This is a genomic window from Nonomuraea rhodomycinica (genome assembly GCF_013363995.1).
Taxonomy (GTDB): Bacteria; Actinomycetota; Actinomycetes; order Streptosporangiales; family Streptosporangiaceae; genus Nonomuraea; species Nonomuraea rhodomycinica.
On sequence record NZ_JABWGO010000016.1, the window covers coordinates 1 to 112,772 of the forward strand.

Genomic DNA, 112,772 nt, shown 5'->3' on the forward strand with positions numbered 1-112,772 from the left:
TGCGGGCGCCTCGGGTGCCTCGGGTGCTCCAGGCGGCCGTGGCGGTGCGGGTGGTCGCAGCGGTTCCGGCGGTTCCTCGGGTGGCGGGGGGCCGCGCGTGTCCGGCGGCGGCCCGCGGGTGTCGGGCGGCGCCGGCGCGGCGTCCCGGCTGTCGGCCGCGGCGGGCGGCGGTGGCGGAGGCCATGGCGGTTCGTCCGGCGGCGGGTCGGGCTCCTCGGGCGGCTCCGGTGGCTCGGGCTCGGCGGGCGGCGGCTGGTTCGGCGGCCGGTCCGGTGGCGGCTGGGCCTCGCGCGGCGGCCGGTCGGGCGGCTCCGGCGGCGGGTCCGGGTCGGGCGGCGGGTCGCGGTCCGGCGGTTCCGGCGGCGGCCTGTTCGGCGGCGGGTCCGGGTCGGGCGGGTCGCGGTCGGGCGGTTCCGGCGGCGGCCTGTTCGGCGGTTCCCGGTCCGGCGGCTCGGGTGGCGGTTCCAGATCCGGCGGTTCGAGGTCCGGGGGGTCGGGCGGCGGGCTGTTCGGCGGCGGGTCCGGGTCGCGTGGCGGGGGGAGCAGGAGCTCCGGCGGTTCCCGGTGGGGCGACTCGGGCGGTTCACGGTCGTCGAGCGGCGGTTCGTCCGGCGGCGGTATCTTCGGCGGGTCGTCGCGCGACGGGTCACGCGGTCGCGCGGAGGAGCCGCCCCCGCTCTGGCTGCCCAGCCGGCGCGGCAGCGGCTCCGGCGGTGACGAGCCGCCCGTGCCGTTCTGGCTCAAGCCCGGCAGTCAGGACAAGGACTGACGATGGCCCTGCCCGGTGACAAGCGGGGGCTGGCGTTCGCCGCCATCGTGGTGGTGATCGCCGCCGTCGGCCTCTACCTCACCATGTGGCCCGGCTCCGGCGACTCCCCTGAGGAGGAGCCGGCCGCCGGACGTACGCCGCGCAGCGTGGTGACCGTGCCGCGCAGCACGCCGCTGGCCACGGCGAGCAACGCCCCGTTCGACATCTACGCGTACCTGCCGCTGACGAAGGAGCAGCTCGCGGCGGCGGCCGACCTGGCCGAGCGGTTCACCGCCGCGTACGGCACGTTCCGCTACGACGAGGACGCGGCCGCGTACGCCGACCGGGTCAAGGCGTTCACCACGGCCGACCTCGGCAGCGTGCTGGCGCGCACGCTGACCTCGCCCGGCACGGTCGAGCGCAACCAGGCCGACGAGGTGGTGTCCACGGGCACGGCCAAGGTCAAGGAGATCAGGTCGGTCGAGAAGACGTCCGTGGTCCTGGTCGTCACCGGCACCCAGCAGATCACCGCCAAGAGCGGCGCGAAGCAGCTCACCGACGACTACGCGGTCACGGTGAGCGAGATGGGCACCGACTGGAGGGTCTTCGACATCCAGCCCGCCGGCGACGGCCAGAAAGGGGACGAGTCGGGGTGAACCTCTCCCGTACGCGCGTCGCCCTGGCACTCGGCGCGGCCGGGGCGGTCCTGCTCGCGCTCGTCATCGTCTCGCCGATGCTGCTCACCTCGATCCCGTCGTTCATCGGCAACGGCGGCGAGCAGCCCGACTGCGCCGGGGGCAAGAAGGCGCAGGAGGCGTCCGACTCGGCCGCCTCCGACATCCCGCCCGACTACCTGGAGCTGTACAAGAAGAACGGCGAGAAGATCGGCGTGCAGTGGACGATCCTGGCCGCCGTCGGCAAGCGCGAGACCGACCACGGCCGCTCCGACCTGCCGGGCGTCAAGAGCGGCACGAACTACGCGGGCGCGGCCGGGCCCATGCAGTTCCTCATCAGCACGTGGGGTGGCAAGGCGAGGATCCCGATGTCGTCGTCGGTCAGCGGCTACGCCTCCGACGGCGACGGCGACGGGATCGCCGACGTCTACAACCCGGCCGACGCGATCCTCGGCGCCGCCAAGATGCTCAAGCGCAACGGCGCCCCGGAGAACGTGCGGCGGGCGCTGTTCGTCTACAACCGCGCCTGGTGGTACGTCGACCAGGTCGAGGAGATCGCCCGCCGCTACGCCAAGAGCGGCGAGGTCGAGACGCCTCCGGAGGCCGACGACTCCTGCGACGAGCCGCTGGTGGAGGCCGCGCCGAGCGAGGTGGTGGCCGACATCCTCGCGTTCGCGCTGGCGCAGCGCGGCAAGCCGTACCTGTGGGGCGGCACGGGTCCTGACGCGTTCGACTGCTCGGGCATCATCTACGCGGCCTACCAGGCCGCGGGCCTGAGGATCCCGCGCACCACCTTCCAGCAGTGGCCGTTCGGCGTGAAGGTGGCGCAGGGGGATGAACAGCCGGGCGATCTGGTGTTCTTCAACGCGGGGCCGGGCACGTCGCCCGACAACCCCGGTCATGTGGGGATGGTCGTGTCGAAGGGGAAGATGATCGAGGCGCGGTGCCGGCTGTGCGGGCCGATCAAGGTGACGGGGTACGAGGGCCGCGGGAACATCGTGGGCTTCACCCGGCCGCTGCAGAATCCGGACGTCATCGACCAGCTCAAGAAACTGCAGTCGCTATGACGGTGGTCGTGGTGGCGGCGGTGATCGTGGATCCGCGGGGGCGGGTGCTGGCCGCGCAGCGCGCGGAGCCGCCCGCGCTGGCCGGCGGGTGGGAGTTCCCGGGCGGCAAGGTCGACCCGGGGGAGAGCGAGGCCGACGCGCTGGTGCGTGAGTGCCGCGAGGAGCTCGGCGTAGAGGTGGCCGTCGGCGAGCGGGTCGGCGGCGACTGGGCGCTGGCCGAGGGGTACGTCATGCGGGTGTGGCTGTGCTCGCTGGCCGACGGCACACCGGTGGCCAAGGAGCACCTGGCGCTGCGGTGGCTGGCGCCGGGCGAGTACTACGACGTGGCGTGGCTGGGCGCGGACCTGCCGGTCATGCGGGCGGTCGAGGACGTGCTGCGCACGCGCTGACCTCGCCTCCGGTATGAGCAACCGGCAGTACGCGCATTTGTCAGCAAAACATCGGGTAATTCCGTCTTTACTGTGTCTTTTACCGGACTAAGATTCCTTTGACCATGGTTCCGGATCGCGCGGAGGGCGCAGGTGGCACGCACGCGAGCGACGGCCGTTTCCGCGATGGTCCTGTCCCTGGGCCTGACCGGCATCGGCGCCGCGCCGTTCGTCGTCCAGAGCGCCAGCGCGTCCGTCGTCGCCTACGACCCGAACGTCGACCCGTGCGACACCGACCAGGCCTGCGAGAGCACGCCCGAGGTCACGGTCACGGTCACCACCACCCTCCCCACGCCTGAGGAGGAGCCGGAGACCACGATCACCCGGACCGTCACCAAGTCGCCGCCCGCCACCAAGACGGCCAGGCCGACGCCGAAGAAGTCCACGACCAGCACGGCGCCGACTCCTCCGCCCAGCACCGCGACGCAGAACCCGCTGCCCGTGGAGCCGCCGCAGACCTCGGCGGAGCCGCCGAGCATCCCGCAGGCCACGGAGCCCACGGAAGAGGAGAGCGTGGTCATGCCGAGCGTCGCGGGCACCGACCCGCCCTCGCAGGCGCCGACCACGCCCACGGCCACGCCGCAGGACACCACGACCAGCGAGTCGGTCCAGCTGGAGGTGCGCGCGGCCACGCCGGAGTTCGACCAGGCCGAGATGGCGCAGAAGCTCAGCATCCCGGCGCTCGTCATGGTGCTGCTGGTGCTGTTCGCGGTGCTGATCTTCGAGGGGCGGCTGCGCCGCATGGCGCACGCGGCGGCCGTCCGCCGGGCCGGCCCGCCCCGGCCCGACCTGGGCGCCCCCGGCTATCCCACCGTCCCCGGCTACCCGCCCGGCGGCCCCGGTCACCCGGCCGGCGGCTATCCCGCCGGAGCCGGCTATCCGGCCGGTCCGGGCGGTTACGCGGCCGGGCCGGGCTACCCCACGGGCGCTCCCGGTTACCCGACCGCCCCGGCCGGATACCCCGCGGGCCCCGGTTACGCCTCCACCGGCATGCCCCCCGGTTACCCGGCGACCACCGCGTACGCGCCCATCCTCAGCTTCGTGCCGGTCCAGGCGTACCCCGGCGGGCCGGTCCAGTACGGGGCCGTCTACCCGGACCCGGCCACGTACGAGGAGTCCGGCCTCCCGGTGCTGCCGCCCCCCGGCCAGACCGGCCCGGACCCGGCCCCCGAGCCCGTGGTGCTGCACCCGGACGACTACAGCAACGAGCCGGTGCGCGAGGAGCCGCAGGCGACGTACCGGGCGCCGTTCGAGCCGGCGGTCCCGCCGGAGCAGCCCCCGGCCGACATCCCGGCGGGCGGCGCCGCCCCGTACGCGGGGCCGCCGGAGCACCCGGCGAGCCCGGCCACGGGCGCCGAGACGGGCGACGCGACCCTGATCGACTACCTGCCGGGCCAGGAGCCGGACGGCGGCAGGCACCGCCGCACCCGGTAGAACCCAGGACGAAATGAGGCGGCCGGTGGAAGCACCACCGGCCGCCTCGTCGCGTCAGGTCACTTGGGGCGACGGAAGATCTTGTTGCCCAGCCACACCAGCGGGTCGTACTTGCGGTCCACCACGCGCTCCTTCATCGGGATCAGCGCGTTGTCGGTGATCTTGATGTGCTCGGGGCAGACCTCGGTGCAGCACTTGGTGATGTTGCAGTAGCCGAGCCCGTGCTCCTCCTGCGCCGACTCCTGGCGGTCGGCCACGTCGTACGGGTGCATGTCCAGCTCGGCGATCCGCATGAGGAAGCGCGGCCCGGCGAAGGCCGGCTTGTTCTCCTCGTGGTCACGGATGACGTGGCAGATGTTGTTGCACATGAAGCACTCGATGCACTTGCGGAACTCCTGGGACCGCTCGACGTCGACCTGCTGCATGCGGTACTCGCCCGGCCGCACCCCCTGCGGGGGCGTGAACGAGGGGATCTCGCGCGCCTTCTGGTAGTTGAACGAGACGTCGGTGACCAGGTCCTTGATGACGGGGAAGGTCCGCATCGGCGTGACCGTGATCGTCTCGTCCTCCGCGAAGGTGGACATGCGGGTCATGCAGCCCAGCCGCGGCTTGCCGTTGATCTCCATGGAGCAGGAGCCGCACTTGCCGGCCTTGCAGTTCCAGCGGACCGCGAGGTCGGGCGCCTGGGTCGCCTGGAGCCGGTGGATGATGTCGAGGACGACCTCGCCCTCGTTGACCTCGACGGTGAAGTCCTCAAGCTTGCCTTCGCCGCCCTCACCGCGCCAGACCTTGAACTTCGCCTTGTAGCTCATTTCGAAATCCCGTCGAACTCGGACATCTCTTCGTCGGTGAGGTACTTCTTCAGCTCGTCGCGGTCGAACAGGGTGATCAGGTCGTCGCGCATCGCCGGCTGGAGCTTCTCCTCGACGGTGATCGAGGAGCCGTCGGCCGTGGAGCAGACGAGCAGCTTGCGCCGCCACTCGGGGTTCATGCCGGGGAAGTCGTCGCGGGTGTGGCCGCCGCGGCTCTCCTCGCGCAGCAGCGCGGCGCGGGCCACGCACTCCGAGACCAGGACCATGTTGCGCAGGTCGAGCGCCAGGTGCCAGCCGGGGTTGTAGATGCGCGACCCGGCGGCACCGACGAGGCGCACCCGCTCCTTGAGCTTCTCGACGACCTCCAGGGCCTCGGAGACCTCCTCGGCCTTGCGGATGATGCCGACGAGCTCGTTCATGGTGCGCTGGAGCTCGTGGTGGACCTCGTACGGGTTCTCTCCGGTGCGCTGGAGCGGGGCCAGCGCCTCCTCGCGGGCCTCGTCGAGCTGCTCCTGGCCGATCTTGGGCCGGGCGGGCAGCGCGTCCACGTACGCGGCGGCGCCCGCGCCCGCGCGGCGGCCGAAGACCAGCAGGTCGGACAGCGAGTTGCCGCCGAGCCGGTTGGAGCCGTGCATGCCGCCGGACACCTCGCCCGCGGCGAACAGGCCGGGCACCGCGGCGGCGCCCGTGTCGGCGTCCACCTCGACGCCGCCCATGATGTAGTGGCAGGTCGGGCCCACCTGCATGGGCTCGGCGGTGATGTCGACGTCGGCCAGCTCCTTGAACTGGTGGTACATCGACGGCAGCCGCCGCCTGATCTCCTCGGCGGGCAGGCGGGTGGAGACGTCGAGGAAGACGCCGCCCTGGGGCGAGCCGCGCCCGGCCTTCACCTCGGAGTTGATGGCGCGGGCCACCTCGTCACGGGGCAGCAGCTCCGGGGGCCGCCGGTTGTTGGCCTGGTCGGTGTACCAGCGGTCGCCCTCCTCCTCGGTGGTGGCGTACTTGTCCTTGAACACCTCGGGGATGTAGTTGAACATGAAGCGCTCACCGGCGGAGTTGCGCAGCACGCCGCCGTCGCCGCGGACCGACTCGGTGACGAGGATGCCGCGCACGGACGGCGGCCACACCATGCCGGTCGGGTGGAACTGGATGAACTCCATGTTGATGAGGTTGGCCCCGGCGAGCAGCGCCAGGGCGTGGCCGTCGCCGGTGTACTCCCACGAGTTGGAGGTCACCACGTACGACTTGCCGATGCCGCCGGTGGCCAGCACCACGGCCGGGGCGTCGAGGACGACGAAGCTGCCGCTCTCGCGCCAGTAGCCGAACGCGCCGGAGATGCGGTCGCCGTCCTTGAGCAGGCGGGTGATCGTGCACTCGGCGAAGACCTTGATGTAGGCCTCGTAGTCGCCGTGCTGCTCGTAGTCCTCCTGCTGGAGGGCGACGACGCGCTGCTGGAGGGTGCGGATCAGCTCCAGGCCGGTGCGGTCGCCGACGTGGGCCAGGCGCGGGTACTCGTGGCCGCCGAAGTTGCGCTGGCTGATCTTGCCGTCCTTGGTGCGGTCGAACAGCGCGCCCCACGCCTCCAGCTCCCACACGCGGTCGGGGGCCTCCTTGGCGTGCAGCTCGGCCATGCGCCAGTTGTTGAGGAACTTGCCGCCCCGCATGGTGTCACGGAAGTGCACCATCCAGTTGTCGTCGGGGTTGACGTTGCCCATCGCGGCGGCGGCTCCGCCCTCGGCCATGACCGTGTGGGCCTTGCCGAACAGCGACTTGCACACGATGGCGGTGCGCTTGCCCTGCTGACGGGCCTCGATGGCGGCCCGCAGCCCGGCGCCTCCCGCGCCGATGACGACGACGTCGTATTCGTGACGCTCGATTTCCACTGAGATTCCTTACGCGTACGGGAAGGCGATGATGCCCTTGGCGACCAGGCGGACGTAGAAGTCGGCGCCCATGACGGAGAACATCGAGGCCCACGCGAGGGGCTGGTGCTTGGCGTTGAGCTTGGAGACGAAGGTCCAGGCGCGGTAGCGGACCGGGTGGCGCGAGAAGTGGTTCAGCCGTCCGGCGGTGATGTGCCGGCACGAGTGGCACGACAGCGTGTACGCGACGATGAGGACGGCGTTGAGCAGCAGGATCCAGGAGCCGAGGCCGAGCGGCTTGTGGACGAGCGCGAGGATCGCGTCGTAGGAGAGGATGGCGCCGATGACGATGGCCGCGTAGAAGAAGTAGCGGTGGATGTTCTGCATGATCAGCGGGAGGCGGGTCTCGCCGGTGTACTTGCCGTGGGGCTCCTGCACGGCGCAGGCGGGCGGCGACAGCCAGAACGACCGGTAGTAGGACTTGCGGTAGTAGTAGCACGTCAGCCGGAACCCGCCGGGCAGGCCGAGGATCAGCAGGCCGGGCGGCAGGGTGTACCAGTCGCCGAACGGCGCCAGGCCGAACAGCCGCGCCCCCTCGGGGCACGAGGTCGCCAGGCAGGGTGAGGAGAACGGCGCGATGTACTCGGCGCCGGGCACGTAGTACGGGGTGTCGAAGATGGCCCACACGCCGTAGACGAGGAAGGCGCTGAGTCCGAGGAAGGTCAGCAGCGGGGCCAGCCACCATCGGTCTGTGCGCAGGGTGCGCACCTTGATCTGCGCGCGCTGCCTTCTGACGGGCGCGTCGGACGTCGTCTGGCTCATCGGGGACCTCTCCACCTCCCGCGGACCCTCGCTCGCCTGGGGTCCGGGTCGTTCGCTGGTTGCGCGTGGCGCGGGGCGTCGTCTCCGCTCGGGCGCGCATTGGTGGGGGATACGTTACGACGCCCACGTGAGCATTTGTGACAAGGGTCACTCACTTTTTCGATGACCCGATGTGATTCCTGTCACGTCCACGCGTCAGAGGCGGTTCCCCTGGTGCGGCAACTTAACCACCGTGACGAAAAAATCATCTATTTGCCGGACAACTCGGATGAATTGCTCGAAATCCACCGGCTTGGCGACGTACGCGTTGGCGTGCAGCCGGTAGCCCTGGAGGATGTCCTCCTCGGCCTCGGAGGTGGTCAGGATGACGACCGGGATGGTCCGCAGCTCCTGATCCTCCTTGACCTCGCGCAGCACCTCCATGCCGTCCATCCGCGGCAGGTTGAGGTCGAGCAGCACGAGGTCGGGCCGCGGCGCGTCGCGGTAGCGCTCCTCCCGGCGCAGGAAGGCCATCGCCTGCTCGCCGTCGTTGACCACGTGCAGGCGGTTGCGCAGCTTGTTGAACTCGAACGCCTCCCGCGTCAGCAGGATGTCGCCCTGGTCGTCCTCCACCAGCAGCACCTCGATGGGGCGGCCCTCCATCACGCGTCCTCACCGTCCTCGCGCGGAGCCGGGTCACCGGCCGCCGGCAGGGTCCACCGGAACGTCGCGCCCGGTGCCGGGGTGTCGTGGTCCAGCCAGAGCCGCCCGCCGTGGTACTCCACGATCTTGCGGCAGAGCGCCAGCCCGATGCCCGTCCCCGGGTAGACGTCGCGCGGGTGCAGACGCTGGAAGATCAGGAAGATCCGGTCGGCGTACTTGGCCTCGATCCCGATGCCGTTGTCGGAGCAGGCGAACTCCCACATGCCGTCGCGGCGCACGGCCTCGATCCGGACGCGGGGCGGATCGTCCGCGCGGAACTTCACGGCGTTCTCGACCAGGTTCTGGAAGAGCTGCGTGAGCTGGAGCCGGTTGCCGAGCACGCGGGGGAGCGGGCCGGCGGTGACGCTCGCGCCGGCGTCGTGCAGGGTGGCCGACAGGTTGTCGAGGGCCGCCGACAGCACCTCGCCGGCGTCGACGGGGGCCCGCTCGCCGCTGACCCGCCCCACGCGCGAGAAGTCGAGCAGGTCGTTGATGAGCAGCTGCATGCGCCGGGCGCCGTCCACCGCGTAGTGGATGTACTGCTTGGCGCGCTCGTCGAGCCGGTCGCCGTAGCGCTGGTCCAGCATCTGCGTGAAGCTGGCGATCTTGCGTAGCGGCTCCTGCAGGTCGTGGCTGGCCACGTAGGCGAACTGCTCCAGCTCGCCGTTGGAGCGGCGCAGCTCGGCCGCCTGGTCCTCGGCGTTGCGCCAGGCGGTCAGGATGCGCTCGCGCATGGCGTCGACGTGGCCGGACAGCTCGGCCAGCTCCGCCGGCTGCTCGACGCTCGGCCGGTGGTCGAAGTCGCCGGCCGCCACCCGGCGCACCTGCTCGGTCAGGCTGGCGATGGGCTTGAGCACGACGTAGCGCACGACGAGGACCAGCACCACCCCGGCCGCCAGCAGGAGCAGCAGCAGCACCACGAGCGCCACGTACAGCCTGGACAGGTGCGCCTCGACCTCCGGACGCGGCCGGGCGGCGTGGACCTGCTCGATGAGCAGGGCCGTCAGCACGATCCCGACCACGAACGCGAGCGTGAACGCCGAGCCCACGACGGCGAACCAGCGGCCCATCGGCAGGCGGCCGAACCCGGTGGGCGCCGGCGGCGACGGCAGCGGCCGCAGGCCCGCGCCGGCGCTCACCCGCCGCTCCCGCGCACGAGCAGCACGGCGAGGTCGTCGTCGGTCGTGCCCACGTGCTCGATGAGCCGGTCGAGGTCGATCGAGCCGTGCGCGCGTACCAGCTCGACCAGGCCCTCCACCCCGAGCGGCCGGTCACGACCCCCGGAGGCGGCCTCGATGAGGCCGTCGGTGTAGAGCATGATCGCCCACTCCTCTCCGAGGGGGACGTCGATGACCTTCCACGCGGCGTCGGAGAAGATGCCGAGCGGCGGTCCGGACGGCGCGCCGTCGACCACGTCCACCACGCCGTCGCGCACCAGCAGGGGCGGCGGGTGGCCGACGATCCGCATCCGGGCGTGGCGCAGGTCGGGCGTGATGGTGACCATGCACAGCGTGGTGAAGATCTCCGGGGCCTTGCGCTCGGCCCGCAGCAGCGCGTCGAGGGTGTGCAGCAGCCGCTCGCCGTTGTGCCCGGCGAGGACCAGCGTGCGCCAGGCGATGCGCATCGCGACGCCGAGGGCCGCCTCGTCGGGGCCGTGCCCGCACACGTCGCCGATGACCACGTTGATCGCGCCGTCGGGGGTCTGCACGGTGTCGAGGAAGTCGCCGCCGAGCAGCGTGCCCTGGTTGCCGGGCAGGTAGCGGGTGGACTGCTCGACCCGGTCGCCGCGCAGCAGCGCGACGGGCAGCAGGCCGCGCTCCAGCCGGGCGTTCTCCTTGGCGGTCAGCTCGGCCTCGACCAGGCGGAGCTGGGCCAGGTCGGCCCGCTTGCGCTCCATGGCGTAGCGGATGGCCCGGGCCAGCAGCCGGGCGTCGATGTCCTGCTTGACGAGGTAGTCCTGCGCGCCCGCCTGCACCGCGGCGACACCCACGTGGGCGTCGCGCAGGCCGGTCAGCACCAGCACGGCCGCGTGCGGCGCGAGCCGCAGCACCTCCCGCAGCGCCTCCAGGCCCGAGGCGTCCGGCAGCGTCAGGTCGACCAGCACGCACTGGATCGCGCCGGTGAGCCGCGACCTGGTCTCGCGGAGGCTGCGCACCCAGATGATCCTCGGCGGCGCCTCCGCCTCCTTGAGCAGCTCCTCCACCAGGAAGGCGTCACCGTCGTCGTCCTCGACGAGGAGCAGCGTCAGGGGCTCGGTCAGGGATGCCGTCACACGTGGGCCTCTTCACAGCAGTAGGACTGTCGCAGCTCATTCTGCGATGAGCTCCACCCCTTGCGGAAGCGTCCCCTCCTGTCCCGCCTCGACCACGAACGCCAGGAGCGTCGCGCGGAACGCCTGCGCGGCCCTGGTCGGCTCCACGTCCCTGCGGTGCGCGAGCGCCACCGTACGGCTGAGCCCGGGCGGCGCGAGCGGCGTGGCGGCCAGCCCGGGACGCCCGTCCAGGACCATCGACGGCACGACCGCCACGCCCAGCCCCGCCTCCACGAACCGCAGCACCGCGTCCATCTCCCCGCCCTGCACGGCCAGCCGCGGCTCGAAGCCGGCCTGCCGGCAGGCGGCCAGCGTGGCCTCCCGCAGGTCGTAGCCGCGCCGGAACATCACCATCGGCCGGCCGCGCAGGTCCTCGATGCGCAGGTACGGCTTGCGCAGCGGCTCGTGGGAGGAGGTGACCACGACCAGGTTCTCCCGCAGGATCTCCTCGGTGACCAGGGCCGGGTCGTCGCCCTGCAACGGCATGATGATCAGCGACAGGTCGATCTGCCCGCGGGCCAGCGCCCGGACCAGGTCGCGCGAGCCGCCCTCCTCGACCAGCAGCTCGATGCCGGGGTAGTCGCGGTGGAAGCGGGCCAGCGCGTCGGCCAGCAGCCCGGTGCAGAGCGACGGGGTCGCGCCGAGCCGCACCCGGCCCTTGCGCAGCCCGGCCAGCTCGGCGACCTCCTGGCGGGCGGTCTCGGCGTCGGCCAGCATGCGGCGGGCCAGGGGCAGCAGCGCCTCGCCGGCGGCGGTCAGCGTGACGTTGCCGCGCGCGCGGGAGAACAGCGGGGCGCCGAGATCGGTCTCCAGCGCCTTGATCTGCTTGCTGAGCGACGGCTGGGCGACCCGCATCCGCTCGGCCGCCTGGGTGAAGTGCCTGGTCTCGGCCACCGCGACGAAGTAGGAGAGCTGCTGCAACTGCATGTGATTTTCCTCGCACCGGCGCGCGCCGGCGGGCGCGGGTTAGCCGTACAAACCAGACATCATAGCCAGCGGCTATGGAAACCAGGCCCGCGATGACTTGGACGGATCATTCCTGCATACCTAGCGTCAGGAAACGTGACTGCCACGATAGAGCGCGGCTCCGCCACCGCGCCTGTTAGCTCCCCCAAGTCCGCCCCACCGGCGAAGCAGCCCACGGGTCGGAAGCCGCGTTCCTTCATGGCCTCCTCCAACGGCAAGAAGGCCGTCATGGCCGTCACCGGTGCCGTGATGGTCGGCTTCCTGGTGCTGCACATGCTGGGCAACCTCAAGATCTTCCTCGGGCGCGAGTCGTTCAACGACTACGCCCACGCTCTGCGCACCCTGCTGGAGCCCATCGCGCCCTACCGGTCGGTGCTGACGATCCTGGAGATCATCCTGGTCGTCTCCGTGGTGCTGCACATGTGGGCCGCGATCTCGCTCGCCCGGCGGGCCAAGCAGGCGCGTCCGGTCAAGTACGTCGCCAAGAAGTCGCAGGCCGGCGGCTACGCCACCCACATCATGCGGTGGGGCGGCCTCACCATCGCGCTCTACGTCGTCTGGCACCTGCTCGACCTGACCTTCGGCGTCGTCAACCCCAAGGGCTTCGACTCCGCGCCGGCCGACCGGATGATCGCCGGGTTCGACCCGTCGCGCTGGTGGGTGACGCTGATCTACCTCGTGGCCGTCGTCCTGGTGGGCCTGCACCTGCGGCACGGGGTCTGGAGCGCCTTCCAGACGCTCGGCTGGGCCAACCGCGCCCGCTACAAGGCGCTGCGCGCGACCGCCTCCCTGCTGTCGGCCGTCCTCGTCGTCGGCTTCCTCGCCCCGCCGCTCGCCATCACCTTCGGAGTCGTCAAGTGAAGTTCGTAGAGGGCCCGGACATCCGGGACACCAAGGCGCCCGAGGGTCCCATCGAGGAGCGGTGGGAGAAGCGCAAGTTCGCCGCCAAGCTCGTCAACCCGGCCAACAAGCGCAAGCTCAACGTCATCGTGGTCGGCACCGGCCTGGCCGGCGGCTCGGCCGCCGCCACGCTCGGCGAGCTGGGCTACAACGTCAAGTCCTTCTGCTACCAGGACTCGCCCCGGCGCGCCCACTCCATCGCCGCCCAGGGCGGCATCAACGCCGCCAAGAACTACCGCGGCGACGGCGACTCGATCTACCGGCTGTTCTACGACACCGTCAAGGGCGGCGACTTCCGCGCCCGCGAGTCGAACGTCTACCGCCTGGCCCAGGTCTCGGTGAACATCATCGACCAGGCCGTGGCCCAGGGCGTGCCGTTCGCCCGCGAGTACGGCGGCCTGCTCGACACCCGCTCCTTCGGCGGCGCCCAGGTCTCGCGCACCTTCTACGCCCGCGGCCAGACGGGCCAGCAGCTCCTGCTCGGCGCCTACCAGGCGCTGGAGCGGCAGGTGGCGGCCGGGACCGTGCAGATGTTCACCCGCCACGAGATGCTCGACCTGATCGTGGCCGACGGCCGCGCCCGCGGCATCATCGTGCGCGACATGGTGACCGGCGAGATCGAGCGGCACGTCGCCGACGCGGTCGTGCTGGCCACCGGCGGCTACGGCAACGTGTTCTTCCTGTCCACCAACGCCAAGGGCTGCAACACCACGGCCATCTGGCGGGCCCACGAGCGCGGCGCGTACTTCGCCAACCCCTGCTACACGCAGATCCACCCGACCTGCATCCCGGTGTCGGGCGAGTACCAGTCGAAGCTCACGCTGATGTCGGAGTCGCTGCGCAACGACGGCCGCGTGTGGGTGCCGCTGCGCAAGGGCGACGACCGCGCGCCCGGCGACATCCCCGAGGACGAGCGCGACTACTACCTGGAGCGCATCTACCCGGCCTTCGGCAACCTCGTCCCGCGTGACATCGCCTCGCGCGCCGCCAAGAACGTCTGCGACGAGGGCCGCGGCGTCGGCCCCGGCGGGCTCGGCGTGTACCTCGACTTCCGCGACGCCATCAACCGGCTCGGCCGGGACGCCGTGGAGAAGAAGTACGGCAACCTGTTCGAGATGTACGAGCGCATCACCGGCGAGAACCCCTACGACGTGCCGATGCGCATCTACCCGGCGGTCCACTACACGATGGGCGGCCTGTGGGTGGACTACGACCTGCAGTCCACGATCCCCGGCCTGTTCGTGATCGGCGAGGCCAACTTCTCCGACCACGGCGCCAACCGCCTCGGCGCCTCCGCGCTGATGCAGGGCCTGGCCGACGGCTACTTCGTGCTGCCCACCACCATCGGCGACTACCTGGCGGCCGGGCCGTTCGGCGAGGTCGACGAGGAGGCCGTGACCGAGGCCGAGGGCAAGGTCCGCGCCAGGATCGAGCGCCTGCTGTCGGTCAACGGCAACCGCACGCCCGACTCCTTCCACCGCGAGCTGGGCAAGCTCATGTGGGACTACTGCGGCATGGAGCGCACCGAGGAGTCGCTGCGCAAGGCCCTGGAGCGCATCCCCGAGCTGCGCAAGGAGTTCTGGGAGAACGTCAAGGTCACCGGCACCGCCGAGGAGCTGAACCAGGTCCTGGAGAAGGCCGGCCGCGTCGCCGACTTCTTCGACCTGGCCGAGCTCATGTGCCTGGACGCCCTGGTGCGCACGGAGTCGTGCGGCGGCCACTTCCGGGCCGAGTCGCAGGACGCCGACGGCGAGGCGCTGCGCGACGACGAGCACTTCGCGCACGTGTCGGCGTGGGAGTACTCGCCGGAGGGCGTGCCGGTGCTGCACAAGGAACCGCTCGAGTACGAGTACGTCAAGATGACCCAGCGGAGCTACAAGTGAACCTGACACTCAAGGTCTGGCGGCAGAGCGGCCCCACCGACGCCGGGCGCATGGTGACGTACAAGGTCGAGGACGTCTCGCCCGACATGTCGTTCCTGGAGATGCTGGACGTCCTCAACGAGCGGCTGATCATCGAGGGCGACGACCCGGTGGCCTTCGACCACGACTGCCGCGAGGGCATCTGCGGCATGTGCGGCATGGTCATCAACGGCGTCGCGCACGGCGAGCAGCGGGCCACCACGACCTGCCAGCTGCACATGCGGCACTTCGAGGACGGCGCCACCATCACCATCGAGCCGTGGCGCGCCGCGCCGTTCCCGGTGGTCAAGGACCTCGTCGTGGACCGGTCGGCGTTCGACCGCATCATCCAGGCCGGCGGTTTCGTCTCGGTGCCGGCCGGCTCGGCCCCGGACGCGCACAGCGTGCCGGTGCGCAAGGAGGACGCCGACTCGGCCTTCGACGCGGCCACCTGCATCGGCTGCGGCGCCTGCGTCGCGGCCTGCCCGAACGGGTCGGCCTCCCTCTTCACCGCCGCCAAGATCACTCACCTGAGCCTGCTGCCCCAGGGCCAGCCGGAGCGCCTCACCCGCGCCAAGGCCATGGTGGACCAGATGGACGCGGAGGGCTTCGGCGGCTGCACCAACACCGGCGAGTGCACCGCGGTCTGCCCCAAGGGCATCCCGCTGGACACGATCGCCCGGATGAACAGCGACTACCTCCAGGCCAACAAGAAGTAGCCGCACCCCGCGCCCGGGGGCCCACCCGCCCCCGGGTCAGGCGGCCGTCCAGGCGGAGGTGGTGTCGAGGCGGTCGCGCCAGAGCTTCTCGCCGCCGCCTCCCGGCTCCCAGCGGGCCGTGAAGTCCAGCAGGTCGCGGCAGCGGGCCAGCATCGCCGCGTGCCGGGCGTCCCACGCGGGCACATCGGGGCCGCCGCCCTCGCGGTAGGCGTCGAAGAAGCGCGGCAGCAGCGCCACGTGCTCCGGGTGGTGCGTGCGCACGATCCACTCGCACCACGACAGGTCCTCGACCGGCGGGCCCGGGTGCGCCCACTCCCAGTCGAGGATGGCCACCGGCTCGTACGTCTCCGGGTCGAACAGCATGTTCTGCGGGCCGTAGTCGCCGTGGACGATCCCCAGCCGGTGGATCGCGGCCAGGGCGCGCCCGCAGGCGGCCAGCACCTCCGCGGCGCGGCCGTCGTCCAGGAGGTCCTGGCCGTGCGCCCCCGGCACGAAACGGGTCGTCACGCTCGTCGGCGTGATCTTGTGGACGCGCGGCACCGGCAGCCGCCCCCGCAACCGGCGCAGGAACCTGCTCTCCGTGCGCAGCCGGACCTCCGCCTCGGGGCCCTCGTAACACTTCACGACCAGCGCGCCGTCGCCCACCGTGCTGTTGGTGTACCCGTGCCTCACAGAGACCGATTCTCGCCTACCGACCCGCCCGGCGCACCGGTCGGCGGCCGTTGACTACGACGGCCCAGGGAGGGACGTTCCAGAGGTCGAAAATGGTTTGCCGGGCTGTCGGGACGTTTGTCAACCTTGACTGGCCATGCGCTCCCTTCCTCAAGCCGATCCCGGCATGCCCGACGTCCGCGGCCCGCTCCGCTACCTGTGGTGGAACGCGCGCCGCCAGTTGCCGTCGCTGCTGGGCGGCATCGGCTTCGCCACCGTGTGGTGGCTGGTGCAGGCCCTCGTGCCGGCGGTGATCGGGAAGGGCGTCGACGCCGTCACCGCCGAGGACGCCCGCTCGCTGGTGCTCTGGTCGCTGGCCCTGCTGGGGCTCGGCCTGGTCCAGGCGTACACCGGGATCATGCGGCACCGGCTGGCCGTCTACAACTGGCTGGCCGCCGCGTACCGCACGGTCCAGGTGACCGCCCGGCAGGCCGCCCGGCTCGGCGCCACCCTGCCCAAGCGGCTGTCGACCGGCGAGGTCGTCAGCGTCGGCAACTCCGACATCGCGCACATCGGCAACTCCATGGACATCCTGCTGCGCGGCACCGGCTCGGTCGTGGCGATCGTCACCGTCACCGTGATCCTCATCTCGACCTCGCTGCCGCTGGGGCTCATGGTGCTGGTCGGGGTCCCGCTCATGGCGGTGGCCGTCGGGCCGCTGCTGCGGCCGCTGCACCGCCGGCAGAAGGCCCAGCGCGAGCTGACCGGCGAGCTGTCCACCCGGGCCGCCGACATCGTGGCCGGGCTGCGGGTGCTGCGCGGCATCGGCGGCGAGCGGGTGTTCGCCGGCCGCTACCGCGAGGAGTCGCAGCGCGTCCGCCACGCCGGGGTCTCCGTGGCCGGGGTCGAGTCGCTGCTCGAAGGGGCGCAGATCCTGCTGCCCGGCCTGCTCATCGCGGCCGTCACCGGAGTCGGCGCGTCGTTCGCGATCGGCGGGCAGATCTCCACCGGCCAGCTCGTCGCCTTCTACGGCTACGCGGTCTTCCTCATCGGCCCCATGCGCACGCTCACCGAGGCCGCCGACAAGCTGACCAAGGGCCACGTGGCCGCCCGCCGGGTGGTGCGCATCCTGTCGATGGAGCCCGAGGTGTCCGGCGGCACCGGCACCAGCGGCGGCGGCGTGCTGCGCGACACGTTCAGCGGCGTCACCCTCCAGCCGGGCACGCTCACCGCCGTGGCCGCCGCCGCGCCCGAGGACGCGATCGCCATCGCCGACCGGCTCGGCCGCTACACCGCGGGCGACGTCACCTTCGGCGCGGCCGACCTGGCCGAGCTGCCCATCGAGGAGGTCCGCTCCCGCATCCTGGTCGCCGACAACGGCGCCCGCCTGTTCAGCGGCCGGCTCCGCGACGAGCTCGACGTGCGCGGCGAGGCGTCCGACGACGAGGTGCGCCGGGCGCTGCGCGCCGCCTGCGCCGAGGACATCGTCGAGGCCCTGCCCGACGGGCTGGAGGCGCGGGTGGCCGAGGGCGGCCGGGAGTTCTCCGGCGGCCAGCAGCAGCGGCTGCGGCTGGCCCGCGCCCTGGTCGCCGATCCGGAGGTGCTCATCCTGGTCGAGCCGACCAGCGCCGTGGACGCCCACAGCGAGGCCCGCATCGCCGACCGGCTGACCCGCGCGCGGGCCGGCCGCACGACGCTGGTCTGCACGACCAGCCCGCTGGTGCTCGACCGCACCGACCACGTGATCTACGTCGAGGACGGCCGGGTGCTCGCCGAGGGCACCCACCGGGAGCTCCTGGAGTCCTCGCCCGCCTACGCCGCCACCGTGACCCGAGGGGAGGACTGACGATGGCCCGCGAGATCCTGCCGGTCGCCGACCAGGCGCGGGTGCGCGCCTACGCCCGGCGGCTGACGCTGAGGTACCCGCGCCGGCTCGCCACCGCCCTCGCCCTGCACGGGCTGGCCGCCGTCGCCGGGCTGGCCGTGCCGTGGCAGCTCGGCCGGCTCGTCCAGGACGTCAAGCTGGGCACCCCGGTGAACGTCGGGCTGGTCGCCGCCGGCATCGGCGCGTTCCTGCTGCTGCAGGGCGTGCTGGTGCGCTACGCGGTGCTGGCCTCGGCCCGGCTCGGCGAGAAGGTGCTGGCCGAGCTGCGCGAGGAGTTCGTCGACCGGGTGCTGGGCCTGCCGCTCTCGACGGTCGAGCGGGCCGGCTCCGGCGACCTGATCACCCGCACGTCACGCGACGTCGACTCACTGTCCAGGACCGTGCGGCACGCGGTGCCCGAGACGCTGATCGCGATCGTCACGTTCACGATCACCCTGGGCGCGCTGGTGCTGGTCGGGCCGCTGCTCATGCTGCCGATGCTGGTGGCCGCGCCGTTGCTGTGGTTCTCCACCCGCTGGTACCTCAAGCGGGCCCGCGACGGCTACCTGCGCGAGAACGCCGCCTACGCCGACATGACCGAGGGCCTGGCCGAGACCGTGGAGGGCGCGCGGGCGGTCGAGGCGCTCGGCCTCCAGGAGCGGCGCAGGCAGCGGACCGACCGCGACATCGCCCGCTCGTTCGGCGCCGAGCGCTACACCCTCGGCCTGCGCACGATCTGGTTCCCGGCGGTCGAGCTGGGTTACGTCATCCCGGTGGTGTCCACGCTGCTCGTGGGCGGCCTGCTCTACATCGACGGCCACGTCACGCTGGCCCAGGTCACCGCCGCCACCCTGTACGCCCAGCAGCTCATCGACCCGCTCGACCGGTTCCTCATGTGGATCGACGAGCTGCAGGTGGGCGGGGCGGCCATGGCCAGGCTGCTCGGCGTGGCCGACGTGCGCGACGACCGGGCCCCCTCCGGCGTCCGGCCCTCCGGCGAGCTGATGGAGGCCGACGACGTCCGCTACGCCTACCGGGAGGGCCGCGACGTGCTGCACGGCGTGTCCCTCACCGTGCGGCCGGGCGAGCGGCTGGCCATGGTGGGTCCGTCGGGCGCGGGCAAGTCCACGCTCGGCAGGCTGCTGGCCGGCATCCACGGCCCGCGTTCCGGCACCGTGTCGGTGGGCGGCGTCCCCCTGGTGGAGCTGCCGCTGGACGAGCTGCGCGGGCACGTCGCGCTGGTCACCCAGGAGCACCACGTGTTCAAGGGCACGCTGCGCGACAACCTGCTCATCGCCCGGCCCGAGGCCGACGACGAGGCGGTGCGTGCCGCGCTCGGGGCGGTGGACGCCCTCGACTGGGTGCTCGCCCTGCCCGACGGCCTCGACACGGTCGTCGGCTCCGGCGGCACGGTCATCTCGCCCGCCCACGCGCAGCAGCTCGCGCTGGCCCGCCTGGTGCTGGCCGACCCGCACACCCTGGTGCTGGACGAGGCCACGTCGCTGATCGACCCGCGCGCCGCCCGTCACCTGGAGCGCTCGCTCGCCGCGGTGCTGGACGGGCGCACGGTCATCGCGATCGCCCACCGCCTCTACACCGCCCACGACGCCGACCGGGTGGCGGTGGTGGAGGACGGCCGGATCACCGAGCTGGGCTCCCATGAGGAGCTGGTGGCCGCCGACGGCTCGTACGCGGCCCTGTGGAGGAGCTGGCACGGCGTTCCGGCGCGTACGGGCAGGGGAGAGCCCGCCGTGGACGTCCCGGCCGGTACGACCGGCTGAGAGCCGCATGCGTCGTTCGGCTCAGCCCATGGCCCGCCGGAGCCGCCCCGTGAGCGTGCGCAGGTGCTCCAGCAGCTCCGGCGGCTCCCGCACCTCGAAGTCGAACCCGAACGTGGCCACCCACACCGCCAGGTGGTCGAGGCTGTCGGAGCCGATGCGCAGCACGCACGTGTGCTCGTCGACCGGCTCCACCACGCCCAGCGTGACCGGCACCTCGCCGGCCACCTCCGAGGCCGGGGCGTGCATGGTCAGGACCGCCCGGTGGCGGTGCGGCCGGGTGGCCGTGGCCAGGGCCAGGTAGCGCGCCACGTCCTCGTCGGGCAGCGGGCGAGGGAAGAAGCGCGGGCCGTTCGGCACCCGCAGGGACATGCGGTCCACCCGGTACGTGCGCCAGTCGTCCCGGGTCGTGTCCCAGCCGAGCAGGTACCACCGCCGGCCGCCGCTGACCAGCCGGTACGGCTCGGCGTCGCGCGCGCTCCGCTCCCCTTCGCGCGCGACGTACCCGAACCGCAGCCGTTCCCGGTCGCGCACCGCCGCGGCGATGGCGGTCAGCGTCGCGGGGTCCACCGTGGGACCGGCGGCCGGCACGGCCACCATGGCGGCGCCGAGCGTCCCCACCTGGTGGCGCAGCCGTGAGGGGAGGACCTGGTCCAGCTTGGCCAGGGCGCGCACGGACGTCTCGGCGATGCCGGTGACCGCGCCGCCCGCGGCCGTGCCCAGCGCCACCGCCACGGCCACGGCCTCCTCGTCGTCGAGCAGCAGCGGCGGAAGGCCGCCGCCGCTGCCCAGCTCGTAGCCGCCGCCCACCCCGCCGACCGCGTCGAGGGGGTAGCCGAGCGCGCGCAGCTTGCCGACGTCGCGCCGCAGCGTCCGCGGGCTGACGCCGAGCCGCTCGGCCAGCTCGGTCCCCGGCCAGTAGGCGCGCCCCTGCAACAGGCCCAGCAGGCGCAGCAGCCGGGCGGAGGTCTCCAGCACACGACGACTCTGCCACCGATCGCGGCCGGTTTCCGGCCGCGATCCGCCCTAGGTGAGCGCGTGGAAGAACGCCCGGACGTCCTCGGCGAACACCTCCGGCTCCTCCATGGCGAGGAAGTGGCCGCCTCTGTCCTGCTGCGACCAGCGCACGATCGCGTGGTCGCGCTCGGCGTACGGCCGGATGCCGTACTCGTTCGCCCCCGCCAGCAGCACGCCCGTGGGGACGGTGCCGCGCGGCCGGGGCTCCCAGCCCGCCGGGTCGTTGGCCTGCTCGTAGTAGATCTGCGCCGCCGAGCCGGCCGTGCCGGTCAGCCAATGGAGGGTGACGTTGGTGAGGAACAGGTCGCGGTCCACCGGGCCGCCCGCCCAGCGGTGGAACATCTCGGCGATCCAGGCGAGCTGCGCGGCCGGGGAGTCGGTCAGGCCGTACGCGAGCGTCTGCGGGGAGCGCGACTGGATCGCGACGTACCCGGCGGTCGCCTCGTCCAGCGCGGCGGCCCGCGCGCGCTCCACGTCCGTCAGCCTGGCGTCCTCCTCCTCGTCGCCCGCCGGGAACGACAGGACTCCGGTGAGATGGACGCCCATGACCCGGTCCGGGGCCAGGCGGCCCATCTCCGGGGCGACGAAGGCGCCGGTGTCGCCGCCGTGCACGCCGTACCGGTCGTGTCCGAGGAGCTCCATCAGCCGCGTGAACGCCCCGGCGACGCGCCCGGCGGTCCAGCCCGGCTCGGCGAGCGGCGACGAGAACGCGAACCCGGGGATCGACGGGATCACCAGGTGGAAGTCCTCGCGCAGCGGCTCGACCACGTCCAGGAACTCCACGAAGGACATCGGCCAGCCGTGCAGCAGCACGAGCGGCAGCGCGTCGGGGTCGTCCGAGCGGACGTGGGCGAAGTGCACGCGCTGGCCGTCGATGACGGTCGTGAACTGTGGCAGCGCGTTGAGCCGCCGCTCCTGGGCGCGCCAGTCGAACTCCGAGCGCCAGTAGGCGGCCAGCTCTTTCGCGTGCTCCACGGGGGTGCCGCGGGTCCAGCCGACGCCGGGCGGCTCGGCGGGCCAGCGGGTGGCGTCCAGCCGGCGCCGCAGCTCGTCCAGCTCGGCCTGGGGGACGTCGATGTGAAAGGGGATCGGTGAGGACATGCCCTGCTGGGCAGAGGTCGGTGCAGACATGGCCGCGACCCTAGGAAGGATCGCGGCCACCTTCGGTCCTCCGGCGCCGGGGCCGGTGTCAGTCGCCCAGCGCGCGCTTGAGGAAGTCGACCTGGAGCAGGAGCAGGTTCTCGGCGACGACCTCCTGCGGCGTCATGTGGGTGACGCCCGACAGCGGCAGCACGCTGTGCTGACGGCCCGCCGCGAGCAGCGCGGACGACAGGCGCAGCGTGTGGGCCGCCACCACGTTGTCGTCGGCCAGGCCGTGGACCAGCAGCAGGGGCCGCTCCAGCTTGGCCGCGTCGCCGAACAGCGATGACTTGTCGTAGACGTCCGGCTGCTCGTCGGGGTGGCCCAGGTAGCGCTCGGTGTAGCAGGTGTCGTACAGCCGCCAGTCGGTCACCGGCGCCCCCGCGACCGCCGCGTGGAACACGTCCGGCCGGCGCAGCACCGCGAGCGCCGCCAGGTAGCCGCCGAACGACCAGCCGCGGATGGCCACCCGCCCCAGGTCGAGGTCGTCGGGGTACTGCTGGGCCACGCCCTGCAGCGCGTCGATCTGGTCCTCCAGAACCGGGGTGGCCAGGTCGTTCAGCACGGCCCGCTCGAACTCCGGCCCCCGGCCCGGGGTGCCGCGGCCGTCGGCCACGACCACCGCGAACCCCTGCTCGGCGAACCACTGGCTCTCCAGGTAGCCGCCGCGCCGGTTGAGCACGCGCTGCGCGTGCGGCCCGCCGTACGGGTCCATGAGGACGGGCAGCCGCCCCGAGCCCGGCTCGTACCAGGAGGGCAGCACCACGGCGGTGGCCAGCTCGCGGCGGCCGGAACGGCCGAGCGAGACCCGCAGGTCGAGGCCGGGACGCTCGGCCACGGACGGGATCGGGATCGCCACGCCGTCGCGGCGCACGACCGTCGTGGACACGCCCTCGGCGTCGAGGCTCTGCTCGGTGAGGACGCCGACGCCCCCGGCCATCCGCCCCGAGAACACCCCGGAACGGGTCGAGACCGGCAGCAGCGAGTGGCCGTCCCACGTCCAGAGCTGGATCTCGGTCGGGTCGCCGCTCGCGCTGAACAGCACGCTGTCATGGTCGACGTCGAGCACGGCCCGCACCTGGAGCGTGGGCGGCGTGACCGCGCGGTCGCCGACGAACAGCCGGTTGCCGCCGTCGGCCGAGGCCACCCACACCAGCGAGCCGTCGTCGAGGTGGGCCGGCACGCCGGTGACGACGTCCACCCACGCGGGGTCGGTGTCCTCGCGCACCAGCGTCGAGGCGCCGGTCGCCGGGTCCACCTCGAACAGGCGCAGCGCCTTCTGGCCGCGCGGCATCGTCACGATCGACAGCGCGTGGGAGTCCCAGGCGGCGGTGGTCAGGTACTCGTCCGCGAACGGCACGGCCACCCGCGAGCCGTCCAGGCCCAGCACGAACAGCTCGGTCACCGCGTTGGGCGTGCCCGCCGCCGGGTAGCGCTGGGCCGTCGCGGGCCGGTCGGGGTTGGCCGGGTCGGAGACGTACCAGGTGCGGACCGGCGCCTCGTCGGCCCGCTCCACCAGGAGCGCGTCGCCGCCGGGCGACCACCAGTGGCCGCGCATCCGGTCCATCTCCTCGGCCGCGATGAACTCGGCCAGGCCGTACGTCACGGTCGGCGCCTCGGGCGTCGCCAGCGCGCGGTCCTCGCCCGAGACGAGGTCCTGGACGCGCAGGGAGCCCTCGCAGACGTAGGCGACGTTCCTGCCGTCGGGCGACAGGCGCGGGTCGATCACCGCGCCCGGCACGTCCAGGCGGCGGGTCGCGCCGCTCGCCAGCTGCGTCACGTACAGGCCGCCCGCGAGGGCGAACGCGGCCGTCGTCACCCCGGCGTCGGTGCTGTAGGCCACCACCCCGCCCGCCTGCTCGCGGCTGCGCTCGCGCCGCGCGCGCTCCTCGGGCGGCAGGTCGCCCTCGTCGGCGTCGAGCGCGCGCGGGTCGACGACGAGACGCTCGACATGGTTGTCGGTGTCGAGCTCCCACAGGCACGTGACCGGGTCGGTGCCGGTCCTGGTCCGCAGGAACACCACCCTGGATCCGTCAGGGGAGATCGTGAAGCCCCTGGGCACACCGAGGGTGAACCGGCGGGTCCTGGCCGACAGACGCGGGAAGCTCTCACTCATGGCCCCAATCCTGCCAGGAAGCGGGAATTGGTTACGCTCGGACTCATGACCGATCGACGGCTGCTGCTCGTGCACGCTCACCCCGACGACGAGTCGATCGGCACCGGCGCCACCATGGCCCGCTACGTGGCCGAGGGCGCCCACGTCACGCTCGTGACCTGCACGCTCGGCGAGGAGGGCGAGGTCATCCCCGAGCACCTGGCGCACCTGGCCGCCGACCGTGACGACGCGCTCGGGCCGTACCGGATCGGGGAGCTGGCGGCGGCCTGCGAGGCGCTGGGCGTGCGCGACCACCGCTTCCTCGGCGGGCCCGGGCGGTGGCGCGACTCGGGGATGATGGGCGTCGCCTCCAACGAGCGTCCCGGCGCGTTCTGGCAGGCCGACCTGGACGAGGCCGCCGGAGAGCTGGTCAAGGTCATTCGCGAGGTGCGGCCCCAGGTGCTGGTGACCTACGACGCCAACGGCTTCTACGGGCACCCTGACCACATCCAGGCCAACAGGGTGTCGCGGCGGGCGTTCGAGCTGGCCGCCGACCCGGGCTTCGGCGAGGGCGAGCCGTGGCAGATCGCCAAGCTCTACCACACGGCCGCGGCCCGGTCGGTGATGCGGCGCACGGCCGAGGCGCTGCGCGAGGCGAGGTCGGGCTTCCTCGTCGAGGACGTGGACGACATGCCGTTCGGCAGCCCGGACGAGGCGATCACCACCGAGATCGACGCGCGGCCGTGGGTGGGGGCCAAGCTGGCCGCCCTGCGCGCCCACGCCACGCAGGTGACGGTACGGGAGCCGTGGTTCGCGCTGTCCAACGGCATCGGGCAGGAGGCGCTCGGGGTCGAGCACTACGTGCTGGCGATCGGCGTGCCCGGGCCGTCGGTGCCCGGCGCCCCCGTCGAGGCCGGCGGCCTGGGCGAGCCGCACAACCGCGAGAACGACCTGTTCGCCGGAATCCACTAACCTCGTTCGACATGGAGGATCGCGAGCAGGCCGGTGCGGTGCTGTTCGACGCCGAGGAGCGCGGGCAGGCCGGCTCGGCGCTGGGCGGCGCCGTCTACGGCATGCTGTTCGTGCTGGGGCTCGTCATGGGCGTCGTGGGCGGGTTCACGCAGGCGGCCTGGCACGTCGGCGCCGTCCCCGTGGCGGCGATCGGCTGGCTGCTGGCGCTGTTCGGCGTCTGCCTGGGAGCCGGCCGGATGCTGCGGACCCGGGCCGGAGCGGCGGTGACGGCCGCCGGGTGGCTGCTGGTGTCGATGCCGTTGTCGATCAAACTCTCGCAGGGCGACCTGGTCATCTCCAGCAGCCCGGCCGGCTACGTCTACCTGTACGGCGGGGTCCTGGCGGTGGCCACGGCCTTCCTGCTGTCGCCGTCGTCGTCGCGAGGTTCCTGGCTCCTGCGTGGGCACATTCCGCGAAACCCGACGTAAAGTACATCCGTGCACCATGGTTCCCTCAGCCGGCCCGTGGACCAGCGGACGTACCGGAAGGTCGTCGGCAAGTTCGCCACCGGCGTCGCGGTCGTCACGACCCGGCTCGGGGAGGTGGACCACGCGATGACGGTCAACTCGTTCACGTCCGTGTCGCTGGAGCCGCTGCTGGTGCTCTTCTGCGCCGAGACGGCGGCCCGCTTCCACGCGGCGGTGCTGGAGACCGGGGTGTGGGGCGTCTCGGTGCTGCCGGCATCCATGGAGGACGCCTCGCGCTTCTTCGCCCACCGCGGCCGTCCGCTCGACGCCCCGCTCTCCCGCTGGCCCCACCACCGGTCGCCGGCGGGGATGGTGCTGTTCGACGGGGCGATCGCCACGCTGGAGGCCAAAACGACGGCCGTCCACCCGGCGGGCGACCACTCGATCATCGTCGGCGAGGTCACCCACCTCGGCACCCCGTCCGACTCCGCCCCCCTCCTGTACCACAACGGCCGCTACGGGACCTCTCGCTAGCGGGGGTCTTTTTCTTTTACGGCGGAGCACGGGAGGGCCCGGACGCCGCACGTGGCTCGGCTCCGTCCAGGGGCACGCTCCTCCAGCGTGCGGGGCCGGGCGCCGCGACGCGCGCACCGTGGGCCGGGGCCGTGGTCCCTCCCGGCAAGCCCGAAACACGCCAGCCCCTGCCCGCCACCGCACCCCGGCCTTCACCGCACCTCGGCCTCCACGGCACCCCGGCCGCCACGGCACCCCGGCCTCCACGGCACCCCGGCCGCCACGGCACCCCGGTCTCCACGGCACCCCGGTCTCCACGGCACCCCGGTCTCCACGGCACCCCGGTCTCCACGGCACCCCGGCCGCCACCAGACCGCGGACGTGCGAGAGCCCGGCAGGCGGGGCGCCGTTGTGGCGGGTGGCTTGCCGGGCTCTTACGTGGAGGGATCGTCCGGGGCCTGGTTACTGGGGCGGCTCCATGGTCGGCTCCGTGGTCGGCTCCGGCGTGGACGAGGCCGTCGGGACGGCCTCCGGCGGAGGGTCGGTGGGGGACTCCGTGGCCGGTGGGCAGGCGGGGATCGGCTCCGCCGGGGCCGAGGGCGTCTCCGCGACCGGAGGCGTGTCCGTGACCGACGGCGTCGGCGTGACGGTAGGGGACGCCGGGTCCGCCGGCGGCGTGACCGGTGGCGTGGGCGTCTCCTGAGCCGGGGTGTCCGCCGGTGGCGTGACCGCTGGGGGCGTGGACGTGGGCGCGCCGTCCGACGGCGTCCCGGGGACGGGCGTCTCCGGCGCCACCGGGACGGGCGGCTCCGTGGAGGGCTGACACGTGAACGTGACCGTCGCCGTCACCGTCTCCGCCGGGGCCGTCACGGTGACCGTCTGGGGAGGCGCCGTCTCCGTGACCGTCGTCGTGACCTGCTGTGTGGCCGTCGCCGTGACCGTCACCGTGTCGGCCGGCTCGGGGGTCGCGGTGACCGTCGTGGTGGGGTTCGCCGTGGGGGTGGCCGTCACGGTGCGCGTGGGCCACGGCAGCGCCCGCGCCTTCACCTGGGGCTTGCCCCGCACCTTGTACGTGCCCTTGCCGAGCTTCCTGCTGGCCTGTCCCGCGCCGGTGGTCACGGGCAGCTCGGTGGTGGCCGTCCTGCAGGACCTGCCCTTGCAGACCCGCTGCTTGACCGTGAAGCGCGCCGCGCCGTCGTAGGTGATCGAGACGTTCAGATGGGAGACGCCGTTCTTCTTGACGACCTTCGTCTTCGCGGTGTACTTCCCGACCGTGGGCGTCGGCGTCGGCGTGGGAGTCGGCGTGTGGGTCGAGGCGACCACGACCCGGAGAGGGGGATCGGACAAGCCCAGGGGATCAGTGGAGGAGGTCTGGGTGATCGCGATGCCACCGGCGCCGGCCAAGGCCAGCGCGCCGAGCAGCGCCCCCAGCGTCATTAATCTCATAATCCTGCTCTCAGGGGAGATTTCAGGACCCAGATCATTATTCCGACTTGTCAAGATTGGTCAAGACTGAGACGCATGAATGGGCGCTACCGGTTCCGGCGGGTGGTGAACTACGCCAACCTCTCCACTCCGCTCGGTCTTCTCATCTCCGTCATCGGCGGAGCCAGCAGGCAGTCCGGGCCCGACGGGCTCATCCTGGCTCACGGCTACCGTTACCGCTTCCCCATCGCGGGGGCGTTCACCGTCGGCAACGTCGTCCTCACCCGCCGGACCGAGCTGGACGAGCGGCTGATCCTGCACGAGGGGCGGCACGCCACCCAGTGGGCGTGGTGCGCCGGGCTGCCGATGCTGCCGCTGTATCTGCTGTCCATGCTGGTGTCGGTGATCGTGTGCGGGCATCAGGCCTCGTACAACGTCTTCGAACGCCTGGCGGGCCTGGACGACGGCGGCTACCCGCACGCGCCCCTGCGCTGGCGCAGGTGAGAAGCGGCATAAGTGACTGATCCGTCACCCAGGGCAGGGACGGATCATGTCGAAGTCTCCCATTCCACCGCGAAAGTGGCCAGTTGGCTTCAAGGATCGACTCACCGCCCCCCTCCCCGCCTACCGTGAACTGTTGAGCGTCACCTGGAACGGCGGCGTCCGCCCCTGCCTCGGCGACGCCGACCTCATCCCCGTGCGCCGCCAGGGCGGCCTGCCCCGCCCGGACGCCGGGCGGACCATGGTGACCTGGGTGGGGCACTCCACCTTCGTCGTGCAGATCGGGGGGCTGACGATCCTCACGGACCCGGTCTGGTCCCGCAAGATCCCCGGAGTGCGGGGTCGCCTCACTCCGCCAGGAGTGGCCTGGAGCGACCTGCCGAAGATCGACGCCGTCGTCATCAGTCACAACCACTACGACCACCTGGACGCCCCGACTGTCCGGCGGCTGCCGCGCGACACGCCGATGTTCGTGCCGGCCCGGTTGAAGCCCTGGTTCGACCGGCGCGGGTTCACGGACGTGACCGAGTTGGACTGGTGGGAGTCGGCGACGGTCGGCGGGGTCACGCTCGACTTCGTCCCCGCCCACCACTGGAGCCGGCGCGGCGTCTTCGACACCTGCAGGACCCTGTGGGGAGGGTGGGTGATCGGCCGTTCGGTCTACTTCGCGGGCGACACGGGGTACGGCGAGCGGCTGGCGCAGATCGGCGAACGCTACCCGGGGCTCGACCTGGCGCTCATGCCGGTGGGCGGGTACGACCCGCACTGGTTCGCCAAGGCGGCCCACGTCAACCCGGCTGAGGCGGTGCGCGGCTGCCTGGACGTGGGGGCCCGCCGGATGGCCACCATGCACTGGGGGACGTTCGTGCTGTCGAGCGAGCCGCTGACGGCGCCGGTGGAACAGGCCCGCGCGGAGTGGGAGGCCCACGGCCTGGCCCGCGAGGACCTGTGGGACTTAGCGGTGGGCGAGTCCCGCGCCTTCACCCCGGCAGCCACTCCCACTCACGAACTGGGAGCCGCTCCGACTCACGAGCCGGCGCCCACTCCGGCGCGCGAAGTGTGCGCCATTTCGGCTCAGGAGCCGACGGCCACTTCGGCCCGCGAAGTGTGCGCCACCCCGGCCCGCAAAGTGTGCGCCACTCCCACTCAGGAGTGGGTGGCCGCTTCGGCCTGCGAGCCGGCGGTCGCTCCGGCTTGCGAGCTGGGGGAGGAGAAGACGCCCGTGCCGGTCCCCGCCCCGCGTCGTGAACCGGCGGGGGAGGCCGGGCGGCGGCGTGACCGGGAGGCGGCGCGCCGGACCGTCCGCGAGGGGGCCACGGCCCGCGCCTCGGCGACACACCGAGACGCACGCGAAGCGGCCACAGCCCGCATAACGGCGCCGTCGCGGGACACGCGCGAGGAGCCCCCGGCCCTGGTCCCTGGCGCGTCGCGGGACGCGTGAGGAGCTCCTGGTTCGTGTCACGGGGGCGCGCCGGGACGTGCGTGAGGAGCCCCGGTCTGTGTCCTGGCGGCGTCCCGAGACGCGCGGAAGGAGCCCTCGGTTGGTGTCATGGCGGCACATCGCGACGCATGCGCGAGGAGTCCCCGGGTCCTGGTCCCAGATGCGTCGCGGGACTTGTGAGGAACCCCGGCTTGGGGCGCGGGGGCGGCGGGACCCGCCTGAGGAGCCCGGTTCGCGTCACGGGGGTGCCGGGACCAGTGTGAGGGGCCCGGTCCGGGCACGGTGTTGCGGCGAGGCGCGCGCCTCGAGGTGACGGTCGGCGCATCGGAGGGGAGTGGCCTGTTGGGGGCTGGCGAGGCGGGTGGCGGGTGAGGACGTGAGCCGGTCGCCGGATGGACATGATCGTCGGGGGTGTGGCAGGCTGGCGGCGACACATCAACACATGCTTGTCAGCGCCTGGTCGGTCGGTGGAGCGCGCTGGCGTGCTCGCTTGGCCGCGGCACGACCAGTCATGCCTCCACGCGGGATCGCGGTCGTGTACGCGCCGAGCCGTACACGAAAGGGCAACCATGTCCACCGACCAGTTCGGGCTCGCCGAAGGCGGCTACGTCCCCGACCCCGACCGGGACACGACCCTGCTCCTCGACGCCTTCTACGACCATCTCGCCGCGACCCTGCGTGAGCACGCGCTGCCCGGCGACCTCGTGACCGCCATGCGGGCACGACAGGGCGAACTCGAAGCGGCCCATCAGCCCCTGATCGTCGATGAGCCCGCCCGTCACAACCTGCGCATGACCCTGGCCCTGGTGGCCGCCTACGCCTTGCTCCTGCCCAGGCTCGGCCGGGAGACGGCCATCGCGATCGTGCGCGCGTCGTTCATCGAACCGCTCGGCGACGCCATGCGGGAGGGCACCCGGGCGATGCTGGACAACGCGCCGGACGCCTTCCGCGCCATGGTGGAGGTGAGCAGGTCACGCGAGGAGCACGCGTTCGGGAAGGGCTTCGTCTTCGACCGGCCCGTCGACGACGACGAGCGTTATCACCTCGACGTGCGCCGGTGCTTCTACCACGACGTTCTGGTCGCCAACGCGGCGCCGGAACTGACCCCGGTCATGTGCGCGTTCGACGCCAACTGGATCGAGGCCATCGCGCCCGACCGGCACGGTTTCCGGTTCGACCGCCGCACCACCATCGGAACGGGCGGCACGCACTGCCCCTTCCACTTCAGCCGGAACCGGGAGACGGGCTGAGGTCCCGACAGCCGCACCGTGCAGGGGCTCCTTCACAGCCGTGACGGAGCCCCGTCGTGCCCGGGGCTCCTACCCGGAGGTGACGGCACTGTCGGACGGGCGGGGGAGGGGGCGCTCGGCCGCCGGGGTGGTGCCTCGACGTCTCAGGTGCGGCCACAGCAGGGCGGCCAGGGCGACCGTGGAGACGGCGCCCGCCGACAGGACCGAGGCCGTCGCCGGGGCCGCCGCCGTCACACCCGCCAGCGACAGGCCGCACACCACCGCCGCCACCACCGCGTACGCCCCCAGTGCCAGCCGGACCAGGCGCAGCCGTCGCCGCTCGTCGGGCAGCGCCCGGCCCGCGAGCACGGCCAGCGCCGGCAGCAGCAGGATGCCGTGCATGAGCACCGCGTGGGCGGGCTTGAGGGCGGCGGCCACCGTGTAGGCCGTGTCCTGGTGGCCCGTGCGCGCCTGGGTCACCCCTCGGGCGATCATGAGGGCGCCGAACGCCATGGCGGCCAGGAGCGTGCCGAACCCGGCGCGTACGGCCAGCAGCACGCTCGGCGCCACCCCGGGACGGGGCCGCCACACCGCCACCGTCGCGCAGATCGTCACCACGACCAGCACCATGCCGCCCGCCGCCAGGGTCGCGCTCACCAGCGAGTCGAAGCCCGTCGCGAAGTTGAAGTGCGACGGCACCCCGCGCCACGCCTGCATCGTGATCAGCGTCAGCTCGACGGCGGAGGCGGCCGTGAACACGCCGACCAGGGCGGCGCGCGGCCGGGGGCGCAGCCCGGCCAGCCCGGTCACCCACGCCAGCGTCGCCACGCTCAGCCCGAACGACACGCCGAACGTGAACGGCTTGCGCCACGACACCGGGCCGTCCCAGGGGCCGCCGTCGATGAGGAGCAGGCCGAGATGGGCGAGCCCCGCGAGGACCATCACCGCGGCGATCGAGTACCAGAGCCTGTTCATGCCGTCCATGGTGGGCGAGACGGGGGCTCGGGCGCGTCAACCCGAGGGCTGGTTCCGCGCTACGACCGGGGTCGTACGGACCCGGCCCGCCCCCTCAGCTCACGGGCGGAGGCCGAGCGTGTGGGCCACCCCCTCAGCTCACGGGCGGAGGCACAGCGTGTGGGCCGCCGCCTCGGCTCACGGGCGGAGACGGAGCGTGTGGGCCGCCGCCTGCCGTACCGACTGCGGCTTCGAGAGCATCGGCGTCAGCTCGCCCCTCGCCCACGTCTCCGCCTGGTCCCAGTAGTTGGCGTGGAAGGCGTGCCCCGACGCCCCCGTCAGGTTGATCCACTGGGACTTGTCCAGGTCCGCCAGGTCCACCACCATCCGCATCGACGGCACCGACGTCACCTCGTACCCCTTGGCGACGTTCCAGCCGGTGGCGTCCACCGCGTCCTTGCCGCCCGCCACGCTCAGCGGCCCCCGGTTGAACAGCGCCTCCACCGGCGCGATCCCCGAGGTGCCCAGCGAGGCGTGGGTGAGCGTCAGGCGGTGCAGGTCGCCCCAGCGCCAGGCGCGGAGGTCCGAGCCGAGCAGCCCGGACACCTCCTGGTAGGCGTCGGCCATCGCCTGCCGCAGGACGTCGTCGCGGGTCTCCCGGAAGCCCTTGGTGGTGGTGTCGTCCCAGAACGGGTCGTCGGGGGTGTCGAGCAGCCGCCGCACCACCACGTACCACCGGTCGCCGCCGCTCGGGCGGGCCCCCTCGGGCAGGTCGTCGTCGAAGGCGCCGCTCAGCAGGTGGCGCCAGACGGCGTTGAAGTAGGCGGCGGGCGCGGAGTCGGCGCCCTGCGAGCCGTCCCAGCCCTTCAGCAGGTCCCGCGCCTGTACGGCGGGGCCGGCCATCCGCACGTCCATGAGCGCCGGGACCAGCGTCTCGGCCAGGCCGTTGCGGGTGTCGCGCTGGATCGCGGCCATGGTGGAGGCGTCCACGTCGCCCTTGGCGATCGCCTGCTCCAGCCGGTCGGTGATGCGCTGCGAGCGGTACCCGTAGGACCAGTCCTTGGTCAGCAGCGGCTGGTAGCGCCGCGGGTCGATGACGGCGTTGTTGGCCGTGACGACGTAGCCCTCGGCCGGGTTCTCGACCGACGGGAGCTGGTCGTACGGGATGGGCGCGGTCTTCCAGTCGTACTCGCCCGTCCAGCCGGGCACCGGCCAGGTGCCGTCGCCCTTCTCGCGCACCGGGATCCGGCCGGGCGCCTGGTAGCCGATGTTGCCGGAGGTGTCGGCGTACACGAGGTTCTGGGCGGGCACCTCGAACAGCGCCGCCGCGGCGCGGAACTCGTGCCAGTCGTCCGCCTCGTTCAACGCGAAGATCGCGTCGGCGGTGCGGCCGGGCATGAGCGCGGTCCACTGGAGCGCGACCGCGTTCGCGCCGCCGGACGGCTTCACGTCCCCCATGACCTCGTTGATGAGCGGTCCGTGCCTGGTGGAGCGTACCTCGATGGTGACGGTGTCGCCGCCCGCGACCTTGATCTTCTCCTGCCGCCTGTCCAGCTTGACCTGCTCGCCCCGGTACAGGTACGTGTCGCCCGAGACCTGCTCCAGGAACAGGTCGGCCACGTCCGGCCCGAGGTTGGTGAACCCCCAGGCGATCTTGTCGGTGTGGCCGATGACGACGCCGGGGACGCCCGAGAACGTGAACCCCGTCACGTCGTAGGAGCACCGCTCCGACAGCTCCCGGCAGTGCAGCCCCGCCTGGTACCAGACCGACGGCATCGCGGCGGACAGGTGCGGGTCGTTGGCCAGCAGGGGCTTGCCGCTGCGGGTGTGCTCGCCCGAGACGACCCACGAGTTCGAGCCGATGCCGTCGCGGTCGGCGCCGCTCATCGTGCCGGGCACGGCGTCCAGCGTCCGCGCGGCCTGGGCGAGCGCCGCCGCGGCCGTCCCGCGCGGGCGCGTGCCCTGGCCGCGTCGCGGCGAGGCCGTCTGGTCGAACTGCTCCCGCCGGATCGCGCCGCGCGTCACGATCGGCGCGTGCTCGTCGAACGGGTATCCGGGGTAGAGCTGCTCGACCCGCTCGCGCGGCAGCCTGGTGAGGGCGAGCGCGCGGTCGATCTCGTCCTCCATGTTCGAGCGCAGGTCCCAGGCCATGGCCTTGAGCCAGGCGACGGAGTCGAGCGCCGTCCACGGCTCCGGCTTGGCGTCGACGCCGGTCAGCTTGAGCACGGAGTACTCCAGGCTGCGGTCGGAGGCGTTGGGGTTGGCCTTGAGCCAGGCGTTCACGCCCTTGGCGTACGCGTCGAGGTAGCGCCGGGTGCGCTCGGACAGCTCGGCCAGCTCCTGCTCGGCCACTCTGCGCCAGCCCATGGTGCGGATCGCCTTGTCGCTGTCGAGCGTGGCCTTGCCGAACAGCTCCGACAGCCGCCCGGCGGTCACGTGCCGCCGGAAGTCCATCTCCCAGAAACGGTCCTGCGCGTGGACGAATCCCTGCGCCATGAACAGGTCTTCGGAGGTGTCCGCATAGATCTGCGGAATTCCGTATTTATCGCGATAAATCTCTACATTGCCGGTTAAGCCGGGCAGCCGTAGCGACCCGTCCACCTGAGGGTACGACTTGCGGACGGTGTGGACGACGACGCCCGTCAGCACCAGCGCGAGGGCGAGGAGAACGGTCAGCGCCCGCGCCAGCCAGCGCAACGGCCACGGCAGCCAGGCGTACGGCCTCAACCTCACGAAAACCTCCGATCCTCCGCGTCCTCCCGCGCCGGACCATTAGTCTGACAGGCCCTGATCACTCCTCTCGCCCGCTTGCGGCCGGGTTCCGGAGGACCTGGAACCCCGGCGTCACCGGGCATTCATTCATGATCACGTTCTGTGGGGACGGGCCCGCGAACGGCCTCAGGGCGCCCGGCCGATGTCGGCGGACAGGTCGAGCCCCAGCACCTGGTCCACGTGCAGGAACGCCTCGAACCGCGCGCCCGGCGACACCGACGCGTCGTCCTCCAGCTCCCGCAGCACCCGCAGCGCCCCCGGAGTGTCGAGGTCGTCGTCGAACGCGGCCTCGACGCGCTTGACGTACTCGGCCGCCATGGGCGCGCTGGGCGACTCCGACCACCGCGCCACCCGCGACCGCCAGTGCCGCACGGCCCGGTCGGCGGCGCGCAGGACGTCCCAGCTGAGCTCGGCCGGCCGCCGGTGATGGCGCTCCAGGAACGCCATGCGCACGGCCAGCGGGTCGAGCCCGGCCTCCACGACCGCGGACAGCGACGTCGCGCCGTCGGACGACACCTCCGCCGTGCGGACCCAGTGCCGCACGACCTCGTGACCGGCCGCCGCGTCGCTCTGCGCGCGCTCACGATCGTCGTACGCGCCCCCGCCCACGTGGACGTCCACCCGGCCGCCGAGCAGCCCCAGCGCCACGGCCGAGCACGTCACGTGCGGTCCGGGCACGCCGCGCCCCCAGGGAGACTCCCAGGACGGCTCCGCGGCGGCCGGGCGCCACAGCACCCAGTCGCCGGGGGAGCGCCGGCCCGCCGCCTCCCCGCCGTCCCCTGCCACCTCCGAGGACCCGCCGTCCCCTCTCATTCCCGAGGAGAGGCCCGGGTACGTCCCGGCGGCGAAGAAGACCCGCCCGTCCGGCGCCGCGTACGCGTGCCCTCTGTCCAGGAGCGCCTCGACGAGCCGCACCGCGAGCGGGACGGTCTCGTCCGGGAGCGGCGCGTGCTCGGCCGGCCGGACGTTGAGGTCGGCGGCGTCCCGCTCCCCGGGCTCGCCCGGGGAACCGCCCCGCGGGCGGCAGGCCAGCACCCGGACACGCCCGCGTTCGAGCACCCGCCTGATCAGATCGGCCACCAGCAGGGGCCGCAGCTCACCGAGCCGGGGCCGCCCGTCCACGGAGGGCACGCACGCGTACGTCCGCATCGCCCGCCCCACCGCGATCTCGCCGATGGTCCCGGTCCGGCTGTCGTGGATGCGCAGCATGGCTCCGAGCCTAACCGCGCCCACCAAGACCGGGCCCGCCCCGCGCACCGAGCGCGAACGGCGGTCAGCCGCCCAGGAAGCCGAGGATGTCGCGGTCGCCGCGTTCCCGCAGCCGGGCCAGCACCTCGTCCCGCGTCGCCGTGTCGGGCAGCCCGACGCGGGCCCCGATCAGCCGCAGCCCCTCCGCCTCGGAGGTCACCGGCGCGGTGTAGCCGATGAGGTAGAGCGCCCGGTTGAGCGGCGGCATCGCCACCGGCGCGGCCGGCAGGTACCGCGTCAGCAGCTCGCCGCCGTCGGAGACGGTCAGGAAGACGTGGTCGCCCTCGCCGGCCTTGAAGTCGGCCAGCACGTTGCGGATCGACCCCATGGTCGGCTGGTTGTGCCAGCTCACCACCACGTCACCGGACGGCGTCGAGGCGGTGAGCTGCCCGCCGGGCGCCATGCCCAGGTAGGCCGCGAACCCGGTCGGCAGCGGCGAGCCCGATCCGCGCAGGTGCTCGGCGTTGACGTCCACCCGGTGCCACCACCGCCCGTCGCGGCTGCGGAAGCTGCGGCGCGTCAGCGAGACGTCCTTGCGCGGCTGGTACGGCTCGGCGGCGCCGCCGGCGGGGGACGTGCCCGCGACCCGGATCCACCCGCGCTGGGTCCGCTCGAACCCGGGACCGCCCGAGTAGGCGCGCACCGAGCTCTCGCTGACGTCGTAGCGCGAGGTGAGGTTGGTGACGATGGTGCTGACGGACGCCTCGCCGCCGGCCCGCTCGATCTCGCGGGCGATCATCTCCCGGATGCCGAGGTACTCGTCTCCGCCCCACCTGGTCAGCCCGTACTTGTTGCGGTCCACCCGCAGGAACCGGTCGTCGGCGGTGAGCTGGTTGCGGATCCCGACGAGGCTGTAGTCCTCGCCGATGCGCTCCTGGATCTCCTCGGGCGCCAGCGGCTTGCCGTTGACGGCGAGCACGGCCTCGGCCTTCTCGTTGATGCTGCGCGGCCACGGCACGACGTGCTGCTCCAGCACGCGCAGGTGCGGCACGGACTTGATCCAGCGCTCGGCGACGTCCTCGCGCACGCCGAGCTGGGCGACCATGGCGACGGCCTCGGCGAGCGGGCGCGGCCCGTCGGTGAACAGCTGCCGGGTCTTCTCCCGCAGCTCCTCGGCGCCGCCCGCGACGAGCCAGCCCTCGGCCTGCTCGTAGCCGGTCAGCAGGGTGCGCACGAACCTCCAGGCCGGGATGCCGAGCGCGCGCAGCTCCGCGCGGTGCCACGGCACGGCCGCGGCGAGCTCGTCGGCCGGCACCGCGGAGCCGAGCCGGCCACGCAGCCAGGTGACGTGCGCGACGAGCGGCACCGCGTCGGGGCCGCCGAGCCACGCCTCCACGTGGTCGCGCAGGTCGCGCTCGATCTGCCTGATGCGCTCCCGGGTGACCGAGAAGCGCTGCGCCAGCTCGTCCAGGGTGACCCGCTGGGCGGCGTAGAGCCGGTCACGGGCGATGGCCCGCTGCCGGTCGTCGAGGGACCGGAAGAGCCCGTCGATGAGGTCGGGCAGCGGCTTGTCGCGCCGGACGGGCGCCACCGGTGCGTCGGCGACGGGTTCGAGCAGCCGCTCGAACACCCCGCCGAACAGCTTCTGCACCACGTCCTTGCCCAGCATCTCCGGCGTGCGCTCGGCCTCGGCCGGGTCGGAGAAGCGCAGCAGCGGCAGGATGTCGCCGAGGATCAGATGGCCCCAGCAGGCCACGGCGAGGTCGGCGAGGTGGCCGGCGACGCCCTGGGTGCCGATGACGGCGCAGGCGCGGTCGAGCGGGATCGCCTGCCACCACGCCTCGGGTAGCTGGGGATCTTCCACGATGGGCGCGACCTGACCAGGAGAGGTCCAGCGCACGGGTGGCGCGAGGTCGCTCAGGCTGAGATTCATTCGGGTCCAACCAACCGGCAATGGGAAGATATCCGCAGTTCAGACTATGTGCTCAGAACGACAGAAAAGGGCTGCCTCTTCCGGAGTGCGAGACGTAAAGGATCGACCTGGCCCGGGTACAGGCCACGTACAGCATGCCGCGTTCGCGCTGGAGCGCGCGGGCCCTCGCGGCGGGATCGTCGGGCGGCGTCTCGGGCACCACGCCCTCCGACACGCCGATGACCGCCACCCGCTCGAACTCCAGCCCCTTCAGGCCCTGGAACGTCGAGACGCGCACGTCCCGGTCGCCCAGCGCCCGCCGGGCGGCCCGCACCAGGGCGGGCGTGCGGGCGGCCACCGCGATCTCACCGGGCGGCACGCCCTCCTCCAGCCAGGCGCCGACGGTGGCGGCCAGGCCCGCGAGCTCCGCCTCCGGCGACTCGTACGCCAGCACCACCGGCCGCTCGCCGACGCGCTCAGCGCGCAAGCCGTACAACGGGGACATACCCTTGACCAGGCCGTCCACCGGGCCGCCGCCCCGCAGGCGCACCGCGAACGACAGCACCTCCTGCGACAGCCGGTAGGAGACCCGCAGCGCGCGCTGCTCGGCGGGGATGCCGAGCGCGCCGAGCGCCACCCGCGTGTCGCTCACCCGCTGGTGCGGGTCGCCGAGGACGAACAGGTCGTCGTGCGCGTGCGGCGCCGCCGCCCGCAGCAGCCGCCACTGCGCCGGGCCGTAGTCCTGCGCGTCGTCCACGACGATGTGCCGGTACGGCTTGCGTCCCGGGTCCACGTCGTCGAGCAGGTCACCCGTCGTCCGCGACAGCAGCCGCAGCGCCTCGTCGGTCAGCTCGGCCAGCGTGCGCGCCCCCGGCCCCATGAGCGCGGGGCGGCGGCCCTCGGCCTCGCTGACGATGCGCATGGCCAGCCGCTCGGGGTTGCCCACCTCGACCCGCTTGCGCACGGCCTCGTCGGCGATGAGCGTGTCCAGCCGGGCCGCCAGGTCCTCGCCCATGCTCTGGGAGAACGTCACCAGCAGCACCGGCCCCTTGCCCCGGGCGGCCAGATGGGCGGCCCGGTGCAGCGCCACGAGCGTCTTGCCGGTGCCCGGGCCGCCGATGACCAGCACGGGCTGCTCGTAGCGGCCGGCGCGGGCCAGCCGGTACTGCGGCGGGCGCAGGAACGTGCACCACTCCGGCGCGCCCAGCACCCGGTCCAGCTCCACCTTGTCGGCGACGAACACGGCCTGGTCCGGGCTGCGGCACAGCGCCGCGTACAGGTCCTCGGTGTCGATCTGGCGCGGCTCCTCGTCCACGGCCCGCCAGCCGTCGAGCTCCCGCCACGCCTCCGACAGCGACCCGCCGCGGGCCAGCGCCGACAGCGGGGCGTGCTGGGTGGGCGGCAGGAAGGGTTCGAGCGCCTCCACGTCCGCCTCGGTCGTGATCAGCCGGACCAGGGGCAGGGCGCGCACGTCGATGCCGAGCGCGAGCAGGTCGCCGTCACAGATCGGGTCGAACAGCCGGGTGACGCCCGCCGACCGGCGCAGCGCCGGCTCCACGCGTTCCAGCGCGTCGGCGTCCCACACCTCGACCACGCCCAGGACCGGGTTGATCCCGTACCGGTGCCGGCGGGCGTGCGACCACGCCTCCGCCTCGGGCAGCACCGTGCGCAGCCAGTACACGTCGCGCTGCCGCACCACGACCCCGCGGTGCCCCTCGCCCAGGCGCAGCGTCGCCACCCGGGAGTCCCGGGCCCCGCGCACCCGCTCGGGGTGCGGGGCGCCCGCCACGTTGAGCAGGAAACGGCGTAACGCGACCACGGCGTCCCTGCGCACCGGCTGTGCCAGTGCGCTGAGCCGCCCGGGGAGCCCGGGGCCGATCGCGAGCCGCGGCACGGCGCCTCAGTCCAGCAGGGCGAGCAGGTCGCGGTCGCCGCGCTCGCGCAGCCGGTTCAGCAGGTCGGGCAGGGCCACGGGGCCCGTCAGGCCGATCCGGGTGGCGATCACCCGGGCGGCCTGGTCCCGCGTGCCGCCCGGCGCGGTGTAGCCGACCAGGCGGAGCGCCTTGGTGATCTTCTCGGCGCCCTGTGCGGCGACCGGCAGGTGCCGGGCCCGCAGCACGCCCTCGTCCGACAGCGTGAGGAACAGGTGTCCGCCCTCCTTCGCGCCGACGTCCACCAGCAGCCGCTCCACCGACTCCATCACCGGCCTGCCGTGCCAGGTCATCGTCAGCTCACCCGCCGCGCTGCGCACCGTGCGCGTCTCGCCGGGCGAGAGCCCCAGGTAGGCGGCGAACCCGGTCGGCAGCGGGCACTCGCCGCCCGCGAGCTGCTCCGCCGTCACGTCCACGCGCAGCCACCACCGGCCGTCCGGCTGGCGGAAGCAGCGCCGCGTCTGCGAGACGTCCTTCAGCGGCTGGTACGGCTTGCCGATCTGCTGCTCGCCACCCCGGGGGACGTCGTGCTGCCCGGGTACGGGCTCGACGGCCGGGGGCTCGACGACCGGCGGCTCCTCGGCGGCGTGCTGCTCGGCGACGCCGGCGTCCGGGTGGTGCTGCCCGGAGCCGCCGTTGCTCTGCCCGGCCGGCGGCGCGGCCGGGGTGAACGCGTGGAACGCGGACGGGCCCGCCTTCCCGGGCGGCCCCGGCGGCCCGGCCGCCGCGCCGCCGCCGGGAGCGGGTCCCTGCGCGGGCCGGGCCGGCAGCGTGGCCAGCACGACCTGCCAGGCCGGGACCTCCAGCGCCTTGATCTCCTTGGTGTGCCAGGAGGCGGCGCCGATCAGCTCGTCGCGCGGCGCGGCCGGGCCGATCGTCCTGCGCAGCTCGTCCAGATGTGCCCGGAACGGGGCCGCCTCGTCGCTGCCCAGCCACCGCTCCACGAGGGCACGCAGCCCGGCCTCGGTCTCGACGATCTCGGCGGGCGGGACGGCGAACAGCTTGGCGAGCTGGTCCACGGCGGACGGCTCGTCGGTGAAGACCCGGTTCTGCGCGACGGCCCAGCTCTTGTCGTCCAGCCCGGCGAACGCGGCCTCGATCAGGCCGGACAGGTCACGCTCGGCCGCGGCGGCCGGGGGCTTCCCGGGCGCGGGGGCGCCGTCGTGCGCGGCCTCGGGCTCGGCGACCTCCTCGTCGTCCTGGGTGTCCTCGCCGCGAGGCTCCTCGGGCTCGTCGTGCGCCTCGTCGTGCGCGGCGTCACCGGCTTCCTCGGATGCCGCCTCCTGGGGAACCGCCTCCTGGGGAACCGCGTCCTGGGGAGCGGCCTCCTGGGGAGCGGCCTCCTCGGCGTGCCCGGTTTCCGCGACATCACCCTCGGCCCGCGCACCCTCAGCGTGCTCGGCCTGCGCGTCGCCGGTCTCCGGGGTCTCCGGGGTCTCCGGGGCCTCCGGCGCCTCCGGGATCTCCGCGTGCTCGGCCTCCGCGCCCTCGCCCTCGGCTAGCGCGCCCTCGGCGTGCTCGGCTTCCGTCTCCTCGGCGTCCGCGCGCCCGTCTTCCGCGCCCTCGGCCGCGTCCTGAACGGACCCGGCGTGCTCAGCCTCGGCGTGCTCGGCCGCGGCCTGCTCCGGCTCCGCGTGCTCGGCGGCGGCGTCGTCTCGCTCGGACTCGTGCGCCGCCTCCGGCTCGGGCCCTTCCGCCGCCTCCGGTTCCGGCCGCTCCACGGCCTCCGGCTCCGGCGCGTGACCCGCGGCGGGCACGGACGGAGCGGCGGGCACGGAGGGAGCGGCGGCCACGGGCGGGGCGGCCACGGCGAACGCGGCGGGCGCCTCGACCGCGTGGGCGGACGGGACCGGCGGCCCCGCCGGCACGGGGGACAGCCGGGCGAACACCGCGGAGAAGAGCGTCCCCAGCACCGCGCGCGCCTGGATGAACGGCTGGTCCACCAGCTCGCGCCCGGTCAGCGTGAGCAGCCCGGCCCACGAGCCGGCCCGGTCGAGCGCGATCGCGACGTGCGGCTCGTCGGCCTCCTCGGGGTCGAGGACGTGCAGCGCCGGCAGGACGTCGCCCACGGCGGCGGCGGGCCACTGCTCCAGCGCGACCTCCGTGAGCAGCTCTCCCAGCGCCTCCGGCCCGATGACCGCGAGGACGCGGGGCAGCGGCAGGCTGCGCCACCAGGCGTCCGGAAGGTCCGGCTGCCCGGTGAGCAGCGTGATCGTGGACGCGTCGCTCCACCTCAACGGTGGTACGAGGTCGCTCAGGCTGAAGTTCATCCCGTTCCGTTCACCGGCCCCTCACGCCGCCGTGTCGTCGCAAAGGCTCGTCAAGCTCTCATCAAAACGTGCGTATCGCGGTGCGGGCCCAGTCTCACCGCCCACGGAACAGACCATAGTCCGGCAAAACAGCCCTACGCATCATGGACTACGCATCAGCGCCGGACAGCGGCGAAGCGCAGGCGCACGTAATCCGCCATCCAGCCGGTCTCCCTGCGCAGAGCGGGAGCGGCCAGCTCGTTGACCCGCCCGAGCAGCGGGGCGACGACCTCGGGCGGCAGGCCCTCGATGACCGAGGAGGCGAACATCCGCACCCAGTCGGCGGCCCCGCCGGGGCACTCGTCGAGGGGGGTGGGGCGGTCGAAGTACTCCAGCAGCCGCACCACGAAGCCCTCCTGCTCCAGGCGGCGGGCGTACTCGGCGGGGGTGGGGAAGTACCACGGCAGATCGGGCTCGCGCAGACCGTACTCCCGCCAGGCCGTCAGCATGGCGGCGGTCAGCTCGGCGCAGTTGCCGGCCCCGCCCATCTCGGCGACGAACCGGCCGCCCGGGACCAGGGCCTCGCGGACGTTGGCGATCACGGCGGCGGGGTCGCGGCTCATCCAGTGGAGCGCGGCGTTGGAGAAGACGGCGTCGTAGGCCTGGACGACGGTGAAGTCGTGGCCGTCGCCGACGATGAAGTCGATGCCGGGGTGCTGCGCGAGCGCCTTCTCGATCATGGCGGGGGAGCCGTCGATGCCGAGCACCTCGGTGCCGCGCGCGGCGATCTGCGCGGTCAGGACGCCGGTGCCGCAGCCCAGGTCCAGCACGCGCTCCCCGGGCCGCGGGTCCAGCAGGTCGACCAGGGGAGCGCCCTGGGTGGAGACGTAGCCGAAACTGCCGTCGTAGGCGCGACTGCTCCACCGTTCCAAGCTCGGTGTGTCATATCGCAAGACGATCAGCTCACATTCTCAGACATCGGGCCCCCGTGGCCGTGCTGCCCGTTCACTTTAGAGGCTGAGCGTCGCTATGACATACCAAGTCACATCGGTCTCACCGGACGCTCTTTGTCCATTCTCTCTTCAGATAGGACTTTCCAGCGTCGGTTTGCGGGATCGTGAGGAGAACCGGCGGGCCGGGCGGTACGGGCAGCTTGGCGCCCATCTGGGTGTCCAGTTTGCCGCGCATGAGCATGGCCTCCGCGCGCGCCGGCCGGGCGTACCCGCGCAGCAGCAGGTTCTGGCCCTCGTCGGAGAACAGGAACTCCTCCCACAGCCGGGCCGCCGCCGGGTGCGGCGCGTTCTTGTAGATCGCCTGCACGTGGTACGAGCCGAGCGGCGCGTCCTTCGGGATGACCACCTTCCACCCGTCGGGGCGCTGCGCGGCGCGGCGGGCGTTGACGTGGTCCCAGGTGACGATCACGTTGGCCCGGGCCGGATCGGTGAGCCGCCCGGCCTGTCCGAGCTTGCCGAACAGCTCCACCCCGCGCCGGACGTGCGGCGTCCCGCGCTCCAGCGAGGCCGCCATGACGCCGTCGAAGGCCGCCTCCGAGCGCAGCGGGTCGCCGTCGAGCGCGACCGTGTAGCCGGGCTTGGCGAGGTCGGCGAACGAGGCGGGCGCGGGCACGCGCGGGTCGTAGCCGATCGACATGTACGACCCGTAGGCGGCGTACCAGGCGCCGGACGGGTCCTTGACGTCGTCCGGCACGTCCTGCCAGCCCGCCACGCGGTACGGCGCGAACCGGTTGGCGTGGGCGACCGCGACGTCCAGGGTGAGGTCGAACACGTCGGGTTTGAGCTGCGCGGCCGCCTGGATCTGCCGGGCGCTGCTGGCGTTCGGCTCGATCTCGTTCACCTTGACGCCGTACTTCTCGGCGAAGGTGGCGATGAGCCCGCCGTAGTTCATCCAGTCGTGGGGCAGCCCGATGACGTTGAGCGAGCCCTCCTGGCGGGCCGCCGCCGCGAGCCGGTCCATGTCGCCGAAGCCCTCCTTCAGCGACAGGGCCCGCACGTTCACCGGCGGGAGCGGCTTGGACGGCGTGCTGGTGGTGGACGACGCGCCGCACCCGGCGCTGACGAGGATGGCTGCCGCGGCGGCACAGATACGTACGGTCACACGGCGATACTCGCCGTTACGAACGCCCAGGTCGAGGAGGCGCGGCCGGTACGACGCGGGCCGCCACCAGGCTCTCCTCGGGGATCTCCACGATCGTGCCGTCCTTTTTACGCACCCGCAACACGCCGTGCTCCCACGATTCCAGCACGCCCACCGCGTCGCGGAACCCGCCGGGAACCCGCCTGCGCGTGGTGATCCGGGCGCCCACGTCGGCGCTTGTGACGGTGATCACGAGGCGAGCGGCCATGACTTTGCCACCCTCCGTTTCGGCCAGCCGACAAGCACGGCAATACTAGGGCCTAGCAAACCGCGGTCAGATTCAGCCATGTGGCGGAGAAGAAGGAGCTCGAGGTGACCTACGTCATCGCGCAGCCGTGCGTGGACGTCCTGGACAAGGCGTGCATCGAGGAATGCCCCGTCGACTGCATCTACGAGGGCGAGCGCATGTTGTACATCCACCCCGACGAGTGCGTGGACTGCGGCGCGTGCGAGCCGGTGTGCCCCGTCGAGGCCATCTTCTATGAGGACGACCTTCCTGAGCAGTGGAAGGACTTCTACAAGGCCAACGTCGACTTCTTCGAGGACCTGGGCTCGCCCGGGGGCGCCTCGAAGGTCGGCAAGATCGAGAAGGACCACCCGGTCGTCGCGGCGCTGCCCCCGCAGGGCGAGGACCACTAGCCGCCGTACGTCGCGGGTCGCCCGGCCGGGCCCGGCGCGGCGGCGTGCGCCGGTGCTTCGACGTGCCGGGTTCACGCCGTGCCCGCAGTCCGGCGGCGCACCACCGAGACCTGGAGTTCCGTGAACAACCTGCCCGACTTTCCCTGGGACAAGCTGGAGCCCTACAAGGAGCGTGCCCGCGCCCATCCCGACGGGGTCGTCGACCTGTCGATCGGCACCCCGGTCGACCCGGTGCCCCGGGCGGTCCAGGACGCGCTGGCCGGGGCCGCCGACAGTCCCGGCTATCCGCTGACCCACGGCACCGCGCGGTTGCGCGAGGCCGCGGCCGGCTGGTTGCGGCGCAGGCACGAGGTCACGGTGGACCAGCGCGACGTGCTGCCGCTGATCGGCTCCAAGGAGTTCGTGGCCTGGCTGCCGACCTATCTCGGGGCCAGGCGGGTGGTGCTGCCCGAGCTGGCCTACCCCACCTACGACGTGGGCGCGCGGCTGGCGGGCGCCTCGGCGACGGCCTCCGACGGCCTGCTCGCGCTCGGCCCCGAGCGGCCCGACCTGCTGTGGATCAACTCGCCGGGCAACCCCACGGGCCGGGTGCTGCCGGCCGAGCACCTGCGCAAGGTGGTCGCCTGGGCCCGCGAGCGCGGCACGATCGTGGCCTCCGACGAGTGCTACATCGAGCTGGGCTGGGAGGAACGCCCGATCTCCATCCTGCACCCCGACGTCTGCGGCGGCTCCCACGAGGGGCTGCTCGCCGTCCACTCGCTCTCCAAGCGGTCCAACCTGGCCGGCTACCGAGCGGGTTTCGTCACGGGAGACCCGGCGCTGGTCGCCCGCCTGCTGGAGGTCCGCAAGCACGCCGGCATGATCATGCCGGCTCCGGTGCAGGCGGCGATGGCCGTCGCGCTGGACGACGACCGGCACGCCGACGAGCAGCGCGAGCTGTACGCCTCCCGGCGCGCGCGGCTGCGGCCCGCGCTGGAGGCGGCGGGCTGGCGCATCGACCATTCGACAGCCGGTCTCTACTTGTGGGCGACGAACGGAGAAAAGTCGTGGGATCAGGTCGGCAAGCTCGCTGAAATCGGTATTTTGGTCGCGCCGGGTGAATTCTATGGATCGGCTGGGTCGCAGCACATCCGTGTCGCGGTGACCGCCACCGACGAGCGCGTCGATGCGGCGGTACGCCGGCTCCAGTAGGATCCCGACACAGCCCGCCACCCCCGGCGGGCGCGCACACGTTAATAAGGGCGTTCGCCGAGACAGACCGCGAGTGGAGCGAGCTGATCTATGAGCATGACCTCCATGGTCGTACTCGGACTGAGCATCGCCACCGTCCTCCTGCTGCTGGGGGCCTTCCTGGCCACCCTGCGCCAGGACAGGAAGGGCCGCACGGCCGAGCCGCCGGTCGAGGTCGCTCCCCTAGAGACCCCGCTGCCGGCGCCGGTGGGCGTGGTGGGGTATGCCGGGTCCGACTACGCCGACCCCCGCACGCTCAAAGTCGGTGACGGCATCGAGGTCCACGGCTCGCCCGCGCGCGTGCTGGGCGCGATGTTCATCTCGTGGCAGGGCCAGGAGTGGACCGAGTTCCTGCTGCGCGACACCGCCCGCCGCCGCCAGTGGCTGTCGGTCGAGACCCGCCAGGGCGACCCGCCGCACCTCGAGGTGTTCATGTGGACGGAGGTGCCCACCCAGGGCATGGTCCCGGCCAAGAGCATGATCGTCATGGAGGGTGTGGAGTTCTTCCCCATCGAGCGCGGCACCGCGGCCTTCCGCAGCGAGGGCGAGACCGGCCTGCCCGAGCGCGGCCTGCTCGACTTCGCCGACTACCGGGCCTCCGACGGCAGGCTGCTGTCGTTCGAGCGCATCCAGGGCGGCTCGTGGACGGCCAGCTACGCCAACCCGCTGGCTCCCGGCTCCATCGCCGTCGTCAGCCGCGCTCCCTGAGCCCGCCCGGCCGGCACCTGGTTTCGAGTCCGTCCGGCCTGTCCGGCTACGACAGCTCCACCCGGGTGGTGCCCGACCTGTCGCCGGTCGTCCAGCCCTCCGCCTTCATGTCGTTCTTCCACACCGCGCCGCCGAACCCGACGCGGCTCAGCCCGTACTTCTGCGCGTACGCCACGGACCAGGCGGCGATCAGCCACCCGCGGCGCGTGCTGGTGACCGCCGGGTCGCCGAGCGCCCGCGCGAGCTGGCGGCGCGCCTCGGCGGTCCTGGGCTTCGGCGGCGCCGTCTGGCCCTTCGCCGGCGGATACCAGCAGTGGAGGGCGCGCGGCACCCGGCCGGTGAACGCCGCGGCGAGGATCTTGGCGTTGTCCTCGTGCGGGGCGTAGGCGTAGCCGCCAGCCGAGCGCTGCACCTCCTGGGCGGCCTCGGCCAGCGGGATCTTCCGGTAGTCCTTGACCTTGACCAGCGCCGCGAAGAACTTGTTCGTCGCGTAGACGGGGTCCATGAGCTGCTTCTTCCTGCCCCAGCCCTGCGACTCGCGCTGCTGGAACACCCCGACCGAGTCGAGGTCGCCGTAGGGGAGGTTCCTGAGCTTCGTCTCCTGGAGCGCGGTGGCGTACGCGATCACCACGGCCCGCTCGGGCAGCCTGCGGCGTGCCGCGACGGCGGCGATGGTGGCGGCGATCTGCGCCTGCTCGATGTCGAGGCTGAGGTCGTCGTCGGGCGTGGAGCCGCGTACGACGCAGTACGCGTCCGGGACCGCCAGCGGCTGCGGGACCTTCTTGAGCAGGTTGTACAGGCCCACGGAGATCGCCACCGCGAGCACGACGACGATCGCGGCGATCGTGATGACACCGCGGGAGAAGCGGACGCGCACTCTGGAAAACCTACCCGGCCGGATAAGCTCCGTGGCCATGAGTGACCAGAGCCGGCCGTCCCCGATGGCTCCGGCGATCGACGACCTGTGGGAGCGGCGCGCCGAGCTGTCGCCCCGCGACACGGAGGCGCGCGCCGCCGTGGTGAACGCGATCGACCTGCTCGACACCGGCAAGGCCCGGGTGGCCGAGCTGTCGGGCGGCGAGGTGGTCGTGGACGAGCGGGCCCGGCGGGCGATCCTGCTCGCCTTCAGGGTGCTCGGCATGGCCCGGACCCAGGTGGGCGACTTCCAGCACAACGACCGGGTGCCGCTCAAGACCACGTTCGACGGGGTCCGGGTGGTGCCCGGCGCCATCGCCCGCTGGGGCTCCTACATGGCGCCCGGCGTGGTGCTGATGCCGTCGTTCGTCAACATCGGCGCGTACGTCGGCGGCGGCACGATGGTCGACACCTGGGCCACGGTCGGATCGTGCGCCCAGATCGGGGCGAACGTGCACCTGTCCGGCGGCGTGGGCATCGGCGGCGTGCTGGAGCCGCCCGGGGCGCTCCCGGTGGTCGTCGAGGACGACGCGCTGGTCGGCAGCCGCGCCATGATCGTCGAGGGCGCCCGGGTGGGACGCGGCGCGGTCATCGGGGCGGGGACGATCCTGTCGGCGTCCATGCCGGTGATAGACGTGGAGACAGGAGAGGAGCTGGCGCGCGGCCGGGTGCCCGACTGGTGCGTGGCCGTCGGCGGCACCCGCCAGAAGGAGTTCCCCGGCGGCACGTTCGGCCTGCCGTGCGTGCTGGTGATCAAGCGGCTGGAGCCGGGGCAGCGGCACGACAAGGCGGCGCTCAACGAGGCGCTGCGCGAGCACGGGGTGAACACGTGATGCTGGACCTGACCCAGGACGTCCGCGACCTGACCGCGGCGATCGTCGACATCGAGTCGGTCAGCGGCGGCGAGCGCGCGCTGGCCGACGCGGTCGAGCTGGCGCTCGGCGCGCTGCCGCACCTGAAGGTCGAGCGGTCCGGCGAGACGGTCGTCGCCCGCACCGCGCTCGGGCGCGGCGAGCGGGTGCTGATCGCCGGGCACCTCGACACGGTGCCCGTCCACGGCAACCTGCCCAGCCGCGTCGAGGGCGACCTGCTCTACGGCTGCGGCACCTCCGACATGAAGGCGGGCGTCGCCGTCGCGCTGAAGCTCGCCGCGGCCCTCCCGGCGCCCAACCGCGACGTCACGTACGTCTTCTACGACTGCGAGGAGGTCGAGGCCGAGCGCAACGGCCTCAACCGGATCGCGCGCGACCACGCCGACTGGCTGGCCGCCGACTTCGCGGTGCTCATGGAGCCGACCGACGGCGTGATCGAGGGCGGCTGCCAGGGCACGCTGCGGGCCGAGGTCGTGGTCAGGGGCAAGCGCGCGCACAGCGCCCGGTCCTGGTTCGGGGTCAACGCCATCCACGGCGCCGAGGCGGTGCTGGCCCGCCTGAACGCCTACCAGGCCCGGCGGCCGGTGGTCGACGGGCTGGAGTACCACGAGGGCCTCAACGCCGTGGGCGTGCGCGGCGGGGTCGCGGGCAACGTGATTCCCGACCTGTGCGTGGTCACGGTCAACTACCGGTTCGCGCCCGACCTCACCGAGGAGCAGGCGCGGGAGCACGTGCGCGAGGTCTTCGACGGGTTCGAGATCGAGTTCACCGACAGCGCCCCCGCCGCCCGGCCGGGCCTGACGCACCCGGTGGCGGCGGCCTTCGCCGCGGCCGTGGGCGGCGAGCCGCGGGCCAAGCTCGGGTGGACGGACGTGGCGCGGTTCTCGGCGCTGGGCGTCCCGGCCGTCAACTACGGCCCCGGCGACCCGAACCTGGCGCACCAGCAGGGGGAGTACGTGGCGCTGCCGAAGATCGTGGAGAGCGAGCGGGCGATGCTCGCCTGGCTGTCGGCCTGACCGCGGCGCCCAGCCCTGCGGAAGACCCCGGAACGTGAAAGTGGCTTTCCTCGCCGGCCATTTGGCGGGGAAAGCCACTTTCAGTCCCGAGCAGCACCCTCGGCAGTTAGACGCAGGGGGGTCGAAATCCGGTTCCCTCCTTTTTTCATGATTTTTTGCCGCTCCCCGGATGGCCGTTGACCTGCTATTTTGCTGGAACGGCCCGTCCGTGGGCCGTTCACGGCCCGGTCCACGGGGAGGTGAGCCGGCGCCGCAGGGCACGGCCCCGGCTCCAGGGGCACCGAAGGAGGGCTAGCGTGATCCGCATGGACACGACGCGTCGCGAGCGCCGCCAGGGCCAGGCCGTGGTCCGTGGCAAGCTCGTCCCCGAATCCACGCACGACCAGCGCCTGCTCGACCGGCAGGGCCCGGCCGACTGGGTCCACATGGACCCGTGGCGGGTGCTGCGCATCCAGGCGGAGTTCGTCGAGGGCTTCGGCCAGCTCGCCGAGCTGCCCCGGGCCGTCACGGTCTTCGGCTCGGCCCGCACCCCCGCCGACTCCCCCGAGTACGCCATGGGCCGCGCGCTCGGCCGGGCCATCGCCGAGGCCGGCTACGCCGTCATCACGGGCGGCGGGCCGGGCGTGATGGAGTCGGCCAACCGCGGGGCCACCGAGGTCGACGGCGCCGTCTCGGTGGGCCTCGGCATCGAGCTGCCGTTCGAGCAGCGCATGAACGACTACGTGGACCTCGGCATCGAGTTCCGCTACTTCTTCGTGCGCAAGACCATGTTCGTGAAGTACTCGTGCGGCTTCATCGCCCTGCCCGGCGGCTTCGGCACGCTGGACGAGCTGTTCGAGGCGCTCACGCTGGTGCAGACGCACAAGGTCACCTCGTTCCCGGTCGTGCTCATGGGGTCGGAGTTCTGGGGCGGCCTCATCGACTGGATCAAGGGCACGCTCCTCGGCACCGGGAAGATCGCCGAGCAGGACCTCGAGCTGATCACCGTCACGGACGACGTGGACGAGGCCGTGCGCATCATCGTGGACTCCGACCGGGCGCGCTCCCGGCAGCGCGAGGAGGAGCTGGAGGCGGTCGCCAGCCAGCCGGCGGAGCCACAGTAACCCCCATAAATCAGCGTTTAAGCTGTCATGTCGTGAATGTCTGTGTGTTCTGCGCCTCCAGTCAGAAGATCGACCCCAAGTACGTGGAGCTGGCGACGGACGTCGGCACCGAGCTGGCCAGGCGCGGACACACCCTGGTCAGCGGCGGCGCCATCGTCTCCTGCATGGGCGCCGTCACCGCCGCCGCCCGCGCGGCGGGCGGACGCACGATCGGCGTGATCCCGCAGGTGCTGGTGGACGTCGAGATCGCCGACCGCGACTCCGACGAGCTGATCGTCACCCCCGGCATGCGCGAGCGCAAGGCGGCCATGGACGAGCGGTCCGACGCCTTCCTCGTGCTGCCGGGCGGCATCGGCACGCTGGAGGAGCTGTTCGAGATCTGGACGGCCCGGGTCCTCGGCATCCACGACCGGCCGCTGGTTGTCCTCGACCCGTGGGGGCTGTACGCCTCGCTGCGCGGGCTCGTGGAGCACATGTACGACGAGGGGTTCACCCGGGCGAACGTCTTCGACGCCATCGCGTGGACGTCCTCGGTGGAGGAGGCGCTCGACCACATCGAGGGTCGCGCCCGCCCGGTGCGCCCGACGGCCGAGGAGATCGGCGAGGCCACCGGCTGAGCCGCCCGGCCGCGGGCTCCCCGGATCAGGGCACGGCGGGCCGGGGCCTCGAGGCTCAGGCTCCCCGGATCAGGGCACGGCGGGCCGGGGCCCCGAGGCTCAGGCTCTCAGGCCAGTGCGCGGCGGGCCAGCGCCGGGGGACGCCGGCCGGCCAGGGAGTCGGTCATCTCCAGCGCCTGGCGTACCTGCTCGGTGTGTTCGGTGACGAACACTCCCGCGCCGTGCCAGCGGTAGACGGCCGCGGCGGCCAGCGCCGCGTCGAGCGGCGCGGGCAGCGTGACCAGCACGGTCGCGCCCGCGCGCGCCAGCGCGGCGGCCTCCGCGGGCGAGCCGGCGGGAGTCCAGGAGGGGTCCGGACGCGCACCGGGTGCGACAACTGCGGGACTCATGCCTCGATGGTATGAGTACGATGCCCATGTGCTGGTCATTCTCGCCATCGCCGCGCTCGCGATCCTGGCCTGCGTGGTGCTGGTCTCCCTCGGCAGGGGCGGTGAGCTGACCGAGTTCCCGCCGGACGTGCCGCCCCTCGACCTGCCCGAGGCCGGGCGGCTGACGGCGGTCGACTTCATGGCCCTCCAGCTTCCGGTCAACCTCGTCGGCTACCACACGCAGAGCGTCGACGAGACCCTGCGCAGGGCCGCCAGCGCGATCAGCGCGCGCGACACCCGCATCGCGGTGCTGGAGCAGCGGGTCTCGGAGCTGATGTCGAGCCGTCTGTACGCGCGCCAGGAGCTGTACGCCTCGCCGGGCGGCGCTCCCCGCACCGACCACGAGCCCGAGGGGCCGGCCGAACTGCCCACGCTGCCCGAGAACGGTGACCCCGTCGCCGCCGCCCCGGTGCTCGCTGAGCAGCCGGAGAGCGCCGAGCAGCCGGAGAGCGCCGAGCGCACCGAGGACCCCGAGCCAAGGAACGACGAGAGCGTCGAGACCGGCCACAGCACCGACGGCGACGCGCCGAAGAGCACCGAGACCGATCACAGCGACGAGAAGGACGAGAAGGACGAGAAGGACGAGCAGGGCGAGAACGACGTGCACGACGTGCACGACGTGCACGACGAGGGCGAGGAGCGGCCGGTGCGGGCCGCGGCGGGCAAGGACGGGGACGAACGCGCGTGACCGACATGATCCGGTGCACCTGGCCGGGCCTGGCCGACCCGCTCTACACCGCCTACCACGACGACGAGTGGGGCCGTCCCGTCCACGGTGACGACAAGGTCTTCGAGCGGGTGGCGCTGGAGGCGTTCCAGTCCGGCCTGTCCTGGCTGACGATCCTGCGCAAGCGGGAGAACTTCCGCGCCGTCTTCGACGGCTTCGCCATCCCCAAGGTCGCCGCCTACACCGAGCAGGACGTCGAGCGGCTGCTCGCCGACGCCGGGATCGTCCGCAACCGCGCCAAGATCGAGGCCGTGGTCAACAACGCCCGCGTCGCGCTCGACCTGCCCGGCGGCCTGTCCGAGCTGGTGTGGCGGCACGCCGATCCCGACTCCCCGGTGCCGCGGACGATGGCCGACGTGCCCGCCGTCACGCCTGGTTCGAAGGCGCTGGCCAAGGAGCTGAAGCGGCACGGCTTCCGGTTCGTCGGGCCGACCACCGCGTACGCGCTCATGCAGGCGATCGGCCTGGTCAACGACCACATCGAGGGGTGCGTGGCGCGCGAGCGCGAGAGCGCGCTCAGCGGCCGCTGAACGACGGGCGCTCCTTGGCCAGGAAGGCCCGGGTGGCCTCCCGGTGGTCCTGGGTGGCGGCGCACTCGTCCTGCAGGACGGCCTCCATCTCCAGCGCCTCCGGCAGGGAGTGCGTGGCGGCGTACGCCAGCGCCCGCTTGGTGGCCGCGTACGCGCGCGTGGGGCCCTGGGCGAGCCCTCCCGCGAGCTCGGCGGCGGTCTTGAGCACGTCGTCCGGCGGCACCACCCGCGTGACCAGCCCCAGCTCCAGCGCCCGCGCCGCGTCGAGCGGCTCGCCGAGCAGCATCAGCTCGGCGGCGCGTCCGGCGCCGACGAGGCGCTGCAGCGTCCACGACGCGCCGGAGTCCGGCGCGAGGCCGACTCCCGAGAACGCGAGCGCGAACATGGCCTTCTCCGAGGCCACCCGCAGGTCGCAGGCGAAGGCGAGCGAGGCGCCTGCGCCCGCGGCGACCCCGTTGACGGCGGCCACCACCGGTTTGGCCATGGTGGTGACGAGCTCGACCATCGGGTTGTAGTGCTCGCGCACGGTCCCGGCGAGCCCGCGTCCCGCCTCCAGGTTGGCGGCGTGCTCGCGCAGGTCCTGCCCGGCGCAGAAGGCCCGGCCGGAGCCGGTCAGCAGCACCGCGCGCACCCCGTCGTCGCCGGCCGCGCGGCGCAGCGCCGCCAGCAGGGCCGACTTCACCTCGGCCGTCAGCGAGTTCATCGCCTCCGGCCGGTCGAGGGTGACGGTGGCGACGGCGTCGGACACGTCATAGCGGATCACGGCAGCTCCCTGTCGACGAACGCGGCGGCTGAGGGCAGCAGGCGGGCGGCCTCCTGCTCGAAGTACGCTCTGGCCCGCTCGCCGGGCCAGCCGGGCGGCAGCAGCTCGGGCGGCAGGCCGGGGTCGCGGAAGAGGAAGTTGCGCCACCCGTGCACGAGCCTGCTCCTCGTCGCGAACACCCGGTCGTCCGGCGCCCCGTCCGGCAGCGCCCCGACCAGCGTGGCAGCCTCCGACAGCCACCGCTCGTACGCCTCGCCGACGGCCGCCAGATCCCAGGCCCGCGCCACCAGCTCCCGCGGGTCGCCCTCCAGCGCCGCGTCGAACCGGTCGGCCCGCAGTCCCTCGCTCGCCAGCAGGTGGTCCACCTCGCGGGAGGAGCGCGGCCCGACCCAGGTCGCCTCCGACAGCGGCGCGTAGCCGAGAAAGGCGAGAACGGCCTTGACCCGCTCTCTACGCGGCCGATCCTTCACCGGCTCCAAAACGATCAGATGCCACCGGCCCTGCCAGGACGGCGTTCCCTCTCGGTAAATTCTCGACGCGGCGTCGTCCAGTCTTCTGACGCACTTGGACGTGAGCCCGTAGCCGGCTCCCTGCGGCAATCTGACGGGCTCCAGCCAGCCCTGCCGGACCATGCGGGAAACAGCGGTGCGCACGGCCGGAGCGGCGATCTCCAGCGGTTTCATGAGGCGCACGAGAGCCGCCACGGAGGCCCGTCCGCCGCGTGGGCGCAGGTGGTCCCCATAGAGGTCGAACAGGGCAGCTCGTGCGTGCACGCTGTCCAGTTTGGACGCCTTCGCCACCCTCGACAACGCATTCTGGGAGGAGATCGTTACCCATGAGCGCTCGCGATGCGGGAGAATAGGACATCACAGAAGACGTGAATACCGCCCTCCCTGGCGGGCGGACTAAAATCGCGGGCCGCGGGAGCCCAAGGCAGGAAGGGATGCACGCATGGCGGCGATGAAGCCGCGGACCGGCGATGGTCCGCTCGAGGTCACCAAGGAAGGGCGCGGCATTGTCATGCGGGTGCCCCTCGAAGGTGGCGGCCGGCTCGTCGTGGAGATTTCCGCTGACGAGGCGAAGGCGCTCGGCGAGGCGCTGAAGAACGTCGTCGGCTGAAGCTCCCGAGGTAGACCTGTCCCACGGCCCTGGCGTATCCGCGCGCCAGGGTCGCTGACGTTCGAGGAGAAGTTCCGTGCCCATTGAGACCACTGCATCGGTGGTCGCCGGCGTCCCCGACGGCGCCGAGCTGCTGGCCGTCCCCTACACCCCCGAGCTGGTCCCGGTGGTCGAGCTCGACCTGCCGGTGCCCCTGCCCGGCCTGCTGGCCCACTACGAGGCCAAGGGGGAGGCCGGCGAGATCATCGAGGTCCCCGTGGCGCGGGAGGGCGGCGTCGGGCGCGTGCTGCTGTACGGCGTCGGCGACGGCTCGCCGAAGGCCCTGCGCAAGGCGGCGGCCGGGCTCACCCGCAGGGTCAGGGGCCGCGAGGAGCTGACCGTGGTGGTGCCCGAGGGCGACGCCGCCGCGTTCGCCGAGGCCGCGCTGCTCGCCGCCTACTCCTTCCGCATCGGCGCCCCGGGCAAGAGGCCCGTGCGCGCGCTGCGGTTCTGCTCCGCCGACGAGCGGGCCGTACGGCGGGGCGAGACCGTCGCCCAGGCCGTGGCGCTGGCCCGTGACCTGGCCAACACGCCGGCGTCGGTCAAGACGCCCACCTGGCTGGCCGAGCGCGCCGGCGAGCAGGGCGTGCCCGTGCGGGTGTGGGACGAGGAGCAGCTCCAGGCGGCCGGGTTCGGCGGCATCCTCGCGGTCGGCCGCGGCTCGGCCAACCCCCCTCGCCTCATCCAGCTCTCCTACGCTCCCGAGGGTCCCGCCGAGCGCCACGTGGTGCTGGTGGGCAAGGGCATCACGTTCGACTCGGGCGGCCTGTCGCTCAAGCCGACCGAGAACATGAAGACGCAGAAGACCGACATGGCGGGCGGCGCCGTGGTGATCGCCGTCATCGGGGCGCTGGCCCGGATGGGCGCCCCGGTCCGCGTCACCGGCCTGGTCGCGGCGGCCGAGAACATGCCGTCCGGCACCGCCCAGCGGCCCAGCGACGTCATCACCCACTACGGCGGGCGCACGGTCGAGGTGCTCAACACCGACGCCGAGGGGCGGCTCGTGCTGGCCGACGCGCTCGCCTACGCCGACGCCGAGCTCGACCCCGACGCGGTCGTCGACATCGCCACGCTGACGGGCGCCATCAGCGTCGCGCTCGGCCGTAACGTCGGCGCCGTCTACTCCACCGACGACGACCTCGCCAAGGCGCTGCTCGCGGCGGGCCGCGACAGCGACGACCGGCTGTGGCGGATGCCGCTCATCGACGAGTACGCGCCCGCCCTCGACTCGCCGATCGCCGACCTGGCCAACGTGGAGAGCGGGTCCACCTACGGAGCCGGGTCCATCACGGCGGCGCTGTTCCTGCGGGAGTTCGCGGGCGGGCGCCCGTGGGCGCACCTGGACATCGCCGGGGTGGGGCGCAGCACCGTGGACGAGGGCATCCTGACCAAGGGAGCCACGGGGTTCGGGGTGCGGGTCCTGCTGGAGTGGCTGACCCGCGGGTGACCGCACGCCTGTGTGACCCGCCGCGCGTGACCGCTCGCGCGGCGCCGCGCCGGCCGGGTGACGCTAGCCGGCGATCTTGACGGCGGCGAGCAGGCCGTCGCCCAGCGGCATCAGCAGCGACCGGAGGCGCTCGTCGCCCTGCACGAGCTTGCCCAGCTCGCGCAGGGCGACCGTGTCGGGGTCGCGCTGGGCCGGGTCGGCCACGCGGTCGTGCCAGAGCGCGTTGTCGAAGGCCACGATGCCGCCCACGCGCAGCAGCCGCACCGACTCGGCCAGGTAGTCCGCGTACTCCTGCTTGGCCGCGTCGGCGAAGACCATGTCGTAGCCGCCGTCCGACAGCCGGGGCAGCACGTCCAGCGCGCGGCCGCTGATCAACCGCACCCGGCCGCCGGCGAAGCCCGCCTCAGCGAACGCCTGCCGCGCCAGCCGCTGGTGCTCGGGCTCGACGTCCACGCTGGTCAGCGTGCCGTCGGGGCGCATGCCGCGCAGCAGCCAGAGGCCCGAGACGCCGCAGCCGGTGCCGATCTCGACGACCGACTTGGCGTTGAGCGCCGTGGCGAGGAAGCAGAGCGCCGCCCCGCCTCCGGGAAGGATGGGCACCGCGCCCATCTCCAGCCCGCGCTGCCGCGCCGCGCGCAGGATCTCATCCTCGTGATGGAACTGCTCCGCATAGGCCAGAGTGGCCTCCGCCTGACTGGTCATCGGCCTCCTCCCCCCACTTTCGTGCGATTGGTCACCGATCGCAGCCTAGGGGAGTAGCGCCGGGACGGGAACTCAGGAGCACCCTGAGGCGTTGCAGGTTTAAACGGGCTTTGCCGGTCCGGAAGGCAGGCAGTGCGCATGAAGGGACGAAACCAGGCACTATGGCGGTAGCGGTGGTCCCAGAGAGAGGAGTTCTGGTGGACGAGAGCGACCACCAGGCCGATGCTCCCGTGTCTGATTGGACTCCTCCCACCTGGGAGGAAGTGGTGCGGACTCACTCCGCGCGCGTTTATCGGCTGGCTTACCGCCTGACCGGCAACGTCCATGACGCCGAGGACCTCACCCAGGAGGTCTTCGTACGGGTCTTCAGGTCGCTGTCGAGCTACACGCCCGGGACGTTCGAGGGCTGGCTGCACCGGATCACGACCAACCTGTTCCTCGACATGGCGCGGCGCAAGCAGCGCATCCGCTTCGAGGGACTGGCCGACGACGCCGCCGAGAGGCTGCGCGGCCGCGAGCCGTCACCGGCGCAGGCGTTCGACGACGCCCACCTCGAACCCGACATCCAGGCCGCGCTCGACGCGCTCGCCCCCGAGTTCCGGGCGGCGATCGTGCTGTGCGACATCGAGGGCCTGTCGTACGAGGAGATCGCGGCCACGCTCGGGGTCAAGCTGGGCACGGTCCGGAGCCGAATTCACCGTGGCCGGGCGCAGTTGCGCGAGGCGCTCGAACACCGGGCCCCCCGACACTCACAACTCCCCCCGCCAGCATTCCCGTCGGGGCCCCGTGGGGAGGAAGTCTGATATGTCGCATCTTGGAGAGCGCGTGAGCGCGCTGGTCGACGGCGAGCTCAACCACGCCGAGCGTGACCGCGCGCTGGCGCATCTGACGTTCTGTGCCGACTGCAGGCGGGAGGTCGAGTCGATGCGGGCGCTGAAGTCGCGCCTGCGCTCGCTCGACGAGCTCGCCATGCCGGCCGACCTGACGATGTCGCTGCTGCGGATGGCCGAGCCGGGCGGCCCGCTGCCGCCCCGCGAGCGGCCTTTCCCGGCGCGCACCTTCGGAGGTGTCCCGCTGCCGGGCCCTCATACCATCGCGCCCCTGGACAACCGCCCCCGCAGGGACGCCAGTGGCGGCGCTTCCGGCCCCGGCCGCCGGGGTAGGCGGCGCGGCACGTACGTGGCCGTCGGCGTCGTCTCCGCCGCCGTGGCCCTCGGCACCTTCTTCGCCGTGTCCGGCGCCGGGCAGAGCAACACGCCGCCCCCGGTCGAGCTCTTCCGGCAGAACACGCCCGCCTCCTCCCAGGCCACACCGCCCACCGCCACGCCCTGACCGGGACACGACGGCCTGGGATACTCGATGGCGTAGTCCATGGCGTCGGGGGCATACGATCGGAGTTCGGGGTTTTGGAGGGGAACCGCCGGTAGAGGCGTGGTTCCTGACCATTGCTTTACGACTCTCGTATGCCGATCGCACCAGGATTGCGGTGTCGAGCAAGGAGTGGTGAGACGTAGATGACCGACGAGACGCGCCCGGGCGAAGGACGCATGCCGTCGGACTTCCCTGCGCCGCAGGGGCGCCCGGAGTTCCTGCCCGCGGACGGCCAGGCCGACCGGCCTGGCGGCGGGCCCGGGGCCCCCTCGTCGGCCGCCCAGGGACCGTGGGGCTCACCCTCCGACCCGTCGCCGGCTTCCGAGGACCCTGAGGGCTCCGAAGGCGCCGGTAACTCCGGGGGCCCGGGAGGCCCTGGGGGTTCCGGGGGCGCGCAGGGTGGCTGGCGGGCCCCGTCGGGTCAGCCGGGCGGCGCGCCGGTCTCCAACTCTCCCGAGGGGCCCTACAGCGGCCCCTCGTCGTCCGTCGGCTCTCCGCAGGGCCCTCATGGCGGCCCCTCGCCTTCCTTCGGGTCTCCTGAGGGTTCGCCCGGCGCCGCTTCGCCGTCCTTCTCCTCTCCTGGGGGATCCCCGGGCGGCCCCTCGCCCTCCTTCGGCTCTTCCGGTGACCGGGGTGCCGGCTCTTCTGACGAGCGCGGGCCCGGCGGGTCGCCGTTCCAGGCGGCCACGGGAGACGCCGCCCCAGGGCACGGCCCCGGCGAGGGCGCTCCGGGTGAGGGCGGTCCCGGCGGTGGTTCCGCTGGTGGCTTCAGTGGCCCGGGGGAGGGCGGCGGTCCGCCCTTCGGCCGGTCCGACGGCGGTGACACGCCTTTCGGGCGGCCTGACGGCGGTGACACGCCCTTCGGACGGCCGGACAGCGGCGAGGGCCCCTTCGGGCGCGCCGGGGACAACCCCTTCGGCCGGCCCGACGGCGGCGAGGCCGCGTTCGGCGCGGAAGGCCGGGAGCAGTCCTCCACCCGCACCTACGACAGCCCGTTCTTCGGCCCCGCCGCGGGCGCCTCGCCCTACGGCGGCGAGGCGGTTCCACCGCCACCGCGCCACGCGCTCGGCATGGGCCCGGGCTGGGCCCCGCCGCCCTCCGGCGGCGTCGCGGCGGCCCCACGACGGGGCCCCGGCACCGGCGTGCTCGTCGTGCTGGCCGTGGTCGTCGCCCTGGTCGCCTCCGCGCTCGGCAGCGTCGGCACCTACCTGCTCACCCGTTCCAACGGCACCGACCCGTCCTACAGCCTCGGCCCGCTCCCGAGCGGCGCCACCGACCGGGCGCCCGACTCGGTTGCCGGCGTGGCCGCGCGGGTGCTGCCCAGCGTGGTCTCGCTGGAGGTGGGCAACGGCAGCAACACCGAGGGCGCCACCGGCTCCGGGTTCCTGATCAAGAACGGTTACGTGGTGACGAACAACCACGTGGTCGCCATGGCCGCCAAGGGCGGCGAGATCAAGATCCAGTTCTACAACCGCAAGACCACGACCGGCCGCATCGTGGGCCGCGACCCCGGCTCCGACCTGGCCGTGGTCAAGCCCGAGGACACCTTCGGCACGCCCGAGATCTCCCTCGGCAACTCCGACCAGGTCGTGGTGGGCGACCCGGTCATCGCGGTCGGCTCGCCGCTCGGCCTGACCGGCACGGTCACCACGGGCATCGTCAGCTCCCTCAACCGCCCGGTCATCGCCGGCGACGAGAACGGCGGCGCCGAGGAGCCCGCCTACATCAGCGCCATCCAGACCGACGCCGCCATCAACCCCGGCAACTCCGGCGGCCCGCTGGTCAACGGCAAGGGCGAGGTGGTGGGCGTCAACTCGGCGATCGCCACGCTGAGCCGTTCGCTGACCAACCAGAGCGGCAGCATCGGCCTCGGCTTCGCCATCCCGGTCAACCAGGCGCGGCGCGTGGCCGAGGAGCTGGTGACCAGCGGCAAGGCCAAGCGCCCCAAGATCGGCATCGTGCTCGACCCCGACTACAAGGGCCAGGGCGTCCGCATCGCCTCCGAGCCCACCGAGGGCCGCCAGCCGGTCGACCCGGGCGGTCCCGCCGCCAAGGCGGGGCTGAAGGCGGGCGACATCATCCTGGAGCTCGACGGCCTGCGCCTGCAGGACGGCAACGAGCTCATCGCCCTCATCCGCAGCAAGGCGCCCGGCTCCCACATCACGGTCAAGTACCAGCGGGCGGGGCAGGAGCGCACGGCGACCCTCACGGTCACGGCCGACGACGAGCCCACGCCGTCGCCGTCCTGATCCAGGGGCGGCCGGATGCGCGGGCCGGGGCGTCAGGGGCGGGCGGTCGATCCGACCGCCGGAGCCCTTAGTCTGGAATACGCCGGGGTTGTCCTCGGTGCATCAGGACTGCGCTAGGAGCTCACGGTGTTCGGACTCGGGTGGCTTGAGGTCGGGGCGCTGATCGTCATCGCGCTTCTCGTCTTCGGGCCCGACAAGCTGCCTCAGGCGGCGGCGCAGGCCGGCAAGACGCTGCGCAACCTGCGCCGGATGGCCGCCAACGCGCGTGACGATCTGCGGGCCGGCCTGCCGCCGGAGTACCGCGACTTCGACCCGGCCGATCTCAACCCGCGCACGTTCGTCCGCAAGCACCTGCTGGACGACATCGAGGACTCCTGGAACGCCAAGCCGGCGGAGGAGCCGGTGCTCACGGCCCCGCCCCTGCCGGAGCCGGTGGACGAGCTGGGCGTCGGCGAGATCCCGCCGTACGACTCCGAGGCCACCTGACCCGCCCGGTTCCTCCCGGAGCAACCCCAGGACAAGCGACGGGCCCGCTCAGCTGTGAGCGGGCCCGAGGCGTGCGGCGCGGCTAGCGGCGGTTGGGCGACAGCCCGAGCTGCAGGCCCTTGAGGCTGGAGCCGCGCTTGCTCAGCGTGGCCGCGATCGAGCGGAGCTCGGCCGCCGCCGGCGCGTCGGGGTCGGTCAGCACCAGCGGCTTGCCCTCGTCGCCGCCCTCGCGCAGCCGCAGGTCGATCGGCACCTGGCCGAGCAGCGGCACCCGCGAGCCGAGCGTCCGGGTCAGCGCGTCGGCGACGGTCTGGCCGCCGCCCTCGCCGAAGACCGCGATGCGCTCGTCGCAGTGGGGGCACGGCAGCCACGCCATGTTCTCGATGACGCCGGCGATCTGCTGGTGGGTCTGGGCCGCGATCGAGCCGGCCCGCTCGGCCACCTCGGCGGCCGCCATCTGGGGCGTCGTCACGACGAGGATCTCGGCGGACGGCAGGCGCTGCGCGACCGAGATGGCGATGTCGCCGGTGCCCGGGGGCAGGTCGAGGAGCAGGACGTCGAGGTCGCCCCAGTACACGTCGGCCAGGAACTGGTGCAGTGCCCGGTCGAGCATCGGGCCGCGCCACACTACCGGCGTGTTGCCCTCCGGCTTGAACATGCCCACCGAGATGACCTTGATGTCATGCGCCACCGGCGGCATGATCATGTCCTCGACCTTGGTCGGCCGCTCGGAGGCGCCCAGCATGCGCGGGATGCTGTGGCCGTAGATGTCGGCGTCGACGATGCCGACCTTCAGGCCGCTCGCGGACATGGCGGCGGCCAGGTTGACCGTGACCGACGACTTGCCGACGCCGCCCTTGCCGCTGGCCACCGCGAAGACGCGGGTCAGCGAGCCGGGCTGGTTGAAGGGGATCTCCTTCTCGGGGGCCCGGTCGCCGCGCAGCTTCGTCTGCAGCTCCTTGCGCTGCTCGGTGCTCATGACGTCCAGCTCGATCTCGACACCCGTGACACCGTCGAGCCGGGAGACCGAGGCGGTGACGTCGCGGCGGATGGTGTCCTTCAGCGGACAGCCCGCGATCGTGAGGTAGACGCCGACACGCACCACGCCGTCGGGCGTGATGTCGACGCTCTTGACCATCCCGAGATCGGTGATCGGACGACGGATCTCGGGGTCGATGACGGTGGCGAGGGCGGCCGTCACCTGTTCCTGGGTTGGTGCCATCGAAGTCTCGGCACGAAGGGAGTGCCGTCCCTCCTTAGTGGTCTCTGTGTGACAGGCGCTGCACGCCGGTGAGGATGCCCCTCCATGGTATGAACCAGGGGCGCGGCGCGGTTAATCCACGCTGCACGACGGACTGTTTAGGTGTGCGTGCAACAAACTAAGGTTACTCCGTGACTCTTCTGCGCGACGAGCGCCTCACCGCCGAGGAGCTGGTGGTGTGGCGGATGCTGCAGCGGGCGCAGGTGCGGATCGCCCGGCACCTGGAGGCCGAGCTGCTGGTCGCCCACGACCTTCCGCTCGCGTCGTACGACGTGCTGTCGCAGCTCGCCGAGGCGCCGGAGCGGCGGCTGCGGATGAACGACCTGGCGGGCAGGGTGCTGCTGTCCCGCAGCGGCCTGACCCGGCTGATCGACCGGCTGCAGCGCGACGGGCTGGTGAACCGCGAGGCGTGCGAGAGCGACGCCCGGGGGCTGTTCGCGGTGCTGACCGACGCGGGGGTGGCCCGGCTGGCCGAGGCGACGCCCACCTACCTGCGCGGCGTCCGCGCGCACTTCCTCGACGCCCTGGGCCCGGACGAGATCGGCCAGGTGCGGGAGCTCGTGGCCCGCCTGACCGGCGCTACGGGCGCTCCCTGAGCTCCTCCAGCAGGTGCTGGAGCTCCGAGCGCAGGTAGTCGCGGGTGGCGACCTCGTTCAGGGCCATCCGCAGCGCCGCGATCTCCCGGGTCAGGTACTCGATCTCCGCCTGGTTGCGCTCGGCCGCCTCGCGGTCCTGCTCGTACTGCACCCGGTCACGGTCGGCCTGCCGGTTCTGGGCGAGCAGGATGAGCGGCGCCGCGTACGACGCCTGGAGCGACAGCATGAGCGTGAGGAAGATGAACGGGTACGGGTCGAAGGCCAGCTCGGCCGGGGCGACGGCGTTCCAGAGCACCCAGACCGCCACGACCACCGTCATGTAGACGATGAACCGCGCGGTTCCCAGGAAGCGGGCGATCCGCTCCGACAGGCGGCCGAACGCCTCCGGGTCGTAGTGGGGGCGCAGCGTGCGGCGCAGGTCGCGCGGCTGGTCCAGCCGCTCGGCCGTCACGACGACGCCCCGATGCGCGGACCCGGTGCGGCGGGCCCCGGACGGCGGGCGGTCATGGGCGCGCGCCTTCGCGCCAGTCGGCCGGCAGCATGTGGTCCAGCACGTCGTCCACCGTGACCGCGCCCACCAGCCGCCCCAGCTCGTCGACCACCGGCGCCGCCACCAGGTTGTAGCTGGCGAGGTACTGGGCGACCTCCGGCAGTGTGAAGCCGGGTCGGATGGGGTCGATCGACGGGTCGAGCACCGAGCCCAGCAGCGTCGAGGGCGGGTCGCGCAGCAGCCGCTGGAAGTGGCTGACGCCCAGGTACGCCCCCGTGGGCGTCTCGTTCGGCGGCCGGGTGACGTACACCTGCGCCGCGACGGACGGCGAGAGGTCCTTCTGCCGGATGTGCGCGAGCGCCTCGGCGACCGTGGCGCTCGGCGGCAGGATGACCGGCTCGCTGGTCATCATGCCGCCGGCCGTGTCCTGCGGATAGGTGAGCAGCCGCCGCACGGGCGCGGCCTCGCCCGGCTCCATCAGCGCCAGCAGGTGGGCGGCCTGGTCGGCGGGCAGGTCGTTGAGCAGGTCGGCCGCGTCGTCGGGGTCCATCTCCTCCAGCACGTCGGCGGCCCGAGCGGGTTCGAGCGTGCCGAGGATGCCGATCTGGTCGCGGGGCGGCAGCTCCTCCAGCACGTCGGCGAGCCGGTCGTCGTCGAGCGCGCGGGCGACCTCGATGCGCCGCTTGCCGGGCAGCTCGTGCAGGGCGCTGGCGATGTCGGCGGCCCGCATCGACTCGAACGCGGCGATCAGCCCGGCCGCGCCCTGGTCCTTCTGGAGCGCGTCGAACCCGGCCGCCTCCTCCCAGGCGACGATCCGGGGGTCGCGCCGCCGCCGGCCCCGGTACACGGCCACCTTGGTGATCTCCCAGGCCGACGGCCTGACCTCCTCCATGGCGAGGTCGAAGACGGTCATCGGCTCGCCGCCGACGGTCACGGTACGGTCCAGCATCTCGCCGATGACCAGCGTCTCGGTCGAGCGCTTCTCGAAGCGGCGCATGTTGAGCCGGCCCGTGAAGACGACCGCCCCGGCCTCGATGCCGCGCACGCGGGTGACGGGCAGGAAGACGCGGCGACGCGGCTGGACCTCGACCACCATGCCGTGGACGGCGGGCCGCAGCGGGCCGCGCAGGCCGACCACGACGTCGCGGATCCGGCCGATCTGGTCGCCGGCCGGGTCGAAGACCGAAACCCCGGCCAGGCGGGCCACGAAGATCCTCACATTGAGCAGGCTAACAGCCGGACGGCATTGCGCTCCTGGCACCGGACATGTCAGTATCAAAAGTGAGGAACGGTAATTACGGGTGGGGTGGCGATGCGATATTCGGGTCTCGCGATGGCCTTCGTCTCGGCGTGGTGCTTCGCGTTCTCCGGGCCCATGGCCAAGTACCTGAACGCGGCGGGGCTGGCGCCCATCGAGGCGGTCTGGACCCGCATGGCCGGGGCGGGGCTGCTGATGGTCGCCGTGCTGGCCGTGGTCAAGCCGTCGGCGCTGCGCATCCCGCGCTCGCGCCTGCCGTTCTTCGGGGTGTACGCCGTCGTGGCCGTCGCCGGGGTGCAGTCGCTGTACTTCGCCGCGCTGACCCGGCTGCCGGTGGGGATCGCCCTGCTGCTGGAGTACATGGCGCCGGTCATGGTGGTCGTGTGGGTGCGGTTCGTGCGCAAGATCCGGCTGGCGCGCTCGGCCTACCTGGGCGCGGTGGTCGCCGTCGTCGGGCTCGGCATCGTCGTCGAGGTCTGGGACGGGCTGCGGCTGGACGCGCTGGGGCTGCTGCTGGCTCTGGTGGCCGGGGCGTGTTGCGCCGGATATTTCCTGATGAGCGATAGCTTCGGGGACGACGTGGACCCGCTGGGCCTCATCGCCTGGGGCATGCTCGGGGCGGCCGTGGTGCTCGTGCCGTTCGCCCGGCCGTGGGGCATCCCGTGGGAGGCGTTCACCCGGCTGGCCACGCCCGAGGGAGGCGGCCTCACCCTGCCGGCGTTCGCGGCGTACCTGTGGATGGTGCTGGTCGCCACCGTCGCGGCGTACATCCTGGGCGTCAACGCGGTGCGCCGCCTCTCGGCGGCCGTCGGGGCGACGGTGGCGTCGCTGGAGGTCATCGGCGGGGCGGTGGTGGCCTGGGCGCTGGTCGGCGAGGCGCTCGGGGCGTTCCAGATCCTCGGCGGGCTGCTGGTGCTGTCGGGGGCGCTGCTCGCCCAGACGGCGGCCTCCCGTGGCGGCGCGCCCGCGCCCGCCGGGGAGCCGGTGCCCACCGCCGAGGCCGAGGCCCGGCTCAGCCTCGACCGCGCCTCCGGCTGACCGTCCTCGGCGTCGGATCCTCAGGGCGTAAGCCGCCGTCCTCCTCAGCGCCGGTGGCCCTGCGCGGTCGGCGCGGGAGGGCCGGGTCAGGCGTCCAGCGGCGTGAGACGGACGACCGTGGACCGCCGGGCCCAGCGGTCGGTCAGGTGCGCGCCGTCGGGCGCGTTGAGCCGCTCCTTGGCCAGCGCGGCGACCGCCTCCCGCTCGGCTTCCTGGTCCACCACCTCGACGGCCGCCTCGAAGTCCACCAGTCGCGCGCCGTTGTCCTTGCTGCGCAGGGTGACGCGGACGCGGTCGAGGCCGGCGAGCCCCGGCAGCTCCTGCTCGCCGCCGCCGGTCACGAGGTAGACGGCGCCGTCGTGCCAGGTGTGCCAGGCCAGGCGGGGGCGGTCGAGGCCGAGCCAGAGGACGCCGGACTTCTTCGCGCCCTCCTCGATGGCCGCGCGTGTGTCGCTCACGTCCCGACTGTAGTCCAGGCCGGTAATCCGGTGGCAGGCCGCGCGGCGGCCCGCCTACAGTCGCCGGTCGGGAACCTACGAGGAGGGATCGACCGTGAACTACGGGGTGCGGGAGCCGGAACGGCTGGGCCGGGTGACGCTGCGCGACGGGCGGGGGCTCGGCTGGGCGGAGTGGGGGCCGGCGGACGGGACGCCGGTGCTGTTCTTCCCCGGCGCGGCGACCGGCAGGAGCCTCGGCTTCGGCGCGGACGACCTCGCGCGGCTCGGCGTGCGGCTGGTCTCGGTGGACCGGCCGGGACTGGGCGCCTCCGACCCCGACCCGGAGCGTACGTTGCTGACCTGGGCGGACGACGTCCGCGACCTCGTCGGCGGGCTCGGCATGACGGGCGGCGCGGCGGTGGTGGGCTTCTCGCACGGCGCGCCGTTCGCGCTGGCGTGCGCGGCCGCGGGGGTCGTGACGGCGGCGTCGGTGGTGTCCGGGCTGGACGAGCTGACCCACCCGGAGCTCGCCGGGCTGCTGGATCCGGGTGTGGCGGGGCTCGTACGGGCGGCCGGGGAGGACCCGGACGGGCTGGAGGCGGCCATGACGCGCGACGCGGGCGCGGAGATGATGTGGCGGCTCGTGACCGAGCTGAGCCACCCCTCCGACGTCGCCGTCTACACCGACCCGGCGTTCGCCCCCGCCTACCGGCGGGCGCTGGAGGAGGGCTTCGCGCAGGGCGCCGCCGGGTACGCGCGCGACCTGGTGCTCGCCTACCGTCCGTGGCCGTTCGCGGTGGAGAGCATCGCGGTGCCGGTCGAGCTCTGGTACGGCGGGCACGACCCCGGGACCGTCCACTCCCCGGACCACGGGGCCGTCCTGTCGCGCCGTATTCCCGGATCCCGGCTGCGCGTGCTGCCCGACGAGGGCGGCTCGCTGCTGTGGACCCGCTCGGCGGACGTGCTGGAGGGGCTGCTGGAGGTGTCACGCGCGGCCGGATGAGCGGCTCGGGGTGACGGCGTCGCAGCGTCACGGATCGCGGAGTCGTGGATCGCAGCGTCACGGATCACAGCGTCACGGATCACAGCGTCACGGATCACAGCGTCACGGATCACAGCGTCACGGATCACAGCGTCACGGGGAGTGAGGCCAGGCGCCACGTGCCGGGGTCGGGGGCGCGCATCGCCTCCTCCGGGGCGGGCGCGAGGTCCGGGAAGCGGCGCAGCAGCGCGGCCAGCGCCGCCTCGGTCTCCACCCTGGCGAGCGAGGCGCCGAGGCAGAAGTGCGGTCCGTGGGCGAACCCCAGGTGGGTCGCCTCGCGGGTCAGCGTGACGTCCAGCCGGTCGGGGGCGGCGAACGCGCGGGGGTCCCGGTTGGCGGCGGCGACCGAGGCCGTCACGGCGTCACCCGCCCGGATGGTGACGCCGTGCAGCTCGACGTCCTCGCGCGCGTGGCGGGGGACCGTCAGCAGGATCGGGCCGCACCAGCGGATCAGCTCCTCGACGGCGCGGGGCATCAGGGCGGGGTCCTCGCGCAGCGCCTTGAGCTGGGCCGGCTCGGACAGCAGGGCGTGCACGGCGTTCGCGATGAGGTTGGCCGGCGTCTGCCCGGCCAGGACGAGGTGCCAGACCAGGGTGACCAGCTCGGTGTCGGTGAGCCGGTCGCCGTCCTCGGTCTGTGCGCGGATGAGCTCGGACAGCAGGTCGGGGGCCGCTTCCGCGCGGCGGCGGGCGACCGCCTCCTTGGCGTCGGTCATGATCCCGGGGATGGCCGCGGCGAATCCCCGGCCCGCGCCCGCCGCGACCAGCGCGCCGTACTCGTGCCAGCGCGCCCGGTCGGGCTCGGGCACTCCCACCAGCTCGCAGATGACCTCCATGGGCAGCGGCGCGGCGAAGTTCCGCAGCAGGTCCACCCCGCTGCCGCCGTCCCCGGCGCGCTCGGCGAGCGCGTCCAGCAGGCGTTCCACGACCCGCTCGATCGCGGGCCGCAGGGCCGCGGCCCTGCGCGCGGTGAACGCGGGCGCGACCAGCCGGCGCAGCCGCAGGTGCTCGGGCCCGTCCATCTCCGACATCGTCCGCATGTACGGCAGGCAGTCCTCGGGCACGTCCGGCCGCAGGAAGCTGCCGGAGGTGATCGCGAAGCGGGGGTCCGCCAGCATCGCGCGGGCGCCCTCGTACCGGGTCAGGGTCCACAGCGGCGGCAGGCCGGGCGTGACCACCCGGGCCAGCGGCGACCGCTCCCGCGCCCTGCCGTACGCCGTGAACGGGTCGCCGACGACGTCGGGATCGGTGAGGTCGATCTCAGGGACGTCCACCATCATCCAAGCCCTCCTAGATGTTGAGATCATGTGATGTGACAATCTAGATGATGACATCATCTGAGAACAACGCGCAGTGATGCGCTCCGGGAACCACGCCGCCGTCGCACCTTCGCCGGACGGAACCACTAGCGTGTGCGGCATGCGCTCACGTCGATCGGTTCTGGCAGTGCCCGGCAGCAACCCCCGGTTCCTGGAGAAGGCCCAGACCCTGCCGGTGGACGCGGTCTTCCTCGACCTGGAGGACTCCGTCGCGCCGCTGGCCAAGGACGAGGCCCGCGCCAACGTGGTGACCGCGCTGCGCGAGGGCGACTGGACCGGCAAGACCCGCGTCGTCCGGGTCAACGACCTGTCCACCCAATGGACGTACCGGGACGTGATCGAGGTCGTCGAGGGCGCCGGCGACCGCCTCGACTGCCTCATGCTGCCCAAGGTCCAGGACTCCACCGAGGTCGTCTGGCTCGACACGCTGCTCACCCAGATCGAGAAGGCCAAGGGCTACGAGGTGGGCCGCATCGGCATCGAGGCGCAGATCGAGAGCGCGCGCGGGCTGGTCAACGTCGACACGATCGCGGGCTGCTCCCGGCGGCTGGAGACGCTGGTGTTCGGCCCCGCCGACTTCATGGCCTCCATCAACATGCGCACCCTGGTCGTGGGCGAGCAGCCGCCCGGCTACACCGAGGGCGACGCCTACCACTACATCCTCATGCGGCTGCTCATGGCCGCCCGGACGCACGACCTCCAGGTGATCGACGGGCCGTACCTCCAGATCAAGGACCTCGACGGCTTCACCCGGGTGGCCCGGCGCTCCGCCGCGCTCGGCTTCGACGGCAAGTGGGTGCTGCACCCGTCACAGGTGGACGCGGCCAACGCGGTCTTCTCGCCCAGCCAGGAGGACTACGACCACGCCGAGCTGATCCTCGACGCGTACGAGTACCACACGACGGTCGAGCGGCGCGGCGCCGCCATGCTGGGCGACGAGATGATCGACGAGGCGTCGCGCAAGATGGCGCTGGTCGTGGCCGCCAAGGGGCGCGCCGCCGGGCTGAGCCGTACGAAGACGTTCCAGCCCGGCCGATCCGGTTAGAGCGTCACCCCCACGCTGGTGAAGAACCAGAACGCCGAGGTCAGCCACAGCCCCACCAGCGCCGTGAACGCCAGCCCGCCCAGCACCGGCAGCGTCCAGCCCGGCGTGCCCCGCCTGGGCAGCGCCAGCATCTTCGCGGTGAAAACGCCGTAGAAGAAGCAGCCGAGCAGCGAGTGGGCGAGCACCCGCGGCACGTCGTACTGGAGCCCCAGCGCGTACAGGCAGTGGAACGCGACCGGGATCGTCAGGATGAACGCGATCCGGCCCGACCAGCGGTGCACGAGCGGTGAGACGGGGATCGGCAGCCTGCCCCACATCGACAGGGCCGAGATGACCTGGACGATCGCCAGCGCGAACGCGCCCATCGTCAGCCACGCCTTCATCGGCAGGGCCCCCGAGAAGCCCGCCGGTCCGACGGCGAAGCCCGTGGGGGCGTGGAGCCGGCCGTACACGCCCAGCGCCAGCGCCACGAGCGCGCCCGCGAGCAACGGGGTGAGCAGGACGGCCGAGCCGCTGGGCGGCCGGCGGCGAACGGTGGTGGTCATCGCATCTCCTCGATGAAGCCGTCGACGTCCTTCGGGTGGAGCGTGGTCTCACCGGCCCGCACGGGGTCGGTCGGCCGGTCGCCGTTCAGCTGGGGGACGTCGATCTGCTCCTCGCCCTCGAAGGCGGCGCCGACCTGGGTGAAGCCGCCCTGCGGGCGCTTCAGCACGATCCAGCCCGCGCGGATCTTCGCGCCGCGCACCTGGGCGGTCGCCCGGTACAGGCCCGACGGCTTCCTGACCGCCGGCGCGGTGAACGTCCAGCGCTTGCCGCCGACCTTCAGCCAGCCCGTGGCCTTGCCGCCGCCCAGGCCGGCACCGGCCGCCGCGCCGCCGAAGCCCTCCAGGCCGATCTTCCCCTCGGCCGCGTCGCCCTTGAACCACGCCTCGGTACGGCCGTCGCAGAAGTAGCCGATGGCCTTGTCGCCGCGGACCGAGATGGCGATGAGACCGCCGTTGCGGTCGACGCGGCCCGCGTAGTCGGCCTTCACCGGGCCCTTGGCCGTGCGGGACGGCGACGGCGTGGCCCGCGGTGTGCTCTGCTCCGTGCCCTTCTCGGTGCTCTGCTCGGGCGCCGGGGTCGGGGCGCCGGTGTCGGTGGTGCCGCTCGCGGCGGGGGTACGGTTCGCCACGGGTGTCGCGGTGATGCTGGCGACACCGAGCCCCGCGGCGAGTGCTGCTCCGGCCGCCAGGGTGAGGACAGGTCCCAGCCTTGACATTGGATCCGCTCCCAGGGTCGACATGCTGACGGACCGATCATCCGCCCAAAACGTGGCGCCGTCTGTGAACTAATGCGCATCGGGTGGACAGAATGTAAAGATGCAGGAGAACTCAGGACCCCAGCTTCCGTACGGCACGGAGCCGTCCGGGCCCGTCCACCAGCCATGGCGCGCGGGCTCCCCTGAGTCCGCCCCGGCCCACGGGCCGGAAGGCCCCTCCTACGGCCCCGGCGCTGCTCCGTACGGCGGCCAGTCCGGCCCTGCTCCGTACGGCGGCCAGTCCGGCGTCTCCCCGTACGGCGGCCAGCCGTATCCCGGGCATCCGGCGTATCCGGATCAGCCGCCTTATCCTGCTCAGCCGCCCTATCCGGGTCAGCCGCCCCATCCGGGGGCGATGCTTCCGCAGCCGGTGTCCTGGTTCGCGCCCACTCCGTCGGGCGCCCGTTACGACCACCTGGCCAGGACGCCCCTCGCCCGCCCATGGCGGCAGATCGTCGGGACCCTGCTGGTCGCCGTCGGGTTCGTGATCGTGGGAGTCGTGGTGGTCCTCGCCGGCTCCGTGCTCGCGACGCTCGCCGGGCTGCCCATGCCGATCACCCCCGACGAGACGTTCGGCGACCCGGTCTTCGGAATGACGGTGCTGCTGCTGTCGATCGCGGCCGTGCTGCCGCTGGTGTTCGGCACGGCCGCGCTCGTGCAGCGGCGCCGGCCCGGCACGCTCTCGTCGGTGGCCGGGCGGCTGCGCTGGCCGTGGCTCCTGTCGTGCGCCGGACTCGCCGTGCTCGCCCTGGTGCTGGGGCAGGCCGCCCAGGCGGCGGCGATGGCGCTGACGGGGGAGGACACCTCCGACCTGTTCGGGTGGGCGGGCTGGAAGGAGTTCCTGCCGGCGCTGGTCGTGATCGTGCTGCTGGTGCCCTTCCAGGCGGCGGCCGAGGAGTACATCTTCCGTGGCTGGGTGCTCCAGGCGGTGGGCTCGCACGTGCGCAACCCGGTGTGGGCGATCGTGCTCGGGGCGGCGCTGTTCGCCTCGCTGCACGGCTACACGGGGGCGGGGATCGTGGACGTGTTCGCGTTCGGCGCGGTCATGGGGTGGCTGGCCGTACGGACGGGAGGGCTGGAGGCGCCGATCGCGCTGCACGTGGTGAACAACATGATGGCCTTCGGGTTGAGCGCGGCGGCGGGGAACCTGGACGACGCGCTGCGGCAGGGCGCGGTGCCGTGGCAGGCGCTCGCGGGGACCGTCGTGCAGCTCGGGGTGTTCGCCGGTGGGGTGCTCTATCTCGCGAAAAAGCGGTCAATCAGCGTTTTTTCCGGATGAATCCGGTGGCTGGTCTGAGGAATCTCGCTAGAGAGGTCTCGCCATTATGGCTTCGGCGTGCTGGTCTGGATCCTGTGGGGAGGCGAGGATAGCGGAGGTGATCATCTCTGCCTGGCGGGGTACTTGTCGACGCGTGCCAACACTCCATGCTGTAGGCGCATGGACCCCGAAATAGGCACCTATAAGTGGACACAAGCCCTGGAGCGGTCCGAATCGCCCGGCCGAATCCCGGAAGTGTGGTTTCTGCCCTGTTCCTTAGGTTCGACCCGTTCGACGAGCTCGACTAGGAGGTGCGCCGCGTGGCCTCCGGCCCCAGCGACCCGCCACGGCGACCGCCGGGTGACGACGACCCTCACCCGGCCCCTGCTCCCGACCCGTCCGTGACGCCCCCGTCCACCCCGGACCCGTCCGTCCGGGCCGAGCCGCGCATCAGGCACTCTCCTCCCGGCCCCACGGATGACCGGGCCAGGGGATTACCGCTGGCGTCGCCCTGGGGCATGCCGCCGTTCTCGTCGCCCGTCCCCGAGGACGAGGAGCCGCAGGAGCCGCCGAGGGGCCGCCGCCCGTACGGTTCGCCGACCGCCGAACCGGAGGCCGAGCCGCGCCGCAGGCCCCGACGGCTGGTGAACCGGCCCGACAAGCTCGTCGCGAGCGGCCCGCCCCGCCCCCAGCCGCCCCGCCCCCCGCGCCAGGACGCGGGCTCCCGAGCCCCGGCGGCGGAGCGCAGGGACGACCTGCCGCCCGGCGTCGTGCCGGCGGGCGTGGCGCCGCCCGAGGTGGTGGATCCGGGGGTGCTGCCGACCGGGGTGGTGCCGCATTCGTGGTTCGAGAAGGACGACGGCCCGCCGCGCCCGGACCCGGACCCGCCCCGCGACCCTGACGCGATCATCAGCCCGGAGAACGTCCACAGGGTTCCCCGGCTCCCTGGTCCGCCCGTGATCCACGGCCCGAACGCCGCTCACAGCCCGGAAGCACCCTCTGACGCCCCTCAAGGCCCGCCGGTGTCTGAGAGCCCGCAGGCCACTCAGGCTCCGGCCGCCGCTCACGGCCTTGACGAGGACGAGTCCGACGGCCTCCCCTCCCGGGCCCGCCCCTACGTCGCCGCCCCCCTTCCCCTCATCGACGCCCCCTCTCCCGCCCAGGGCTCACCGCACGGGGACGCCTCCGGCGACGGGGACGCCTCCGTCGAGGGTGACGGTGACTCGCCTGCCCATGGGGACACATCCGCCTACGGCCCGTCCGCCCACGGCGACGTCGCCTCCCGGGCAGACGTCATGCCCCGCGACCCCACGCCTCACGAGCAGCCCGAGGTGCGGCGGGTGGGCAGGCCGCCGGGCGGGCGGCCGACGCGACCCGACCTGCTCGTCGCCTCCGGCCCGCCCCGCCCCGGCGCCCCCGGCGGACGCCACCACCGGGGCCCCGCCCCTTCGGCCGTGCGACGGGCCAGCCCCGTGCGCGGCCGGCGCGGCATGGCCGCCCCCGTGGCCGTCGTCCTCACGCTGGCCCTGGTCATCGCCGGCACCGTGATCGTGTGGCGGTGGAACGCCCCGGCCGGCCCGGCGCTGCGGCTGGCGGCCGGCTCCGGCAGGTCCGGAGACGACCTGTTCACGGTGCCGTCCGCCGGCGACGGCTCCAACCAGGTGCTCAACGACATGGCCTCCACCGGCAGGACCGTGGTCGCCGTGGGCAGCGACACGACCAGCCCGACCCCGCGTCCGCTGTTCCTCGTCTCGTCCGACAGCGGGAGGACCTGGCGGCTCGGCCAGGTGAGCGGCGCGACCACCTCCACGGTGCGGCGGGTCGTCGGCGGCGGCGGCCGCTGGCTGGCCATCGGCGGCGACCCGGCCGGCGGCGGGCGCGGCCTGTGGACGAGCGCCGACGGCCTGGCCTGGACGGCCGTGGAGGAGAGCGGCCTCGCCGCGTTCCGGAACGGCGACGTGGTGGCCGACATCGCGCGGACCCGGTCGGGGTTCGTGGCGGTGGGCGGCACGGCCCTGGCGGACGGCGGGCTCGGCCCGGTGGCCTGGTGGTCGGCCGACGGCCGCGCCTGGCAGCGGACCGATCTGCGCGAGCTGGACGCGTTCGACCTGCGGGCGGTGGTGGCGAGGGGCGACACGGTCGTCGCGGTGGCCCGCCCGGCGCAGGGCGAGGGCTCCCGGGTGGTGCGCTCGGCCGACGGTGGGCGCACCTGGCGGGCGACCGGGTTCCAGCTCCCGGAGGCGCTGCCGCGCGCCGGGTCGCTGGCCGTGCTGCCGAAGCAGTTCCTGCTCGTGCCCACCCGGCAGCGCACGGTCGAGGGCACCGTACGGGTCTACTGCTCGCCGTCCGGGGAGCAGTGGGCGCAGTGCGGCTCCATCGGCGGGCTCGACGGGGAGAGCCCCGGCGTCGAATCGGTGATCACCCATCCGGGCGGCGTCGCCGTGGTGGCGCAGGCCAAGCTGGACTCGTACGCGGTGCTGAACAGCTCCGACGGACGTACTTGGACGAAACGGGCGGACCTGTCGGGCCTGAAGGGCGCCACGCTGCGCGGGTTCACGATCACGCAGTCCGGCACGCTGCTCGCGGGCGGCGACCGGGCGGCGGCGGACGTCGACAACCAGCTCGTGCTGCTGTCCGCGCCGCCGCGAGGCGCCGCCTCCCGCGTACGCCTGGCCGACGTGGAGGGCCTGTCGCGGATCGCCCGCCAGACCAACGGCCTGGCCGCCCACGACGGCAGGTACGTCGCGGTCGGCAGCGCCTCCGGCGACGCGGGCATCTGGACCAGCCTCAACTGGAAGAGCTGGACCTCGATGAGCCTCGGCGGCCCGCGCGAGCAGCAGCTCGCCGACGTCGTCCACGGCCGCCGGGGCTGGCTCGCGGCCGGCTCCACGCAGGCGGGCATCGGCGTCACCGAGCCGCTGCTGGTCTCCTCCGGCGACGGCCGCTCCTGGAAGACGATCCCGGCGACCGGCGACCTGGGTCGCGCGCAGGACCACACGCGCCTCGCCGTGACGGCCGTGGCGGCCGGCCCGGACGGCTACATGCTGGCCGGCGAGGACACGAACGCCTCCGGCGTGACCGGCCCGGCGCTCTGGTTCACCCGCGACCTGCGCAAGTTCACCCGCTCACGCAAGCTGCCGCAGGGCGGAGCCGGCGTCCGCGTGCACGACCTGGCCGCCACCCCGGACGGCTATGTCGCGGTCGGCGCGGCCGGCGGCGGCGACGGGGAGCGCGGCGTGGTGTGGGTGTCGGAGGACGGCCTCAACTGGAAGGCCCGCAAGCGGCTCCTCCCGGACGGGGCGTCCTCGGCCGGGCTGAGCCACGTCACCGCGTACCAGGACAGGCTGGTCGCCATCGGCGCCGCCCGCGTGCAGGGCGCCCGCCGGGTGTTCGCGGCGGTCTCGCGGGACGACGGCACCACGTGGAGCACGGCGTGGCTGCCGGCCGAGAAGGCGGCGGACGTGGACGACCTGGCGGCGACGGACCAGGGGCTGGTGGCGGTCGGCTGGCACGGCGCGCCGGGCGACGCCGACAGCGCCGCGTGGATCTCCCAGGACGGCACGACCTGGACCCGCTCCGACCTGACCAAGGACCGGCTCGGCGGGCCGGGCATGCAGTGGCTGGCGGCGGTCACGGTGGCCGGATCGGAGGTGGTGGGCCTCGGCCGCAGCACCACCTACGACGCGGACCACCTGATCCTGTGGACGTCCACCCTGACGTCCAGCCGCTGACCGTCCACACGGGTCGGCCGGGCACGCCCCGCCGCTCACCTGGGTCATGCGGGGAAGACGACGCAGGTCGCCAGGTCACGCGGGGTGGCCACGTCACCTGGGGTGGCCACGTCGCGTGGGGTCGTCAGGTCACGCGGGCCGGGGCCACACGCGCCACTCGCGCAGCGCCTCGGCCAGCCCCTCGGTCAGCGGCAGCCGGGCGACGTCCCGGGGCGAGCACCAGCGCGCCTCGGCCGCGTCGTCGGCGGCGGCCAGCGCGCCGCCCGTCACGGTCGCCAGATAGTCGCGGATCTCGTACGTCACCCCACCCGGGCCCGGCCGGTCCACGACGCCCGCCAGCCGCCCCACGGCCACACGCAGGCCCGTCTCCTCCAGCACCTCGCGCTCCAGGGCCATGGTGTCCGTCTCGCCCGGCTCGACCCGGCCGCCCGGGATCGACCACAGGCCCTCGCCCGGCGGGTGGCCGCGCCGTACGAGCAGCAGCCTGCCCTCCCCGTCCGTGATCACGGCGCCCACACAATTTACGCGCACCTGACCAACATTACGGCGACGGGACCGCCATGGCCTTGACGGCACGGTGCTCCACGACGCACCGTTGATGACTGTGAAAGCGGCTCCAACCTGCCCACGGTGCTTTGGCCCGCTTCACGGGCCCAACGCGTGGTCCAGCGCATGGCGGTGCGACGCGCACGGCGACGTGCTGCCCTTCCAGCCCCCGTACCCGGCCTCCGACGTCGCCGCCGAGGCGTTGCGCAAGAGCTCGGTCGTCCCCGTGTGGATGCCCTGGCCGCTGCCCGCCGGGTGGCTGGTCACGGGGTTCGCCGAGGCGGGCGACGAACGCAGCGGCGGCAGGGCCAGCGTGGTCGCGCTCAGCGGCCCGTCGCTCAGCCACGGGCCCGCCGACCTGCTGGTCGTCGCCGAGGAACCCGGCGTGGGGCTGGGGGCGGCGTTCGCCGGGCTGAGCGGCCCCGACCCGGGCGAGGGGTTCGACGCGGGGCCGCCGAACGCCAAGGTCGAGGTGCTGGGCCACCCCACGCCGCTGTGGTGCGTCGGCGGGGCGGCCGACCGCGCCGTCTACGCGGGCGAGGCGCTCGGCAACTGGATCTGGACGATCGCCTGGCCTGCCGACGCGGGCTGCCTGATCGCCCTTACCGATCTCAGCCTTCTCGACCTGCGCGATCACGAGTTCGACCTGCCTTTCGGCGCGTTCTCGCCACGGCTCGGCGGTTGAGCAGTACGCTGCGACGGCCGGACGGACTAGGCTTCGGAAGCGTGACAGCGCGTATCGAGCGAGTGGTGACCGAGGGCGTCGTCGACATCGACGGCGCCGAGCACAAGGTCGAGAACAACACGTGGATCGTGGGCGACGACGACGAGGTGATCGTCATCGACCCGGCGCGTGACGCCGACAAGATCCTGGAGAAGGTCGGCGAGCGTGAGGTGCTCGCCGTCATCTGCACCCACGGCCTGCCCGACCACGTCGGCGCGGCCATCGAGGTGGCCAGCCGTGACGAGGCCGTCATCGCCCTCCACCCCAAGGACAAGCCGCTGTGGCGGGAGACCTGGTCCGAGACGTGGCCCGACATCGAGATGGAGGACGACGGCGTCTTCGGCGTCGCCGACGTCCAGCTCGACGTCATGGAGACGCCCGGCATCAGCGCCGGCGGCGTGTCGCTGTACTCCGAGGCCCTGGGCGCGGTGTTCACCGGCAAGACGCTGCAGGCCGACGGCCCGGGTAAGCTCGGCGGCGAGTACCCCGCCCTGCCCGACCAGCTCACCGCCATCGGCGGGCGCCTGTTCACCCTGCCCGGTGAGACCAGGGTGCTGCCCGCCCACGGTGACGAGGTGACCATCGGCGATCTGGAGCCGCACTTCGACGACTGGGTGTCGGGATCGCTGACCCGCACCGCCGCCGCCGAGGAGGAGGGCCCGCTCACCGACGGCACCCGCATCGCCGGCATCAAGCTCGACCCGGACGACGACTAGGGTGCGAGGAAGCGCCGTCGCCCCCGACCGCGAGGAAGCGCCGTCGCCTGGACCGATGAGCGTCGGGGACGAAGCGATCAGAGCGACGAGGGAAGGCTGAGCATGGACCAGCTTCCCCTGGAGGGGATGCCGCGGCGGCTCTACTCGTGCACGCCGTCGCGGCTCAACACCTGGCTCGACTGCCGGCGCCGCTACCGGTTCACCTACCTCGACCGGCCCCAGCCGGCCAAGGGGCCGGCGTGGGCCCACAACAGCGTCGGCGCCAGCGTGCACAACGCGCTGGCCGGGTGGTGGCGCGAGCCGTACGAGCGGCGCACCCCGCTGACCGCGGCCGTCTTACTCACCAACGGGTGGATCAAGGAGGGCTTCCGCGACGAGGAGCAGTCGGCGCGCTGGCTCGGCCGCGCCCGTGACCTCGTCTCCGGTTACGTCAGCACCCTCGACCCCGCCGACGACCCGGTCGGCGTGGAGCGCACCGTCGCCACCCGTACCAAGGTCGTCGCGCTGTCCGGGCGGATCGACCGGCTCGACCGGCGGGGCGACGAGCTCGTGGTCGTCGACTACAAGACCGGGCGGCGTCCGCTCACCCAGGACGACGCCCGCTCCTCGCTCGCGCTGGCCGTCTACGCCATCGCGGCGTCCCGGATGATGCGCACGCCCTGTCACCAGGTCGAGCTGCACCACTTGCCCACCGGCGAGATCGTCGAGTGGCGGCACACGGACGAGTCGCTGGAGCGTCACCTGCGGCGGGCCGAGGAGGTGGCGGAGGAGGCGTCGGCCGCCGACGAGCGCTACCGCGAGGCCGTGGCCCAGCCGCCCGGCTCCACCCGTGGACGGGGCTCTCAGGGCCGGACAGGACAGAGCTGGGCGGGACAGGGCCGGGCAGGACAGGAACGGGCCGGGCAGGGACAGGCCGGGCAGGGACAGGCCGCCGCGCAGGAGCGGGCGGCGCAGGGGGCGGTGCCCCAGGTGCCGGCCGAGGTGGACGCGCTGTTCGCGCCCAACCCCGGGCCCATCTGCTCGTGGTGCGACTTCCGCCGCCACTGCCCCGAGGGCCGGACCGCCGGCCCCGACCGCAACCCCTGGGACGGCCTCGCCGAGTAGCCGCACCCGCCCTGATCCCTGGAAACGGCCTCACCGAGTAGCCGCACCCGGCCCTGACCCCTGGGACGGCCGGGCGCAGTAGCCGCACCCCGCCCTGACCCCTGGACGCCCGGCGGGTCAGCGGGGGAGCGGTTCGACTCCTGGGGCGCGGCGAGGCTTCGGGCCGTCACCCTGGGGCGCGGCGGGGGCTTGGGTTCGGGTGGGTCAGCCTTGGGCGGCGCGGGCTTGGGGTCCGGGTTCGGGTGGGTCAGCCCTTGGGCGGCGCGGGCTTGGGTCCGGGTGGCTGGGTCAGCCCTTGGGGGCGCGGCACGGGTCGGTCAGGCCGCGCAGCCCCCTGCTCACGTCATAACCGGCCGCGCCGAGCCGCTCGCGGCAGCCCCGCAGCATGGCCCGCGTGGCCGGCATGAACGCCCGGTCGTGCACCGGCTCCGGCAGGCTGTTGAACAGCAGCCGGAACGCCCGCAGCCCCGCCGTCACCAGAGCGGGAGGCACCTCGGGCAGCACGCCGTACATCCGCCGCGCCCACTCCGGCAGCGAGTAGTAGCACAGCGCCCCGAACGGGAAGTAGAGCGGCTTGCCCGCCGACAGCATCCGCAGCTCCCGCGGCAGCCGCGGCCACAGCAGGAACCGCACGGTCGCCGCGGCCTCCTCGGTGACGCGCAGCGACGGCCGCACCGCCTTGAAATAGGCGTCCATCTCGGCGCACGAGCCGGGCACGTCCTCGGCGTGCAGACCCACGTACGTGGCGCTCCTGCGCTGCTCGCTCAGGTAGCGGTCGGCCTGCTCCTCCGTGAGGCCGAGCCCCCCGCGCCGGGCCACCTCCAGGTACGACGACACCTCGGCGCAGTGCACCCACAGCAGCAGCTCGGGGTCGTCCACGCGGCGCGTCGCGCCGGTGACCGGATCGGTGGCCCGCAGGCTGCGGTGGATGCCCCGCACCCGCCGGCCGATCTCGGCCGCCTCCTCGGGGCTGCCGAACGTCACCCGGCCCACGAAGTCGGCCGTGCGGCGCAGCCGGCCGAACGGGTCGTCCTGGAAGGAGGAGTTCTGCCAGACGCCGCGCATGGCGACCGGGTGCAGCGCCTGGAGCATGAGGCCGCGGACACCGCCGACCCACATGGCGCGGTCGAGGTGGACCCGCCAGGTGGCGCTCTCGGGAGGTTGGACGACGATCTCGTCGATGCCGGCCATGATGGGCAGCAGGATTACACGGAGGCGGACCTGGTGTCCATGTGACGGGTCTCGGCCCGGTTCCAGAACCTGATGAGCGCCGCGGCCGTCGTCTCGGGGGCCTCCACGGCGGGCGAGTGGGCGGCGCCGGGCACCACCACGATCTCCGCGCCGAGCGCCTGGGCCATCTCGGCCTGCACGTCGGCCGGCCAGCCGTCGTCGTGCTCGCCGTACAGGACGAGCGTCGGCACCTCGACCTGACGCAGTTCCTCGGTGCGGTCGTGCATGCTCACGACCTCCTGCGCCATGCGCGACAGGCCGACGGGGGAGTTGGACAGCAGCCGCTTGCGCAGGAACGCCAGGATGTCGTCGGGCACCCCCGCCGACAGGGCCTCCGGCTCGAAGCTGTCGTGCCACACCTGCTCCAGGCCGAAGCGCGGCACCTCCTCCATGATCCGGCGGCTGGCGTGCGCCCGCCGCCCGACGATCGCGGCCGGGCCGGAGCTCATCAGCGTGTACGAGGCGAACTTCGTGCGCCCGTCGATGACCGCCTCCCGCGTGACCAGCCCGCCGAAGGAGTGGCCCACCAGGTGGAGCGGCTCGCCGTCGCCGACGATCTGGGCCAGCAGGTCGATGTCGGCGCCGAGCGCGGCGCAGGTGTAGGCGCCGGGGTCGTCGGGGCCGGGCGTCTCGTACTGCCCGCGCAGGTCGACCGCGAGCACCCGGCGGCCCGACTGGGCGAGCGTCTGCAGGACCGCGATGAAGTCTTCCTTGCTCCCGGTCAGGCCCGGCACCAGCAGGGCCGGCCAGCGCTCCACCACGCCGCTCACGGGTAGCGCCTCCAGAGCCGCGAAAGCGCCCTGGGGCGTTTCCAGCTTCAGCGGCGTGACGCCAGGTGGCAGGTTCAGGAATCGCGGCGTACTCACGTGGGGCAACAATACCCCGAGGTCAGCGCTCCGACACCGGCGAACGGAGGACGCTGGTGCGACTTCTGGCGACTTGCGCCGTCTGTCCTTCCTGAGCGGAAACGCGTCAGTGCTCCGGGAAGGAACGCTCAGGAGAAACGCGACGGGGCGCGCACCCCGGAAGGTGCGCGCCCCGCTCGCTCGTGCCCGCGCGTCAGCCGGCGCGGCGGCGACCGCCGCCACCGCCGCCGCCACGGGGCTGGCGGCGCTGCTGCTTGCGCTCCGTCGCCGCCGACGGCGCGATGTCGTCGTCGTCCGTGGCCAGGTCAGGCGACTGGAAGATCACCGTGAACGGGTTGGGCGGGATGATGCGCTCCGGCTCCGTGCGGACCGGAGGCGGCGGGGTGGACAGGAAGCTCGGCTCCGGCACGCGCTCGGCGACCGGCTCTGCCTCCCGCACCTCGCGCGCGGTCTCCCGCACCTCGGGCGCCGTCTCGCGCACCTGGCGCTCCGTCTCGCGCACCTCGCGGCGCTCGGTCTCCCGCGCCTCGCGCCGGCCGGTGTCGGCCTCGGCCTTCCGGGTCCGGCGCCTGGCGGTGTCCGTGGACTCCGTGGACTCCGTGGTGTCCGCGGTGCCCGTGACGTCGGCGGCCGGCTGGGCGGCCGCGCGGCGCGTACGGCGGCGCGGCTCGGCGGCCACGGCCTCCACCTCATCCGCGGAGATGATCGCGGGCGTCTCGTCGGTCCTGCGTGAGCGGTCGTCCACGAGCTCGACCTCCGGCGTCTCTACGGGAGCGTCTTCGGCCAGCCTGCCGCCACGGGTGCGGCGGCGCTGGCGTGGCGTGCGCGCCGGGCGCTCCTCGCGCTCCTCGCGCTCGTCACGACGGCGGCCACGGGTGCGGGAGCGGCCGGTCTCACCCAGGTCTTCCAGGCGCTCGGCCGACAGCCCCGCCCGCGAGCGGTTGGCGTGCGGCAGCACGCCCTTGGTGCCCTCGGGGATGCTCAGCTCGGAGTAGACGTGCGGGGACGTCGAGTAGGTCTCCTCGGGCTCGGCGAAGTCGAGACCGAGCATCTGGTTGATCATCTTCCAGCGGGTCAGCTCCTCCCACTCGACGAACGTGACCGCGATGCCCGTGCGCCCGGCCCGGCCGGTGCGGCCGATGCGGTGCACGTAGGTCTTGTCCTCGGTGGGGGCGTCGTAGTTGACCACGTGGGTGACGTCGTCGATGTCGATGCCGCGCGCCGCCACGTCGGTGGCGACGAGCACGTCGATCTTGCCGTTGCGGAACGCCCGGAGGGCCTGCTCGCGCTGGCCCTGCCCGAGGTCGCCGTGGACGGCCGCGACCGCGAACCCGCGGGTGTCGAGCTGCTCGGACACCATGTCGCAGGCCCGCTTGGTCTCGCAGAAGACCATGGTGAGCCCGCGGCCCTCGGCCTGGAGCAGCCGGGACAGGATCTCGATCTTGTCCATCCGGTGGACCCGCCACACGAGCTGGCGGACCTGCGGCGTGGCCTCGCCCTCGCCGCTGTCGTGCTCGGCGCGGACGTGGGTGGGCCGGTTGAGGTACTTGCGCGACAGCGCGACGATCTCGCCCGGCATGGTCGCCGAGAAGAGCATGGTCTGCCGCTGCTCGGGGATGAGCTTGAAGATCCGCTCGATGTCGGGCAGGAAGCCCAGGTCGAGCATGCGGTCGGCCTCGTCGAGCACGAGCGAGGTGATCTGGCTCAGGTCGAGGTGCTTCTGCTTGACCAGGTCGAGCAGGCGGCCGGGGGTGCCGACGATCACGTCGACCCCGGCCTTGAGCGCTTCGACCTGCGGTTCGTACGCGCGACCGCCGTACACGGTCAGGACTCGGGAGCCGAGCTTGCCCGCGGCCGTGACGAGGTCCTCGCTGACCTGCGTGGCCAGCTCGCGGGTGGGCACGACGACGAGCCCGCGTGGCTTCTTGCGGTTCTTGCGCGGCTTGCCGATGCTCTGGAGCATCGCGATGCCGAACGCGTAGGTCTTGCCGGTGCCCGTGCGGGCCTGGCCGATCAGGTCCTGGCCGCTCAGTGCGAGCGGGAGTGCCATCTCCTGGATCGGGAACGGCGTGGTGATGCCCTCGGTCTCGAGGGCATCGGCGATTTCTGGAGTGACTCCGAGGTCTCGGAAAGTCGTCAGCGTGGCCTGCCTCAGTCTCAAATGAAGGCGGGCCTGCCGGGACCGGATGGGCGGAAACGTTCGCCGTTGCCTGGGTCCTCGCGGTAGAGCCAGCCCTCTCGCGTCATTAGCGACCGCGGCCCGGGGAGTCGGGGGTTTTCGGGGGAACCCCCGAATTTACACAGTGCGGTCGCACTTTCACAGAGCAGTGTACTCGATACCACAACGCTGGCCGAGCTTCCGGATGTTCCCGAAGATTGCGCGAAGTACGCTGCGTTCCATGAAGGAGTCTCCTGGTGTGGTCGACCTGCTCGGTGTCCTGGCGTATGCCGAGCTCAGCGCGTTCGCGCGGATGACGGAGGACGCCGCGTCGCTGGCGCCCTCCCTGACGGACCGGGCCGCCCTGAGCGAGCTGGCCGTGGCGGAGTACGCGCACTTCCGGCTGCTGCGCGACCAGCTCGCCGAGCTGGGCGCCGATCCCGAGGAGGCCATGTCGCCGTTCGTGGCGGCGCTGGACGGCTGGCACGCCCAGACCGCGCCGGGCGACTGGCTGGAGGCGCTGGTCAAGGCGTACGTGGGGGAGGGGATCGCGCTCGACTTCTACCGCGAGGCGGCCAGGCGGCTGGACCCGCCGCTCGCCAAGCTGGTGGACGTGGTGCTCGCGGACGAGGGCCGCTCGCAGTTCGCGGTGGAGCGGGTCAGGGCGGCGCTGGAGGCCGACCCGGTCGCGGCGGGACGGCTGGCGCTGTGGGCGCGGCGGCTCGTCGGCGAGGCGCTCAGCCAGGGGCAGCGGGTGGCAGCGGCCCGGCCGGAGCTGGCGCGCATGCTGGTCCCGGACGACGCGGACGACCAGGCCGAGATCTCGCGGATGTTCGCCCGGCTGACGGAGGAGCACGGCAAGCGCATGACGGCCCTGGGCCTCTGACGACCCGGTGATGGCCATCACCGGCCCCGGCGGCCCAGGGCGAAAAGCCTGTGGCGAGCCGGTGACAATCCTGTGGCCGATGGCGGCCTCGGTGACGGCGGCGCAGGCGGGTGTGGTGGGTCAGGGGTGGTGGGCGCGCGTTCCCTGGCGGGCGAGGCGGCAGCCTCGGGGCGGCCGGCGGGCGGGCAGCGCCTCCCGCGGTGGTTCGGCGGCTGGGCAGCGTGCGCTCTCCCTGCGGAGCACGGGGCGCGAGGTCCAGCTGTCAGGTCCGCATCTCGTCAAGGAACCGCCGTGGCGGCGCCAGGCCCTCATACCGGCACGGTACAGCCGTTCGGGCTCGCGCGCCCGCCCGATGGGCGACGCCGTCGTGCCCGGGCGGGCACCGGATGAGCCGAGGGGGCCGCGCGGCCGGGGCCGGCGGGTGGCCCGGGCGGTGGCCTCGACGAGCGGGGCGCTCCGCGGCGGGCGTGCTCCGGTGGACGCGGCCCGGCGGGTGAGGGGAGGGACCCCCTCACGCGCCGGCGGGTGAGGGGGCGGACCCCCTCACCCGTGGCTCACGTCAGAGAGTGCCGCCGAAGCCGACCGGGCGGGACTCGTCCTCGCCGATCTCGACGAACCCCAGCGACGAGGTGGGCACGAGGACGCGCCTGCCCTTGACGTCGGTGAGCGCGACCACGCCCCGCTCGACCGCGAGGGCGTTCCTGATCTCCTCTTCGACCTGCTCGGGCGACAGCTCGGTCTCGATGACGAGCTCGCGGTGCACGGAACGTACACCGATCTTGACTTCCATCATGCTCCCTTTCGTGGTGCCTGTGGACGCGGCCGCTCCGAGCTCGCGCTCGACGGGGGCTGGCACTCTCATGGTCACCCCTCAGGGGGCCGGGCGGGTGGGGTGATCGCGCCCAGCGAACGGGTTAAGCCGTACGCGGAAAACCGCTGATGCCGCGCCAGGCGAGCCGGGCGACGAGCTGCTCGGCCGCCTCCTTGGGGATGGAGCCGTGCGTGGTGACCCAGTAGCGGGCGCTCACCTCGGCCATGCCGACCAGGCCGACGCCCAGGAGGTGGGCCTCGTCGCTGGTGCAGCCGGTGTCCTCCTGGATCACCGCGCTGACCATCTCCGCGCACTCGCGCAGCGAGCGCTCCACCCGCTGGCGCACCGGCGCGACGTTGCGCAGGTCGGACTCGAACACCAGCCGGAACGCCTCGCCCTGGGTGGAGACGAAGTCGAAGAACGCCGCGAACGTCGCCTGCACCCGCAGCTTGTTCTCGTGGGTGGAGGCGAGGGCCTCGCGGCACCGGTTGACCATGTCGTCCACGTGCATGTCGAGCAGCGCGAGGTACAGCTCCAGCTTGCCGGGGAAGTGCTGGTAGAGCACCGGCTTGCTGACCCCGGCCCGGTCGGCGATCTCGTCCATGGCGGCCGCGTGGTAGCCGTTCTCGACGAACACTTCCTGGGCGGCGCTGAGCAGCTGCCGGCGGCGGGCGAGTCGGGGCAGCCGGGTGCCCCGGGGCTTGGCGTCCGGGGTTGCTGTCACGCGGGTCTCCCAAGGGTCTGTCAGTGTGCCGTGTTGGCACATCCTACGTGCGGGTCAGGCGGCCTCACCGGTAGTCGTCGTCATCGAGGTCCACGACGCGGTCCTGGTCGGCCGCGTCGGCGGGGTCGGCCTCCAGCGGAAGGTAGGGGCGCCGGGCATCCGTGTCCTCGCGGGCGGGACGCTGCTGATCCAGGGCGTCGGCCTCCGGCGCCTCGATCGACATCTCATCCTCCTCCTCGAAGGTGCGGTCGTCGTCGATCTCCGACATGTGAAGTCCCCTTCCAGGTGTGGGCCGTCACCAGAGTGTGTGGACCGTCACCAGACTACGCCCGGGCGAACAGATCGCCGTGTTCCGCGACCCGGTCGAGCACGTCGGGGGCGGTGAACACCAGGTCGTCGGGGTGTTCGCAGCCCTCGACCTCCTCCCAGAGCAGGGGCGTGGAGACGGTCGGGTGCTGCCGGGCGCGCAGCGAGTAGGGCGCCACGGTCGTCTTGGCCGGGTTGTTCTGGCTCCAGTCGATGAACACCTTGCCGGGACGCGCCCTCTTGGCCATGACGCTCACCACCTGGTCCGGGCGCTCCTTCTCCAGGAGCTGGGCGAGCCGCTTGGCGTACGCGGACGGCTCCTCGCGGCAGTCCCAGCCGGCGTACAGCTGCATGCCCTTGTTGCCGCTGGTCTTCGGCCGGGCGGTCAGCCCCTCGGCGCGCAGCACGTCGCGCAGCAGGAGCGCCACCTCGCAGCACTCGACGACGGTGGCCGGCGGACCGGGGTCGAGGTCGAAGACCAGCGTGTCGGGCGGCAGCGCCGCGCCGTCGCCGGAGACCCGCCACTGCGGGACGTGCAGCTCCAGAGCGGCCAGGTTGGCGTAGTAGGCGAGCGTCGGCAGGTCGTCGACGACGGCGAAGTCGATGGTCTCGCGGTTCTTGGTGCTGCCGGGAGCCGGGAGGCGCACCCTGCGCACCCAGCCGGGGGTGTGCTCGGGGGCGTTCTTCTCGAAGAAGAACGGGCCCTCGACGCCGTTGGGGTAGCGCTTGACGGTCAGCGGGCGGCCCCGCAGGTGGGGGAGGAGGACGGGCGCGACGCGGGTGTAGTAGTCGATGACCTCGGCCTTGGTGAAGCCGTCCTCGGGATAGAGGATCTTGCCGAGGTTGCTGAGCACCAGCTCGCGCCCGTCGACGCGGACGGGGACCTTGCTCACCGGGCGACCTCCGTTCTCGCACGCGTCAGGCCACCTCCCCGGCGAGATCGGGTCTAACCCTGCGCGGCCCCTGAACGTGGGCCCGCGGTCAGGCGGTGGCGCGCCGCTCGCTCCCGGAGCGCAGCCGCAGCAGCACCACGCCGTACATCCGGTCCGCGGGGCACAGGCCCCACTGCTTGGAGTCCTCCGAGTACGGGTTCTCCCCGCGCAGCACCAGCATGCCGGGCGGCACGCGGTCCGGCCGGTCCCCCGGCACCCAGGACGGCACCGGGTCGCCGGCCGCCGCGACGACCCGCTTGACGTACCAACCGGCGGCTCCCGACAGGTCGGCGGGCCCGTCCCAGCCCGTACGCGGGTCGGGCCGCTGGACGACCACGATCCGGCCGGCCCGGGCCCGGCGCCGGTGGCGCAGCACCAGCAGCACGTCGCCGTGGAGCAGGGCCGGGGTCATGCTGCCGCCGCGCACCGTGACGGTGGACAGCAGCAGCCGGGCGGCCGCCGCGGCCCCCGCGACCAGGGCCGCCGCGCCGGCCCAGCCCAGGGCCTGGCTCATCCGGCGGCCACCGAGGCCGGCACGTCGCCCTCACCGGCGCCGCCCGGCGAGGGCGGGGCCGGGTCCTCCTGGTAGCCCTCCGCCTGGGTGCGGAACAGCTCGGCGTAGACGCTGCCCGGGGAGGCGAGGAGGGAGGCGTGGTCGCCGCTCTCCAGGACCCGGCCGTCCTGCACGACGACGATCCGGTCGGCCCGGCGGACGGCGCTGAGCCGGTGGGAGACCAGGACGCTGGTGGAGCCCGCGCGCAGCTCCCGCAGCCGGTCGTGGACCGCGGCCTCGGCCACCGCGTCGAGGCCGGAGCTGGGCTCGTCCAGGATCATCAGGTCGCGGCCCTGGCGCATCAGCCCGCGGGCCAGCGCCAGGCGCTGCCACTGCCCGCCGGAGAGGTGGACGCCGCTCGTCCGCGCGGTCTCCTCGTCGTCGCCCTCCTCTCCCTCGTGGAACACCCTGCTCAGCATCGTCCGGTAGCCGGCCGGGAGCCGTTCGACGGTCTCGTGGATCCCGGCGCGCTCGGCGGCGGCCCGGATCCGGTCCGGGTCGTCGATGGCCTCCAGGTCGCCGAGCCCGATGTTCTCGGCCGCGGTGAGGTCGTAGTCCATGTAGTCCTGGAACACCGCGCCGATCCGCTGACGCAGCCGCGCCACGGGGACGTCGCGGATGTCCACGCCGTCCCACAGCACGGAGCCGCGCTGCGGGTCGTAGAAGCGGCACAGCAGCTTGACCAGCGTGCTCTTGCCGGCGCCGTTGAGCCCGACCACGGCCAGGCTGGTGCCGTGCGGGATGGTCAGGTTCAGCCCGCGCAGCACCCACGGGGAGTCCTCGCCGTAGCGGAACCACACGTCGCGCAGTTCGATGGAGTGGGCCAGCGGGGCGAGCTCCCGGGGCCGCGAGGGGGCGACCAGGTCGTCGCGCACCCCGACCACCGTCAGATAGTGGTGGAAGACCAGGGCGGACTGATGGCCCATGGCGATGCCCTGCACCAGGACGCCGAGTCCCGACTGGAGCCCGGCCAGCGAGGCGATGAAGACGGACACGTCGCCGACGCTGATCGTCCTGGTGGCCGCGGCGTACACGGCCCACAGCAGCCCGCCGGCCGACAGCAGCGCCCCGAGGACGGCGAGGGCGACCTGGACGCGCACCACTCCGCGCTCCAGCCGGTCCTCGGCGTCGTTGGTCGCGCGCAGCTCGGTGAGCATCCGGCCGTGCAGGAAGCCGCCCAGCCCGAAGAGGCGGACCTCCTTGGCGGCCTGCAGGTCCGTGAGCAGCATCTGGTAGAAGATCTTGCGCCGCATCCCGGGGCTGGTGCGCCACAGCAGTCCCGCCCGCCGCCGGCTCAGCGTCAGATGGGCGATCAGCGCGGGGGCGGCGGCCAGCAGCGCGGCGCCGGTCATGAGCGGGCTGATCGCCACCAGCGTGCCCAGGAACCCGGCGACGCCCAGCGTCCCCTGCAGGGTGGACAGGCCCATCTGGACGAGCTGGTCCGGGGCGTGCTCGGCGGACTGCTGGGCCAGCCGCAGCCGGTCGTGGAAGCGCGGCTCCTCCAGGCGCGCGAGCCCGCTCATCCGGTTGACCGCGGCGAACAGCTGGTCCTGCGAGCGCAGGCCGATGGCGCGGCGGGCGCGCCCCTGCGCGTAGTCCCTGATGGCCGAGGTGGCGGCCATCGCGATGCCCAGGGCGCCGATGCCGGCCGCCATCCACACCAGTGCCCCGGTACGGGGAGAGGGAAGGGTGATCTCGTCGAGCGCGAGCTTGGTCAGCCAGGCGGTGGCCACCGGCGCCATGCCGCCGATCACCGCGGTGGCGAGCTGGAGGAGCAGCATGCCGGGGCAGGCACGCCAGGCGAGCGCGTAGGCCGCCTTCATCCCGCGGGCGATGGAGACTCCGGCCCCCGTCACGCCGTCGTCGTCGCTCGCGCCGTTCACGCCCTTCACGCCGTCGTCGCCGTTCATGACGCCGACGGCCGCGCGGTCGCGTCCAGGCCCCGCAGGCCGACACTGGCGGCGGTGGCGACCCCGTCGGGGCCGTAGTGGGCGAAGCCGGGGTAGAAGCGGATCCCGAAGGCGGACCCGACGGGCGCGTCCAGGAGTTCGGCGACCACATGGTCGGCGACTCCCGCGAGCCGGGCGGCCAGCTCGCTGCCGGCCGCGTCGACGCCGACCACGGTCGCCAGCACCTGGCCTCCCGCCTCCCGCACCCGGCGCGCGTGCTCGGCGAACTCCGGCACGCTGTCGTCGCAGGCCGAGCAGTCCAGCGACAGGAACGCGACCAGCGCCGGCCGGCCGGCCAGGTCGTCGCCGGTCACCGTGGCGCCGCCGACGGTGGTCGCGGTGAAGCCGGGCATCCGGTCCCCGGGGGCGATGCCGAGGTCCGGCTCCCCGTGGACGGGGACGGGGCCGGGGCCGTGGTGCCGGCCGGCCGCGGCGCTCACCCGGGCTCGCCAGCGCCGCGTCAGGGCCATGGTGAGCGTGAGGTTCAGCGCGGTGAGCACCGCGACCAGGACTACTCCTGCGACGAGGTATTCCACGGATGTCCTTTCCGGCTCCGGCACCGTCTCACCGGCCACGACCGGGGGACCGGGACCGATCAGGGGGAGGACGGCGGCGTGGCCGCCCTCGGCGAGGGCGGCCACGCGGCGCGTCAGGCAGGCTGACGAGGGGCGGGCGTCAGCAGTAGTTCATGCTGTAGCTGTACCAGGCGCCGCAGTGCTTGACGCAGGCGCCGTTGATCGTGCAGGTCCGGCCGAAGCACACGCCGCCCTGGATCTTGTACTCCATCCAGGAGTCCGGCGGGCAACCGGCGTCGGCGGTGGTCGTGGGGAGCAGCGCCTCGACGGCGCGGGAGACGCGCCGGGTCAGGTTCTGGAGCATGATCTCTCCTTGGGGGTGTGAGGTGATTTCCTTCCACACACGGTCCGGACGCCGCCACGAAAGGGTCTGACGCGGCGGCCACGGCCCGTGCGGGCATGGGGAGGCCCTTCAGGGCGCTAGGGGGCGACCAGCTCGGTCCGCAGGGCGGCGAGGCCGGCGCCCGCCGAGGTCACCACGCCGTTGCGGTCGTACCAGGCGTAGGTGGGGTAGTGCTTGGTTCCGTACCGCTTCGACAGCTCGGCCGCCGAGTCCTCGGCGATCACGATGTCGACCACGTCGCCGAGCAGCGCGGCCAGCTCGCTGCCGGCCGAGTCGTCTCCGTGGACGATCGCCAGCGAGATCCCGCCGGTGGCCCGCAGCCGTTCGGCGTGTCCGGCGAAGAGCGGCACGGCCTCGACGCAGGCCTTGCAGGTGAGCGAGAAGAATCCGACCAGGGTCTCCTTCCCGAGCAGGGTGCGCTCGGTCACGGTCGTCCCGTCGAGGGCGGGGGCGGAGAAGGCGGGGATCCGGTCGATCATCCGGATGGCGGCGGCCTGGCCGGGCGCGCCACCGCCGCCCATGGCTTCGAGCGCTCGCCACCGGCGGAGCATGACCAGGAGGATCGCCAGGTTCAGCAGGCTGACGACGCCGACCAGGATCAGCGCCACCACAGCGAATGTCACGACATGCGTCCTCTCCGACAACCTACGAGCACCCGTACGCCGCGGCCACCCGTCGATGATCACGCAAATCAGGTCTAACCGCAATGCCCAATATTTAGGGCCCGGTTTGCTGGTGTCATGCGTTGTTGTTGAGTGTCGCTTTTTGCCGTGTTTGGTGGTGTAAATGGTTATGTCAAGCATCGTGGGGTGCCGTCGCCACGGCAGGTGGGAGATCTGACGTGGCGTCGGGTATGGCATTGGTTGCCCCGTGACGGGTATGTGCTCGTTGGCCAGTCGCCTGTTACCGCTTGAGGAGTGACCATGCGCAGCATCTGGAAGGGTGCGATCTCCTTCGGGCTGGTCACGATCCCCGTCAAACTCTTCTCCGCCACGGAGCAGAAGGACGTCGCCTTCCACCAGGTCCACCGCGAGGACGGCGGCCGGATCCGCTACAAGCGGGTCTGCACCGTCGACGGCGAGGAGGTCCCCTATTCCGACATCGCCAAGGGGTACGAGCTGGCCACCGGCGAGATGGTGGTGCTGACCGACGAGGACTTCGAGGACCTGCCGCTCAGCACGTCGCGCCGCATCGACGTGCTCCAGTTCACCCCCGCCGAGCAGATCGACCCCATCTACTTCGCCAAGGCGTACTACCTGGAGCCGGACGCGCAGGGCGCCAAGCCGTACGTGCTGCTGCGCGACGCGCTGGAGAGCTCGGGACAGGTAGCGGTCGTCAAGGTGGCGCTGCGCCAGCGCGAGTCGCTGGCGACGCTGCGGGTGCGCGACGGGGTGTTCGTCCTGGAGACCATGCTCTGGCCGGACGAGATCCGCAAGCCGGACTTCGAGTTCCTGGAGGAGGACATCGAGGTACGGCCGCAGGAGCTCAAGATGGCCGAGTCCCTCATCACGACGATGGAGTCGGACTTCGACCCCACGGAGTACCGCGACGCCTACCGTGAGGCGCTCCAGCAGGTCATCGAGGCCAAGGTGGAGGGCAGGGAGGTCGTCGCGCCGCAGGAGGCCGAGGAGGAGGGCGGCCCGGCCGTGGACCTGATGGCGGCGCTGCGGGCCAGCGTGGAGGCCGCCAAGCGGGAGCGCGGCGGCGAGCCGGCCAAGGGCAGGAAGCCGGCGGGCCGGGCCGCGTCCGGCGGGGGCAAGGGCACGCGCAAGGCGGCAGACAAGCCCGAGGAGAAGGCCGAGGAGAAGGCCGCGCCCAAGCGCAAGGCCCGCAAGTCCGCCTGACCGGCGCCCGGTCAGGCGAGCAAGGTGTGTGAACGCCTGCAGCGCGGCATGGCGAGTGCCTGTGCCCGCGCGGTTGCTCCGTGGGAGGGCGGGGCCCTCCGGGCAGCCACGACGGACACAGGCACTCAGGGACGAGCACGGAGCTCACTCCGGACGGACGCGGCCGCGAGGCTCACCGCCCGGTCGAGTTCTCACTCCAGTGGTCGCTCAGACCTCAGTTTCCGGGAGGGCCGGGCGGGAAGTCGTCGTCCTCGTTGTGGTTGCGGTTGACGGCGATGGCGTCGGCGTCGGCGCGGTTGTCGTTGTCGTTCGTGTTGTTGTTGTTGATGTGCAGGCGGATCCGCACCTTCTGACGACCGTGACCGCCGAAGCCGTGGCCGCCCCAGCCGCCGCAACGCCAGCGGCAGCCACAGCCCCAGCTGTGCCCACACGTGGCGGCGCCGGTCGTGCCGACGGAGGCGCTGGCGCTCGACGTGGTCGTGGCGGCGACCAGCGTGACGAAGCCGCCGGAAAGGACCGAGGCGGCCGCGAGGCCGGCCATCGCTCGCTTGAACATGGATTTCCCCCGAAAAATGGTGAGTGAACGCGCCATCCGTGCGCTCTGCTCGCGCTACGGGAATGGCAGTTGTCGCGCGTCTGTGGTGATGCCTGAGGCGCGGAAAGACAGGCTGGAATTTTCTCCGTTCCAGCTACGGATCGAGCGTCTTTTCTGCGCCGCCCTTTGTCAGGGAGGGGGGTCGTCGCTCGCCCGGCGAACGACGACCCCGATGAGCACGAGCGCTCAGGAAAGGTGAACGCGGAACCCACCCCGGCCGGAAAGAGCCGCACGGACGACGTGCCCCGGCCGGCCTGGCGCTCCGGTCGAGCGCTTCAGCCTTCGGCCGAGGCTCAGTCGTCGTCTTCCTCGCCGTTGCGGTTGACGGCGACGGCGTCCGCGTCAGCGCGGTTGTCGTTGTTGTTCACGTTGTTGTTGTGGATGTGGATGTGGATCTTCACGCGCTGGTGGCCACGACGGCCGCCCCAGCCGCCGCCGCCCCAGCCGCGGAAGCCGCAGCCCCAACGGCGCCAGCAGCCCATGCTGAAGTCGCTGGAGGCGCTGGTGACGGTGGTGGCGCCGGCGGACGACGCGGTGGTCAGCGCGCCGACGGAGACCACGCCACCGGTCGCGGCGGTGGCCAGCGCGAGGCTTGCGATTGCGCTCTTGAACGTGGGCATTGAGTTCCCCCCTAAAGGATCGGTTGCCCTGGTTCTTCGGCATTTTTCGTTGCTAACGGAATATGCCGTGGATGTTGGCCAAAAGCCCCATCCGTGGCTTTTCATTTCCGGCGAGTGAGCGCGGCAAACGAGACTCTGGCCCTTTTGCTATACCCTAACGCTCCCATTGCTGTTATTAAGTGTTTATGAAATGAATTGCCATGAAATGTCCGTTTTGTGTGGGGGGTTCGACGGGTTCGGCGCTCCCGCGAAGGCGGCCAATTCCCGATAAATGCACTTAAGGCGTGTTGTGCCCCGATATGACCCGGAATGGTGTGGAATGGCATGATGTGTGGGTCGGTCGTATCGTGGAGCGGGCGAACGAGGAGGGCGCATGGCAGCAGAGCCGATCCCGCACTGGCCAGGACGCATGGTGGGCTCGGTGCACGTCAGATCCACCCCGGACGGCGCCCCCGACCAGGCCGTGTTCGTCCACGGGCTGGCCGGGTCCGCCACCAACTGGACCGACCTCATGGACGAGCTCAAGGACGACGTCACCGGCCACGCCATCGACCTGCCGGGAGCCGGGCACTCGCCCGCGCCCGAGGACGGCGACTACAGCGTCGCCGGGCACGCCCGTGCCGTCGTCGGCCTGCTGGAGCGCACCGGCCCGGCCCACCTGTTCGGCAACTCGCTCGGAGGAGCGGTGTCCGTCCGCGTCGCCGCCGACCGGCCCGACCTCGTGCGCTCGCTCACGCTCGTCTCGCCCGCGCTGCCCGACCTGCTGCCCCGGTACGGGCCGGTCCGCGTGGCCGCCGCCGCGACCCCGCGGCTCGGCGAGTGGTTCATGGACAAACTGCGGCTGATCCCCCCGGAGCAGCGCATCAGCGCCTCGTTCGCGATGGTGTGGGCCGATGTCGACGCCGTCCATCCCGTACGGCTGCGCGACGCGATCGAGGAACTGCGCTGGCGCGACGACCTGCCGTACGCCGTGCCCGCCATGATCGGCTCGGCCCGCGGCATCGTCGCCGAGTACTTCCGGCGCGGCGAGGACACCCTGTGGCGGTGCGCGGCCCGCGTCCAGGCGCCCACGCTCATCGTGCACGGCCGGCACGACCGGCTCGTCCGGCCGGCCATGGCCGCCAAGGCGGCCCGCACGTTCCCGCAGGTCAGGCTGGTGCTGCTGCCGCGCGCCGGGCACGTGGCGATGATGGAGATGCCCGCGGTGGTCGCCGCCGAGGCCCGGCGTCTGATCAGTGAGACGCGATTGGGGAATGCCCCGGTCACCGGCTAGGTTCCAACCTGAGGAACGTGAGATGGGTCCCCCTGGAACGGGAGCGTAGAAAGTGTCGTTGCCACCTCTGGTCGAGCCGGCCGCCGAGCTGACCGTTGACGAAGTGCGCCGCTACTCACGCCACCTGATCATTCCCGACGTGGGGATGGCCGGGCAGAAGCGGCTGAAGAACGCCAAGGTGCTCTGTGTGGGCGCGGGCGGCCTCGGGTCGCCGGCACTGCTGTACCTCGCGGCCGCCGGCGTCGGCACCCTCGGCATCATCGACTTCGACGTCGTCGACGAGTCCAACCTGCAGCGCCAGGTCATCCACGGGCAGTCCGACGTGGGCCGGCCGAAGGCCGAGAGCGCCGCGGCGAGCGTCCGCGAGATCAACCCCCTGGTCGAGGTCGTCGTCCACAACACCGCGCTGACCACCGACAACGTCATGGAGATCTTCTCCGGCTACGACCTCATCGTCGACGGCACCGACAACTTCGCGACCCGTTACATGGTCAACGACGCGGCGGTCCTGCTCGGCAAGCCGTACGTCTGGGGCTCCATCTACCGCTTCGACGGCCAGGCGAGCGTGTTCTGGGCCGAGCACGGCCCCTGCTACCGCTGCCTCTACCCGGAGCCCCCGCCTCCCGGCATGGTGCCGTCGTGCGCCGAGGGCGGCGTGCTCGGCGTGCTGTGCGCGTCCATCGGCTCCGTCCAGGTCAACGAGGCCATCAAGCTGATCACCGGCATCGGTGACCCGCTCGTGGGCCGGCTGATGATCTACGACGCCCTGGAGATGAAGTACCGCGACGTCAAGGTCCGCAAGGACCCCGAGTGCGTGCTGTGCGGCAAGAACCCGACCGTCACCGCGCTGCTCGACGACTACGAGGCGTTCTGCGGCGCGGTCTCCGACGAGGCCGCCGAGGCCGTCTCCGGCTCCACGATCACCGCGCTGGAGCTCAAGGCCATGCAGGACAACGGCGAGGACATCTTCCTCGTCGACGTCCGCGAGCCGAACGAGTACGAGATCGTCTCCATCCCGGGCGCCACGCTCATCCCGAAGGGCGAGTTCCTCAACGGCTCGGCCCTGGAGCGGCTGCCGCAGGACAAGCGCATCGTGCTCCACTGCAAGTCGGGCGCGCGCTCGGCCGAGGCGCTGGCGATCGTCAAGAACGCCGGCTTCTCCGACGCCGTCCACGTCGGCGGTGGCGTGGTGAGCTGGGTCAAGACCGTGGACCCCAGCCTGCCGTCCTACTGACCGGCGCCTGCTCACCGGACCGGCCGTCCCCTCGGGGCGGCCGGTCCGCTCGCATGCGGGGACCCCGGAGGGCTGGTCGACGGGGGATCTTGTGGTGGGCGGTCCGGTGATAGACCGGTTTCGGGTGCCGGTCCGGTTTCCCGGGATGGCACCGGGTCGCCCGCATTAAGGTCGAAGCCGTGGACATCGCCCGCCCCTGCTGGCCGGCCCTCGTGGCGGCCTCCGCGTTGACGCTCGTCTGCGCGGTGACCGCCGGGGTGGCCGCCGGGGCGGCGGGCACCGAGCTGACCCGCGGGCCGAACACCGCCGAAGTGCGCGCCGCCGTCCAGCGGGAGACGGCCGAGCGCTGGCGCACCTGGGCCGCGGGCCGCGTCTTCCCCGCCCGCCTGCCGTACTCCGCCGAGCAGGGCGGCACCGAGCAGGCCAGCCGGATCGGCATCTCCCCGCGTACGAGCTGCGCCGGGGTCGTGGACGCCGCCGCGGACGGCGCGCTGCGGGCGGCGGGGTGCCGCGCGGTGCTGCGCGCCACCTACATCGACGCGCTGCGCGGCGTGCTGGTCACGGTGGGCGTCGCGGCGTTCCCCGACGAGCGCGCCGCCGCCCGCGCCGGCGCGGCCTTCCCCCAGGCGGGCGAGCCGGTGCCCGGCCTGCGCCCGCTCGCCTTCCGCGGCACGGTCGCCGACCGTTTCACCCCCTCCGTACGGCAGGCCGGGTCCGTCCACCAGGCCGGCCCGTACGTCGTGCTGACCACGGCCGGACAGGCCGACGGGCGGCCCGCGAGCACGGCGGGGGAGCAGCGGCCGGCGGTCTTCGCGTTCGGCGGCGAGCTGGCCGCGCACGTCCTGCACCGCCTGACCGCGCCCCGCCTGCCCGACTGCGCCGCGCCGGAGTGGCAGTGCTGACCCGCCTTCCGCTGGCCCGCCTTCCGCTGGTCCGCTCCCCGCTGGCCGGCTCCCGGATGACGCGGGCGGCCGGGGTCGCGGCGGCCGGGGTGGTGCTGCTCGGCGCGTCGCCGGCGACGGCCGCCTCCGCGACGGCCGCCTCCGCGACGGCCGCCTCCGCGACGGCCGACGACGTGCGCGGCGGCCAGCAGCCCGTCCTCGACACCCTCGAACTGCCCAGGGCGTGGCGGGCCACCAGGGGCGGCGGCGTCACCGTGGCCGTGCTCGACTCGGGCGTGGACCCGCTCCACCGCGACCTGGCCGGCTCGGTGACCGTCGGCAAGGACTTCACCAAGGGCGCGAACCCTCCGGGCGTGCGCCCTCTCCGGCTGCACGGCACGTACATGGCCTCGCTCATCGCCGGTCACGGGCACGGCCCGGGCGGCTCGCGCGGCGTCATCGGCGTCGCCCCCGAGGCGGAGATCCTGTCGGTGCGGGTGATCCTGGAGGACGAGGAGCGGGGGTTCCGCGTGTTCGACACCGACCCGCGCTTCGAGGACGTGATGGCGCGGGGCATCCGCTACGCCGTGGACCGCGGCGCCGACGTGATCAACCTGTCGCTGTCCAAGGACCTGCCGAGCCGGGAGGAGCGCGCCGCGATCCGGTACGCCATCGACAGGGGCGTCGTGCTGGTCGCCGCCGCCGGCAACGACGGGGCGCGCCGCCCGGGCCGCGCGGCGCCGTACTCCTACCCGGCGGCCTTCCCCGGCGTGGTCGCGGTCGGCGCGACGGACGGGCGGCTGCGGCGCGCGACGTTCTCCAACGGCAACTCCTCGGTGGTGGTGGCCGCGCCCGGCGTGGACATCCTGGGCGCGGGCCCGGGCGACCAGTACTGGATCGGCCGGGGCACCTCGCAGGCGACCGCGCTCGTCTCCGGGGTGGCCGCCCTCATCAAGGCCGAGTGTCCGCGGCTGTCGCCGCCGCTGGTGGCCCGGGCGCTCACCGCGAGCGCCACCGACCGCCCGCCGGGCGGCTACGACACGGGCACCGGGTTCGGCGTCGTGAACGCCCGCCGCGCCCTGGCCGAGGCCCGCCGGCTGGCCCGCCACACCGAGACCGCGACCGGGGGCCAGGCCCAGGACCCGGCCTCGCCCGTCGGTGGCGGGGCGGCGGTCCCCGTCCGCGTGGTCGCCCGCGACCGGGACAGGGCCCGGGTCTACGGCGTCGTGGCCGCCGTGGCGGCGGGTGGCGCGCTGGCCTCGATGGCCACCATGTACCTGCTGGTCAGGCGCGTGCGCCGCGCACACAACCCCCAAGACGCATGATCCGCGTACCAAGGGGGACGACATACACACGGAGCGATCCTGGGAACGAGGCGGTGGTGAAGGCACGTAGGACCACTTCGGGGCTGCCCCGCGCCGGTGGGACGCCGGGACGGCCGAATCCCCTCGGCGCCCGTTCCGGCCGCCGTTCGCGGGTGCGCGGCTGGCCGGCCGCGGGCACCCGCGCCGGCGCGGCCGCCCGGGAACGCGCCGAGCGGGAGGCGCTGCGGCGTGGCGTGCGCTACCGCCGCTGGTTCGTCGTGCTCGTGGGCGCCGTCATGGCCATGTCGGCCGTCGTCGTGCTGCTCGGCACCGTCGGGCTGCTCGCCGAGACCCGCTCCCGTCCCCTGACCCCCGCCGAGCAGAGCCGCTACAAGCAGGAGGAGATCGCCCGCCGCTGGCAGGCGTGGCCGGCGACCGGGGTGTTCCCCGAGGAGGTCAAGTACCAGGGGCTCGACAGCGCCCAGCAGTACGCCAGGCGGGTCGGCATCGCGCCCGAGACCGCGTGCCGCGACGGCGTGGACGCCTCGGTGGCCGCGATCCTCGACGACCACGGCTGCGTGAGCATGCTGCGGGCCACCTACGTCGACCAGACCGCCACGTTCGTGTTCACGGTCGGCGTGGCCGTGCTGAGGGACGAGGAGTCCCGGGTGTCGGCGGCCGAGCAGCTCACCCAGGACGACCGGGTGGGCGTGCTGCCCGTGGCGTTCCCCGGCACGGTGACCGAGCGGTTCGGCACCGAGCAGCGCCAGCGCGCCGGCTGGGTGGGCGCCGGGCCGTACCTCGTGTTCTCGACCGCGGGCTACGCGGACGGGCGCACGCGCGCGGCCGTGCCGCCGGAGGAGATCCTGCACAGCGAGCTGTGGCCGGCCGCCAGGTCCATCGGCAACCAGATCGCCTACTTCCTCGCCGACCCGCCCAAGGTCCCGCCCTGCACCCAGGGGAACGTGTGCTGACCGCCGCCGTCCGCGTGCTCGCCGCCGCGCTCCTTTCCCTGCAGTCCCCCGCGAACGTCCCCGTGCGCGACCAGCAGCAGTGGGTGCTGGACGCGCTCAACGTCGGGCAGGCGTGGACCGTCACCAAGGGCAAGGGCGTCACCGTCGCCGTCATCGACAGCGGCGTGGACCCGAAGCTCAAGGAGCTGCGCGGCAAGGTGACCGCCGGGCCGGACATGAGCCTGTCGTCCGTGGAGCGCGCGGCCCGGCCCGGTGCGCACGGCACCGCGATGGCCGCGCTCATCGCGGGCACGGGAGCCGGGGACGGCCTGATCGGCGTCGCGCCCGAGGCGCGGATCCTGTCCGTGCCGCTGGAGGTGGCCGAGCAGCCCGCCGACGGCTCCATCGAGCCGCGGCCCGCCCCCCGGCCCGACGGGGAGTCCGGCCTGGAGAGCCCGCTGGCCAGGGGGCTGCGGTACGCCGCCAACCACGGCGCCCAGGTCGTCAGCATGTCGATCGGCGGCTACGGACCGCTCAAGTCCGAGCGTGAGGCCGTCTCGTACGCGCTGAGCAAGGGCGTGGTGCTGGTCGCCGCCGTGGGCAACGACGGGCAGACCCGCTACGCCCAGGCGAACGGCACCTCCTACTGGAACTTCCCCGCGGGCTACCCGGGCGTCATCGGGGTGGCCGCCGTGGACAAGCAGGGCAGGCGGGCCGCGTTCAGCAGCGACAACCTGTCGGTCCTGGTCGCGGCGCCCGGCGTGGGCGTGCCCGTGGCCCGGCTCGGCGGCGGCTACCAGCCGTCCGAGGGCACCAGTCCGGCCGCCGCGCTGGTCGCGGGCGTGGCCGCGCTGATCAAGGCCCGCCATCCGGGGCTGCCGCCCGAGCGGGTGGCGCAGGCGCTGTCGTCGAGCGCCCGGGGCCGTCCCGCCGCCGGGTACGACGACAAGATCGGCTTCGGCGTGGTCGACGCGGGCGCCGCGCTCAACGCCGCCGACCGGCTGGCCGCGGCCAAGCCAGGGCCGGACGTGTCCGACGACCTCCACTTCGGCCAGGGCGTGGACTCCCCGGTGCCGTCGCGGCCGGGGCCCGAACCGTGGCGGCTCTGGCTGTTCGGCGGGGCCGCGCTCGTGGCGCTGGTCACGTTCAGCGGGGCGGTCATGGCGCTCAATCAGCGTAGAAGGTGAAAGATCCGCTATGGTCCCGCGTCATGGGATACGAGCTGCGCGTGGTCCGGCAGGCGCCGATCGCCTACGCCGACCTCGCGAAGGCGATCGCGCCGGCCGGGTTCGAGCTGAGCGGGTCGCAGGAGATCGTCGCCAGGCACGGCGGCGGCACGCACACCGTGGCACGCTGGAACGACCAGGTGGTCGGCGAGCCCGGCTCCGACTGGCAGGTGGCACAGCTCGTCCGGCTGGCCGCCCTGCTCGGCGCCCGGCTGGTCGGCGAGGACGGTGAGAGCTACACGGTGCGCGACGGCGTGGTCCAGGTGACGGCCGGCGGCACGACGACCGACCTGGGCAAGTTCGACGAGATCATCGCCGCGGGGCCCGCCGCGTGGGGCCCGTGACCGCGAGGGACCGGGCGTGAACCCGTACGCCGAGCGCGTCCTGCAGGTGGTGGAGTCCATCCCGCCGGGCCGGGTCATGTCGTACGGCGACGTCGCCGAGTACCTCGGCGAGGGCGGCCCGCGCCAGGTCGGCGCGGTGATGTCCACGTGGGGCGGCGGCGTGCCGTGGTGGCGGGTCGTCCACGCCGACGGCACCGCCGCCTCGCCCGGCCACGTTCAGGAGTGCCTGGCGAACTGGCGCGCCGAGGGCACCCCCATGCGCGGCGAGAAGGCCGACATGCGGGCCGCCCGCTGGGACGGACGTTCAGTGGACTCTCAGTAAAACGTTTGAGCTGCGGAATTCGCCACGACGGTGCATGCGCGGTATGAGACTCCCCTTAGCATGGGCAAAACAGGTGATGGCGGTCCGAAAGGCGGTGCCCCCCGATGGCCACCGGCGTCCCAGCCCAGAGCCCGGGCGGCGATCCGGCCGCCGACCGTCTGAAGGTGGTTCAAGATCTCTGCGATCGCGGCGAACCCCTGGACGCGATCATGCGGGCGGCAGGTCCTGGCGGTCAGGACGCGGCGTTCGACGCGGAGGTGCTCAGCGGCCCGCTGGGCGCGCGGATGGACGTCGCGGTCAAACGCGGCCCCGCGCGCCGGCGTGAGCTCGTCACCCTGCTGCGCCCGTACCTCGCGAACGTGGACGAGCGGGTCAAGCGCGACCTGCCCGTCGCCCGCCGGCTCATCTGCCACCTCATCGAGCACCGCCCCGACGCGGAGCTGATCGACGGCGAGACGCTGACGAAGGCGGTCGCCGCCGCGGCGGAGCCCTCCAAGCGCATCCGCAAGGGCCTGCGCTGGTACGCCGACCTGCCGTTCCAGGACGAGCTGCCGTCCGAGCTGTACCGGCTGCGCCGCTCCGACCTGGTGCCCGTCACGCACATCGACGACATCCAGTGGGTGGACGGCAAGCTGCGCATCACCGGCTTCGCCTACCTCGCGGGACTGTCGGTGCGCAGCCGCCGCTTCAACTGGGCGACCGTCGTGCTGCGCGGCCCCCGCTGGCTGCCGCCCGTGCGCCTGCGCACCCGGCGGACGTTCGAGCCGGAGGCCACCCACGGCGCCCGCGAGCCGGGCTGCAACTACGACTGGTCGGGGTTCTCGGCCGAGCTGAGCCCGTGGGCGCTGCGCTGGCGCGGCGCGGTGCGCGGCGCCGTCCACGCCGCCCGCCGCCGGATGCGGCACCGGCCGGCCGTGGCCGACGCCACGACGTGGCGGGCCGAGATCGTGTTCTGGAGCCGCGGCGCCCGGGCCACCGGCCTGCTGCGCGGCTCCTCGGTGGGCCGGCCCGAGCGGCCGGCCGGGCTCAGGCTGCGTCCCGGCTGGTGGGTCCGTCCGGTCTGGACGTCCGACCGGGCCCTGCAGGTGGTGCTCCAGCCGAACCGGGCCGAGCTGACCGGCGTCACCGTCGAGAACGACCGCCTGGAGCTGAGGATCTTCCTGCCCGGCCGGAGCGTGACCAAGGGGCACGCCCGGCTCGGCGGTCACCGCGTGGCGGCCGACTTCACGCCCCAGCAGGGCGGCACCGAGGTCGTGGTCGTCCAGGCCGTCTCCGCGCTCCTGCACGAGAAGGACGGGCGGCGGCTCTGGGTCGAGCCGAAGGGCGACCCCGCGGCCTCCGTCATGCTGGGCGAGTCGGGCGAGACCCGGGCCACCGTCGGCGACCGCGAGATCACCGTGCTCGGCGACCGGCGCGACCGCGTCATCGTCTCGGCCCACCGCATCCGCCCGGTGATCTCCTCGGCGGTGTGGGAGGGCCCCGCGCTGGTCCTGCGCGGGCGCTACCCCGACGCCCCCGGCCAGCGGGTCCTCACCCTGCGCCACCGCTCCGGCCTGTGCTACGGCATCCCGATGGAGCGCGACGGCGAGGCGTTCACCGTCCGGGTCACGCCCGCGGCCATGGACCGCTTCGGGGAGAGCGTGCCGCTGTCCTCCGGCACCTGGAACATGTCGGTCCGCCACCCCTCGGGGGAGATCGTCCCGCTGCGCATGGACCACGCCGCCCTTCCCGGGCTGGACGAGGAGCCGCGCGAGCTGGGCGGGCACGCGTTCCGGATGGTCTCCACCCGCTTCGACGTGCCGGTGGTCACCGTTGAGGAGGTGCTGCCGGCCGACGAGAAGGGCGTGGCCGGCACCCACGTGCTGCGGCGGGTCTTCTACCCGGCCCAGCGCACCGAGCCGCTCAACGACGCGACCGTGTACGTGGTCAACGACGGCCGTCTCTACGCCGACAGCGTCCGGGCCGTGTACGAGGAGCGGGTGCGGCGCGGCGACGACCGCGAGCACATCTGGATCGTCAAGGACGGCGCGTTCACGCCGCCGCCCGGCACCACGGCCGTGCGCGCGGGCAGCCGCGAGCACCACGCCGCGCTGGCCAGGTCCCGCCACATCGTGACCAACTCCTTCCTGCCCGTCTGGTTCCGCGCCCGCGAGGACCAGGTGGTGCTGCAGACCTGGAACGGCACCCCGGCCAAGCACGTCGGCAACGACCAGCCGCACATGAACCGCGACCCGCGCCCGCCGATCTGGCACCGGCAGGCGGCCGAGGTGCGCGGCTGGGACGTGCTGCTGTCGCAGTCGCCGTGGGCCACGACGCTGCTGCGCAAGGCGTTCGGCTACCAGGGCGAGATCCTGGAGAGCGGGCTGCCGCGCAACGACGTGCTCACCTCGCCCGACCGCGAGCGGCTGGCCGCCGAGGTGCGGGCGCGGCTGGGGCTGGCCGAGGGCAAGCGGGTGGTGCTGTACGCGCCGACGTACCGCGACTACGACCGCAAGAACGCGATGGTGAAGCTCGACCTGGCCAAGGCGCGGGAGGAACTGGGGGCCGACCACGAGCTGCTGGTCCGCGCCCACCCGATGCAGGCCATGCCCGCCGTCCCCGACATCGCCCACGACGTCACGACTTATCCGGATATGGCGGATTTGCTGCTGGTGGCGGACGTGCTGGTGACGGACTACTCGTCGGTCATGTTCGACTTCGCGGCCACGGGCCGCCCCATGGTCTTCTACGCGTACGACCTGGCGAAGTACTCCGCCAAGCGGGGCCTGTACGTGGACCTGCCCGAGATCGCCCCCGGCCCGGTGCTGTCCACCTCGGCCGAGGTCATCGAGGCGCTGCGCTCGATCGACGAGGTGGCGGCCGCCCACCGCGACCGCTACGACGCCTTCCGGGCCACCTACGCCCCGAAGGACGACGGCAAGGCCACGGCCCGCGTGGTGGACCACCTGTTCTCGTAGGCGTCTCGCGGAAGGGCCCCGGCGTACTCGTGACGCCGGGGCCCTTCCGCGTTCCGGCTCGTCGCTCCTAGCGGACGTGGACCTTGGCGGAGCCGAACTCGACGTATTCGACGACCGCGCCTCCGGGGTGGCGGATCGTCAGGTTGCGTCCGGTGGGGACGTCGTTCGGGCCGTCAAGAAGCGCCTCCGGGGTGCCCGCCACCAGCAGGCAGCCGCCGATGCCCGCCAGTTCGAGGTCCCGGTAGGAGAAGCGCAGCCCAGGCCGCTCGCCGGTGAGCGCCTCGAAGGTCGGCAGAGCGGTGTCCAGGTCGTCGACGTAGATGCGGGCGTAGGTGGTACGGGCGGCCATGCGGCCGCGGGCGGCGAGGTGGCCTGCAGCCCGGACGGCCTGGACGTCCCGCGTTCCACGCTCTCCAACCACTGGCGCATCCTGCGTGAGGCGGGCATCACCTCCACGCGCTCGGAGGGCAAGGCCCGCTACATGGCGCTGCGCCGTGACGACCTGGAGGCCCGCTTCCCGGGCGTGCTGGAGACGATCCTCGCGGCCGCCCCGCCCGTGGACCGAGATTCCTGAAGCCGTCATCCGGCGGGCGGGAAGAACGGGGTCTCCGGCCGCTGCATGTACTCCATCGCCGCCGTGAACACCGGGTCGCTCCAGCGCCGCTCCATCTCCTCCGGCGTCACGTCCTCGATGCGCGTCTGGATCCACCACAGGTTGCCGAACGGGTCGCGCACCCGCCCCACCAGGTCGCCGAAGGCCAGGTGGGTGACCTCCGAGACCGACGTGCCCCCGGCGGCGACGGCCTGGCGGTGGACGGCGCGGGCGTCCTCCACGTACAGCCTGAGGAACGCGGGCGTCGCCGGCCAGCTCGGGTCCGCGTCGAACAGCATCACGATCGCGTCGCCGATGCGGACCTCGGCGTGCCCGATCCGGCCGCGGTCGTCGACGACCCGGCCGAGCTCGTCGGCTCCGAACGCCTCCCGCAGGTAGTCGATGACGGCGGCGGTGTCGCGGGAGATGATCCAGGGAGTGACGGTGGTGTAGCCGTGCGGGACGGGCTTGACGGACATGTTCGTGCCTCCTGTGCCGTGCTTCCGGAACGTCCGGTCGCCCACGACGTTAGGAGGCGTGTAGGACGGCTTCTGTCCTACACGGACTCGTTCCGCCCCATGGGGACTGGCTCTGTCCTACGCGGGCCGGTCCGTACGGTCCCCGGTGGCGCGCAGGGCCCGGCCGGCCAGGTCGCGCAGGTGCTCCAGCAGCTCCGGAGGCTCGTGCACCTCGAACTCGCAGCCCAGCGTGAGCAGCCTGAAGGCCAGCCACTCCAGGGTGTCGCTGCGGCCGTCCAGCCGGCAGGTGCGCTCGCCGACGGGCACCACGTCCTCCCCGCCGTCCCCCAGGCGGCTTCTCACCTGTTCGGCCGGCGCGTGCAGGGTGACGACCGCGCGGTAGACGGGGAACAGCGTGTGCAGCCGCGTGGTGACGAAGGAGGCGACGTCCTCGGCGGGCAGCGGCCTGCGGGCGAACCGCGCGCCCGTCGGCCAGGGTCGCCGCACCCGGTCCACGCGGAAGACGCGCCAGTCCTCCTTGTCGCAGTCGAACGCCGCGAGGTACCAGCGCCGGCCCCAGGGCACCAGCCCGTACGGCTCCACGTGCCGCCGCGTCTCGGCGTCGTCGTCCGGCGAGCCCGCGACGTACGCGAAACGAACCCGCTCGCCGGCCGCGGCCGTCGTGGCCAGCGCGGCCAGGACCTCCGGGTCGATGCTCTGACCGGGGACGGGAGGCGGCGCGGCCGTGGCGTCGCCCAGCGCGCTGACCCGCGCCCGCAGCCTCGACGGCAGCACCTGCCTCAGCTTGGCCATGGCGCGCACCGACGCCTGGTCGATGCCGTCCACGGGGTGCCGCGTCACGGTGCGCAGGCCGACGGCGATGGCCACGGCCTCCTCGTCGTCGAGCAGCAGCGGCGGCATGGCCGTGCCCGCCTCCAGCCGGTAGCCGCCCGTGCCCCCCATGGTGGCCCGTACCGGGTAGCCGAGATCGCGCAGCCGTTCGACGTCACGGCGGATCGTGCGCGGGCTGACCTCCAGCCGCTCCGCCAGCTCGCTGCCGGGCCACTCGCGGGGGTTCTGCAGCAGGGACAGGAGGGTGAGCAGCCGGGCGGAAGTGCTGGACATGTCCCTCAGGATCCCGCGATACGCGTACGAGCCTCACATTCGCGGCACTAAGATCGTTGCTGTCGGACCGCCGTGAAAGGCACGAAGGGAACGCCGTGGCCGAGACGCCGAACCAGTGGACCAGCGCCATCGACACGACGCGCCCCAGCATCGCCCGCGCTTATGACGTGGTGCTCAACGGCAAGGACAACTTCGAGGTGGACCGCGCGTTCGTCGCGGAGATCGTGAAGGTGGTCCCCGAGATCTACGACGTGGCCACGTACAACCGGCAGATCCTGGGCCGCGGCGTGCGCTTCCTCGTCGACCAGGGCGTCACGCAGTTCATCGACCTCGGGTCGGGGCTGCCGACCGTCGAGAACACCCACCACGTCGCCCAGCGCGCGAACCCCGACTCGCGCGTCGTCTACGTCGACAACGACCCCATGGTGCTGGCCCACGGCAGGGCGCTGCTCGCGGAGAACGACCGCACCGCCGTCGTCACCTCCGACCTGCGCGACCCCGAGGCCATCCTCGCCGACAAGGACGTCAGGCGGCTCATCGACTTCGACCGGCCGGTCGGGGTGATGCTGGTCGGCATCCTGCACCACCTGCACGACGACGAGGACCCCCGGGGCATCGTCGAGGCGTACATGGACGCGGTCCCGTCCGGCAGCTACCTGTTCATCACCCACTTCTGCGCCTCCAGCGACGACTCCCGGGAGGCGGAGAAGAAGTTCCTCGCCATGCTCGGCACGGGCCGGTTCCGCACCGAGAAGGAGATCACCGGCTTCTTCGACGGGTTCGAGCTGCTGGAGCCGGGGGTCGTCGCGCTGCCGCTGTGGCGTCCCGACGGTCCCGTGCCGTCGGAGCTGACGGTCGGCCAGCGCCTCATGTACGGCGGCATCGCCCGCAAGCGCTGACCGCTCGTCGAACCGGCGACGGCGGGCCGGCGACGGCGGGCCGGCGACGGCGGGCCGGCGACGGCGGGCCGTCATCCTTCCGGACTCCAGACCATGGTCTGCTGGTGGAGCGGCCGGCCCTCGTGCCTGAGGCCGGGCACCATCGGCGTCGGGCCGTGCCGGACGAAGCCCATGCGTTCGAAGAAGCGCACCGCGCGGGCGTTCTCCACCAGCGTCCGCAGGTGGCATCCGGGGGAGCCGGTGAGCCGGAGCCGGTCGAGCCAGCGGTGCATCAGCGCGTCGGCGGCGCCCGTCCCGCGGGCCGAGGGCGCCACGGCGATGTGCAGGTGCGCCGGCCATCGGGCGTCGGTGAAGTCCTCCGGGGCGGGCTCCCCCCGGATCCCCGCCCGCGCCATGTCGAGCACGCCGCGGGCGAAGAACGCCGCGGCCCGTGACCGGAAGCCCGGCCAGTACTTCCCGAGGGCCTGGGCCAGGCGGGCGGACTCGCTGGGGAACGTCGCGCTGTCCGGGCATCCCGTCAGGTAGCCGACCAGGGCGCCGCCGTCCTCGGCCAGCAGCAACGAGCCCGGCTCCAGGTCCATGTACGGATCGAGGTAGACGGCCGCCTCCGACTCCCGGTGGCCCCAGAGGGACGCGGTGGGCGCTCCTTCGCCCGCCCGGCCGAACAGGTCACGTAGCGCGGCGCGGTCGGTCTCGGCGAAGCCGCGAATCTCCATCAAGGGCTCCCTCGGGGGTGGTGTGCCGGGGTCTCCGAGCGGCAGAAAAACTGCGTTCGCTCTACACTGTATGACGTACGCGATTATCGTACGGCCTCGCCGTGCGTGCTTGGGAAGATGGCTCCATGGCAGAACTCCCACCCGTCGTGGCGCGCATGTGGGGCCGTGAGCCCGTGTCGCGTCGCGGGCCGCGACCGCGCCTCGACCTGGCCTCGATCACGGCGGCCGCCATCGAGATCGCCGACGCCGAAGGGCTCGCGGGCGTCTCCATGGGCCGCGTGGCCGCGCGGCTGGGCGTCGCGCCGATGGGGCTGTACCGGTACGTGGGCAGCAAGGAGGACCTGCTGACCGTGATGGCCGACAGCGCCGTGCCGGCCCCTCCCGACCGAGGCGGCCTGCCCTGGCGTGACTACCTCGCCACCTGGACCCGGGCCCACCGGGACCTCCTGCTCTCGCGCCCGTGGCTCATGGCGGTCCAGGGCGGCACGCCCCCCATGGGGCCGCGCCGGTTGAGCTGGCTGGACCGGGCCCTGGAGGCCCTCGGCGCGACGCCGCTGGACGACGGCGAGAAGTTCAACACCGTCACCGCGCTCACCGGCTACGCGCTGACCGGCGCCACGCTGGTCCACGCGACGAGCGCCGCGGGCGGGGAACGGGGGGCCGGGATCGCCGGGGCCGCCGAGTACGGCGAGGTCCTCGCGGAGGTGCTCGACCCGCGCACGTATCCGACCCTGTCGGCCATGATGCGCTCGGGGACGCTCGGCCGGTCGGAGGGCTGGGTCGAGGACGCCGACTTCGCCTTCGGCCTCGACCTCCTGCTGGACGGCGTCGAGGCGCTGATCCGCCGCCGCGCCGGGTGACCCTCCGCAACCGGCACGGCGGAATGCATGGGGTGGTAGGGAAACCGTCAAAAGGGCCGCATCGGGTATGAACCGCCCGGGGGTGGGATAGGGACACGGAGAGAATTCCTCAGTACAGAGGGGAAGTCATGACCGTGGCCCAGACCCGCTCGACCGCCACCGCCGGGACGGAGGCCGGCTCCGCCGGACGGTTCAGGCTGGACCTACCGATGATGACGATCGAGCTCCGCCCGCCGCGGGTGCGCATGCCGCGGATTCCCCTGCCGCACGTTCCCGTCCCCCGGATCAGCCGCCAGGAGATGGGGCACGCCGCCGACGTCGCGCGGGCCATGCTGCCGCCGCCCGAGCGCGTCGCCTACTACGGAGCCCTCGGGGCGCTCGCGGTCATGGGCGTCATCGAGTGGCCCGTCGCGGCGGCCATCGGCGCCGGGGCGATCATCGCGCAGCGGGCCCGTTCGGGGCAGACCCCCATGGGGAACGGCGGGCAGGGGGCGAGCGCGGCGGCGCGCACGGCATCGCGTACGTCCACGGCGGGTCGTGGGGGCGGCGGGGCGTCCGCCGCCGCCCGTAAGAGCGCCATGAAGGCCGAGGAGGCGCCCAGGAGCGGCTCGTCCCGAAGGGCGGCCGCAGCCCAGAGCACGTCGTCCAGGCAGGCGGCGTCCAGGCAGGCGGCGTCCGGGCAGGCGGCGTCCGGGCAGGCGCCCGCCACGCAGGCGCCCGCCACGCAGGCGCCCGCGACGCAGGCATCCTCTGCGAGGGCGCGGTCCAAGCCCGCCTCCGCCGCCGGCCCGCAGTCGGCCATGAGCACGTAGCCGCGCGCAGGACGAGATCCACGGCCGCTCGCGTCACGCGAGCGGCCGCCGCGATCCTCCACCCCTGACAAGCCCGCCTGTCCACCTCCCCCCGCAGGACACACCCGTTCGATGGGAGGGGAGACCCCATGCGGTTGCCCGGCGTACCCGCCGCCGCGGGCGCCCTGCTCGGCATGCTCCCCGAGCCGCTGCGCGGTCTCCTCCCACGCCCCCGGACGGTCCGCGCGTGCCCCGGCGGCATGCGCGTCGAGGTGCGCGCCGTGGGCGGGCCGGGCACCGGGCGGCAGGCGCGCCTCCTGGAGGACCGCCTGCTGGCCACCGGCGTCGAGCGCGCCGAGGTCAACGGCGCGCTCGGGTTCGTGTACGTCGCCTGCGACCCGGCCACGACGGACGTGGACAAGCTCCTGGAGATCATCGAGGAGCTGGACGTCCAGGAGCCGGGCGAGGGCGAGGCGGGCCGCGCCGAGGACGACGCCGGCTCCGTGCGGCCGAAGGGGCGGCTGCCCGCTCCGGCCCGGGTCCAGGAGGTGCTGGAGGTCCTGGACGACATCCGCACGATCGAGGCGGCCGTCGGCGGCGACGAGGACGAGCGTGAGCGGGGCGCCGGAGGCGAGGACGAGGAGGAGCGCGAGCGGGGCGCCGGAGGCGAGGACGAGGACGCGATCGGATACGGCGAGGACGACGAGGGCGGCGACGGAAGGGGCGGCGCCCCCCGCGCGCTCGACGGGTTCGAGCAGCAGGCGCGCGCCGCTGTCAGCCTCGGCCTGCACCTGCTCGGCGCCGGTGCGGCGCTGGCCGGGCAGGCCGCCCGCGTGCCGCGGCTGCCCGCGCTGGCGCCGGCTCTGCTCTCCCTGGTCGAGCACACCCCGCGGGTACGCCGGGAGCTGGAGGAGCGCGTCGGCAAGCCGGCGGTGGACGCGGTGCTGACCTCCGGACGGATCCTCACGCACGCGCTCGCGCTGCGGCCGGTGTCGCTGCTCGTCGACTCCCTCGCCGCCGCCGGCCGTTACGTGGACGCCCGCGCCGGTCGCGCCGCCTGGGAGCGGCGCGAGGAGGCGTTCGCGGCCGAGGACGGGGCCTACCGCCACATCCGTACGGCCGTGCCGCGCCGCGTGACGCCGTTGCCGCGCGGGCCCGTCGAGAAGTACGCGGACGTGGCCGGCGGGCTGTCCCTGGCCGGGCAGGGCGTGACCACGTTCCTCACCCGTGATCACCAGCGAGGGCTGACCGTGCTGCTCGCGGGCGTGCCGAAGGCGGCGCGCCTGGGCCGGGACGCGTTCACCAGCGCGGTGATCCGGGCGCTGGCGCGGCGGGACACCATCGTGCTCGACCGCGACGCGCTGCACCGCATGGACCGCCTGGACACGGTGATCCTGGACGCCGGCCTCCTCACCACGGGCGCGTGGGCCGTCCACGGCGTCGTACCCCTCGGCGCCGGGGCCGACCTGGACGAGCTGCACAGCCGCCTGTACACGCTCGTCGATCTCACGGACCGCTCGGCCCCGAGGGCCCGCCGCGAGCGCGACGGGTGGAGCGTCGCCCCGTACGAGCCGCCACGCCCTCCTGATCCGGAACCCGCCGAGGTGCGGCGGTGGCGCGAAGAAGGGGTCCGGCTGGTCGCGATCGCCAGGCGGGGCACCGTGGTCGCCGTCGTCGGCCTGGAGCCGGAGCCGCACCCGCTCGCCGAGGCCCTGGTCGCCGCCCCCGGCGACGCGTGCGAGGTGGTGCTGGCCGGGGGAGACCCGCGGCTGGCCGGGCGGCTGGGAGTGAAGCGGGTCCTGCGCGGCGGGTCGCGGCTGGCCGCCGAGGTACGGGTGATGCAGGCCGAGGGACACGGCGTGGCGGTGGTGTCGCAACGGGGACGGCGCGCGCTGGCCCGGGCCGACCTGGGGATCGGCGTGCTCGGCAGGCCCCGCCCGGTCCCGTGGGACGCCGACGTGATCGGCGGGTTCGAGGGGGCGTACCTGCTGCTTCGCTGCCTGCCGCACGCGCGGAGGGCCGCCGGGCGGAGCGTGCGGGTGGCCGCGGCCGGGGCGGCCACGGGGGCGGTGCTGGCGTTCCTGGGGCCGGCGCGTACGGCGCTGGCCCGGGTGCGTCTGGTGAGCGACGCCACGTCCGTGGCCGCGCTCGTCACGGGCGAATGGACGGGACGCCGCGCGGGCGGGGAGGCGCCTCCGCCGCCCGCCGACCACACGCCCTGGCACGCCATGACGGTGCGGGACGTGCTGTCGCGGCTCCGTACGTCCCCCGAAGGGCTCGCGGAGGAGGAGGCGGCACGCCGCAGAGCGCACGCGGCGTACGGCGGGACCGGGGCGGTGGCCGCGTGGGCGGGGCGGCGCGGGGGGATCGCGCGCGCGGAGGGCGGGGCGCGCTCGCTCGCGCGCGCCTGCCTGGAGGAGATCGCCAACCCGCTCACGCCCGTGCTCGCCGCGGGCGCCGGTGTCTCCGCAGCGGTCGGCTCGGTGCTCGACGCCGGGCTGATCGTCGGCGTGATGGGCGTCGGCGCCCTGCTCGGCGGTACGCAGCGCTGGCACGCCGACCGGACCCTGCACCGCCTCACCCGCATCACCGCCACCCGGGTACGCCTGCGCCGCCCACCCGCCCCCGAGCCCCTTTCCGCCCCCGGCACCCTTTCCGCGCCGGACACCCTTCCGGCGCCGGACACCCTTTCCGCGCCGGGCACCCTTTCCGCGCCGGAGAGCCTTTCCGCGCCGGGCACCGGCCCCGTCGCCGGCACCTGCCCCGCGCCCGCCGCCGAGTCTGCTCCCGAGGTGGAGGACCGTGAGGCGGACGGGCGTGCGGGGGAGGATCGCGGGGAGGCGGGGATCGTGGCCGGAGTCGCGGACGACCTCGTGCCCGGTGACGTGATCGAGCTGCGCGCCGGCGACGCCGTCCCCGCCGACGCCCGCCTGGTCGAGGCGTCGGGCCTGGAACTGGACGAGTCCACGCTGACCGGCGAGTCACGGCTCGTCGCCAAGAGCGCGGCCCCCACGGCCGCGCCGGCCGTCGCGGACCGCACGTCGATGGTGTACCAGGGCACCACCGTCGCGGCAGGACACGGCCTGGCCGTGGTGGTGGCCACCGGCGAGGCCACCGTAGCCGGCCGGACCGCGAGGCTGGCCGCGGCCGGCTCGCCCCCGACCGGAGTGGAGCTGCGGCTGCGCGCCCTGAGCCGCCGCATCCTCCCCGTGGCCATCGGCTCGGGCGTGGCGCTCATGGCGACCGAGCTGCTGCGGGGAGCGCCGCCGGCCGCCGCCGTCACCCCCGCCGTGAGCCTGGCGGTCGCCGCCGTCCCCGAGGGGCTGCCGTTCGTGGCGACGGTCGCGGAGCTCGCGTCGGCCAAGCGGCTGTCGGCCCGCGACACCCTCGTACGCAACCCGTCCACGATCGAGGCGCTGGGTCGCGTGGACGTCCTGTGCTTCGACAAGACCGGTACCCTCACGGAGGGCCGCATCAGCCTGGGCCGGGTCTCGGACGGCCGGATCGAGCGCTCCGTGGAGGACCTGTCGCCGGAGCTGCGGGCCGTGGTCGCCGCGGCGCTGCGGGCCTGCCCCCGGTACGAGGACGGACGCGCCATCCCGCATCCCACGGACCGCGCCGTGGTGGAGGGCGCGGAGCGGCTGGGCGTCTTGCCGGCCGACGGGCTCGCGGGGTGGCGGCGGGTGGACGAGCTGCCGTTCGAGCCGGCCCGCGGCTACCACGCCGTCCTCGGCACGTACGGGACCGGCGCGTACGGGACGGGCGCGTACGGGACCGGAACGTACGGGCCCGGGGAGGAAGGCGGGACGCGGCAGGTGCTCAGCGTCAAGGGCGCCCCCGAGGTGCTGCTCGACCGCTGCACGACCCTGCGGCGCGGCGCCGGGACGGCGCCCCTGGACGCGGCGGCCAGGCGGGAGCTGGAGGAGGAGGTCGAGCGGCTGGCGCTCCAGGGCCACCGGGTGCTCGCGGTCGCCGAGCGGCCGGCCTCCAGCCGCGCCGACCTCGACGAGTCCAGGATCGAACGGCTGAGCTTCCTCGGCTTCCTCGGCCTGGCCGACCCGGT

The 112,772-nt window shown here is 73.2% G+C and carries 108 protein-coding genes (1 of these 108 running past the window's edge); 56 read left to right on the forward strand and 52 right to left on the reverse strand.

What is annotated here, in order from left to right; all coding sequences use genetic code 11:
• Window positions 1-97 precede the first annotated feature (97 nt).
• From HT134_RS40590 to HT134_RS40610, 5 genes are all read left to right on the forward strand, one after another.
• Window positions 98-769 carry a hypothetical protein gene (locus HT134_RS40590; protein ID WP_175605832.1) on the forward strand — a complete coding sequence of 224 codons (672 nt, stop codon included), beginning with the start codon at window positions 98-100 and terminating at the stop codon, window positions 767-769.
• A gap of 2 nt (window positions 770-771) precedes the next feature.
• The gene (locus tag HT134_RS40595; protein WP_175605833.1) at window positions 772-1,404 is read left to right on the forward strand and encodes a hypothetical protein; all 633 of its coding nucleotides are present in this window, start codon (window positions 772-774) and stop codon (window positions 1,402-1,404) included.
• Window positions 1,401-2,489, forward strand: coding sequence for a C40 family peptidase (locus HT134_RS40600; RefSeq protein WP_312888803.1), 1,089 nt, complete (start codon window positions 1,401-1,403; stop codon window positions 2,487-2,489). The genes HT134_RS40595 and HT134_RS40600 overlap by 4 nt, the downstream gene beginning before the upstream one ends.
• The gene (locus HT134_RS40605) at window positions 2,486-2,878 is read left to right on the forward strand and encodes a (deoxy)nucleoside triphosphate pyrophosphohydrolase (protein WP_175605834.1); all 393 of its coding nucleotides are present in this window, start codon (window positions 2,486-2,488) and stop codon (window positions 2,876-2,878) included. Before HT134_RS40600 ends, HT134_RS40605 begins: the two co-directional genes overlap by 4 nt.
• 132 nt (window positions 2,879-3,010) lie before the next feature.
• Window positions 3,011-4,351 (forward strand): hypothetical protein, encoded by a 1,341-nt coding sequence (locus HT134_RS40610; RefSeq protein ID WP_175605835.1) that lies wholly within the window; start codon window positions 3,011-3,013, stop codon window positions 4,349-4,351.
• A gap of 59 nt (window positions 4,352-4,410) precedes the next feature.
• Here the strand turns inward: HT134_RS40610 and HT134_RS40615 are convergent, their stop codons facing one another.
• From HT134_RS40615 to HT134_RS40645, 7 genes are all read right to left on the reverse strand, one after another.
• The gene (locus HT134_RS40615; RefSeq protein WP_175592729.1) at window positions 4,411-5,163 is read right to left on the reverse strand and encodes a succinate dehydrogenase/fumarate reductase iron-sulfur subunit; all 753 of its coding nucleotides are present in this window, start codon (window positions 5,161-5,163) and stop codon (window positions 4,411-4,413) included.
• Entirely contained in the window at window positions 5,160-7,046 is a 1,887-nt protein-coding gene (locus HT134_RS40620) for a fumarate reductase/succinate dehydrogenase flavoprotein subunit (protein WP_175605836.1), read from the reverse strand. The genes HT134_RS40615 and HT134_RS40620 overlap by 4 nt, the downstream gene beginning before the upstream one ends.
• Window positions 7,047-7,055: 9 nt before the next feature.
• Window positions 7,056-7,847 (reverse strand): succinate dehydrogenase subunit SdhC, encoded by a 792-nt coding sequence (gene sdhC / locus HT134_RS40625; protein ID WP_175592727.1) that lies wholly within the window; start codon window positions 7,845-7,847, stop codon window positions 7,056-7,058.
• A gap of 195 nt (window positions 7,848-8,042) precedes the next feature.
• The gene (locus HT134_RS40630) at window positions 8,043-8,489 is read right to left on the reverse strand and encodes a response regulator (protein ID WP_175605837.1); all 447 of its coding nucleotides are present in this window, start codon (window positions 8,487-8,489) and stop codon (window positions 8,043-8,045) included.
• Window positions 8,489-9,667, reverse strand: coding sequence for a sensor histidine kinase (locus HT134_RS40635; RefSeq protein WP_217708951.1), 1,179 nt, complete (start codon window positions 9,665-9,667; stop codon window positions 8,489-8,491). Before HT134_RS40635 ends, HT134_RS40630 begins: the two co-directional genes overlap by 1 nt.
• On the reverse strand, window positions 9,664-10,800 hold the full coding sequence (locus tag HT134_RS40640; protein WP_175605838.1) for a PP2C family protein-serine/threonine phosphatase: 1,137 nt from the start codon (window positions 10,798-10,800) through the stop codon (window positions 9,664-9,666). The genes HT134_RS40635 and HT134_RS40640 overlap by 4 nt, the downstream gene beginning before the upstream one ends.
• A 36-nt stretch (window positions 10,801-10,836) precedes the next feature.
• Window positions 10,837-11,766, reverse strand: coding sequence for a LysR family transcriptional regulator (locus HT134_RS40645; protein ID WP_175605839.1), 930 nt, complete (start codon window positions 11,764-11,766; stop codon window positions 10,837-10,839).
• A 237-nt stretch (window positions 11,767-12,003) separates the two neighbouring features.
• Here HT134_RS40645 and HT134_RS40650 point away from each other — a divergent pair, with 237 nt between their 5' ends.
• From HT134_RS40650 to HT134_RS40660, 3 genes are read left to right on the forward strand one after another with little or no spacing between them, the layout of a single operon-like run.
• Window positions 12,004-12,666 (forward strand): succinate dehydrogenase cytochrome b subunit, encoded by a 663-nt coding sequence (locus HT134_RS40650; RefSeq protein WP_175605840.1) that lies wholly within the window; start codon window positions 12,004-12,006, stop codon window positions 12,664-12,666.
• Window positions 12,663-14,588 carry a fumarate reductase/succinate dehydrogenase flavoprotein subunit gene (locus tag HT134_RS40655; RefSeq protein ID WP_175605841.1) on the forward strand — a complete coding sequence of 642 codons (1,926 nt, stop codon included), beginning with the start codon at window positions 12,663-12,665 and terminating at the stop codon, window positions 14,586-14,588. The genes HT134_RS40650 and HT134_RS40655 overlap by 4 nt, the downstream gene beginning before the upstream one ends.
• The gene (locus HT134_RS40660) at window positions 14,585-15,325 is read left to right on the forward strand and encodes a succinate dehydrogenase/fumarate reductase iron-sulfur subunit (protein WP_175605842.1); all 741 of its coding nucleotides are present in this window, start codon (window positions 14,585-14,587) and stop codon (window positions 15,323-15,325) included. Before HT134_RS40655 ends, HT134_RS40660 begins: the two co-directional genes overlap by 4 nt.
• A 36-nt stretch (window positions 15,326-15,361) precedes the next feature.
• Here the strand turns inward: HT134_RS40660 and HT134_RS40665 are convergent, their stop codons facing one another.
• The gene (locus tag HT134_RS40665; RefSeq protein WP_175605843.1) at window positions 15,362-15,997 is read right to left on the reverse strand and encodes a phosphotransferase; all 636 of its coding nucleotides are present in this window, start codon (window positions 15,995-15,997) and stop codon (window positions 15,362-15,364) included.
• Window positions 15,998-16,163: 166 nt separating this feature from the next.
• Between HT134_RS40665 and HT134_RS40670 the strand changes: the two genes are divergently transcribed.
• Window positions 16,164-17,822 (forward strand): ABC transporter ATP-binding protein, encoded by a 1,659-nt coding sequence (locus HT134_RS40670; RefSeq protein ID WP_246366436.1) that lies wholly within the window; start codon window positions 16,164-16,166, stop codon window positions 17,820-17,822.
• A gap of 2 nt (window positions 17,823-17,824) precedes the next feature.
• Entirely contained in the window at window positions 17,825-19,621 is a 1,797-nt protein-coding gene (locus tag HT134_RS40675) for an ABC transporter ATP-binding protein (RefSeq protein ID WP_175605845.1), read from the forward strand.
• Between the two features lie 21 nt (window positions 19,622-19,642).
• Here HT134_RS40675 and HT134_RS40680 read toward each other — a convergent pair whose 3' ends face one another.
• The 3 genes from HT134_RS40680 to HT134_RS40690 are packed head-to-tail and all read right to left on the reverse strand — an operon-like array spanning window position 19,643 to window position 23,891.
• Window positions 19,643-20,596 carry a helix-turn-helix transcriptional regulator gene (locus tag HT134_RS40680; protein WP_175605846.1) on the reverse strand — a complete coding sequence of 318 codons (954 nt, stop codon included), beginning with the start codon at window positions 20,594-20,596 and terminating at the stop codon, window positions 19,643-19,645.
• 48 nt (window positions 20,597-20,644) lie between these two features.
• Complete coding sequence (locus HT134_RS40685; RefSeq protein ID WP_246366437.1) at window positions 20,645-21,766, reverse strand: epoxide hydrolase family protein; 1,122 nt, start codon at window positions 21,764-21,766, stop codon at window positions 20,645-20,647.
• Window positions 21,767-21,824: 58 nt separating this feature from the next.
• On the reverse strand, window positions 21,825-23,891 hold the full coding sequence (locus HT134_RS40690; RefSeq protein ID WP_175605847.1) for a S9 family peptidase: 2,067 nt from the start codon (window positions 23,889-23,891) through the stop codon (window positions 21,825-21,827).
• A 45-nt stretch (window positions 23,892-23,936) separates the two neighbouring features.
• On the opposite strand from HT134_RS40690, the gene mshB reads away from it, so the two are divergent.
• Genes mshB through HT134_RS40705 form a run of 3 tightly spaced genes read left to right on the forward strand, consistent with a single transcriptional unit; the run spans window position 23,937 to window position 25,822 of the window.
• On the forward strand, window positions 23,937-24,842 hold the full coding sequence (mshB, locus tag HT134_RS40695; RefSeq protein WP_175605848.1) for an N-acetyl-1-D-myo-inositol-2-amino-2-deoxy-alpha-D-glucopyranoside deacetylase: 906 nt from the start codon (window positions 23,937-23,939) through the stop codon (window positions 24,840-24,842).
• A gap of 11 nt (window positions 24,843-24,853) precedes the next feature.
• Window positions 24,854-25,309: a DUF6113 family protein gene (locus HT134_RS40700; protein WP_175605849.1), complete on the forward strand. Its 456-nt coding sequence runs from the start codon at window positions 24,854-24,856 to the stop codon at window positions 25,307-25,309.
• A gap of 9 nt (window positions 25,310-25,318) precedes the next feature.
• Entirely contained in the window at window positions 25,319-25,822 is a 504-nt protein-coding gene (locus HT134_RS40705) for a flavin reductase family protein (protein ID WP_312888807.1), read from the forward strand.
• A 441-nt stretch (window positions 25,823-26,263) separates the two neighbouring features.
• Here the strand turns inward: HT134_RS40705 and HT134_RS40710 are convergent, their stop codons facing one another.
• The gene (locus HT134_RS40710; protein WP_175605850.1) at window positions 26,264-27,238 is read right to left on the reverse strand and encodes a hypothetical protein; all 975 of its coding nucleotides are present in this window, start codon (window positions 27,236-27,238) and stop codon (window positions 26,264-26,266) included.
• Window positions 27,239-27,322: 84 nt separating this feature from the next.
• Between HT134_RS40710 and HT134_RS40715 the strand changes: the two genes are divergently transcribed.
• The 3 genes from HT134_RS40715 to HT134_RS40725 all read left to right on the forward strand — a co-directional run bounded on the left by HT134_RS40715 (window position 27,323) and on the right by HT134_RS40725 (window position 30,418).
• Window positions 27,323-27,730, forward strand: a complete 408-nt coding sequence (locus HT134_RS40715; RefSeq protein WP_175605851.1) for a hypothetical protein — start codon at window positions 27,323-27,325, stop codon at window positions 27,728-27,730.
• A 133-nt stretch (window positions 27,731-27,863) separates the two neighbouring features.
• Window positions 27,864-29,168: an MBL fold metallo-hydrolase gene (locus HT134_RS46500; protein WP_246366438.1), complete on the forward strand. Its 1,305-nt coding sequence runs from the start codon at window positions 27,864-27,866 to the stop codon at window positions 29,166-29,168.
• Between the two features lie 569 nt (window positions 29,169-29,737).
• On the forward strand, window positions 29,738-30,418 hold the full coding sequence (locus HT134_RS40725) for an L-2-amino-thiazoline-4-carboxylic acid hydrolase (protein ID WP_175605853.1): 681 nt from the start codon (window positions 29,738-29,740) through the stop codon (window positions 30,416-30,418).
• 69 nt (window positions 30,419-30,487) lie between these two features.
• Here HT134_RS40725 and HT134_RS40730 read toward each other — a convergent pair whose 3' ends face one another.
• From HT134_RS40730 to HT134_RS40770, 9 genes are all read right to left on the reverse strand, one after another.
• The gene (locus HT134_RS40730; protein WP_175605854.1) at window positions 30,488-31,372 is read right to left on the reverse strand and encodes a hypothetical protein; all 885 of its coding nucleotides are present in this window, start codon (window positions 31,370-31,372) and stop codon (window positions 30,488-30,490) included.
• Window positions 31,373-31,549: 177 nt separating this feature from the next.
• Window positions 31,550-34,084, reverse strand: a complete 2,535-nt coding sequence (locus HT134_RS40735; RefSeq protein WP_175605855.1) for a penicillin acylase family protein — start codon at window positions 34,082-34,084, stop codon at window positions 31,550-31,552.
• A gap of 165 nt (window positions 34,085-34,249) precedes the next feature.
• Entirely contained in the window at window positions 34,250-35,332 is a 1,083-nt protein-coding gene (locus HT134_RS40740; RefSeq protein WP_175605856.1) for a cysteine--tRNA ligase, read from the reverse strand.
• Between the two features lie 64 nt (window positions 35,333-35,396).
• Window positions 35,397-37,244, reverse strand: a complete 1,848-nt coding sequence (locus HT134_RS40745; RefSeq protein WP_175605857.1) for a sigma factor-like helix-turn-helix DNA-binding protein — start codon at window positions 37,242-37,244, stop codon at window positions 35,397-35,399.
• Between the two features lie 52 nt (window positions 37,245-37,296).
• Window positions 37,297-39,117: a UvrD-helicase domain-containing protein gene (locus HT134_RS40750; RefSeq protein WP_175605858.1), complete on the reverse strand. Its 1,821-nt coding sequence runs from the start codon at window positions 39,115-39,117 to the stop codon at window positions 37,297-37,299.
• Between the two features lie 6 nt (window positions 39,118-39,123).
• Window positions 39,124-41,424, reverse strand: a complete 2,301-nt coding sequence (locus tag HT134_RS40755) for a hypothetical protein (protein ID WP_175605859.1) — start codon at window positions 41,422-41,424, stop codon at window positions 39,124-39,126.
• 155 nt (window positions 41,425-41,579) lie between these two features.
• Complete coding sequence (locus tag HT134_RS40760) at window positions 41,580-42,335, reverse strand: class I SAM-dependent methyltransferase (RefSeq protein ID WP_246366439.1); 756 nt, start codon at window positions 42,333-42,335, stop codon at window positions 41,580-41,582.
• A gap of 121 nt (window positions 42,336-42,456) precedes the next feature.
• Entirely contained in the window at window positions 42,457-43,518 is a 1,062-nt protein-coding gene (locus tag HT134_RS40765; protein ID WP_312888808.1) for an ABC transporter substrate-binding protein, read from the reverse strand.
• Between the two features lie 16 nt (window positions 43,519-43,534).
• Window positions 43,535-43,765, reverse strand: coding sequence for a putative acetyltransferase (locus HT134_RS40770; protein WP_175592702.1), 231 nt, complete (start codon window positions 43,763-43,765; stop codon window positions 43,535-43,537).
• Window positions 43,766-43,869: 104 nt separating this feature from the next.
• On the opposite strand from HT134_RS40770, the gene fdxA reads away from it, so the two are divergent.
• The 3 genes from fdxA (at window position 43,870) to HT134_RS40785 (ending at window position 46,134) form a co-directional block, all read left to right on the forward strand.
• Entirely contained in the window at window positions 43,870-44,196 is a 327-nt protein-coding gene (gene fdxA, locus HT134_RS40775; RefSeq protein WP_106240826.1) for a ferredoxin, read from the forward strand.
• Between the two features lie 120 nt (window positions 44,197-44,316).
• Window positions 44,317-45,387 (forward strand): succinyldiaminopimelate transaminase, encoded by a 1,071-nt coding sequence (dapC, locus tag HT134_RS40780; protein WP_175605861.1) that lies wholly within the window; start codon window positions 44,317-44,319, stop codon window positions 45,385-45,387.
• Window positions 45,388-45,492: 105 nt separating this feature from the next.
• A complete protein-coding gene (locus tag HT134_RS40785; protein WP_246366440.1) occupies window positions 45,493-46,134 on the forward strand; it encodes a DUF4178 domain-containing protein in 642 nt (213 codons plus the stop codon).
• A gap of 46 nt (window positions 46,135-46,180) precedes the next feature.
• Here the strand turns inward: HT134_RS40785 and HT134_RS40790 are convergent, their stop codons facing one another.
• Window positions 46,181-47,011 (reverse strand): hypothetical protein, encoded by an 831-nt coding sequence (locus HT134_RS40790; protein ID WP_312888809.1) that lies wholly within the window; start codon window positions 47,009-47,011, stop codon window positions 46,181-46,183.
• A 37-nt stretch (window positions 47,012-47,048) separates the two neighbouring features.
• Here HT134_RS40790 and HT134_RS40795 point away from each other — a divergent pair, with 37 nt between their 5' ends.
• The 4 genes from HT134_RS40795 (at window position 47,049) to HT134_RS40810 (ending at window position 50,657) form a co-directional block, all read left to right on the forward strand.
• Entirely contained in the window at window positions 47,049-47,882 is an 834-nt protein-coding gene (locus HT134_RS40795; protein WP_175605863.1) for a 2,3,4,5-tetrahydropyridine-2,6-dicarboxylate N-succinyltransferase, read from the forward strand.
• Window positions 47,882-48,937, forward strand: a complete 1,056-nt coding sequence (dapE, locus tag HT134_RS40800; protein ID WP_175605951.1) for a succinyl-diaminopimelate desuccinylase — start codon at window positions 47,882-47,884, stop codon at window positions 48,935-48,937. The genes HT134_RS40795 and dapE overlap by 1 nt, the downstream gene beginning before the upstream one ends.
• 305 nt (window positions 48,938-49,242) lie before the next feature.
• On the forward strand, window positions 49,243-50,040 hold the full coding sequence (locus tag HT134_RS40805; protein ID WP_175605864.1) for an LOG family protein: 798 nt from the start codon (window positions 49,243-49,245) through the stop codon (window positions 50,038-50,040).
• A gap of 32 nt (window positions 50,041-50,072) precedes the next feature.
• Window positions 50,073-50,657, forward strand: a complete 585-nt coding sequence (locus tag HT134_RS40810; protein ID WP_175605865.1) for an LOG family protein — start codon at window positions 50,073-50,075, stop codon at window positions 50,655-50,657.
• Window positions 50,658-50,764: 107 nt separating this feature from the next.
• On the opposite strand, the gene HT134_RS40815 is transcribed toward HT134_RS40810, so the two are convergent.
• The gene (locus HT134_RS40815; RefSeq protein WP_175605866.1) at window positions 50,765-51,046 is read right to left on the reverse strand and encodes a hypothetical protein; all 282 of its coding nucleotides are present in this window, start codon (window positions 51,044-51,046) and stop codon (window positions 50,765-50,767) included.
• Window positions 51,047-51,074: 28 nt separating this feature from the next.
• On the opposite strand from HT134_RS40815, the gene HT134_RS40820 reads away from it, so the two are divergent.
• Together HT134_RS40820 and HT134_RS40825 are read left to right on the forward strand one after the other, a co-directional pair.
• On the forward strand, window positions 51,075-51,773 hold the full coding sequence (locus HT134_RS40820; protein ID WP_175605867.1) for a hypothetical protein: 699 nt from the start codon (window positions 51,075-51,077) through the stop codon (window positions 51,771-51,773).
• Window positions 51,774-51,778: 5 nt separating this feature from the next.
• Window positions 51,779-52,342 (forward strand): DNA-3-methyladenine glycosylase I, encoded by a 564-nt coding sequence (locus HT134_RS40825; protein WP_217708967.1) that lies wholly within the window; start codon window positions 51,779-51,781, stop codon window positions 52,340-52,342.
• Here the strand turns inward: HT134_RS40825 and HT134_RS40830 are convergent.
• Both HT134_RS40830 and HT134_RS40835 read right to left on the reverse strand, forming a co-directional pair.
• The gene (locus HT134_RS40830) at window positions 52,329-53,105 is read right to left on the reverse strand and encodes an enoyl-CoA hydratase-related protein (protein WP_175605869.1); all 777 of its coding nucleotides are present in this window, start codon (window positions 53,103-53,105) and stop codon (window positions 52,329-52,331) included. The two genes, HT134_RS40825 and HT134_RS40830, sit on opposite strands and share 14 nt — an antisense overlap.
• The gene (locus HT134_RS40835; RefSeq protein WP_175605870.1) at window positions 53,102-53,878 is read right to left on the reverse strand and encodes a PaaX family transcriptional regulator; all 777 of its coding nucleotides are present in this window, start codon (window positions 53,876-53,878) and stop codon (window positions 53,102-53,104) included. The genes HT134_RS40830 and HT134_RS40835 overlap by 4 nt, the downstream gene beginning before the upstream one ends.
• Before the next feature lie 178 nt (window positions 53,879-54,056).
• On the opposite strand from HT134_RS40835, the gene HT134_RS40840 reads away from it, so the two are divergent.
• Together HT134_RS40840 and HT134_RS40845 are read left to right on the forward strand one after the other, a co-directional pair.
• Window positions 54,057-54,224, forward strand: a complete 168-nt coding sequence (locus HT134_RS40840) for a DUF3117 domain-containing protein (RefSeq protein ID WP_020545024.1) — start codon at window positions 54,057-54,059, stop codon at window positions 54,222-54,224.
• 76 nt (window positions 54,225-54,300) lie between these two features.
• Window positions 54,301-55,710 (forward strand): leucyl aminopeptidase, encoded by a 1,410-nt coding sequence (locus tag HT134_RS40845; protein ID WP_175605871.1) that lies wholly within the window; start codon window positions 54,301-54,303, stop codon window positions 55,708-55,710.
• Window positions 55,711-55,773: 63 nt separating this feature from the next.
• On the opposite strand, the gene HT134_RS40850 is transcribed toward HT134_RS40845, so the two are convergent.
• Window positions 55,774-56,412 carry an O-methyltransferase gene (locus HT134_RS40850; RefSeq protein WP_175605872.1) on the reverse strand — a complete coding sequence of 213 codons (639 nt, stop codon included), beginning with the start codon at window positions 56,410-56,412 and terminating at the stop codon, window positions 55,774-55,776.
• A 161-nt stretch (window positions 56,413-56,573) separates the two neighbouring features.
• On the opposite strand from HT134_RS40850, the gene sigE reads away from it, so the two are divergent.
• From sigE to HT134_RS40870, 4 genes are all read left to right on the forward strand, one after another.
• Entirely contained in the window at window positions 56,574-57,215 is a 642-nt protein-coding gene (gene sigE, locus HT134_RS40855) for an RNA polymerase sigma factor SigE (RefSeq protein WP_175592690.1), read from the forward strand.
• A 22-nt stretch (window positions 57,216-57,237) separates the two neighbouring features.
• Window positions 57,238-57,744 (forward strand): anti-sigma factor family protein, encoded by a 507-nt coding sequence (locus tag HT134_RS40860; RefSeq protein ID WP_312888810.1) that lies wholly within the window; start codon window positions 57,238-57,240, stop codon window positions 57,742-57,744.
• Between the two features lie 1,109 nt (window positions 57,745-58,853).
• A complete protein-coding gene (locus HT134_RS40865; protein ID WP_175605873.1) occupies window positions 58,854-60,032 on the forward strand; it encodes a S1C family serine protease in 1,179 nt (392 codons plus the stop codon).
• 126 nt (window positions 60,033-60,158) lie between these two features.
• Window positions 60,159-60,518, forward strand: a complete 360-nt coding sequence (locus HT134_RS40870) for a sec-independent translocase (protein WP_175605874.1) — start codon at window positions 60,159-60,161, stop codon at window positions 60,516-60,518.
• An 82-nt stretch (window positions 60,519-60,600) separates the two neighbouring features.
• Here HT134_RS40870 and HT134_RS40875 read toward each other — a convergent pair whose 3' ends face one another.
• Window positions 60,601-61,740: an Mrp/NBP35 family ATP-binding protein gene (locus HT134_RS40875; RefSeq protein ID WP_175605875.1), complete on the reverse strand. Its 1,140-nt coding sequence runs from the start codon at window positions 61,738-61,740 to the stop codon at window positions 60,601-60,603.
• 170 nt (window positions 61,741-61,910) lie between these two features.
• Here HT134_RS40875 and HT134_RS40880 point away from each other — a divergent pair, with 170 nt between their 5' ends.
• A complete protein-coding gene (locus HT134_RS40880; protein WP_312888811.1) occupies window positions 61,911-62,375 on the forward strand; it encodes a MarR family winged helix-turn-helix transcriptional regulator in 465 nt (154 codons plus the stop codon).
• Here the strand turns inward: HT134_RS40880 and HT134_RS40885 are convergent.
• Together HT134_RS40885 and HT134_RS40890 are read right to left on the reverse strand one after the other, a co-directional pair.
• Entirely contained in the window at window positions 62,359-62,826 is a 468-nt protein-coding gene (locus tag HT134_RS40885; RefSeq protein ID WP_175605876.1) for a DUF1003 domain-containing protein, read from the reverse strand. The genes HT134_RS40880 and HT134_RS40885 overlap by 17 nt on opposite strands.
• A gap of 52 nt (window positions 62,827-62,878) precedes the next feature.
• The gene (locus tag HT134_RS40890; RefSeq protein WP_312888812.1) at window positions 62,879-64,084 is read right to left on the reverse strand and encodes a magnesium transporter MgtE N-terminal domain-containing protein; all 1,206 of its coding nucleotides are present in this window, start codon (window positions 64,082-64,084) and stop codon (window positions 62,879-62,881) included.
• A 93-nt stretch (window positions 64,085-64,177) separates the two neighbouring features.
• Between HT134_RS40890 and HT134_RS40895 the strand changes: the two genes are divergently transcribed.
• A complete protein-coding gene (locus tag HT134_RS40895; RefSeq protein WP_175605877.1) occupies window positions 64,178-65,161 on the forward strand; it encodes an EamA family transporter in 984 nt (327 codons plus the stop codon).
• 86 nt (window positions 65,162-65,247) lie between these two features.
• Here the strand turns inward: HT134_RS40895 and HT134_RS40900 are convergent, their stop codons facing one another.
• Window positions 65,248-65,619, reverse strand: coding sequence for a hypothetical protein (locus tag HT134_RS40900; protein ID WP_175605878.1), 372 nt, complete (start codon window positions 65,617-65,619; stop codon window positions 65,248-65,250).
• Between the two features lie 94 nt (window positions 65,620-65,713).
• Between HT134_RS40900 and HT134_RS40905 the strand changes: the two genes are divergently transcribed.
• Window positions 65,714-66,601, forward strand: coding sequence for an alpha/beta fold hydrolase (locus tag HT134_RS40905; protein WP_175605879.1), 888 nt, complete (start codon window positions 65,714-65,716; stop codon window positions 66,599-66,601).
• Between the two features lie 124 nt (window positions 66,602-66,725).
• Here HT134_RS40905 and HT134_RS40910 read toward each other — a convergent pair whose 3' ends face one another.
• Complete coding sequence (locus HT134_RS40910) at window positions 66,726-67,919, reverse strand: cytochrome P450 (protein WP_246366442.1); 1,194 nt, start codon at window positions 67,917-67,919, stop codon at window positions 66,726-66,728.
• A 139-nt stretch (window positions 67,920-68,058) separates the two neighbouring features.
• On the opposite strand from HT134_RS40910, the gene HT134_RS40915 reads away from it, so the two are divergent.
• Window positions 68,059-69,003 (forward strand): HpcH/HpaI aldolase/citrate lyase family protein, encoded by a 945-nt coding sequence (locus HT134_RS40915; protein ID WP_175605880.1) that lies wholly within the window; start codon window positions 68,059-68,061, stop codon window positions 69,001-69,003.
• Here the strand turns inward: HT134_RS40915 and HT134_RS40920 are convergent.
• Window positions 69,000-69,548 carry a DUF6529 family protein gene (locus HT134_RS40920; protein ID WP_175605881.1) on the reverse strand — a complete coding sequence of 183 codons (549 nt, stop codon included), beginning with the start codon at window positions 69,546-69,548 and terminating at the stop codon, window positions 69,000-69,002. The genes HT134_RS40915 and HT134_RS40920 overlap by 4 nt on opposite strands.
• Window positions 69,545-70,264, reverse strand: a complete 720-nt coding sequence (locus HT134_RS40925) for a hypothetical protein (RefSeq protein WP_175605882.1) — start codon at window positions 70,262-70,264, stop codon at window positions 69,545-69,547. Before HT134_RS40925 ends, HT134_RS40920 begins: the two co-directional genes overlap by 4 nt.
• Window positions 70,265-70,658: 394 nt before the next feature.
• On the opposite strand from HT134_RS40925, the gene HT134_RS40930 reads away from it, so the two are divergent.
• Window positions 70,659-71,582: a CPBP family intramembrane glutamic endopeptidase gene (locus tag HT134_RS40930; protein ID WP_175605883.1), complete on the forward strand. Its 924-nt coding sequence runs from the start codon at window positions 70,659-70,661 to the stop codon at window positions 71,580-71,582.
• 497 nt (window positions 71,583-72,079) lie between these two features.
• Window positions 72,080-75,292: a hypothetical protein gene (locus HT134_RS40935; RefSeq protein WP_175605884.1), complete on the forward strand. Its 3,213-nt coding sequence runs from the start codon at window positions 72,080-72,082 to the stop codon at window positions 75,290-75,292.
• Between the two features lie 129 nt (window positions 75,293-75,421).
• Here the strand turns inward: HT134_RS40935 and HT134_RS40940 are convergent, their stop codons facing one another.
• Window positions 75,422-75,868, reverse strand: a complete 447-nt coding sequence (locus tag HT134_RS40940) for an NUDIX hydrolase (RefSeq protein WP_312888813.1) — start codon at window positions 75,866-75,868, stop codon at window positions 75,422-75,424.
• Window positions 75,869-75,890: 22 nt separating this feature from the next.
• On the opposite strand from HT134_RS40940, the gene HT134_RS40945 reads away from it, so the two are divergent.
• The 3 genes from HT134_RS40945 (at window position 75,891) to HT134_RS40955 (ending at window position 78,382) form a co-directional block, all read left to right on the forward strand.
• Window positions 75,891-76,523, forward strand: a complete 633-nt coding sequence (locus HT134_RS40945; RefSeq protein WP_217708953.1) for a DUF6758 family protein — start codon at window positions 75,891-75,893, stop codon at window positions 76,521-76,523.
• A 41-nt stretch (window positions 76,524-76,564) separates the two neighbouring features.
• Entirely contained in the window at window positions 76,565-77,278 is a 714-nt protein-coding gene (locus tag HT134_RS40950; RefSeq protein WP_175605887.1) for an MBL fold metallo-hydrolase, read from the forward strand.
• Window positions 77,279-77,380: 102 nt separating this feature from the next.
• On the forward strand, window positions 77,381-78,382 hold the full coding sequence (locus HT134_RS40955) for a RecB family exonuclease (RefSeq protein WP_175605888.1): 1,002 nt from the start codon (window positions 77,381-77,383) through the stop codon (window positions 78,380-78,382).
• 288 nt (window positions 78,383-78,670) lie between these two features.
• Here HT134_RS40955 and HT134_RS40960 read toward each other — a convergent pair whose 3' ends face one another.
• The 3 genes from HT134_RS40960 to HT134_RS40970 all read right to left on the reverse strand — a co-directional run bounded on the left by HT134_RS40960 (window position 78,671) and on the right by HT134_RS40970 (window position 82,528).
• Window positions 78,671-79,573 (reverse strand): oxygenase MpaB family protein, encoded by a 903-nt coding sequence (locus tag HT134_RS40960; RefSeq protein WP_175605889.1) that lies wholly within the window; start codon window positions 79,571-79,573, stop codon window positions 78,671-78,673.
• A 14-nt stretch (window positions 79,574-79,587) separates the two neighbouring features.
• Window positions 79,588-80,478 carry an alpha/beta fold hydrolase gene (locus tag HT134_RS40965; protein WP_175605890.1) on the reverse strand — a complete coding sequence of 297 codons (891 nt, stop codon included), beginning with the start codon at window positions 80,476-80,478 and terminating at the stop codon, window positions 79,588-79,590.
• Between the two features lie 193 nt (window positions 80,479-80,671).
• The gene (locus HT134_RS40970; RefSeq protein ID WP_217708955.1) at window positions 80,672-82,528 is read right to left on the reverse strand and encodes a DEAD/DEAH box helicase; all 1,857 of its coding nucleotides are present in this window, start codon (window positions 82,526-82,528) and stop codon (window positions 80,672-80,674) included.
• Window positions 82,529-82,877: 349 nt separating this feature from the next.
• Here HT134_RS40970 and HT134_RS40975 point away from each other — a divergent pair, with 349 nt between their 5' ends.
• Window positions 82,878-83,522 (forward strand): ferritin-like fold-containing protein, encoded by a 645-nt coding sequence (locus HT134_RS40975; RefSeq protein ID WP_175605891.1) that lies wholly within the window; start codon window positions 82,878-82,880, stop codon window positions 83,520-83,522.
• A 559-nt stretch (window positions 83,523-84,081) separates the two neighbouring features.
• Here HT134_RS40975 and HT134_RS40980 read toward each other — a convergent pair.
• The 9 genes from HT134_RS40980 to HT134_RS41020 all read right to left on the reverse strand — a co-directional run bounded on the left by HT134_RS40980 (window position 84,082) and on the right by HT134_RS41020 (window position 90,338).
• Window positions 84,082-84,384 (reverse strand): DUF3107 domain-containing protein, encoded by a 303-nt coding sequence (locus HT134_RS40980; protein ID WP_246366444.1) that lies wholly within the window; start codon window positions 84,382-84,384, stop codon window positions 84,082-84,084.
• A 52-nt stretch (window positions 84,385-84,436) separates the two neighbouring features.
• The gene (locus HT134_RS40985) at window positions 84,437-85,057 is read right to left on the reverse strand and encodes a TetR/AcrR family transcriptional regulator (RefSeq protein ID WP_175605892.1); all 621 of its coding nucleotides are present in this window, start codon (window positions 85,055-85,057) and stop codon (window positions 84,437-84,439) included.
• A gap of 64 nt (window positions 85,058-85,121) precedes the next feature.
• Window positions 85,122-85,325 (reverse strand): hypothetical protein, encoded by a 204-nt coding sequence (locus HT134_RS40990; RefSeq protein ID WP_175605893.1) that lies wholly within the window; start codon window positions 85,323-85,325, stop codon window positions 85,122-85,124.
• Between the two features lie 55 nt (window positions 85,326-85,380).
• On the reverse strand, window positions 85,381-86,256 hold the full coding sequence (gene ligD / locus HT134_RS40995) for a non-homologous end-joining DNA ligase (protein WP_175605894.1): 876 nt from the start codon (window positions 86,254-86,256) through the stop codon (window positions 85,381-85,383).
• Window positions 86,257-86,344: 88 nt separating this feature from the next.
• A complete protein-coding gene (locus HT134_RS41000; RefSeq protein WP_175605895.1) occupies window positions 86,345-86,809 on the reverse strand; it encodes a S26 family signal peptidase in 465 nt (154 codons plus the stop codon).
• Window positions 86,806-88,758: an ABC transporter ATP-binding protein gene (locus HT134_RS41005; RefSeq protein WP_175605896.1), complete on the reverse strand. Its 1,953-nt coding sequence runs from the start codon at window positions 88,756-88,758 to the stop codon at window positions 86,806-86,808. Before HT134_RS41005 ends, HT134_RS41000 begins: the two co-directional genes overlap by 4 nt.
• On the reverse strand, window positions 88,755-89,333 hold the full coding sequence (locus tag HT134_RS41010) for a peroxiredoxin family protein (protein WP_175605897.1): 579 nt from the start codon (window positions 89,331-89,333) through the stop codon (window positions 88,755-88,757). The genes HT134_RS41005 and HT134_RS41010 overlap by 4 nt, the downstream gene beginning before the upstream one ends.
• Before the next feature lie 139 nt (window positions 89,334-89,472).
• On the reverse strand, window positions 89,473-89,676 hold the full coding sequence (locus HT134_RS41015; protein ID WP_175605898.1) for a hypothetical protein: 204 nt from the start codon (window positions 89,674-89,676) through the stop codon (window positions 89,473-89,475).
• Window positions 89,677-89,792: 116 nt separating this feature from the next.
• On the reverse strand, window positions 89,793-90,338 hold the full coding sequence (locus HT134_RS41020; protein ID WP_175605899.1) for a TlpA disulfide reductase family protein: 546 nt from the start codon (window positions 90,336-90,338) through the stop codon (window positions 89,793-89,795).
• A 300-nt stretch (window positions 90,339-90,638) separates the two neighbouring features.
• Between HT134_RS41020 and ku the strand changes: the two genes are divergently transcribed.
• Entirely contained in the window at window positions 90,639-91,559 is a 921-nt protein-coding gene (gene ku, locus HT134_RS41025; protein ID WP_175605900.1) for a non-homologous end joining protein Ku, read from the forward strand.
• Between the two features lie 214 nt (window positions 91,560-91,773).
• Here the strand turns inward: ku and HT134_RS41030 are convergent, their stop codons facing one another.
• Entirely contained in the window at window positions 91,774-92,151 is a 378-nt protein-coding gene (locus HT134_RS41030) for a hypothetical protein (RefSeq protein ID WP_175605901.1), read from the reverse strand.
• A gap of 296 nt (window positions 92,152-92,447) precedes the next feature.
• Window positions 92,448-92,774: a hypothetical protein gene (locus HT134_RS41035; RefSeq protein ID WP_175605902.1), complete on the reverse strand. Its 327-nt coding sequence runs from the start codon at window positions 92,772-92,774 to the stop codon at window positions 92,448-92,450.
• A gap of 373 nt (window positions 92,775-93,147) precedes the next feature.
• On the opposite strand from HT134_RS41035, the gene HT134_RS41040 reads away from it, so the two are divergent.
• The 9 genes from HT134_RS41040 (at window position 93,148) to HT134_RS41080 (ending at window position 103,268) form a co-directional block, all read left to right on the forward strand.
• Complete coding sequence (locus HT134_RS41040; RefSeq protein WP_175605903.1) at window positions 93,148-94,047, forward strand: alpha/beta fold hydrolase; 900 nt, start codon at window positions 93,148-93,150, stop codon at window positions 94,045-94,047.
• 52 nt (window positions 94,048-94,099) lie between these two features.
• Window positions 94,100-95,281 (forward strand): adenylyltransferase/sulfurtransferase MoeZ, encoded by a 1,182-nt coding sequence (gene moeZ / locus HT134_RS41045; RefSeq protein WP_175605904.1) that lies wholly within the window; start codon window positions 94,100-94,102, stop codon window positions 95,279-95,281.
• A 179-nt stretch (window positions 95,282-95,460) separates the two neighbouring features.
• The gene (locus HT134_RS41050) at window positions 95,461-96,183 is read left to right on the forward strand and encodes a hypothetical protein (protein ID WP_312888815.1); all 723 of its coding nucleotides are present in this window, start codon (window positions 95,461-95,463) and stop codon (window positions 96,181-96,183) included.
• Complete coding sequence (locus HT134_RS41055) at window positions 96,177-97,487, forward strand: S8 family serine peptidase (RefSeq protein WP_312888816.1); 1,311 nt, start codon at window positions 96,177-96,179, stop codon at window positions 97,485-97,487. Before HT134_RS41050 ends, HT134_RS41055 begins: the two co-directional genes overlap by 7 nt.
• A gap of 56 nt (window positions 97,488-97,543) precedes the next feature.
• On the forward strand, window positions 97,544-98,440 hold the full coding sequence (locus HT134_RS41060) for a hypothetical protein (RefSeq protein WP_312888817.1): 897 nt from the start codon (window positions 97,544-97,546) through the stop codon (window positions 98,438-98,440).
• Window positions 98,434-99,606, forward strand: a complete 1,173-nt coding sequence (locus HT134_RS41065; RefSeq protein ID WP_175605905.1) for a S8 family serine peptidase — start codon at window positions 98,434-98,436, stop codon at window positions 99,604-99,606. Before HT134_RS41060 ends, HT134_RS41065 begins: the two co-directional genes overlap by 7 nt.
• Before the next feature lie 23 nt (window positions 99,607-99,629).
• A complete protein-coding gene (locus HT134_RS41070; RefSeq protein WP_175605906.1) occupies window positions 99,630-99,989 on the forward strand; it encodes a hypothetical protein in 360 nt (119 codons plus the stop codon).
• Between the two features lie 16 nt (window positions 99,990-100,005).
• Entirely contained in the window at window positions 100,006-100,311 is a 306-nt protein-coding gene (locus tag HT134_RS41075) for an MGMT family protein (protein WP_175605907.1), read from the forward strand.
• A gap of 164 nt (window positions 100,312-100,475) precedes the next feature.
• Complete coding sequence (locus HT134_RS41080; protein ID WP_312888819.1) at window positions 100,476-103,268, forward strand: CDP-glycerol glycerophosphotransferase family protein; 2,793 nt, start codon at window positions 100,476-100,478, stop codon at window positions 103,266-103,268.
• Between the two features lie 67 nt (window positions 103,269-103,335).
• Here HT134_RS41080 and HT134_RS41085 read toward each other — a convergent pair whose 3' ends face one another.
• Window positions 103,336-103,617 (reverse strand): hypothetical protein, encoded by a 282-nt coding sequence (locus HT134_RS41085; RefSeq protein ID WP_175605908.1) that lies wholly within the window; start codon window positions 103,615-103,617, stop codon window positions 103,336-103,338.
• 18 nt (window positions 103,618-103,635) lie between these two features.
• On the opposite strand from HT134_RS41085, the gene HT134_RS41090 reads away from it, so the two are divergent.
• Entirely contained in the window at window positions 103,636-103,842 is a 207-nt protein-coding gene (locus HT134_RS41090) for an ArsR/SmtB family transcription factor (protein ID WP_175605909.1), read from the forward strand.
• 5 nt (window positions 103,843-103,847) lie between these two features.
• Here the strand turns inward: HT134_RS41090 and HT134_RS41095 are convergent, their stop codons facing one another.
• A complete protein-coding gene (locus HT134_RS41095; protein WP_175605910.1) occupies window positions 103,848-104,339 on the reverse strand; it encodes a VOC family protein in 492 nt (163 codons plus the stop codon).
• Window positions 104,340-104,456: 117 nt separating this feature from the next.
• Window positions 104,457-105,443: a helix-turn-helix transcriptional regulator gene (locus HT134_RS41100; protein WP_175605911.1), complete on the reverse strand. Its 987-nt coding sequence runs from the start codon at window positions 105,441-105,443 to the stop codon at window positions 104,457-104,459.
• A gap of 95 nt (window positions 105,444-105,538) precedes the next feature.
• Here HT134_RS41100 and HT134_RS41105 point away from each other — a divergent pair, with 95 nt between their 5' ends.
• Window positions 105,539-106,342, forward strand: a complete 804-nt coding sequence (locus tag HT134_RS41105) for an SAM-dependent methyltransferase (protein WP_175605912.1) — start codon at window positions 105,539-105,541, stop codon at window positions 106,340-106,342.
• Window positions 106,343-106,413: 71 nt separating this feature from the next.
• On the opposite strand, the gene HT134_RS41110 is transcribed toward HT134_RS41105, so the two are convergent.
• Window positions 106,414-107,058 (reverse strand): GNAT family N-acetyltransferase, encoded by a 645-nt coding sequence (locus HT134_RS41110; RefSeq protein ID WP_175605913.1) that lies wholly within the window; start codon window positions 107,056-107,058, stop codon window positions 106,414-106,416.
• Between the two features lie 125 nt (window positions 107,059-107,183).
• On the opposite strand from HT134_RS41110, the gene HT134_RS41115 reads away from it, so the two are divergent.
• The 3 genes from HT134_RS41115 to HT134_RS47390 form a co-directional block, all read left to right on the forward strand.
• Window positions 107,184-107,918, forward strand: a complete 735-nt coding sequence (locus HT134_RS41115) for a TetR/AcrR family transcriptional regulator (protein ID WP_175605914.1) — start codon at window positions 107,184-107,186, stop codon at window positions 107,916-107,918.
• A 128-nt stretch (window positions 107,919-108,046) separates the two neighbouring features.
• Window positions 108,047-108,730 carry a hypothetical protein gene (locus HT134_RS41120; RefSeq protein ID WP_175605915.1) on the forward strand — a complete coding sequence of 228 codons (684 nt, stop codon included), beginning with the start codon at window positions 108,047-108,049 and terminating at the stop codon, window positions 108,728-108,730.
• A 128-nt stretch (window positions 108,731-108,858) separates the two neighbouring features.
• Window positions 108,859-112,772, forward strand: partial view of a cation-translocating P-type ATPase gene (locus tag HT134_RS47390; RefSeq protein ID WP_175605916.1) — the 5' portion only. The gene runs 1,102 nt beyond the window's last position; the window shows 3,914 of its 5,016 coding nt (coding positions 1-3,914); the start codon lies at window positions 108,859-108,861; the stop codon falls past the right edge of the window.

What these genes read in the sequence shown, in the direction of transcription:
- HT134_RS41035 (WP_175605902.1), bottom strand. Translation starts at nt 92,774, where the DNA reads ATGCCCACGTTCAAGAGCGCAATCGCAAGCCTCGCGCTGGCCACCGCC.
- HT134_RS41000 (WP_175605895.1), bottom strand. Translation starts at nt 86,809, where the DNA reads ATGAGCCAGGCCCTGGGCTGGGCCGGCGCGGCGGCCCTGGTCGCGGGG.
- HT134_RS40670 (WP_246366436.1), top strand. Translation starts at nt 16,164, where the DNA reads ATGCCCGACGTCCGCGGCCCGCTCCGCTACCTGTGGTGGAACGCGCGC.
- HT134_RS40925 (WP_175605882.1), bottom strand. Translation starts at nt 70,264, where the DNA reads ATGTCAAGGCTGGGACCTGTCCTCACCCTGGCGGCCGGAGCAGCACTC.
- HT134_RS40975 (WP_175605891.1), top strand. Translation starts at nt 82,878, where the DNA reads ATGAAGGAGTCTCCTGGTGTGGTCGACCTGCTCGGTGTCCTGGCGTAT.
- HT134_RS40825 (WP_217708967.1), top strand. Translation starts at nt 51,779, where the DNA reads ATGATCCGGTGCACCTGGCCGGGCCTGGCCGACCCGCTCTACACCGCC.
- HT134_RS41030 (WP_175605901.1), bottom strand. Translation starts at nt 92,151, where the DNA reads ATGGCGCGTTCACTCACCATTTTTCGGGGGAAATCCATGTTCAAGCGA.
- HT134_RS40685 (WP_246366437.1), bottom strand. Translation starts at nt 21,766, where the DNA reads ATGTCTGCACCGACCTCTGCCCAGCAGGGCATGTCCTCACCGATCCCC.
- dapE (WP_175605951.1), top strand. Translation starts at nt 47,882, where the DNA reads ATGCTGGACCTGACCCAGGACGTCCGCGACCTGACCGCGGCGATCGTC.
- HT134_RS40630 (WP_175605837.1), bottom strand. Translation starts at nt 8,489, where the DNA reads ATGGAGGGCCGCCCCATCGAGGTGCTGCTGGTGGAGGACGACCAGGGC.
- HT134_RS40645 (WP_175605839.1), bottom strand. Translation starts at nt 11,766, where the DNA reads ATGCAGTTGCAGCAGCTCTCCTACTTCGTCGCGGTGGCCGAGACCAGG.
- HT134_RS40895 (WP_175605877.1), top strand. Translation starts at nt 64,178, where the DNA reads ATGCGATATTCGGGTCTCGCGATGGCCTTCGTCTCGGCGTGGTGCTTC.
- sigE (WP_175592690.1), top strand. Translation starts at nt 56,574, where the DNA reads ATGGCGGTAGCGGTGGTCCCAGAGAGAGGAGTTCTGGTGGACGAGAGC.
- HT134_RS40910 (WP_246366442.1), bottom strand. Translation starts at nt 67,919, where the DNA reads ATGATGGTGGACGTCCCTGAGATCGACCTCACCGATCCCGACGTCGTC.
- HT134_RS41015 (WP_175605898.1), bottom strand. Translation starts at nt 89,676, where the DNA reads ATGCTCCAGAACCTGACCCGGCGCGTCTCCCGCGCCGTCGAGGCGCTG.
- HT134_RS40805 (WP_175605864.1), top strand. Translation starts at nt 49,243, where the DNA reads ATGGACACGACGCGTCGCGAGCGCCGCCAGGGCCAGGCCGTGGTCCGT.
- HT134_RS40700 (WP_175605849.1), top strand. Translation starts at nt 24,854, where the DNA reads ATGGAGGATCGCGAGCAGGCCGGTGCGGTGCTGTTCGACGCCGAGGAG.
- HT134_RS41005 (WP_175605896.1), bottom strand. Translation starts at nt 88,758, where the DNA reads ATGAACGGCGACGACGGCGTGAAGGGCGTGAACGGCGCGAGCGACGAC.
- mshB (WP_175605848.1), top strand. Translation starts at nt 23,937, where the DNA reads ATGACCGATCGACGGCTGCTGCTCGTGCACGCTCACCCCGACGACGAG.
- HT134_RS40960 (WP_175605889.1), bottom strand. Translation starts at nt 79,573, where the DNA reads ATGGCCGGCATCGACGAGATCGTCGTCCAACCTCCCGAGAGCGCCACC.
- HT134_RS40970 (WP_217708955.1), bottom strand. Translation starts at nt 82,528, where the DNA reads ATGGCACTCCCGCTCGCACTGAGCGGCCAGGACCTGATCGGCCAGGCC.
- HT134_RS41095 (WP_175605910.1), bottom strand. Translation starts at nt 104,339, where the DNA reads ATGTCCGTCAAGCCCGTCCCGCACGGCTACACCACCGTCACTCCCTGG.
- HT134_RS40755 (WP_175605859.1), bottom strand. Translation starts at nt 41,424, where the DNA reads ATGAACTTCAGCCTGAGCGACCTCGTACCACCGTTGAGGTGGAGCGAC.
- HT134_RS40615 (WP_175592729.1), bottom strand. Translation starts at nt 5,163, where the DNA reads ATGAGCTACAAGGCGAAGTTCAAGGTCTGGCGCGGTGAGGGCGGCGAA.
- ku (WP_175605900.1), top strand. Translation starts at nt 90,639, where the DNA reads ATGCGCAGCATCTGGAAGGGTGCGATCTCCTTCGGGCTGGTCACGATC.
- HT134_RS40915 (WP_175605880.1), top strand. Translation starts at nt 68,059, where the DNA reads ATGCGCTCACGTCGATCGGTTCTGGCAGTGCCCGGCAGCAACCCCCGG.
- HT134_RS40875 (WP_175605875.1), bottom strand. Translation starts at nt 61,740, where the DNA reads ATGGCACCAACCCAGGAACAGGTGACGGCCGCCCTCGCCACCGTCATC.
- HT134_RS40840 (WP_020545024.1), top strand. Translation starts at nt 54,057, where the DNA reads ATGGCGGCGATGAAGCCGCGGACCGGCGATGGTCCGCTCGAGGTCACC.
- HT134_RS40815 (WP_175605866.1), bottom strand. Translation starts at nt 51,046, where the DNA reads ATGAGTCCCGCAGTTGTCGCACCCGGTGCGCGTCCGGACCCCTCCTGG.
- HT134_RS40745 (WP_175605857.1), bottom strand. Translation starts at nt 37,244, where the DNA reads ATGAATCTCAGCCTGAGCGACCTCGCGCCACCCGTGCGCTGGACCTCT.
- HT134_RS40770 (WP_175592702.1), bottom strand. Translation starts at nt 43,765, where the DNA reads ATGGCCGCTCGCCTCGTGATCACCGTCACAAGCGCCGACGTGGGCGCC.
- HT134_RS40740 (WP_175605856.1), bottom strand. Translation starts at nt 35,332, where the DNA reads ATGCTGCGCATCCACGACAGCCGGACCGGGACCATCGGCGAGATCGCG.
- HT134_RS40785 (WP_246366440.1), top strand. Translation starts at nt 45,493, where the DNA reads ATGGTCGTACTCGGACTGAGCATCGCCACCGTCCTCCTGCTGCTGGGG.
- HT134_RS41110 (WP_175605913.1), bottom strand. Translation starts at nt 107,058, where the DNA reads ATGGAGATTCGCGGCTTCGCCGAGACCGACCGCGCCGCGCTACGTGAC.
- HT134_RS40945 (WP_217708953.1), top strand. Translation starts at nt 75,891, where the DNA reads ATGACTGTGAAAGCGGCTCCAACCTGCCCACGGTGCTTTGGCCCGCTT.
- HT134_RS40930 (WP_175605883.1), top strand. Translation starts at nt 70,659, where the DNA reads ATGCTTCCGCAGCCGGTGTCCTGGTTCGCGCCCACTCCGTCGGGCGCC.
- HT134_RS41120 (WP_175605915.1), top strand. Translation starts at nt 108,047, where the DNA reads ATGACCGTGGCCCAGACCCGCTCGACCGCCACCGCCGGGACGGAGGCC.
- HT134_RS41070 (WP_175605906.1), top strand. Translation starts at nt 99,630, where the DNA reads ATGGGATACGAGCTGCGCGTGGTCCGGCAGGCGCCGATCGCCTACGCC.
- HT134_RS40865 (WP_175605873.1), top strand. Translation starts at nt 58,854, where the DNA reads ATGGGCCCGGGCTGGGCCCCGCCGCCCTCCGGCGGCGTCGCGGCGGCC.
- HT134_RS41085 (WP_175605908.1), bottom strand. Translation starts at nt 103,617, where the DNA reads ATGGCCGCCCGTACCACCTACGCCCGCATCTACGTCGACGACCTGGAC.
- HT134_RS40715 (WP_175605851.1), top strand. Translation starts at nt 27,323, where the DNA reads ATGAATGGGCGCTACCGGTTCCGGCGGGTGGTGAACTACGCCAACCTC.
- HT134_RS40990 (WP_175605893.1), bottom strand. Translation starts at nt 85,325, where the DNA reads ATGTCGGAGATCGACGACGACCGCACCTTCGAGGAGGAGGATGAGATG.
- HT134_RS41100 (WP_175605911.1), bottom strand. Translation starts at nt 105,443, where the DNA reads ATGTCCAGCACTTCCGCCCGGCTGCTCACCCTCCTGTCCCTGCTGCAG.
- HT134_RS40725 (WP_175605853.1), top strand. Translation starts at nt 29,738, where the DNA reads ATGTCCACCGACCAGTTCGGGCTCGCCGAAGGCGGCTACGTCCCCGAC.
- HT134_RS40690 (WP_175605847.1), bottom strand. Translation starts at nt 23,891, where the DNA reads ATGAGTGAGAGCTTCCCGCGTCTGTCGGCCAGGACCCGCCGGTTCACC.
- HT134_RS40980 (WP_246366444.1), bottom strand. Translation starts at nt 84,384, where the DNA reads ATGAGAGTGCCAGCCCCCGTCGAGCGCGAGCTCGGAGCGGCCGCGTCC.
- HT134_RS40955 (WP_175605888.1), top strand. Translation starts at nt 77,381, where the DNA reads ATGGACCAGCTTCCCCTGGAGGGGATGCCGCGGCGGCTCTACTCGTGC.
- sdhC (WP_175592727.1), bottom strand. Translation starts at nt 7,847, where the DNA reads ATGAGCCAGACGACGTCCGACGCGCCCGTCAGAAGGCAGCGCGCGCAG.
- HT134_RS40730 (WP_175605854.1), bottom strand. Translation starts at nt 31,372, where the DNA reads ATGAACAGGCTCTGGTACTCGATCGCCGCGGTGATGGTCCTCGCGGGG.
- HT134_RS40850 (WP_175605872.1), bottom strand. Translation starts at nt 56,412, where the DNA reads ATGACCAGTCAGGCGGAGGCCACTCTGGCCTATGCGGAGCAGTTCCAT.
- HT134_RS40935 (WP_175605884.1), top strand. Translation starts at nt 72,080, where the DNA reads ATGCCGCCGTTCTCGTCGCCCGTCCCCGAGGACGAGGAGCCGCAGGAG.
- HT134_RS41115 (WP_175605914.1), top strand. Translation starts at nt 107,184, where the DNA reads ATGGCAGAACTCCCACCCGTCGTGGCGCGCATGTGGGGCCGTGAGCCC.
- HT134_RS40595 (WP_175605833.1), top strand. Translation starts at nt 772, where the DNA reads ATGGCCCTGCCCGGTGACAAGCGGGGGCTGGCGTTCGCCGCCATCGTG.
- HT134_RS40795 (WP_175605863.1), top strand. Translation starts at nt 47,049, where the DNA reads ATGAGTGACCAGAGCCGGCCGTCCCCGATGGCTCCGGCGATCGACGAC.
- HT134_RS41040 (WP_175605903.1), top strand. Translation starts at nt 93,148, where the DNA reads ATGGCAGCAGAGCCGATCCCGCACTGGCCAGGACGCATGGTGGGCTCG.
- HT134_RS40605 (WP_175605834.1), top strand. Translation starts at nt 2,486, where the DNA reads ATGACGGTGGTCGTGGTGGCGGCGGTGATCGTGGATCCGCGGGGGCGG.
- HT134_RS40920 (WP_175605881.1), bottom strand. Translation starts at nt 69,548, where the DNA reads ATGACCACCACCGTTCGCCGCCGGCCGCCCAGCGGCTCGGCCGTCCTG.
- HT134_RS40675 (WP_175605845.1), top strand. Translation starts at nt 17,825, where the DNA reads ATGGCCCGCGAGATCCTGCCGGTCGCCGACCAGGCGCGGGTGCGCGCC.
- HT134_RS40710 (WP_175605850.1), bottom strand. Translation starts at nt 27,238, where the DNA reads ATGACGCTGGGGGCGCTGCTCGGCGCGCTGGCCTTGGCCGGCGCCGGT.
- HT134_RS40650 (WP_175605840.1), top strand. Translation starts at nt 12,004, where the DNA reads ATGGCCTCCTCCAACGGCAAGAAGGCCGTCATGGCCGTCACCGGTGCC.